The 115,343-nt window shown below is 41.4% G+C and carries 104 protein-coding genes and 1 tRNA gene (1 of these 105 running past the window's edge); 44 read left to right on the top strand and 61 right to left on the bottom strand.

Translation table 11 applies throughout. The annotated features are described in order from the left end of the window. The first annotated feature begins 5 nt into the window (after positions 1 to 5). From trxA to ABZP31_RS02645, 3 genes are all read left to right on the top strand, one after another. Positions 6 to 332 carry a thioredoxin gene (gene trxA, locus ABZP31_RS02655; protein WP_005016162.1) on the top strand — a complete coding sequence of 109 codons (327 nt, stop codon included), beginning with the start codon at positions 6 to 8 and terminating at the stop codon, positions 330 to 332. A 333-nt stretch (positions 333 to 665) separates the two neighbouring features. Continuing rightward, a complete protein-coding gene (rho, locus tag ABZP31_RS02650) occupies positions 666 to 1,928 on the top strand; it encodes a transcription termination factor Rho (RefSeq protein ID WP_005016165.1) in 1,263 nt (420 codons plus the stop codon). A 430-nt stretch (positions 1,929 to 2,358) separates the two neighbouring features. Further along, the gene (locus tag ABZP31_RS02645) at positions 2,359 to 2,718 is read left to right on the top strand and encodes a hypothetical protein (RefSeq protein ID WP_005016168.1); all 360 of its coding nucleotides are present in this window, start codon (positions 2,359 to 2,361) and stop codon (positions 2,716 to 2,718) included. A gap of 201 nt (positions 2,719 to 2,919) precedes the next feature. On the opposite strand, the gene ABZP31_RS02640 is transcribed toward ABZP31_RS02645, so the two are convergent. Genes ABZP31_RS02640 through pheS form a run of 3 tightly spaced genes read right to left on the bottom strand, consistent with a single transcriptional unit; the run spans position 2,920 to position 6,609 of the window. Beyond that, on the bottom strand, positions 2,920 to 3,216 hold the full coding sequence (locus tag ABZP31_RS02640) for an integration host factor subunit alpha (protein WP_005016170.1): 297 nt from the start codon (positions 3,214 to 3,216) through the stop codon (positions 2,920 to 2,922). Further along, the gene (gene pheT, locus ABZP31_RS02635; protein WP_005023530.1) at positions 3,213 to 5,594 is read right to left on the bottom strand and encodes a phenylalanine--tRNA ligase subunit beta; all 2,382 of its coding nucleotides are present in this window, start codon (positions 5,592 to 5,594) and stop codon (positions 3,213 to 3,215) included. The genes ABZP31_RS02640 and pheT overlap by 4 nt, the downstream gene beginning before the upstream one ends. Before the next feature lie 34 nt (positions 5,595 to 5,628). Beyond that, positions 5,629 to 6,609, bottom strand: coding sequence for a phenylalanine--tRNA ligase subunit alpha (pheS, locus tag ABZP31_RS02630; RefSeq protein WP_005016174.1), 981 nt, complete (start codon positions 6,607 to 6,609; stop codon positions 5,629 to 5,631). A gap of 156 nt (positions 6,610 to 6,765) precedes the next feature. Between pheS and ABZP31_RS02625 the strand changes: the two genes are divergently transcribed. Further along, positions 6,766 to 7,803 (top strand): hypothetical protein, encoded by a 1,038-nt coding sequence (locus ABZP31_RS02625; RefSeq protein WP_005016177.1) that lies wholly within the window; start codon positions 6,766 to 6,768, stop codon positions 7,801 to 7,803. Between the two features lie 378 nt (positions 7,804 to 8,181). Here the strand turns inward: ABZP31_RS02625 and rplT are convergent, their stop codons facing one another. Then, the gene (gene rplT, locus ABZP31_RS02620) at positions 8,182 to 8,541 is read right to left on the bottom strand and encodes a 50S ribosomal protein L20 (protein WP_005016178.1); all 360 of its coding nucleotides are present in this window, start codon (positions 8,539 to 8,541) and stop codon (positions 8,182 to 8,184) included. 11 nt (positions 8,542 to 8,552) lie between these two features. Then, the gene (gene rpmI, locus ABZP31_RS02615; RefSeq protein WP_001096359.1) at positions 8,553 to 8,747 is read right to left on the bottom strand and encodes a 50S ribosomal protein L35; all 195 of its coding nucleotides are present in this window, start codon (positions 8,745 to 8,747) and stop codon (positions 8,553 to 8,555) included. A gap of 237 nt (positions 8,748 to 8,984) precedes the next feature. On the opposite strand from rpmI, the gene ABZP31_RS02610 reads away from it, so the two are divergent. Further along, a complete protein-coding gene (locus tag ABZP31_RS02610; protein WP_106438706.1) occupies positions 8,985 to 10,247 on the top strand; it encodes an MFS transporter in 1,263 nt (420 codons plus the stop codon). Positions 10,248 to 10,384: 137 nt separating this feature from the next. After that, entirely contained in the window at positions 10,385 to 11,113 is a 729-nt protein-coding gene (locus ABZP31_RS02605; RefSeq protein WP_367156886.1) for an energy transducer TonB, read from the top strand. Between the two features lie 40 nt (positions 11,114 to 11,153). Here ABZP31_RS02605 and ABZP31_RS02600 read toward each other — a convergent pair whose 3' ends face one another. Continuing rightward, positions 11,154 to 11,576 (bottom strand): YqaA family protein, encoded by a 423-nt coding sequence (locus ABZP31_RS02600; RefSeq protein ID WP_075040872.1) that lies wholly within the window; start codon positions 11,574 to 11,576, stop codon positions 11,154 to 11,156. Positions 11,577 to 11,647: 71 nt separating this feature from the next. Beyond that, positions 11,648 to 12,265 carry a glutathione S-transferase N-terminal domain-containing protein gene (locus ABZP31_RS02595; protein WP_005023517.1) on the bottom strand — a complete coding sequence of 206 codons (618 nt, stop codon included), beginning with the start codon at positions 12,263 to 12,265 and terminating at the stop codon, positions 11,648 to 11,650. Positions 12,266 to 12,592: 327 nt separating this feature from the next. On the opposite strand from ABZP31_RS02595, the gene ABZP31_RS02590 reads away from it, so the two are divergent. After that, the gene (locus ABZP31_RS02590) at positions 12,593 to 13,069 is read left to right on the top strand and encodes an Hsp20 family protein (protein WP_005016188.1); all 477 of its coding nucleotides are present in this window, start codon (positions 12,593 to 12,595) and stop codon (positions 13,067 to 13,069) included. A gap of 66 nt (positions 13,070 to 13,135) precedes the next feature. On the opposite strand, the gene infC is transcribed toward ABZP31_RS02590, so the two are convergent. Both infC and thrS read right to left on the bottom strand, forming a co-directional pair. Then, entirely contained in the window at positions 13,136 to 13,687 is a 552-nt protein-coding gene (gene infC, locus ABZP31_RS02585; protein WP_080548202.1) for a translation initiation factor IF-3, read from the bottom strand. Between the two features lie 5 nt (positions 13,688 to 13,692). Further along, the gene (gene thrS / locus ABZP31_RS02580) at positions 13,693 to 15,615 is read right to left on the bottom strand and encodes a threonine--tRNA ligase (RefSeq protein ID WP_005016194.1); all 1,923 of its coding nucleotides are present in this window, start codon (positions 15,613 to 15,615) and stop codon (positions 13,693 to 13,695) included. Positions 15,616 to 16,006: 391 nt separating this feature from the next. Here thrS and ABZP31_RS02575 point away from each other — a divergent pair, with 391 nt between their 5' ends. The 3 genes from ABZP31_RS02575 (at position 16,007) to ABZP31_RS02565 (ending at position 18,520) form a co-directional block, all read left to right on the top strand. Then, the gene (locus ABZP31_RS02575) at positions 16,007 to 17,650 is read left to right on the top strand and encodes an acyl-CoA synthetase (RefSeq protein ID WP_005023514.1); all 1,644 of its coding nucleotides are present in this window, start codon (positions 16,007 to 16,009) and stop codon (positions 17,648 to 17,650) included. A gap of 77 nt (positions 17,651 to 17,727) precedes the next feature. Next, the gene (locus ABZP31_RS02570; RefSeq protein ID WP_005023512.1) at positions 17,728 to 18,150 is read left to right on the top strand and encodes a DUF1810 domain-containing protein; all 423 of its coding nucleotides are present in this window, start codon (positions 17,728 to 17,730) and stop codon (positions 18,148 to 18,150) included. Between the two features lie 142 nt (positions 18,151 to 18,292). After that, positions 18,293 to 18,520: a DUF2789 family protein gene (locus tag ABZP31_RS02565; RefSeq protein ID WP_016801106.1), complete on the top strand. Its 228-nt coding sequence runs from the start codon at positions 18,293 to 18,295 to the stop codon at positions 18,518 to 18,520. Positions 18,521 to 18,576: 56 nt separating this feature from the next. Here the strand turns inward: ABZP31_RS02565 and yjgA are convergent, their stop codons facing one another. From yjgA to mazG, 9 genes are all read right to left on the bottom strand, one after another. Next, on the bottom strand, positions 18,577 to 19,113 hold the full coding sequence (yjgA, locus tag ABZP31_RS02560; protein ID WP_367156885.1) for a ribosome biogenesis factor YjgA: 537 nt from the start codon (positions 19,111 to 19,113) through the stop codon (positions 18,577 to 18,579). Between the two features lie 2 nt (positions 19,114 to 19,115). Next, a complete protein-coding gene (locus ABZP31_RS02555; RefSeq protein ID WP_005016209.1) occupies positions 19,116 to 19,385 on the bottom strand; it encodes an HPr family phosphocarrier protein in 270 nt (89 codons plus the stop codon). Further along, positions 19,382 to 20,233, bottom strand: a complete 852-nt coding sequence (gene rapZ / locus ABZP31_RS02550) for an RNase adapter RapZ (protein ID WP_005016211.1) — start codon at positions 20,231 to 20,233, stop codon at positions 19,382 to 19,384. Before rapZ ends, ABZP31_RS02555 begins: the two co-directional genes overlap by 4 nt. A 32-nt stretch (positions 20,234 to 20,265) precedes the next feature. Beyond that, positions 20,266 to 21,111 (bottom strand): pantoate--beta-alanine ligase, encoded by an 846-nt coding sequence (panC, locus tag ABZP31_RS02545; RefSeq protein WP_005016212.1) that lies wholly within the window; start codon positions 21,109 to 21,111, stop codon positions 20,266 to 20,268. 3 nt (positions 21,112 to 21,114) lie between these two features. Next, positions 21,115 to 21,924: a 3-methyl-2-oxobutanoate hydroxymethyltransferase gene (panB, locus tag ABZP31_RS02540; protein ID WP_005023504.1), complete on the bottom strand. Its 810-nt coding sequence runs from the start codon at positions 21,922 to 21,924 to the stop codon at positions 21,115 to 21,117. 37 nt (positions 21,925 to 21,961) lie between these two features. Beyond that, a complete protein-coding gene (gene folK, locus ABZP31_RS02535) occupies positions 21,962 to 22,450 on the bottom strand; it encodes a 2-amino-4-hydroxy-6-hydroxymethyldihydropteridine diphosphokinase (protein ID WP_005023499.1) in 489 nt (162 codons plus the stop codon). After that, positions 22,447 to 23,898, bottom strand: a complete 1,452-nt coding sequence (gene pcnB / locus ABZP31_RS02530) for a polynucleotide adenylyltransferase PcnB (protein ID WP_005023496.1) — start codon at positions 23,896 to 23,898, stop codon at positions 22,447 to 22,449. Before pcnB ends, folK begins: the two co-directional genes overlap by 4 nt. Positions 23,899 to 24,033: 135 nt before the next feature. Beyond that, positions 24,034 to 24,450 (bottom strand): ComEA family DNA-binding protein, encoded by a 417-nt coding sequence (locus ABZP31_RS02525; protein WP_367156962.1) that lies wholly within the window; start codon positions 24,448 to 24,450, stop codon positions 24,034 to 24,036. A 16-nt stretch (positions 24,451 to 24,466) separates the two neighbouring features. After that, a complete protein-coding gene (gene mazG, locus ABZP31_RS02520; RefSeq protein ID WP_034679623.1) occupies positions 24,467 to 25,228 on the bottom strand; it encodes a nucleoside triphosphate pyrophosphohydrolase in 762 nt (253 codons plus the stop codon). 136 nt (positions 25,229 to 25,364) lie between these two features. Here mazG and ABZP31_RS02515 point away from each other — a divergent pair, with 136 nt between their 5' ends. Beyond that, entirely contained in the window at positions 25,365 to 26,141 is a 777-nt protein-coding gene (locus tag ABZP31_RS02515; protein WP_017400779.1) for an SDR family oxidoreductase, read from the top strand. 80 nt (positions 26,142 to 26,221) lie between these two features. Here ABZP31_RS02515 and ABZP31_RS02510 read toward each other — a convergent pair whose 3' ends face one another. The 4 genes from ABZP31_RS02510 to cysM are packed head-to-tail and all read right to left on the bottom strand — an operon-like array spanning position 26,222 to position 31,725. Further along, on the bottom strand, positions 26,222 to 28,528 hold the full coding sequence (locus tag ABZP31_RS02510; protein WP_005016224.1) for a bifunctional (p)ppGpp synthetase/guanosine-3',5'-bis(diphosphate) 3'-pyrophosphohydrolase: 2,307 nt from the start codon (positions 28,526 to 28,528) through the stop codon (positions 26,222 to 26,224). A gap of 33 nt (positions 28,529 to 28,561) precedes the next feature. Beyond that, positions 28,562 to 29,953 carry a 23S rRNA (uracil(1939)-C(5))-methyltransferase RlmD gene (gene rlmD, locus ABZP31_RS02505; protein ID WP_005023487.1) on the bottom strand — a complete coding sequence of 464 codons (1,392 nt, stop codon included), beginning with the start codon at positions 29,951 to 29,953 and terminating at the stop codon, positions 28,562 to 28,564. Between the two features lie 9 nt (positions 29,954 to 29,962). Next, positions 29,963 to 30,781, bottom strand: coding sequence for a 3'-5' exonuclease (locus ABZP31_RS02500; RefSeq protein ID WP_005023485.1), 819 nt, complete (start codon positions 30,779 to 30,781; stop codon positions 29,963 to 29,965). Positions 30,782 to 30,798: 17 nt separating this feature from the next. Next, a complete protein-coding gene (gene cysM, locus ABZP31_RS02495) occupies positions 30,799 to 31,725 on the bottom strand; it encodes a cysteine synthase CysM (RefSeq protein ID WP_005023482.1) in 927 nt (308 codons plus the stop codon). 152 nt (positions 31,726 to 31,877) lie between these two features. Here cysM and ABZP31_RS02490 point away from each other — a divergent pair, with 152 nt between their 5' ends. From ABZP31_RS02490 to rsfS, 5 genes are all read left to right on the top strand, one after another. Then, positions 31,878 to 34,682 (top strand): ATP-binding protein, encoded by a 2,805-nt coding sequence (locus ABZP31_RS02490; protein ID WP_005023479.1) that lies wholly within the window; start codon positions 31,878 to 31,880, stop codon positions 34,680 to 34,682. A gap of 116 nt (positions 34,683 to 34,798) precedes the next feature. Beyond that, positions 34,799 to 35,587 (top strand): crotonase/enoyl-CoA hydratase family protein, encoded by a 789-nt coding sequence (locus ABZP31_RS02485; protein WP_005023477.1) that lies wholly within the window; start codon positions 34,799 to 34,801, stop codon positions 35,585 to 35,587. Between the two features lie 15 nt (positions 35,588 to 35,602). Next, a complete protein-coding gene (locus ABZP31_RS02480; protein WP_005023474.1) occupies positions 35,603 to 36,469 on the top strand; it encodes an NAD(P)-dependent oxidoreductase in 867 nt (288 codons plus the stop codon). 19 nt (positions 36,470 to 36,488) lie between these two features. Further along, a complete protein-coding gene (locus tag ABZP31_RS02475; protein ID WP_005023472.1) occupies positions 36,489 to 37,277 on the top strand; it encodes a TIM barrel protein in 789 nt (262 codons plus the stop codon). A gap of 89 nt (positions 37,278 to 37,366) precedes the next feature. Next, positions 37,367 to 37,768 (top strand): ribosome silencing factor, encoded by a 402-nt coding sequence (rsfS, locus tag ABZP31_RS02470; RefSeq protein WP_005016239.1) that lies wholly within the window; start codon positions 37,367 to 37,369, stop codon positions 37,766 to 37,768. A gap of 621 nt (positions 37,769 to 38,389) precedes the next feature. Here the strand turns inward: rsfS and ABZP31_RS02465 are convergent. Genes ABZP31_RS02465 through ABZP31_RS02455 form a run of 3 tightly spaced genes read right to left on the bottom strand, consistent with a single transcriptional unit; the run spans position 38,390 to position 41,313 of the window. Further along, the gene (locus ABZP31_RS02465; RefSeq protein WP_005023470.1) at positions 38,390 to 39,847 is read right to left on the bottom strand and encodes an NAD(P)(+) transhydrogenase (Re/Si-specific) subunit beta; all 1,458 of its coding nucleotides are present in this window, start codon (positions 39,845 to 39,847) and stop codon (positions 38,390 to 38,392) included. Positions 39,848 to 39,850: 3 nt separating this feature from the next. Further along, the gene (locus tag ABZP31_RS02460) at positions 39,851 to 40,174 is read right to left on the bottom strand and encodes a proton-translocating transhydrogenase family protein (protein ID WP_005016254.1); all 324 of its coding nucleotides are present in this window, start codon (positions 40,172 to 40,174) and stop codon (positions 39,851 to 39,853) included. 11 nt (positions 40,175 to 40,185) lie between these two features. Further along, positions 40,186 to 41,313 (bottom strand): Re/Si-specific NAD(P)(+) transhydrogenase subunit alpha, encoded by a 1,128-nt coding sequence (locus ABZP31_RS02455; protein ID WP_005023468.1) that lies wholly within the window; start codon positions 41,311 to 41,313, stop codon positions 40,186 to 40,188. A gap of 918 nt (positions 41,314 to 42,231) precedes the next feature. On the opposite strand from ABZP31_RS02455, the gene ABZP31_RS02450 reads away from it, so the two are divergent. Further along, a complete protein-coding gene (locus tag ABZP31_RS02450; RefSeq protein WP_005023465.1) occupies positions 42,232 to 43,155 on the top strand; it encodes a DMT family transporter in 924 nt (307 codons plus the stop codon). Between the two features lie 215 nt (positions 43,156 to 43,370). Beyond that, positions 43,371 to 44,561: an MFS transporter gene (locus ABZP31_RS02445; protein WP_005023463.1), complete on the top strand. Its 1,191-nt coding sequence runs from the start codon at positions 43,371 to 43,373 to the stop codon at positions 44,559 to 44,561. Positions 44,562 to 44,582: 21 nt separating this feature from the next. Here ABZP31_RS02445 and ABZP31_RS02440 read toward each other — a convergent pair whose 3' ends face one another. Beyond that, positions 44,583 to 45,233: a HEPN domain-containing protein gene (locus tag ABZP31_RS02440; RefSeq protein ID WP_005023461.1), complete on the bottom strand. Its 651-nt coding sequence runs from the start codon at positions 45,231 to 45,233 to the stop codon at positions 44,583 to 44,585. A gap of 430 nt (positions 45,234 to 45,663) precedes the next feature. Between ABZP31_RS02440 and ABZP31_RS02435 the strand changes: the two genes are divergently transcribed. Genes ABZP31_RS02435 through ABZP31_RS02420 form a run of 4 tightly spaced genes read left to right on the top strand, consistent with a single transcriptional unit; the run spans position 45,664 to position 50,696 of the window. Continuing rightward, positions 45,664 to 46,599 carry a hypothetical protein gene (locus tag ABZP31_RS02435; protein WP_017400774.1) on the top strand — a complete coding sequence of 312 codons (936 nt, stop codon included), beginning with the start codon at positions 45,664 to 45,666 and terminating at the stop codon, positions 46,597 to 46,599. Positions 46,600 to 46,602: 3 nt separating this feature from the next. After that, positions 46,603 to 48,588: a hypothetical protein gene (locus ABZP31_RS02430; RefSeq protein WP_017400773.1), complete on the top strand. Its 1,986-nt coding sequence runs from the start codon at positions 46,603 to 46,605 to the stop codon at positions 48,586 to 48,588. After that, positions 48,585 to 49,505, top strand: coding sequence for a hypothetical protein (locus ABZP31_RS02425; protein WP_017400772.1), 921 nt, complete (start codon positions 48,585 to 48,587; stop codon positions 49,503 to 49,505). The genes ABZP31_RS02430 and ABZP31_RS02425 overlap by 4 nt, the downstream gene beginning before the upstream one ends. 3 nt (positions 49,506 to 49,508) lie before the next feature. Then, complete coding sequence (locus ABZP31_RS02420) at positions 49,509 to 50,696, top strand: class I SAM-dependent methyltransferase (protein ID WP_017400771.1); 1,188 nt, start codon at positions 49,509 to 49,511, stop codon at positions 50,694 to 50,696. An 18-nt stretch (positions 50,697 to 50,714) separates the two neighbouring features. On the opposite strand, the gene ABZP31_RS02415 is transcribed toward ABZP31_RS02420, so the two are convergent. The 5 genes from ABZP31_RS02415 to ABZP31_RS02395 all read right to left on the bottom strand — a co-directional run bounded on the left by ABZP31_RS02415 (position 50,715) and on the right by ABZP31_RS02395 (position 54,569). Further along, complete coding sequence (locus tag ABZP31_RS02415; RefSeq protein ID WP_017400770.1) at positions 50,715 to 50,891, bottom strand: hypothetical protein; 177 nt, start codon at positions 50,889 to 50,891, stop codon at positions 50,715 to 50,717. Between the two features lie 9 nt (positions 50,892 to 50,900). Beyond that, positions 50,901 to 52,463 carry a relaxase/mobilization nuclease domain-containing protein gene (locus ABZP31_RS02410; protein ID WP_017400769.1) on the bottom strand — a complete coding sequence of 521 codons (1,563 nt, stop codon included), beginning with the start codon at positions 52,461 to 52,463 and terminating at the stop codon, positions 50,901 to 50,903. Beyond that, positions 52,460 to 52,795: a plasmid mobilization relaxosome protein MobC gene (gene mobC / locus ABZP31_RS02405; protein WP_017400768.1), complete on the bottom strand. Its 336-nt coding sequence runs from the start codon at positions 52,793 to 52,795 to the stop codon at positions 52,460 to 52,462. Before mobC ends, ABZP31_RS02410 begins: the two co-directional genes overlap by 4 nt. Positions 52,796 to 53,055: 260 nt before the next feature. Further along, complete coding sequence (locus tag ABZP31_RS02400) at positions 53,056 to 53,445, bottom strand: hypothetical protein (protein ID WP_026056631.1); 390 nt, start codon at positions 53,443 to 53,445, stop codon at positions 53,056 to 53,058. After that, a complete protein-coding gene (locus ABZP31_RS02395; RefSeq protein ID WP_026056630.1) occupies positions 53,433 to 54,569 on the bottom strand; it encodes a DUF3987 domain-containing protein in 1,137 nt (378 codons plus the stop codon). The genes ABZP31_RS02400 and ABZP31_RS02395 overlap by 13 nt, the downstream gene beginning before the upstream one ends. Positions 54,570 to 54,778: 209 nt before the next feature. Between ABZP31_RS02395 and ABZP31_RS02390 the strand changes: the two genes are divergently transcribed. Continuing rightward, entirely contained in the window at positions 54,779 to 55,063 is a 285-nt protein-coding gene (locus ABZP31_RS02390) for a pyocin activator PrtN family protein (RefSeq protein WP_017400767.1), read from the top strand. Here the strand turns inward: ABZP31_RS02390 and ABZP31_RS02385 are convergent. After that, the gene (locus ABZP31_RS02385) at positions 55,060 to 56,217 is read right to left on the bottom strand and encodes a tyrosine-type recombinase/integrase (protein WP_017400766.1); all 1,158 of its coding nucleotides are present in this window, start codon (positions 56,215 to 56,217) and stop codon (positions 55,060 to 55,062) included. The two genes, ABZP31_RS02390 and ABZP31_RS02385, sit on opposite strands and share 4 nt — an antisense overlap. A 103-nt stretch (positions 56,218 to 56,320) precedes the next feature. Between ABZP31_RS02385 and dusA the strand changes: the two genes are divergently transcribed. Continuing rightward, positions 56,321 to 57,361, top strand: coding sequence for a tRNA dihydrouridine(20/20a) synthase DusA (gene dusA / locus ABZP31_RS02380; protein ID WP_106438699.1), 1,041 nt, complete (start codon positions 56,321 to 56,323; stop codon positions 57,359 to 57,361). A gap of 65 nt (positions 57,362 to 57,426) precedes the next feature. On the opposite strand, the gene ABZP31_RS02375 is transcribed toward dusA, so the two are convergent. The 10 genes from ABZP31_RS02375 to ABZP31_RS02330 form a co-directional block, all read right to left on the bottom strand. Next, the gene (locus ABZP31_RS02375) at positions 57,427 to 58,197 is read right to left on the bottom strand and encodes a ThiF family adenylyltransferase (protein WP_005023457.1); all 771 of its coding nucleotides are present in this window, start codon (positions 58,195 to 58,197) and stop codon (positions 57,427 to 57,429) included. 129 nt (positions 58,198 to 58,326) lie between these two features. After that, positions 58,327 to 61,083: an aconitate hydratase AcnA gene (acnA, locus tag ABZP31_RS02370; protein WP_017400764.1), complete on the bottom strand. Its 2,757-nt coding sequence runs from the start codon at positions 61,081 to 61,083 to the stop codon at positions 58,327 to 58,329. A 109-nt stretch (positions 61,084 to 61,192) separates the two neighbouring features. After that, the gene (locus ABZP31_RS02365; RefSeq protein WP_005023452.1) at positions 61,193 to 62,032 is read right to left on the bottom strand and encodes a TatD family hydrolase; all 840 of its coding nucleotides are present in this window, start codon (positions 62,030 to 62,032) and stop codon (positions 61,193 to 61,195) included. Positions 62,033 to 62,035: 3 nt separating this feature from the next. Then, positions 62,036 to 63,013 (bottom strand): RsiV family protein, encoded by a 978-nt coding sequence (locus tag ABZP31_RS02360; protein WP_005023450.1) that lies wholly within the window; start codon positions 63,011 to 63,013, stop codon positions 62,036 to 62,038. 91 nt (positions 63,014 to 63,104) lie between these two features. Then, positions 63,105 to 63,926, bottom strand: coding sequence for a DUF3298 domain-containing protein (locus tag ABZP31_RS02355; RefSeq protein ID WP_005023448.1), 822 nt, complete (start codon positions 63,924 to 63,926; stop codon positions 63,105 to 63,107). 72 nt (positions 63,927 to 63,998) lie between these two features. After that, positions 63,999 to 65,588 carry a peptide chain release factor 3 gene (locus ABZP31_RS02350; protein WP_034675148.1) on the bottom strand — a complete coding sequence of 530 codons (1,590 nt, stop codon included), beginning with the start codon at positions 65,586 to 65,588 and terminating at the stop codon, positions 63,999 to 64,001. Positions 65,589 to 65,748: 160 nt separating this feature from the next. Further along, positions 65,749 to 67,818 (bottom strand): EAL domain-containing protein, encoded by a 2,070-nt coding sequence (locus ABZP31_RS02345; RefSeq protein ID WP_017400739.1) that lies wholly within the window; start codon positions 67,816 to 67,818, stop codon positions 65,749 to 65,751. A 589-nt stretch (positions 67,819 to 68,407) separates the two neighbouring features. Next, the gene (gene ilvC, locus ABZP31_RS02340) at positions 68,408 to 69,424 is read right to left on the bottom strand and encodes a ketol-acid reductoisomerase (protein WP_005016389.1); all 1,017 of its coding nucleotides are present in this window, start codon (positions 69,422 to 69,424) and stop codon (positions 68,408 to 68,410) included. Between the two features lie 34 nt (positions 69,425 to 69,458). Then, positions 69,459 to 69,950 carry an acetolactate synthase small subunit gene (ilvN, locus tag ABZP31_RS02335; RefSeq protein WP_005016393.1) on the bottom strand — a complete coding sequence of 164 codons (492 nt, stop codon included), beginning with the start codon at positions 69,948 to 69,950 and terminating at the stop codon, positions 69,459 to 69,461. Further along, the gene (locus tag ABZP31_RS02330) at positions 69,947 to 71,674 is read right to left on the bottom strand and encodes an acetolactate synthase 3 large subunit (RefSeq protein ID WP_005016394.1); all 1,728 of its coding nucleotides are present in this window, start codon (positions 71,672 to 71,674) and stop codon (positions 69,947 to 69,949) included. Before ABZP31_RS02330 ends, ilvN begins: the two co-directional genes overlap by 4 nt. 641 nt (positions 71,675 to 72,315) lie before the next feature. Between ABZP31_RS02330 and ABZP31_RS02325 the strand changes: the two genes are divergently transcribed. From ABZP31_RS02325 to ABZP31_RS02295, 7 genes are all read left to right on the top strand, one after another. Further along, the gene (locus ABZP31_RS02325; RefSeq protein WP_005023440.1) at positions 72,316 to 72,720 is read left to right on the top strand and encodes a DUF4124 domain-containing protein; all 405 of its coding nucleotides are present in this window, start codon (positions 72,316 to 72,318) and stop codon (positions 72,718 to 72,720) included. A 116-nt stretch (positions 72,721 to 72,836) separates the two neighbouring features. Further along, positions 72,837 to 75,458, top strand: a complete 2,622-nt coding sequence (gene leuS / locus ABZP31_RS02320) for a leucine--tRNA ligase (RefSeq protein ID WP_005023438.1) — start codon at positions 72,837 to 72,839, stop codon at positions 75,456 to 75,458. 27 nt (positions 75,459 to 75,485) lie between these two features. Then, complete coding sequence (gene lptE, locus ABZP31_RS02315; RefSeq protein WP_034670211.1) at positions 75,486 to 76,001, top strand: LPS assembly lipoprotein LptE; 516 nt, start codon at positions 75,486 to 75,488, stop codon at positions 75,999 to 76,001. Between the two features lie 19 nt (positions 76,002 to 76,020). After that, positions 76,021 to 77,016 carry a DNA polymerase III subunit delta gene (gene holA, locus ABZP31_RS02310; RefSeq protein ID WP_005016405.1) on the top strand — a complete coding sequence of 332 codons (996 nt, stop codon included), beginning with the start codon at positions 76,021 to 76,023 and terminating at the stop codon, positions 77,014 to 77,016. Between the two features lie 111 nt (positions 77,017 to 77,127). Further along, complete coding sequence (locus tag ABZP31_RS02305; RefSeq protein ID WP_248132257.1) at positions 77,128 to 78,468, top strand: MacA family efflux pump subunit; 1,341 nt, start codon at positions 77,128 to 77,130, stop codon at positions 78,466 to 78,468. A gap of 2 nt (positions 78,469 to 78,470) precedes the next feature. Continuing rightward, the gene (locus tag ABZP31_RS02300) at positions 78,471 to 80,459 is read left to right on the top strand and encodes a MacB family efflux pump subunit (protein ID WP_367156883.1); all 1,989 of its coding nucleotides are present in this window, start codon (positions 78,471 to 78,473) and stop codon (positions 80,457 to 80,459) included. A 10-nt stretch (positions 80,460 to 80,469) separates the two neighbouring features. Further along, positions 80,470 to 81,873 carry an efflux transporter outer membrane subunit gene (locus tag ABZP31_RS02295; RefSeq protein WP_005023424.1) on the top strand — a complete coding sequence of 468 codons (1,404 nt, stop codon included), beginning with the start codon at positions 80,470 to 80,472 and terminating at the stop codon, positions 81,871 to 81,873. 284 nt (positions 81,874 to 82,157) lie between these two features. On the opposite strand, the gene ABZP31_RS02290 is transcribed toward ABZP31_RS02295, so the two are convergent. The 3 genes from ABZP31_RS02290 to ABZP31_RS02280 all read right to left on the bottom strand — a co-directional run bounded on the left by ABZP31_RS02290 (position 82,158) and on the right by ABZP31_RS02280 (position 84,483). Then, positions 82,158 to 82,961, bottom strand: coding sequence for an enoyl-ACP reductase (locus tag ABZP31_RS02290; protein ID WP_005023422.1), 804 nt, complete (start codon positions 82,959 to 82,961; stop codon positions 82,158 to 82,160). Between the two features lie 147 nt (positions 82,962 to 83,108). Next, positions 83,109 to 83,840 (bottom strand): Bax inhibitor-1/YccA family protein, encoded by a 732-nt coding sequence (locus ABZP31_RS02285; protein ID WP_005023419.1) that lies wholly within the window; start codon positions 83,838 to 83,840, stop codon positions 83,109 to 83,111. A gap of 211 nt (positions 83,841 to 84,051) precedes the next feature. After that, positions 84,052 to 84,483 (bottom strand): RcnB family protein, encoded by a 432-nt coding sequence (locus tag ABZP31_RS02280; protein ID WP_005023417.1) that lies wholly within the window; start codon positions 84,481 to 84,483, stop codon positions 84,052 to 84,054. Positions 84,484 to 84,647: 164 nt separating this feature from the next. Here ABZP31_RS02280 and ABZP31_RS02275 point away from each other — a divergent pair, with 164 nt between their 5' ends. Next, positions 84,648 to 85,094: a hypothetical protein gene (locus ABZP31_RS02275; RefSeq protein WP_005016416.1), complete on the top strand. Its 447-nt coding sequence runs from the start codon at positions 84,648 to 84,650 to the stop codon at positions 85,092 to 85,094. A gap of 52 nt (positions 85,095 to 85,146) precedes the next feature. Here ABZP31_RS02275 and ABZP31_RS02270 read toward each other — a convergent pair whose 3' ends face one another. Both ABZP31_RS02270 and znuD read right to left on the bottom strand, forming a co-directional pair. Continuing rightward, entirely contained in the window at positions 85,147 to 86,610 is a 1,464-nt protein-coding gene (locus ABZP31_RS02270; RefSeq protein WP_106438695.1) for a phospholipase D family protein, read from the bottom strand. Between the two features lie 102 nt (positions 86,611 to 86,712). Further along, positions 86,713 to 88,812 (bottom strand): zinc piracy TonB-dependent receptor ZnuD, encoded by a 2,100-nt coding sequence (gene znuD / locus ABZP31_RS02265; RefSeq protein ID WP_034670224.1) that lies wholly within the window; start codon positions 88,810 to 88,812, stop codon positions 86,713 to 86,715. A gap of 130 nt (positions 88,813 to 88,942) precedes the next feature. On the opposite strand from znuD, the gene ABZP31_RS02260 reads away from it, so the two are divergent. From ABZP31_RS02260 to ABZP31_RS02240, 5 genes are all read left to right on the top strand, one after another. Next, complete coding sequence (locus tag ABZP31_RS02260; protein WP_138000489.1) at positions 88,943 to 89,707, top strand: DUF4184 family protein; 765 nt, start codon at positions 88,943 to 88,945, stop codon at positions 89,705 to 89,707. Between the two features lie 206 nt (positions 89,708 to 89,913). Further along, entirely contained in the window at positions 89,914 to 91,692 is a 1,779-nt protein-coding gene (aspS, locus tag ABZP31_RS02255; RefSeq protein ID WP_000986451.1) for an aspartate--tRNA ligase, read from the top strand. Between the two features lie 138 nt (positions 91,693 to 91,830). Further along, positions 91,831 to 92,049 carry a hypothetical protein gene (locus tag ABZP31_RS02250; RefSeq protein ID WP_001251491.1) on the top strand — a complete coding sequence of 73 codons (219 nt, stop codon included), beginning with the start codon at positions 91,831 to 91,833 and terminating at the stop codon, positions 92,047 to 92,049. Then, complete coding sequence (locus ABZP31_RS02245; RefSeq protein WP_001170031.1) at positions 92,049 to 92,987, top strand: glycosyltransferase; 939 nt, start codon at positions 92,049 to 92,051, stop codon at positions 92,985 to 92,987. The genes ABZP31_RS02250 and ABZP31_RS02245 overlap by 1 nt, the downstream gene beginning before the upstream one ends. A 37-nt stretch (positions 92,988 to 93,024) precedes the next feature. Beyond that, positions 93,025 to 94,044 (top strand): glycosyltransferase, encoded by a 1,020-nt coding sequence (locus tag ABZP31_RS02240; RefSeq protein WP_000498151.1) that lies wholly within the window; start codon positions 93,025 to 93,027, stop codon positions 94,042 to 94,044. A gap of 27 nt (positions 94,045 to 94,071) precedes the next feature. On the opposite strand, the gene rfbC is transcribed toward ABZP31_RS02240, so the two are convergent. The 12 genes from rfbC to ABZP31_RS02180 form a co-directional block, all read right to left on the bottom strand. Further along, positions 94,072 to 94,623: a dTDP-4-dehydrorhamnose 3,5-epimerase gene (gene rfbC, locus ABZP31_RS02235; protein WP_001195721.1), complete on the bottom strand. Its 552-nt coding sequence runs from the start codon at positions 94,621 to 94,623 to the stop codon at positions 94,072 to 94,074. Further along, positions 94,613 to 95,503, bottom strand: coding sequence for a glucose-1-phosphate thymidylyltransferase RfbA (rfbA, locus tag ABZP31_RS02230; protein WP_000054001.1), 891 nt, complete (start codon positions 95,501 to 95,503; stop codon positions 94,613 to 94,615). The genes rfbC and rfbA overlap by 11 nt, the downstream gene beginning before the upstream one ends. After that, positions 95,500 to 96,393, bottom strand: a complete 894-nt coding sequence (gene rfbD, locus ABZP31_RS02225) for a dTDP-4-dehydrorhamnose reductase (protein ID WP_000698332.1) — start codon at positions 96,391 to 96,393, stop codon at positions 95,500 to 95,502. The genes rfbA and rfbD overlap by 4 nt, the downstream gene beginning before the upstream one ends. A gap of 2 nt (positions 96,394 to 96,395) precedes the next feature. Then, entirely contained in the window at positions 96,396 to 97,463 is a 1,068-nt protein-coding gene (gene rfbB / locus ABZP31_RS02220; RefSeq protein ID WP_000670932.1) for a dTDP-glucose 4,6-dehydratase, read from the bottom strand. A gap of 135 nt (positions 97,464 to 97,598) precedes the next feature. Beyond that, positions 97,599 to 98,642: an ELM1/GtrOC1 family putative glycosyltransferase gene (locus ABZP31_RS02215; protein WP_000193719.1), complete on the bottom strand. Its 1,044-nt coding sequence runs from the start codon at positions 98,640 to 98,642 to the stop codon at positions 97,599 to 97,601. 12 nt (positions 98,643 to 98,654) lie between these two features. Continuing rightward, the gene (locus ABZP31_RS02210; RefSeq protein WP_000705222.1) at positions 98,655 to 99,638 is read right to left on the bottom strand and encodes a glycosyltransferase; all 984 of its coding nucleotides are present in this window, start codon (positions 99,636 to 99,638) and stop codon (positions 98,655 to 98,657) included. Between the two features lie 2 nt (positions 99,639 to 99,640). Further along, a complete protein-coding gene (locus ABZP31_RS02205) occupies positions 99,641 to 100,450 on the bottom strand; it encodes a polysaccharide deacetylase family protein (RefSeq protein WP_000639362.1) in 810 nt (269 codons plus the stop codon). Positions 100,451 to 100,463: 13 nt separating this feature from the next. Next, entirely contained in the window at positions 100,464 to 101,354 is an 891-nt protein-coding gene (locus tag ABZP31_RS02200; RefSeq protein WP_005023403.1) for an ELM1/GtrOC1 family putative glycosyltransferase, read from the bottom strand. 63 nt (positions 101,355 to 101,417) lie between these two features. After that, a complete protein-coding gene (locus tag ABZP31_RS02195) occupies positions 101,418 to 102,344 on the bottom strand; it encodes a branched-chain amino acid transaminase (protein WP_005016466.1) in 927 nt (308 codons plus the stop codon). 26 nt (positions 102,345 to 102,370) lie between these two features. After that, positions 102,371 to 105,121: a bifunctional [glutamate--ammonia ligase]-adenylyl-L-tyrosine phosphorylase/[glutamate--ammonia-ligase] adenylyltransferase gene (glnE, locus tag ABZP31_RS02190; RefSeq protein WP_262446935.1), complete on the bottom strand. Its 2,751-nt coding sequence runs from the start codon at positions 105,119 to 105,121 to the stop codon at positions 102,371 to 102,373. A 63-nt stretch (positions 105,122 to 105,184) separates the two neighbouring features. Further along, positions 105,185 to 106,462, bottom strand: coding sequence for a sensor histidine kinase KdpD (locus tag ABZP31_RS02185; protein ID WP_005016470.1), 1,278 nt, complete (start codon positions 106,460 to 106,462; stop codon positions 105,185 to 105,187). 202 nt (positions 106,463 to 106,664) lie between these two features. Next, positions 106,665 to 106,751, bottom strand: a tRNA-Leu gene (locus ABZP31_RS02180). Between the two features lie 173 nt (positions 106,752 to 106,924). On the opposite strand from ABZP31_RS02180, the gene queA reads away from it, so the two are divergent. From queA to secF, 7 genes are all read left to right on the top strand, one after another. After that, positions 106,925 to 107,965, top strand: coding sequence for a tRNA preQ1(34) S-adenosylmethionine ribosyltransferase-isomerase QueA (gene queA, locus ABZP31_RS02175; RefSeq protein WP_005405416.1), 1,041 nt, complete (start codon positions 106,925 to 106,927; stop codon positions 107,963 to 107,965). Positions 107,966 to 107,971: 6 nt separating this feature from the next. Further along, positions 107,972 to 109,003 (top strand): hypothetical protein, encoded by a 1,032-nt coding sequence (locus ABZP31_RS02170; RefSeq protein ID WP_367156880.1) that lies wholly within the window; start codon positions 107,972 to 107,974, stop codon positions 109,001 to 109,003. A 21-nt stretch (positions 109,004 to 109,024) separates the two neighbouring features. Beyond that, positions 109,025 to 109,591: a LemA family protein gene (locus ABZP31_RS02165; RefSeq protein WP_367156961.1), complete on the top strand. Its 567-nt coding sequence runs from the start codon at positions 109,025 to 109,027 to the stop codon at positions 109,589 to 109,591. Between the two features lie 154 nt (positions 109,592 to 109,745). Beyond that, positions 109,746 to 110,876, top strand: coding sequence for a tRNA guanosine(34) transglycosylase Tgt (gene tgt, locus ABZP31_RS02160; RefSeq protein WP_005405419.1), 1,131 nt, complete (start codon positions 109,746 to 109,748; stop codon positions 110,874 to 110,876). 105 nt (positions 110,877 to 110,981) lie between these two features. Further along, positions 110,982 to 111,311, top strand: coding sequence for a preprotein translocase subunit YajC (gene yajC, locus ABZP31_RS02155; protein WP_005016486.1), 330 nt, complete (start codon positions 110,982 to 110,984; stop codon positions 111,309 to 111,311). A 54-nt stretch (positions 111,312 to 111,365) separates the two neighbouring features. Further along, entirely contained in the window at positions 111,366 to 113,267 is a 1,902-nt protein-coding gene (gene secD, locus ABZP31_RS02150; RefSeq protein ID WP_005016490.1) for a protein translocase subunit SecD, read from the top strand. Positions 113,268 to 113,275: 8 nt separating this feature from the next. Then, positions 113,276 to 114,241, top strand: coding sequence for a protein translocase subunit SecF (gene secF / locus ABZP31_RS02145; RefSeq protein WP_143217754.1), 966 nt, complete (start codon positions 113,276 to 113,278; stop codon positions 114,239 to 114,241). Between the two features lie 49 nt (positions 114,242 to 114,290). On the opposite strand, the gene ABZP31_RS02140 is transcribed toward secF, so the two are convergent. Together ABZP31_RS02140 and der are read right to left on the bottom strand one after the other, a co-directional pair. Then, positions 114,291 to 114,923 carry a 4'-phosphopantetheinyl transferase superfamily protein gene (locus ABZP31_RS02140; protein ID WP_111280386.1) on the bottom strand — a complete coding sequence of 211 codons (633 nt, stop codon included), beginning with the start codon at positions 114,921 to 114,923 and terminating at the stop codon, positions 114,291 to 114,293. A gap of 106 nt (positions 114,924 to 115,029) precedes the next feature. Next, positions 115,030 to 115,343, bottom strand: partial view of a ribosome biogenesis GTPase Der gene (gene der, locus ABZP31_RS02135; protein ID WP_005016493.1) — the final stretch only. Its footprint extends 1,096 nt past the window's final position; only the last 314 of its 1,410 coding nucleotides appear in the window; the start codon falls outside the window, past its right edge; its stop codon occupies positions 115,030 to 115,032.

The following is a 115,343-nucleotide window of genomic DNA, read 5'->3' as shown; positions in this document are numbered from 1 at the left end:
TACCCATGTCTGCTAATATTGTTAATACAACTGATGAAAACTTCCAGGCAGATGTTCTGGACGCTGAAACTCCAGTGCTGGTAGATTTCTGGGCAGGATGGTGTGCCCCATGTAAGGCAATTGCTCCTGTACTTGAAGATTTATCACGTGAATACGAAGGCAAGGTTAAAATCGTTAAAGTTGACGTGACTTCATGCGAAGATACGGCTGTAAAATACAATATCCGTAATATTCCAGCGCTGTTGATGTTTAAAAATGGCGAAGTTGTAGGTCAACAGGTAGGTGCTGCTCCACGCTCGAAACTGGCTGCATTTATTGACGAAAATATCTAATCTGGTTTTAAACATCCGTTATAAAAATACGCTGTTATAAAATAGCGTATTTTTTTCATGCTTAAATTGACAAACTTCCTGTTCTGACTTATATTTCATGCTCAAGAAACGTTGGAGCAATTCTCGCTCTCCACTTTCTTAAAAGATACAAAACATAAGATCGCCGCTCGGCAACAGAAAGTGTTTTATACATTTCTCTTCGATACAACTAATCAGTCATCTGAGTTTGTTATTGTGCAATTACGACGGACTTACTCATATTGCATGCGGCCGACTTTTGCTTCTTCTTAACTTCCACTTCATATGTCCCTTTTTAGACCTATCTGACCATCTATGAACTTAACCGAACTCAAGAAAAAACCGATTGGCGAACTTATTAAAATTGCTGAGTTTATGGGCCTTGAAGGAATGGCTCGTAACCGCAAGCAAGATATTATTTTTGCCATCTTGAAACGTCATGCTATGAATGGCGAAGAAATTTTTGGTGATGGTGTACTTGAAATTCTCTCTGACGGTTTTGGCTTCTTACGTTCAGCTGCGGGTTCTTATCTCGCAGGCCCAGACGATATCTATGTCAGTCCATCCCAAATTCGCCGTTTTAATTTACGTACGGGTGATACCATTACAGGTACTATTCGTCCGCCAAAGGAGGGTGAACGTTATTTTGCCCTGCTTAAAGTTAACCAGATTAACTATGACACACCTGAAAACTCACGTAACAAGATTCTCTTTGAAAACCTGACCCCACTCTTTCCAACCGAACAGCTAGTGATGGAACTTGGTAATGGTACAACGGAAGACTTGACAGCGCGTGTGGTTGACCTGGTTGCACCGATTGGTAAAGGTCAGCGTTCAATTATTGTAGCGCCACCGAAAGCTGGTAAGACCATGTTGCTGCAGAATATTGCTCAGTCAATTGTTCGTAACAACCCGGAAGTTTTTCTGATCGTGCTGCTCATCGATGAGCGTCCAGAAGAAGTAACTGAAATGGAGCGGACGGTTCGTGGTGAGGTGGTCGCATCTACCTTTGATGAATCACCTGCTCGCCATGTTCAGGTAGCTGAAATGGTTATTGAAAAAGCTAAACGTCTGGTTGAACATAAAAAAGATGTGGTAATCCTGCTTGACTCGATTACCCGTCTGGCCCGTGCTTATAACACGGTAATTCCATCATCAGGCAAAGTACTGACTGGTGGTTTAGATGCACATGCTTTAGAACGTCCTAAACGTTTCTTCGGTGCTGCACGTAATATCGAAGAAGGCGGCTCTTTGACGATCATCTCAACTGCCCTGATTGAAACTGGCAGCAAGATGGATGACGTCATCTATGAGGAATTTAAAGGTACAGGTAACCAAGAAATTACCCTAGACCGCCGTATTGCAGAAAAGCGTGTTTTCCCTGCTATGAATATCAAGAAATCAGGAACGCGTCGTGAAGAGCGCCTGATGAGTGAAGAGAATCTGCGTAAAGTCTGGATTCTGCGCAAACTTCTTCATCCTATGGATGAACTGGCAGCTATGGAATTCCTGCTTGACCGTATGAAAGAAACCAAGACCAATGATGATTTCTTTGATCAGATGAAACGCAAGCAATAAGCAAAGAACTGTAAAGTAAGTACTCATAATATAAAGGCCATCTATAACGATGGCCTTTATATTTTAGTTGACAAGTTTTACATATTGATACAAACGACTTAACTTCATGTTTAATTTGATTACAAGCTTTTGATTAATAAAGCCTTCATTTAAAAAAACCTATAACTTTTAAGCATTTATTTAGTACTTGTCCAATGTATTCTCCATTTTCCATTGTTATTTTCTGTTAAAAATCAGACGTTTTTTTGCATTTTTTGACCTTTTTTTAAGGTTAGGCAGTAGTAATTAAAAAATGGCAGTGATAGCATATTTACAGCCCAGTTAGTCTGCTCCATGCGTTGTTACCTATCTAACGTTAGGAATAATAAAAGCACAAAACAGGCTGGCTCAGGTTTTTTTTTAATCTCAACTTTTTTATGAGAGTGATGCCATGTTATTCAAGAAAATCGCTATTGCTGCTGCAGTTGCTACTACCCTAGCTTTCGTTGGTTGTGCTAAAAAAACTGAAGATGCTGCTGCTGATGCAAACGCTGCTGCTACTGAAGCTACTGCTGCTGCAAACGAAGCAGAAACTGCTGCTGACGCTGCTGCTGTAGAAGCTGCTCCTGCTGCTGAACAAGCTGCTACTGATGCTGCTCAAGCTGCTGACCAAGCTGCTGACGCTGCTACTGATGCTGCTGGCGCTGCTACTGATGCTGCTGACGCTGCAACTAAAGCTCCAGCTGCTGATGCTAATGCAACTAATGCTACAGCTACTGACGCTCCAGCTACTGAAAAAGCTGCTCAATAATCTATACGATTATTTGTCAAAAAAGAGAGCCTTTGGCTCTCTTTTTTATTGTCTAAATCTTTAAAAAATTATAAGTTATCATTCTATCTAACATTTTTATTATCTTTCAGGCTTTCCTCTCTTCTTCTATAGTTTTTAAAAATTTCTGCTCCAGTGTCTTACAATCCAGAGCCGACCTAAAAATAATTAAAAAAAAGCAGGTCAATCGACCTGCTCATTCCCCACACGTTGTCTAAATTTCTGTCCTGCTCGGAAAGTCACTACACGACGTGCTGAAATTGGAATTTCTTCACCTGTTTTTGGGTTACGACCTGGGCGCTGGCGCTTATCGCGTAACTCAAAGTTACCAAAACCGGAGAGTTTTACCTGTTCACCGGCAATCAAAGCTTGACTAATCTCATCAAAAAATAACTCAACCATTTGTTTCGCTTCACGGCGGTTCAGGCTCGTAAGCTCACTAAGATGATCGGCCATTTCTGCTTTAGTTAATGCTGTCATGAGGCCCTCAATGTCGCTTGATAAGTGTTTTCCAACACTTCAATAATTTTATCCATACCTGATTTAATTTCAGCATCTTCAAGCGTACGTGTTGGGTGTTGCCACAACAGCGCAAATGCTAGTGAGCGTTTGCCCTCTTCAACACCTTGACCCGTATACACATCAAACAGCCAAGCTGAGTGAAGCAGCTCACTGCCTGTTTGTTCGATTAACTGCTGAATTTCACTAACATTTATCTTATCACTAATTAAAAGTGCAATATCACGTCGAACCGATGGAAAACGTGATAATTCTGTAAAATTAGATACATAAGATTGCAAAACAGCCTTTTGATCCAGTTCGGCAACCCAAGTGATACCTAAATCAAGCTCATCTTCTAGTGAAGGATGCAAACGTCCCAGATAACCCACGGTTTTTCCATCCACCAGAATTTCGGCTGACTGACCAGGATGTAACCATGATCGTTCTGAAGGAACATACTCTACCTTAATCCGGCCTGCTGCCAAAATTGCTTCTACATCACCCTTTAAATCAAAGAAATCCATCACTTGAGTTTTAGCATGCCAAGATTCAGGTACACGGGATCCAACTGCAATAAGGGCCAGAGTTGGAATTTGCTGAAGACCAGAGATATCAGTTGCATTCTGATAGTCAAAGCGCAAACCCAGTTCAAACAGGCGCACACGGTTTTGCTGACGGTTCAGGTTATATTGTACACATGGAATCAGGCTCGATAATAAAGTACTTCGCATGGCAGCGAGATCACTTGAGATCGGATTTGCCAACATTAATGGATGTACCTGTGGATTAAGCTGCTTTTCAAGTTTAGCATCAGCAAAACTGAAGCTGATGGCTTCCTGGTATCCCAAGGTTGCAATAGTCTGACGTAATTGCCCAAGCTCAAGCTGATCCTGATATTTTGCCAGTTTGACATCAATGACCGGTAAACTGATCTGGATGTTGTCATAACCATCTATTCGAGCCACTTCTTCGATCAGGTCTTGATATATTGCCAAGTCATAACGATGTGAAGGTGGCACAACTATCCAGTGTCCTTCAGCTTGTGTTTCAACCCAGCAGCCTAAACGCGTTAAAGCATCTGCAATAAACTCTCCATCAAGCTGATAACCCAGTAATTGGTCAACCTGTGTCTGTTTCAGCTCAATGGCATCACGTGCTGGTAAAAGCTCAGACTGTTCCACCACTGTAATTGGACCGAATTCACCACCCGCCAATTCCTGAATCAATTGAGATGCGCGGTTCATGGCCAGCATTGGCAACTCAAAATCCACGCCACGTTCATAGCGCTGTGAAGCATCCGTATGCAGTCCGAAACGGCGGGCACGTCCAGCAATAGCAAGTGGTGCAAAGAATGCAGACTCAAGGAAGATTTCCGTAGTTTCATCAGAAACTGCAGAAGACAGGCCTCCCATAATTCCGGCAATTGCTAATGCTTTTTCATCATCAGCTATGACCATTATATCCTCAGAAAGTGTAACTTCCTGCTCATTGAGCAAGACCAGTTTTTCTTGCGGGTTTGCCTGACGGACATGTACCGCACCTTGTACATTGCCAGCGTCAAAAGCATGTAATGGTTGGCCTAGCTCCATTAATACATAGTTGGTAATATCGACCAGAATACTATACTGACGAATTCCGGAACGGGCCAGAGCCTGCTCCATCCAGAGTGGAGTAGCTGCTTTGGTATTTACATGTTTAATAACCCGGCCCAGGTAACGTGGACAGCCAGCAGTGTCCACAATCACTTTCTTTTCATCGGCAATAGTGGCTGCAACGTCTGCAACTTCAGGTGCAGTAACTGCCAACTGGTTAATTACTCCAATTTCACGGGCAATACCGCGAATGCTGAAGCAGTCACCACGGTTAGGTGTAATACTGATATCAATGACATGATCGTCAAGATTAAGATATTCACGGACGTTCATACCAATCGGTGCATCATCTGGCAGCTCAAGCAGTCCATCAAGTTTATCTTCAAGATCAATTTCAGAGGCACCACAGAGCATTCCCTGAGATTCAACACCACGAAGTTTGCCTTTTTTAATTTTGAAATCACCAGGCAAAACTGCCCCAATTGTTGCGACTGCTGCTTTCATACCTGCACGCACATTAGGTGCACCGCATACAATCTGTAAAGGTTCATCCGAACCAATATTAACAGTCGTTACACGCAGACGGTCTGCATCAGGATGCTGCTCTACACTTAGAACTTCACCCACGACAACTCCGGTAAAAGGTTTTGCTGCCGGTGACATATCATCGACTTCAAGACCGAGCATTGTCAGTTGATTTGACAGCGTTTCACTATCGATGGCCGGATTTACCCAGCTACGTAACCAATTTTCGCTAATTTTCATATCGATTAAACCTTACAAATTTTCAAATCTTGTCTTAAGCAAATTGGCGCAAGAAACGCACATCATTCTGGTAGAACATCCGCAGGTCATTGATGCCATAACGCAGCATAGCGAAGCGCTCTACTCCCAGACCAAATGCGAAGCCTTTATATTTTTCAGGGTCTATACCAGCAGCTTGCAGTACGTTCGGATGTACCATACCGCAGCCCAGCACTTCCAGCCAGCGGCCACGTTCATCCATAATATCCACTTCCGCACTAGGCTCAGTAAACGGGAAATATGAAGGGCGGAAACGGACCTTCAAGTCCTTTTCAAAGAACTCATTAAGCAGGTTAATCAGCAGGCCTTTAAGTTCTGCAAAGCTGGTATTTTCTGCGACATATAATCCTTCAATCTGGTGAAACATTGGTGAATGGGTCTGGTCCGAATCACAACGGTAAACGCGGCCCGGGCATACAATACGAATAGGCGGCTCAGACGTTTCCATAGTGCGAATTTGTACACCCGAAGTATGCGTACGCAATAAATGCTTGGCATCAAAATAGAAAGTATCATGCATGGCACGTGCCGGATGGTGGCCAGGAATATTCAACGCTTCAAAGTTATGATAGTCATCTTCAACTTCTGGTCCGGTTGCAATAGTAAAACCGGCTTTAGTAAAGAACTGACAGATGCGCTCTTGCACCTGAGTCACCGGATGGATACTGCCCATGCGCTGGCCACGGCCTGGCAAAGTAATATCAATAGTCTCACTGGCAAGTTTTTGTTGTAATGCAGCCTGCTGTAATTCTTTCTGACGTTCTGTTAGCGCAGTATTGATCGCTTCACGTACGGCATGAATGGCAGCGCCCTGAATCTTACGTTCTTCAGGGTCCATTTTGCCCAGTGCCTTGGACTGTTCTGCTAGCTGGCTTTTTTTACCCGTAAATTGAACGCGTACTTGGTCGAGTGTAGCAAGGTCTTGAGCCGCTGCAATTGCAGCCAGCGCTTCAGTGGTCAGGGCTTCCAGTGACATATTAACTCTCAAAGCATCAAAGTTGGAAATATAATAAAACTCTGCATTCTAACAGTTTTTATCCGGATTGATGAAGCCATCAGGCAGGAAAATTAGATTGGCAGGATGATTTATAAAAAGTATAAGATAAGATGAATGACAATGAGATCAACCCTAATGGCACTCGATCAAATCTGGAAACAACAATTAAGTCTCGTTACTTATGGCAATGAATATTTAAGCCATGACCTGCCCTTTAGCCGCTGGCTACATCATTCTATTTTTCAGCAACATATCTTCAGTTTTCGCAACTTGCATACACAGCACTTGCTAGCCCAGCATTTTCAAATCTGGCTGGAGGGTTTAAAGAAACGTGGGGTTTACCGTTTAAGTCTGCATAGTTCAAATTTATTGATTGATGAGAAAAACCCGAATGCAAATGTTGAGCTGTTGCCATTTGCTCATTTTATTGTCAGTCATGAGCATCAAAAAAAGACAGCATGGATTTTCGGAAAGGAACTGGCTGAATGGTATATTGCTGAAAACGATTTTGAAGCACCTGCTGGACAACGTCTGGATAAGCGTCATGAAACATTCTGGAGCTATGAGTTACCAGGGCGTTTATCCAAACTGGTTGATATTGACCTGCAAGATGCCAATTGGGATGAAATACACCAGTTCATTGAACAGGAACTTTTCAGAACCCAATTTGCCCAAGGTTATGTAGAGCCTGCAAACCGCCACCTACCATATTACGGTGTCAGTGAGCCAGCATCCCAAGTAGCGTCTGACAGTATATCATTACAATATTTGGCCTTAATTCCAACTGACTATTCTGCCGATATTGCACATGAACTATTACACCGGGTAACTGCACTGTCAGAATTTGTCGAGTATAAGCGTAAACATCCTTTTGATGAGCAGGGTACGACTTTAACGCCTGAAGAACAGATTAACCTGAGACATTTTTCTCAAAAAATTGATGACCTGCTCAGCAAGCTGATCGTTAAAGTTGCCAATCACTATAAATCTGCACAGTTAACTTATGTAGAACCGGTAGCAACCCCACTAGATAGTCCAGCAGTTACCCTGGCACAACCCGTACGTAAAGAAAAAGTACCAGCAGGTACACATAAAGCCGGCATGGGAAATGTGATTAAATTGCTTCTTTTAACAATCGTAATTTGTGTCGTCGCCTATTATTTTGGATTGTAACTGCTAAATATTTTTCTAACCCAAAGTTGTGTTCATATTGAGTCTATGACCCAGTATGAACGCAATGTCAGAACTCTAATAATCAGCTTAGAGAAACTTGGTACAATTTATGAATTAAATCAGTTTCTATTTTTAGATTTACTCATCATTATTATCAGTCAAAATAAAAATTTAAAGTTTTATACAAGATTTATAAGCGAGTTGCTCCCGCTCATGATAAAAATTAGTGCTGGAAGAATAATTTTGGGCCTTATAGTAATAAATAAAATATTTTAACTATTTTCAACAATTTAAAGGCTTACTTTACTTACGACCAGATGTTTTTAAAGATAATAAAAAAGACTGCAAAAGCAGTCTTTTTTAGATCATCGAAGATGATTAAGCAGCTAACGCACCTTTAGCTTTTTCAGCTAAAGCAGCAAAAGCAACTGCATCATGCATAGCGATGTCAGCAAGTACGCGACGGTCGATGATTACCTGAGCTTTTTTCAGACCAGAAATCATACGGCTGTAAGACAGACCGTTTTGACGCGCACCAGCATTGATACGTGCAATCCATAAAGAACGGAACTGACGTTTCTTCTGACGACGGTCACGGTAAGCGTATTGACCAGCTTTGATTACTGCTTGGAACGCTACGCGGTAAACGCGTGAACGAGCGCCATAGTAACCTTTAGCACGAGCAAGAATTTTTTTGTGACGGCGATGAGCCTGTACACCACGTTTTACACGAGCCATTTATAATCTCCTTAGATGTATGGGCACATACGACGAACTGAAGCAACGTCACTTACGTGAACCATTACACAGCCGCGCAATTGACGGATACGCTTAGCAGATTTTTTGGTCAAAATGTGGCGTTTGAACGCTTGTTTACGCTTGAAACCGTTTGCAGTCGCTTTGAAACGTTTAGCTGCACCACGGCGAGTTTTTAACTTTGCCATAACAACCTCTTTAAGCACCTGTTCGGCTCGTCTGCACCATTGCAATAACGACCTGCAGGTAAGGAAGGCGACATTTTATAGCAACTCTGCCTAAAACAAAAGCAATTAATTGGCTTTTCATAATTTTAATCGGGCTTCAATACAGAAGATATATTTCTTGAATAATTTAGAAATGAGGGAAATTTCAGCTTTTATTCAGGAGTATAATCACTACAAAAATATGTAGAACCCTGTTATATGTCTAACCAGCATGATGCTTTTGCCGCCTTGCAGTATCGAGACTTCTCGATTATTACACTCAACCAGTTTTGTCTCACTCTTGCCATTCTGATTCAAGAAATTATTGTTGCCTATTCTCTTTATCAAATTACCAAAGATCCTCTCACGTTGGGGCTGATTGGACTGGCAGAAGCCATACCATTTATTGCACTTTCCTTATGGGGTGGCTATTTTGCTGACCGCTTTAATAAGCAGACGATTATGAAAGTTTGCCTGTTTTTTGCAGCACCCTTGCCGCTTATCTTATGGTGGCTCTTTCATGCCTATGCAATAGATTCGATCACAATTAACAGTCTTTCTTGGGGAATCTATGCAGTTATTTTTGGACTAGGCACCATTCGCGGTTTTTACAATCCTTCTGCGACCTCCTTAAAACCTTTTCTGATTCCCAAAGCCATCTATGCCAATGGTGCAACATGGACCACCATTGGCTGGCAAAGTGGTGTGATTTTAGGCCCGATGCTAGGTGGTTTTATGTTGGCCTTTCTTGGCCGCGAAACCAGCCTGATTGCTGTTTCAATATTACTTGCCCTATGTTTTATGCTTATTAATCTGCTTCAAAAACGTAATTTTCCTGTGATGGAAGAGCATCGAGTACTGGATTCACTGGGTGAGGGTTTTCGCTTTATCTGGAAAACCAAAATTGTACTGTGGGCCATTTCTCTGGACCTTGTTTCAGTCCTGTTCGGCGGTGTCATCGCACTGCTGCCCATTTTTGCAGAAGATATTTTGAAGGTCGGACCCGAAGGCCTAGGCTACTTGCGTGCTGCTCCTTCAATTGGCGCCTTGGTTACCATGATAGCTTTAACCAAATTCCCTCCCACTCAGCATGCCTGGCGCAACATGTTACTGGCAGTTGCTGGTTTTGGTATATTTACCCTGCTGTTTGCCTTTTCAGATCATGTGTGGCTTTCACTTTTTGCTCTTGCCATGACTGGAGCTTGTGACAGTATTTCTGTAGTTATCCGACAGACTATTTTACAGATTTTTCCTCCCGAAAATATGCGGGGCCGTGTAGCTGCCGTAAATGGAATGTTTGTTTCATCTTCAAATGAACTGGGCGCATTTGAATCGGGCCTGGCGGCCAAATATATGGGTACAGTTATGGCGACAGTATTTGGCGGCTGCATGACCATGGCTGTAGTCGTAGTTAGTTGGGCCAAAACCAAAGATCTATTTGGTATAGATATAACCCAGAGTTCAGATAATCAATTCAAATAGGTATTTGGCTTGGGGCGCCTAGGCCTTTTCAGACTTCTTTTATATTGTCATCTGGATAGAAACAGATAATACTTAGCCGCCAGAGCTGGCCGAACGGGCAATGGCTCACTTTATCTAATAATGAAATGAATAAACTTATGAAATATGCTCTTCCTGTTCTATTTCTAATGGGCCTGCCGCCAAGTATAAGTTATGCTGCAGCACCAGCAACCATGAAGCTTACTCCACAAACCAGTTCTGCATTACCTGCACATTTAACAACACGCATTCAGTGGGTCCGTTTTCCTCAGCCAGTTTATAAAGATGAGGATTTAAAGGGCCAAGATCGCCATGCCATCATTCGTATTTATGCAGATGAAACAGGTAAGGTTAATAAAGCTGCAATTCAGGAAAGTACGGGTATTAAAACTCTTGATGACATCCTGCTGAATGCTGTGCAACAAGCTCAAGTCAAAGCCTATATTGAAAATGACACAGCTTTGCCAGTGATTGGCTATCAGGCTTTTAGCCTGAAATTAGACGATAATGCCGATCAGGACTGTCTTTATAATTTTAATTCAGAAAACTGGCTGGCTCAGCAACAGCATAAAAAAGTTCCTTTCCAGTATCTAAATCAACCTCAACTGGAAATTAATCGCGACCAGTTGAATGGTTATGATCGTAGCATTAAATTTAGTTTTAAAAGCAATAAACACGGTAATATCAAAAAAGTAAAAATACAGCAGGGTTCAGGAACCTACGCACTTGACCAGGCAGTAATACAGGCGGTTTCACAGGTACAAATTTCTACTCCGCGTAAATTCTGGATTTATAAAAAGTCACACTTTAAAGACCAGATTTATTTTAAGCTGGAAGAATGCCAGTAAATTTCCAGAAATACAGGGAGTAGCTATTCTACTTCCTGTATTAAAATAAAATATAAGCTAAATAAATAAAAAGATAACGTCCTGTTTTGGCCACGGTCACCATCAACAGAAATCTTAAAAAATTTTCTTTTAACAGCCCCGCAATTAGGGTAATCGGATCACCAATGACTGGTAACCAGCTAAGTAACAGTGACCAATATCCATATTTATAATAAAAGTTCTGTGCTTTTTGTATCTTGGCTTCAGATACCGGAAACCACTTCTTATGCTTATAGTGTTCAATATGAATTCCCAGCCACCAATTTATGCATGAACCTAAAATGTTTCCGCCACTGGCAACCATTAATAGCAATAGAGCTGAATAATGTTGTTGCGCAAGCAAACCAAGCAATACTGCCTCAGACTGCAAGGGCAATAGAGTCGCTGCACCAAATGCAGATATAAACAGTAGAAGGTATGCCATTGAAGATCAGTCCCAGATAAGGACTGAAGTATAAACTGTCTCTATGGCTGGGTTATCTACTCTACAATAAATTAAAGCTGAATAGATAAAGCCCGCTGTATGGCAGGACGTGCTGTTAGGCGCTCTACATATTCTTTCACATATGGATAGTCTTCTAACTGAATTCCCTGCCATTCATAGCGTAAAATCCAGGGTAAAATTGCCATATCTGCAATAGAGTACTCCCCAGCTACAAATTTTTGGCCGATGAGCTGTTTGTTTAATACGCTATACAAGCGCTTTGTTTCATTTAGATAGCGCTCTATGGCATATGGAATTTTTTCCGGCGCAAAACGGCTAAAATGATGATTTTGCCCAAGCATCGGGCCAAGTCCGCCCATTTGCCACATTAACCATTGTTCAACCTCTACCCGTTCCTGCTCATCCTGTGAATAGAAAAGGCCTGTTTTGCGACCTAAATATTGCAAAATTGCGCCTGATTCAAAAACAGAAATAGGTTCACCACGTGGCCCATCCTGATCAACAATTGCCGGAATTTTATTGTTAGGAGAAATTTTCAAAAAGTCTGGCTGAAACTGGTCATTTTCCATAATATTGATCGGAAAAATCTGATAATCCAGCTCCATTTCTTCAAGGGCAATCGTAATCTTATGGCCATTTGGCGTAGCCCAATAATACAGATCAATCATTTGTTATCCTTTCACTGCTATAGTTATTGTCATGAACAAACGCATTATATCTGTCTTTATAACACAGTTTTATAAATAACTTCTGTGACTGCACCATTAAAACGTTGAAGTTTATGACTAAAACAACCCTATTTAAAGTGCACAAATTCTCATAGCAAGAGATTTGAGAATTTTTTAAAAAAATCTCTCTTGATTTTTTTACTGGCATACCGATATATCTAGTACAGCAATGATCTTCCGGATATTGCTGGTAATTACTGTTGATGCCAAGCGTAACAGTAGTTCTTGTTTATACAACTTTGCTGAACTCATCAGGAGGTTATATCAATGAGTAGCGTAAGCCTTAGTCCACTCTTCCGTCGTAGTATTGGTTTTGACCGTTTAAATGATTTATTCGACTACGCCATGCAAAGTGAGGCACCGAACTATCCACCTTACAATATTGAAAAGCTGGGCGATAATCAGTACCGTATTGTGGTGGCAACTGCCGGTTTTAAACAGCAGGAATTGGCGATTAATCTGGAAAACCGGGTTCTGACTATTACCGGCAAGCCAGACAATGAAACAGGTGATCATAGTGTTGAGTACCTGCATAAAGGGATTGCACGTCGTTCCTTCAAGCTTTCATTACGTCTGGACGAGCATATTGAAGTACAACAAGCTGATTACGAAGATGGCTTATTGATCATCGAATTGCAGCGAATTGTGCCTGAAGAGAAACTGCCACGCCAGATTGCAATTGGCCGTAAAGCTAATGAAAGTGAAGCTGGCAAAGTCTATGAGATTCCTGCTTCTCAAGAATAAAGGGTTAGATTTTTAACTCTTCAATAAAAAAGCACCGCATTCGCGGTGCTTTTTGATATGAGATAATTACTTTTTCTTTTTCGGTCCAAGTAACATACCCATTTGACGGCCTTCCATTTTTGGTGCCTGTTCAACTACACCAATTTCAGCGACATCTGCTTCAATCTTTTGCAATTGAGCCAAACCAAGTTGCTGATGAGCCATTTCACGGCCACGGAAACGTAAAGTAATCTTTACTTTATTTCCTTCTTCCAAGAACTTGATAATTGCACGCAATTTAACTTGGTAATCACCAACATCAGTAGCTGGACGCAACTTGATCTCTTTGACTTGCACCTGATGCTGTTTTTTCTTTGCATCTTTTTGCTTTTGCTTTAGGTCAAACAAGTGCTTGTTGTAATCCATGATTTTACAAACAGGCGGTTCTGCATTAGCAACGATCTCGACCAGGTCAAGATCTGATTCTTCTGCAGCACGCAACGCTTCAGCAAGTGAAACGATTCCTTTTTGTTCACCATCCGCAGCAACGAGGCGTACTTCTTTCGCACGGATCTCGTCATTAATGGCAGGACGGTTACTCTTAGCACCTTGTTGCTGGTTACGGTCAGGCTGTTTAATCTTTATTACTCCACAATATACCGGCCGCGTTCGGCTACGGCTACTTTCACTAAGTCATTGAAGGCATCAATAGACATAGTACCTAAATTTTTTCCTGAGCGGGTACGCACGTTGACCGTACCTTCCTCTACTTCCCGATCACCTAAAACCAGCAAGTAGGGAATGCGCTCAAGTGTACGTTCACGAATCTTAAAGCCGATTTTCTCATTTCTCAAGTCAGAAATTGCACGAATTCCGTTTTCCTTGAGTTTGGCCACTACCTGCTCGCAGGCCTGTGCCTGAGAATCGGTAATGTTCATGACACATGCTTGAACTGGCGCAAGCCAAGGCGGCATAAAGCCCGCATAATGTTCAATAAGTATACCAATAAAACGTTCAAAACTGCCAAGAATTGCACGATGTAACATAACCGGCTGATCACGTTCATTATCTTCAGTCACAAATGAAGCATCTAAACGTTCTGGTAAATTAAAGTCACACTGGATTGTACCACATTGCCAGACACGGCCTAAGCAGTCTTTCAGTGAGAATTCAATCTTCGGACCATAGAATGCACCCTCACCCGGCTGCAGCTCCCATTCTAAACCTGCCGCATCAAGTGCATCTGCCAGAGATTTTTCAGCCATGTCCCAAAGTGCATCATCACCTACACGTTTTTCTGGACGTGTAGACAGCTTCATCTGTACATCTTCAAAACCGAAATCTTTATAGACGTCCAGAGTCAATTTGATGAAGTCTGCAACTTCAGGCCCGATCTGCTCTTTGGTACAGAAGATATGTGCATCATCTTGAGTAAAGCCGCGAACACGCATAATACCATGAAGTGAACCAGACGGCTCGTTACGGTGGCACGAACCAAATTCAGCCAGACGGATCGGCAGGTCACGATAAGATTTCAGGCCCTGATTAAACACCTGAACATGACATGGGCAGTTCATTGGCTTTACGGCATAGTTACGGCTTTCAGAGTGGGTCGTAAACATATTGTCGGCATAGTTAGCCGCATGACCCGATTTTTCCCAGAGTGTAAAGTCTACAATCTGTGGAGTCTTGATTTCTAGATAGCCATTATCCTGCTGTACTTTACGCATGTACTGCTCAAGAACCTGGTAAATAGTCCAGCCATTCGGGTGCCAGAACACCATGCCTGGTGCCTCTTCCTGCATATGGAACAGATCGAGCGCTTTACCGATTTTACGGTGATCACGCTTTTCAGCTTCTTCAATACGCTTGATATAAGCCGCAAGCTGTTTCTTGTCTGCCCATGCAGTACCATAGATACGTTGCAGCTGTTCATTCTTGGCATCTCCACGCCAGTAAGCGCCAGAGATTTTAGTCAGTTTGAATGATTTCAAGAATTTGGTATTAGGTACATGTGGTCCACGGCACATATCCAGATAGTCCTGATGATAATACAGCCCCATCTGGGTTTCTTCTGGCATGTCTGCAATCAGACGTAATTTATACTCTTCTCCGCGTGCAGTAAATTCAGCAATTACTTCATCACGGGGGGTCATTTTCTTGATGACATCATAATCCTGATCGATGAGCTTTTTCATACGCTCTTCAATCGCTGCCATATCATCCAGAGTAAACGGACGTGGCATCCAGATGTCGTAGTAGAAACCTTCTTCAATGACCGGACCAATCACCATTTTTGCTTCTGGAAACAGCTGCTTAACTGCATGACCCACTAAATGTGCGCAAGAATGACGGATAATCTCGACGCCTTCTTCATCTTTCGGAGTAATGATTTGCAAGGTTGCATCTTCTGTAATGAGGTCAGAAGCATCAACCAGTTGACCGTTTACACGACCGGCAACTGTATTTTTTGCAAGCCCGGGTCCAATGCTTTGGGCAACGTCCATAACAGAAACAGCTTGATCAAACTGTTTTTGATCGCCGTTTGGCAACGTGATAATTGGCATAAAATGAATCCTTAAGGAGTGATGCCCCGTACCATAGGGCATTTCACCGCGAGATTATGATCGAGGAAAACCTCAAAAATATAAAAACGGTGGATAGAACAAATTTCGTTAAGAATTTTACACGTCTTGGCTTTATGAAGAAACAGCAAAAACGATAAAATCCTGTGTTGTGAGTGATTTAGTTTATTGTACATAATGAACTGAACCTACAAAACAGCTTTCACCATAATTTGAAAGAATAATATCTTAGTTTTAGAATCAAAATTAAATATTTGATTTATATAGTAATTAAACAGAAACTAAGACTAAAGCATAAATGAAGTCTGGACCTGAAAGACCTATCTTTTCATAAACTGAAAGAATAAAACAATGATGAAAGGGAGTTATAAAAATGGTGAGTGCTTATGATGAATTACCGCGCACCCCTGCAAATTTCGTGGCACTTTCCCCTCTACGTTATCTAGAACGTGCGGCATATATCTACCCTCATCAGGCAGCGATTATTCATGGTTCACGCCAGATTAGCTGGCGGGAAACCTATCAGCGCTGTCGGCAGTTTGCCGATCAGCTGCAAAAGCTGGGTATCCAGAAAAACGATACTGTATCGGCGCTTTTGCCAAATGTGCCTGCGATGATTGAGGCACATTTTGCTGTACCAATGGCAGGGGCAGTTCTGAACACCTTAAATACCCGCCTGGATGCCAAAACCTTAGCGTTTATGCTCGAACATGCAGAGAGTAAAGTTTTACTGGTCGACCCTGAGTTTTCTACTTTAGCAAAAGAAGCGCTGGGACTGGTTTCACAAGATATTTATGTCATTGATGTGGATGATGCCGAATATGAAAACTGCTTTAATGCACCCATTGGTGAAATTGAATATGAAGACTGGCTGACTGAAGGCAATGCTGATTTTGAATGGCATCTACCGCAAGATGAATGGGATGCTATTAGTCTGAACTATACCTCAGGCACTACCGGCAACCCCAAGGGAGTGGTTTATCATCATCGCGGTGCGTATATCAATGCTGCAAGTAATATCATTGCCTGTGGCATGACGCCACGTGCAACGTATTTATGGACCCTGCCCTTATTTCACTGTAATGGCTGGTGTTTTGCCTGGACCATGGCAGCAAATGGTGGGACCAATGTCTGCCTGCGCAAAGTTGACCCAGAACTGATCTTTAAACTGATTGCCGAGCATAAGGTGGATTATTTCTGTGGAGCTCCAATCGTGCTTTCCATGCTGATCAATACACCAGCAGAGAAACGAACTTATTTTGATCATCGCGTTGAAGTCATGGTGGCTGGTGCTGCGCCACCTGCTGCAATTATTGAAGGCATGCGTAATATTGGTATCAATGTTACGCATGTTTACGGATTGACAGAAACTTATGGCCCATCTGCACTTTGTGCATCACAGGCAGGCTGGAGTGACCTGACCATACAGGAGCAGGCACAATTACATTCACGTCAAGGTGTTCCATATCCGCTTCAAGATGGTATGAAGGTACTTGACCCAGAAACCATGCTACCTGTGCCAAATGATGGACAGAGCATGGGGGAAATCATGTTCCGCGGTAATATTGTCATGAAGGGTTATTTAAAAAATCCGGAAGCAACAGCAGAGGCGTTTAAAGGGGGCTGGTTCCATACCGGTGATCTCGCCGTATGTCAGCCTGATGGCTATGCCAAGATTACTGATCGTGCCAAGGATGTAATTATTTCGGGCGGAGAAAATATTTCATCACTTGAGGTTGAAGAGGTGCTTTATCAGCATCCGGCAGTGCTAACTGCTGCAGTAGTTGCCAAACCGGACCCACGCTGGCAGGAAGTACCCTGTGCTTTTGTGGAGTTAAAAGAGGGTATAAGTATTTCTGCGGAAGAACTTACTGAACACTGTAAACAGGGACTAGCCCGCTTCAAGGTGCCTAAAGAGATCATCATCACTGATATTCCGAAGACCTCCACCGGAAAATTGCAAAAATTTATTTTACGTGAATGGGCCAAGGAGCGCTCAGTAGGTGAATTTGGCTAAAATAGCCAATTCTAAATGACGTACTCCATACCAGCCAGCTTAACTGCTGGCTTCCATTAAAAATAGGAGTAAGTAAAATGGCGGATTTAAACCGTTTTATACAAGCTCAGGCACAATATTATAATCAAGCACTGGATGAGCTTAGAACCGGACATAAGCGCAGCCACTGGATGTGGTTTATCTTTCCACAGCTTAAAGGATTAGGGCATAGCCATGCCGCGACCTATTACGGTATCAATAACCTGGAAGAAGCCCAAGCTTTTCTGCGTCATCCAATTTTGGGCCAGCGTTATCTGGAACTCTGCCAAGTTCTAGCTGACTTATCTGAAACAGATATTCATATAATTTTCGGCTCGCCTGATGACATGAAATTAAAATCCTCTTTAACACTGTTCAAGAGAGCCAGTGAGCACAAAAATCCTTTATTTCAAGTTTTGCTAGACAAATATTTTCAGGGAGCTGAAGATCAGCGAACGTTGCAGCTTTTATCTCATTCTTGAAGTAAAGATATAAATCTCTATATAGTTATATACATAGCAAGTTAGATAAATTATTAAACTTTATCTATTTCATTATTTTAAATACTATAAAAATCCTATTTACATAAGGAGAATAGCAGTGAGCAGTAAAACTACTACGCGCATGACCCATTTATTTCAGCAGCTCGGGCTTGATTCTTCTGAAGCAGCTATTGCTCAATTTATTGAACAGCATCAACTGGCTGCTCCTGTCTATATCAGTGAAGCTAATTTCTGGACCACTGCACAAAGCCAGTTTATTCGGGAACACATGAAGTCAGACGATGACTGGGCCATTGTCATTGACCAGCTCAATGAATCACTGCATGAAGATTCAGTTAAAAAATTATAATGCATTCAGTGATTATAATAAAAAAGCGGCATATATACCGCTTTTGCTTAACTGTGTTATCTCTGATCCGAGATTAAAGCAACCTGCTGGATATAGTTGACCAGTTTGTGTTTAGATTCAAGCAATTCTTCTTCACTTACCTGCTTGGCAACATCACGCTGAATTCGCAGCAGATGTTGACGTAAAGTATGGCGTTCAGCAGCATTATAAAGTTTTACAAACTCATTAATAACCGGATTACCCTGGTCAATAATACGGTCTACCCAACGCATGAGCTGTGCCTGTTTTTTTGCACCTTGCTGTGGCGTCAGGTAAGAGAGAATCATGGTTTCATCTTCATTACGCAGCAGCTTACCGATCCGCTGGAATTGACGCCGACGGGCTTCATGTGAAGTTATTGATTCAACTTCCAGTAAAGCGTCTATTAAACGCTCTTCTACCGGCAGCTTCTCAATTTGCTTACGTGGCAGCTCTGCCAGTTGTGCACCTAAAGCAGCCATGCGCTGAACTGCTTTTTTTTGTTCAGTTTTACTTGCACGTCCCTCTAAAACTTCAAAGTCTTCTTCAGTAAAACGTGTTGGACGACGCGCCACAGTTATTCAGCCTCATAAAATTTTGCTGCAAATAATGCCTGAATTTCCGATAAAGCTTTTTCTTCATCCGGACCGTCAATCACAATTCGCAAAGTGGTACCCTTACCTGCACCAAGCATGAGTAAGGACATAATATTTTTTGCATCAATCAGTTTATCATTTTTACCGATCTGAATTGAAGAACGAAACTTGGTCGTAACCTCAATCAACTTACCTGATGCACGCGCATGTAAACCTAGTTTGTTAATTACGTCAACTGTTGTATCAATCATGACCAGTGCTTCATTTCTCTATGTAAGACCTGAATAGACCATTGTGCCTCAAGCGATTTTTTTAGTCTATCCACGATATAAACTGAACGATGTTGCCCACCCGTACATCCGATCGATACTGTCATATAATGACGATGGCCTTTGGCAAAGGCCGGGAGCCACTTGTTGAGAAAGTGGTAAATATCCAAGAACATCTCATTGGGTTGATCACTTGATTCAAGGAATTTTCTTACCGGCTCATCCAGTCCCGAATACTTGCGTAATTCCAGGTCCCAATGCGGGTTGGGCAAATGCCTTACATCAAATACATAATCTGCATCTAATGGAATGCCATGCTTATAACCGAATGACTGTAAAATCAGGATTAAACGGTTAGCTTGGCCCAATTTTGAAAGCAAGGTGTGTTTCAGGTCATGTACACTTTTATCAGTCGTATCAATATGTACAGTGGCACGAAACTGAATAGGCATGAGCAGCTGTTTCTCTTCCTGAATACATTCATTCAGGCTCTTAAACCGGCTCGCCAAAGGATGCGGACGTCGTGAAGCACTAAATCGCGCAATCAGTTCCTGATCCTGTGTAGTCAGATAAATGACATCAACTGACCCATGCTGTTGTAACTGCTCAAAAACCTGATCAAATTCTTGTAAATCGGCCCGGGTACTACGTACATCTACACCAAGTGCCAGCTGCTCAAGATTATTTTCACGATCTAATTTTAAAACAATTTCTGTCAGCAATGCCAATGGCAGGTTGTCGATACAGTAATAACCCAAATCTTCAAGAACCTGCAATGCAGATGATTTTCCTGAACCGGATTGTCCTGTCACGATCAAAATACGCTTCATGGCAATAACTGTCCTTATTATATCTTTATGCTTCAGTGAGAATAATTGACCTGCAAGTTGTCAATCAGACGTGTATTTCCAAGCTTGGCTGCTACAAACAATACAAGACTCTGATTAAACTCATGTACAGCCTGGAGCTCAGGCGTGCGCGCCTCTACATACTCCACAACCAGACCCGCCTGTGTCAATTGGCTTTTCACATGATCTAACACTTGTGATAAAGCTTGGCCCTGCTGTAACTCGAGTTCAGCATTTTTTAAACTTTGATAAATTGACGGAGCAAGCTGACGTTCTTCAGTACTCAGATAACCATTACGTGAACTCAAAGCCAGTCCATCTGCAGCTCGGGTAATTGGCACTCCAATGACCTCGAGAGGCAAATTCAAATCACGTACCAGCTGGCGAATGACTGCCAATTGCTGATAATCTTTCTGGCCAAAAAATGCATAATTCGGCTGTACTATATTAAACAGCTTGGTTACGACTACAGCTACACCATCGAAGTGACCCGGACGTGATTTCCCACACAGATCATCCGTAATTTTACCCACGCTAATATTGGTCAGACGAGGTTGTGAACCATACATTTGCTCTACACTTGGTGCAAAAATTATATCGCAGCCAGCATCTGCCAGCAGGTGACTATCCTGCTCCAGGGTACGCGGATAATTTTCGAAATCTTCATTCGGCCCAAACTGGATTGGATTTACGAAAATACTGACGACAACAACATCACATAATTTACGTGCCTCACGCACTAAATTCAGATGACCTTCGTGTAAATTTCCCATAGTCGGTACAAAACCGATAATTTTACGCGCTGTACGAGCAGGATTTAGAGAGGCACTTAATCCTTGAATGGTCACTTCAGTTTTCATAAATTACAACTCAACCTGGAAAGTATGTTCTCTAGCTGGAAAAGACTGATTCTGTACTGCCTGATGGTAGGCCTTGAACGCATCCAGAATCGCAGTTTCACCACTTTGCTCTTTCATAAAATTACGCACAAAGCGTGCTACACGCCCAAAAGACAGTCCCAACATATCCTGTACGACCAGTACTTGGCCATCCGTCTCTGCACCAGCACCAATACCGATCACTGGAGTATGCGGAAACAGTTCAGTAATTTCTTTACCCAGCTGGGCAGGTACACATTCGAGTAATAATACCGCTGCCCCTGCTTCAACTAATGCTTTACAGTCAGCAATTAGCTGATCAGCGGCTTCACGACTTTTTGCCTGTAGCTTGTAACCACCGAGAACATGAACAGACTGCGGCGTTAGACCAAGATGTACACAAACCGGAATACCATTACGGGTCAGATTCTGTACTGTTTCAGATAACCATGCCCCACCTTCAATCTTGACCATCTGAGCACCGGCCTGCATTACGATGCGAGCATTTTTGAGCGCATCTTCCAGAGTGGCGTAACTCATAAAAGGAAGATCAGTCATAATCATGGCATGCTGATTACCACGACGCACTGCAGCAGTATGATAAGCCATATCTTCAACCAGTACCGGTAATGTTGAGTCATGACCCTGAATTGTCATTCCCAGTGAATCACCAATCAGAATAGAATCAATTTCAGCAAGTTCCATGGCTTTTGCCATACTGGAATCATAGCAAGTCAGGCAAGAAAATTTACGCCCCTGAGCTTTGAACTGTCTTAAATCACTCAGACTAATCATGAAGATATCCTCTTGCACAGTATCTTAAATATATAGATTAAATGCTGGCCCATTGTTCATCGGCCAAAACAGTAAGTTCTGATTGCTGGACCAAATCCAGTTGTTGAAGTAGCTGTCCATTTACGCTGAGACTCACATTCAGATCAAGCAGTGGAATAACAACAAAATCCCGCTCCAGCAGTCCAATATGTGGCACATTCAGCCGTTCATGTTGTATAGACTGCTGACCATAAAGCAAAAGATCCAAATCTAGTGTCCGCTCGCCCCACCTGCGTAGACGCACCCGCCCGGCTTCCTGCTCAAAAGCTTGCAACTGATCTAATAGAGGCAAAGGCTCAAGCACAGTTTCAAGCTGTGCTACGGCATTATAATAATGCGGCTGGTCTTGAGGCCCCATAGGCGGACTCTGATATAACCTGGAAACTTTTACCGGCCCCAACGTACTAAGTCTTGATACAGCTTGAGTTAAAATCTGGCGTGAGTCACCGAGATTGCTGCCTAGGCCAATATAAGCAATGGTACTCATTGTGTTGGTCCAAATACCACTTGACTGAGGTCACGCTTTACCCGTTTGCGCTTCATAATCGGATGATCACTATTGAAGTCTCCCACAGATTCTGCTGCTTTAACCGCTTCATGATCAACCTCCGGCTTACGTGCTTTTCTAGCACGTCGGCTACGCGGTTCGGGGATATCGACTAAGGGTTCAATTTCCAGATGCTTTACTTCATCCAGTACATCTTCGTTCTGTTTACGGCGATTCTTGGCACGCTGCCGGTTATACTGACTAATAGTTTTTTCTTTTTCATCAGCTCCCATATTCTGGTAAGCATCCCACCATTGCCCCATTCCCTGAGTCGTTGGGTCCCCTGCCTTCTCACGCAATAATAAAAAGTCAAAGCCGGCACGGAAACGCGCATGGCTGGCCAAGGCTTCAATTTGCTGAGGTTTCGGATTCAGCAAACGGCTCTGCATTTCCCAGACTTCACGAATAAAGGTTTCTGCAAAACGTGGAATAACAGTACGTGTGGCTTGACGCTTAAGTACATCCAGCCCAGCCTGAGCACGCGCCTCAGCAGCGACAATACCTTTACCGCTATAAAATTCATAGCGCTCCAGGAAGGGCTCCCAAAGTAGTACAGCATAGAAGAATGCTGGATTAATAGTTTTACCGATCTGAATACGATGATCAGTATTTTTCGCAGCCAACTCTATAAAGGCAGTAATATTCGGGCGGATATCTGCAAATAACTGCTTCCAGATATCAAAATCAATAAGCATCGGTAGCACACGTGCCAGGTGCCCCATAGTAAACAGCTTTTGTGATTCGTCATACAAACGGTGCGGAGACACATCACGGAGCAGTTGTGCCAGCTCGGCTGTAAAAATTTTCAGAATAGCTGGATCAATTTTGAAATTCAGTTTAGCTGCAAAACGCAAAGTGCGTAGCATCCGTACTGGATCTTCTTCAAAACGCTGTACCGGATCACCAAGCAAACGCAAGGTTTTATTTTTGATATCCTGAACCGCATCACAAAAATCAAGCACAATACCTTTATGCGGCTGATAATACAGGGCGTTAATAGAAAAATCACGGCGGGAAAAGTCTTGTTCGATACTGCCCCAGTTATTATCACGCAGGATCATGCCTGAGGCACTGGTCACAGCTTTTTTAGGAGGAGCACGAAAAGTTGCCACTTCAATCAGTTCACGGCCAGAATACACATGAGCCAATTCAAAACGGCGGCCAATAATACGGCAGCGACGCCCAAATACATCCTTGATCTGTGAAGGAGTTGCATTGGTTACAGCATCGAAATCTTTAGGGTTTAACCCCAGCATCAGGTCTCTTACACCGCCACCAACGATATAAGCTTCATAACCGGCCTTGGTTAAACTTTCGATAACATCTAAAATAGAAGAAGGTAATTGAGTGGTTGATAAACCACATTTTGACGCGCGCAAAGTTTGCAAAAGACGCTGTCTCCTACGTCAGGACGTAAATTTGCTAAGATGCTGTAATCATAGCTCCAACATGATTAAAGGGCAATTTGAATCTCAATATTGCCCTATTGTTTGTTGAGTTCTTATATCAACTAGCGTAACAACTTACAATGTCAGACGCGATTTATTTTTTTCAAATACCTTGGGCCCAATGCCTTTGACCTTCTGCAAATCTTCGATGCTATTGAATTTTCCATTTTTGTTACGATATTCCACAATTGCCTGAGCTTTCTTTTCGCCCACGCCACTCAGTGCCTGCTGCAACTGATCAGCAGTACCACGGTTCAGACTCACTTTTTCTGTACTGATCTGGGCTGCTTGTCCCGATGATATCGTCATTGAACCAGTTTGCTGCAATAGGCGGCGGTCATGATCCAATTGCTGGTTTTTCCATTTCAAATAAGAATCATCAAACTGTTGTGCCTGTACCTGACCAGCACTTACTAGCCAGAGACACCCCAGCAAACCCAACATTGGAGATAATATTTCTTTTAACCGGAAAAATTTATTGATGTTTTTCATCACGATATAGAGCTCTTCATTTTAATTGTTGTTTAGCTTGCTCCCAGAGTTGATCCATTTCTTCCAGACTCAGCTGTTCTAAAGTTCGCTGTTGCTGTATGGCCTGATCCTCGATAAAAGCAAAACGGGTTCTAAATTTATGGATGGTTGAAAGTAAAGCCATCTCACTGGAAACATGAAGTTTACGGCCTACATTGATCAGTGAAAATAGACAATCGCCAAACTCATCCATAATTTCATCGGAATTTTGATGATATATCGCCTCTTTCAGTTCGAGTAACTCCTCTTCAAGCTTCCTATAAGCACTGTTTACATCCGGAAAATCAAAACCGATTTTTGCCACATTCTTCTGTATTTGTTCGGCCTGAACTAATGCTGGGCCATGCTTGATTTCATTTAGCCGGGCAGCAGGCTTACCTTGTTTTTCCTGCTGCTTAATCTGCTGCCAGAGCTGGCTGACATCTTCTTGAGTTAGACGATCAGATTGTTCAGCCTTAAACACATGGGGATGACGACGCACAAGTTTCTGAGAAATCGCCTGGACCACATCCTGAAAATCAAATGCACCTTGTTCACTGTACATCTGTGCCTGGAATACTACCTGTAGCAGCAGATCTCCCAGTTCATCACGGATTTCGCTTATATCGCCTTCACGTATTGCGGCTTCGACCTCATAGGCTTCTTCAATTGCATAGCGTGTCAGGCTCAAGGGTGTCTGTTCGCGATCCCATGGGCATTTTTGCCGGAGTTCCTGCATAATCGCCAATAGCTCCTTAATTGACTGCTCTGAATTTTTCATCTTTTGTCCTGCTTTACATTCACCTGTGCCAAATCATGTGGCTTTTGTTAAGATAGGCCTGCAATAACAGTCAGGCTGATTGTTAATAATTAAAATATCAATAAAGAGAATAAGTATGACACACAGTATATTGATCAGTGGTGCAGCTCAAGGAATTGGCGCCGCAGTTGCACGGCTCTTCTACCAGAAGGGTTACAAAGTTGGTCTATATGATATTAACTACGCACAAGCACAGCAATTGGCACAAGCTTTAGGATCCAATGCAATGGCGGGGCAACTGGATGTTTCCGACTATCATCAATGGAACATGGCATTAGACGAATTTGTTAGCTGGGCTGGAGAACTCAATATTCTGGTTAATAATGCAGGAGTTTTATACTCTGGTGCTTTTGAAAATACACCAATTTCTGCCCATCACCGTACAGTTGACATTAATATTAAGGGTGTAATAAATGGTTGCCATGCAGCGTTACCTCACTTAAAAACAGCCTCTTTTGCACGCGTGATCAACCTCTCTTCTGCCTCAGCTATTTATGGACAGGCTGACCTGGTTTCCTATTCAGCCAGCAAGTTTGCAGTACGCGGTATTACCGAAGGGCTTGATGTAGAGTGGCAAAAATTTGGAATTCGTGTTTTAGATGTTATGCCATTATTTGTACAGACTGCTATGGTAAAAGATATGGATGCCGGCACCATCCAGAATATGGGTATTTCGTTGACACCAGAAGATGTTGCCCAAAAAATTTATCAGCTTGCCAATATGAAAACTACTTTTTTGACTCCTACACATCAACCAGTTGGCCTAAAAACCAAATTTCTTTTTCAGCTTTCACAGATCAGCCCGCAATTTATAAACCGCCTGACTAATCTGGCTTTAAGCCGAAAAAAATAGATTAAAAAATTTCTACTTCTACCGATTAAAATAAAAATATGCTTCTCACTAGAAGCATATTTTTTTTAGAAATTTTAGATCTAATTACCTTGAACCAGACGGCGTGCGCTGATAATTCCTGGTTGCTGCTCCAAACGGGCAAGCAAACGTGATAATTGTGCTAGCCCTTTAACCTCAATCAACAACTTCATATTGGCAATACCATCAGCTTCAGAGATAGTATTGACCTGCCGGATATTGATCTGGTCTGCAAAGATGACCTGAGTCAGATCTTTAAGCAGACCGCGACGGTCATAGGCTTCTACCACAATCTGCACACTCTGGCCACGAGTAGGCTGCATTTCCCAGTCTGCTTCAACTGCACGCTCAGGCTCTTGACTGATCATACGCATATAATCCGGGCATCCCACCTTATGAATGCTGACTCCTCGGTTTAAGGTAATATAGCCCGCAATACTTTCACCGTGTACTGGCTGACAGCATTGGGCAATATGCAACTCGACATTGTCCAGCCCGTCGATCAGGATACCATGCGCCGATAAAGTATGACTGGCACGTGGATTCAGTGTCGGTTTGAGTACCAGCTCAGGCTCGTCCTGATCCAGATGCATGTGCCGGTTCACCTGATTAATTAGGGCATGCAGGCTCAGGTCTCCATTCACCAGCCCAATCAGAATATCATCACCACTTTTAACGTTAAAATGATTGCAATAATCACTTAAATCAATGCTCTTTGGATGAATTGCCAGACGCGATAACTCTTTATTCAGCAGATCACGCCCCACTTCAAGATTTTTGCTCCGGTCCTGCTGTCTGAACCAGTGACGCAACTTATCGCGTGCTCGCGCGGTGCGAATATAACCTAGAGAATTCACCAGCCAGTCCCGGTTCGGTTCCCGGTCTTTTTTGGTAAGAATTTCTACCTGCTCACCTGTTTTCAGGCTGTAGGTTAAAGGGACGTAACGCTGGTTGACCCGTGCGGCATAGCATTTGTTGCCGACTTCAGTATGTACATGGTAGGCAAAATCAAGTACGGTCGAACCCCGGGGTAATTCTTTAATGTCACCATCACGGCTAAAGACATAAATTTTCTCAAAATCCTCAAATTCTTGAATATGCTCAAAATTCTCGGTTTCATCACTCTGCTGATAGCCACTACTTTCATTACGCTCCTGATAATGCTCAAGAACCGCCCGTAAAGAATGCAAGCGATGATTAAAGGAATGGTCAGTGGTTTTAGAACCTTCCTTATAGTTAAAGTGTGAACATACACCAAGCTCAGCTTCTTCATGCATGTCATAAGTCCGGATTTGAACCTCTAGAGACTTATTTTCTGCAATTACTGCGGTATGCAAGGAGCGGTAACCATTGCCTTTAGGGTTGGTAATATAGTCATCGAACTGATGCGGTATATGTCGCCAGATTTGATGCACGATCCCGAGAGCGTGATAACACTCTGGTACGCTGTGCACGAGTACCCGCAAAGCACGAATATCATAGAGCTGATCAAAACTTAAGCTCTTGCTTTTCATCTTACGGTAAATTGAATAAATATGTTTGGCACGGCCGGTAATCTCTGCCTCGATCCCGTAATCAGCCAGTTCATTTTTCAGTTTATCGATGACAAATTGAATATAATGTTCACGTTCCAGACGTTTTTCATTGAGTAAAGATGCAATTTCTTTATAACGCTCAGGAGCCAAGTAGCGAAATGCCAGATCCTCAAGCTCCCACTTAAGCTGTGCAATGCCCAAACGGTGCGCCAGTGGCGAGTAAATCGTCAGAATTTCCCGTGCTACCCGCTCCTGACGCTCTTTAGAAGACTTAGCCAGTTCACGCAAGGCATACGTACGTTCAGCCAGCTTAATTAAGACCACACGCACATCTTCAGTGACTGAAATCAGCATTTTATAAATGCCGGTCAAATGCTCGCGCTGATTATTATTAAAATGATCTTCGAGACGTTTATTTTTTTCAATCAGTTCAGAGAGTTTACCCATGGCCAAGGTGCCCTTGACCAAGTTATAGACATTCTCACCAAATCGTTCCTGCACCAGTTCAAGACTGGTAATCCCTTCACGTACACTGCGGTACAACATAGCCGCTGAGAGCGTATCTTCATCTACATGCAGATGCGCCAGAATATCTGCCATTTCCACACCCGTATAAAAGGTGTTGGATCGGTGATTGACGTTGGTTTCCAGCTCTTTTTCTAATGTTAGCTGAGCGACTTCTTCTAGCTGCTTCAGCTCTGCCCCACCCAGAATATCACGCACGCGGTCTAGCCATGAGACTAAATCCAGCTGTGCTTCTTCGGCATGCTCGACAGTCGCTTCATCAGACAACTCGGTTAGTCGTCCAGGAAGCTGCTCACGTACTGTGACCATACCCTTCTCCTATACACATGTAACTCATGTTTTTTAATCGGTTATCTTGTTAATTTTTTCAAATAACACAATTGATTCTACGTGCCCGGTATGAGTAAACATATCCATCACACCAGCTTTTTTTAACTGATACCCATGCTCTACCAAAATACCTGCATCTCTTGCCAGAGTTGCTGGATTACATGAAACATAAACGATTCTTTTCGCATTAAAATTAGGAAGATAATGCATTACTTCTTCTGCTCCTGCCCGCGGAGGATCAATTAATAATGCATCAAAACCCTGCTTTGCCCAAGAATGAGAAGAAAAATCTTTTGTTAAATCTTGTGAATAGAAATGCACGTTCAATAATTCATTGCTACGGGCATTTTCAGTACCGCGTTTAACCATATCTTCACTTCCCTCTACAGCAATTACTTGACCGGTCTCACCTACACAGCGAGCCAGAGGTAAAGAAAAGTTTCCTAATCCACAAAACAGGTCAAGTACACGCTCACCTGGCTGTAGATTTAGCAAATTACATGCCAGACTGACCATTTGCGAGTTCACTGTAGAGTTAACCTGAGTAAAATCTAGTGGAGAAAAAGCAAAATCGATATCGAACTCTTCCAGACGATAATGCAAATAATTTGATGCATCCGGCTGATCTAGCCGATACAAACTCTCTGGTCCAGCAGGCTGCAAATATAGTTGCCACTGCCTGCTTAACGCATATTGTGTTAACTGGTTGACATCAACTTGAGGTAATTTCTCTATATTACGAATGACCAAAGCAATATCGTGATCACCCATGGCCAATTCTATATGCCCAATGGCTGCTTTGGCTGTTAGACTTTCGAGTAACAATTGTAGCCCATTTAAGTGGTCAGCCATAGCTCGGTCCAGCACCTTGCAGGTCTGAATAGAGACCAGATGATTAGTTTGACGCTCACGAAAACCAAATTTCAGCTTTTGCTCTTTAGCTAAAAAGCGCACCCCTATACGGGCTTTACGACGGTAGTCTTCTCGGGTCGAACGTAAAGCGGGTAGCCACTCTTCAGGTTCAATGGCAGCAAAATGCTTAAGATGTGAAGCTAGGACATCTTGCTTGAAACGGATCTGTTCATCTGGGTGCATATGTTGAAGACTGCATCCTCCGCATAGACCAAAATGCGGACAGACGGGTTCAATCCGATATGAGGATGGCTCACTCAGTAATTGAACACTGTCTGCTTCTTCCAATCTTTTGGTGTGATGAGTGATTCGGGCCTGAACAGTTTCGCCTGGCAAGGCACCGGTAATAAAAATCTTTTTACCCTGCTTTTCTGCCGGATGTCCCGGCTCATTTCCATAGTGAGCAATACCCCGTCCTTCATGGGAAAGCGCCTCAACCTTAAATACATAGTGCGCAGGTTGAGCCGAACGCGGTTTAGCTTTGTGTCTCAAGGAAATAACCTAATCTCTAACTGTAGGAAAAATATAATGTGAAGTAAATTCGGTATGTTGCGAACTGTCTTGCCACAGGCGAACAAACTCGGCCTGTTGCGGCTGCTGGCTTAAATACGCAATTGTGGATTGAATCCAGAAACGATGATCCTCTGCAAGCAATTGACCTTTCAACAGTAGCCAGCGCAGATAGATCAACCAAGTATTTAGCACATCTCCTTCACAGTGTTGGCTTAGCTCTAGCCATTCACCATGCTGTACCTGCTCAGACACTCGGTAACCTTCTGTACGCTTGCCCGGATAACCCAGCAATTGTGCAGCGTCATCAAGTTTCTGAAAATTGCGACCATTAAACATGGCCATCACGTCCATTAGATCGACATGACGGTGATGATAACGGTTCTGGTAATTATTATAGCGCTTCTGAATATCAATTTCGCCCTGATCAAACAGGCTCGGAGCAGAAAGACCATGATACATGGTGCGAAATAAAATAACGGGTAAGTCAAACTGTGACCCGTTCCAGCTCACCAGAATTGGATGACGCTTTTCAAAAATGGAAAGAAACTTTCTGAGAATCTCTGCCTCAGCATACTGCTCCTGACTAAAAGAAAATAGCCGCATGCCATGTTCATCAACCCAGAGGCCTGAAATACAGACAATCTCGTGTAAAGACAGACGCTGAAAATCGGTCCCTGCTTCTTGGCGACGCAGCTTAATCAAAGCCTGTTCAAGCTCATCATCCGGTAAATCCAGATTGTACAGGTGCGCACCTGCCTTCAAGTCGGTCAGTGTTTCGATATCAAAAATCAGGACAGGTAAGCGCATGTAATTCTCTTGAATAATTATTTATCTTCAGCTGAAAACAAACCGGTAGACAGATAACGGTCACCACGATCACAAATTATACAAACGATGACGGCATCCGGATTTTCTTCTGCAAGCTGTAAAGAAGCCCAGACCGCTCCACCTGATGAAGTTCCGGCACTAATTCCCTCTTCCCGGGCCAATCTGCGCATAGTGCGTTCAGCCTCAATCTGTGGAATGTCGATCGTGCGGTCAATACGGCTACGGTCAAAAATTGTAGGAAGATATTGTTCGGGCCAGCGGCGAATACCTGCAATACTTGAACCCTCAGATGGCTGCAAGCCCACAATCTGGATATCCGGGTTCTGCTCTTTAAGATATTTTGATACCCCCATAATGGTACCGGTCGTACCCATAGAGCTGACAAAATGGGTAATTCTACCCCCCGTCTGTTTCCAGATTTCTGGTCCTGTGGTGAGATAATGGGCCTCTACATTGTCCGGATTTCCAAACTGGTTAAGCACCAGACCTTTACCGTCCTGCTCCATTTGCAGCGCGAGGTCACGGGCACCTTCCATTCCCTGCTGTGGTGTCACCTCAATCAGCTCAGCACCATAAGCCAGCATAGCATCTTTACGTTCCTGACTCATATTGCTCGGCATGATCAGCTTCATTTTATAACCACGCATAGCCGCTACCATTGCTAGCGCTATACCGGTATTTCCACTTGTGGCTTCAATGAGCGTATCACCCGGTTTGATCTGTCCACGCCTTTCAGCCTGCATAATCATATTATAAGCAGGGCGGTCTTTTACCGAGCCAGCTGGATTATTTCCTTCAAGCTTGGCTAGCACAGTCGCTCGAGTGTGGCTAGCCAAGCGCTGTAAACGTACCAGTGGAGTTTTTCCAACATAATAGTCCAGCAGAAATTTATCCGCGGTAAAGTCAGGGGTCATCGTTGTCATTGTATGCACCTATATCGAGGTGATCAGTATTGTATGAAAAAATGCTTGCGCCTGCACTCATTTAACGTGCTTTTCTTAAAACCACTTAATGCACGGCCAGTTTTATATAAAGCATGCTAATATGCCTGCATGGGGAATGAACAGCTCAAGCCATGTCGAATCTGAATAAGAAACTATCCAAGCGCCTACATTTAAATCATGCCTATGGGCAGCTTATTGCCTTGATTTTTGTCCCCATTATGGTTCTTGCATGTGTTGGCGCGGCACTGGTTTTAACTGAAACTTCGAATGCGGCTAAGGCCCAGCAGCGCCATACAGCCACTGCAATTCTGACTCGCTATGAGCATGTAGCCCAGCAGTTGTTTTATTTGCTTAGTCAAAACCCCGACCGTTACACTCAAGCACGTAACATTCTACAGTACATGTTTATTGAGCAGCACCTGCAAGGTGCCATGATTATTGATAAAAATGGTAAAAGCTATTTGGATATAGGCTTCCAAAGCGAGCCATCCCAAATAAAGCCTCCACAAAACTCTATCTTTTTTGGACCTGTTTCCTATCATCACAATCATCTTTATGGCTTGCAGATATCTTCTGATCCAGCCAATAAAGCTTGGCTGGTTATTGAAATGGACAACCAGCCATTGGAAATTGCGCGTTACCGGGTCATGATAGTGTTGATCGCTACCGGGCTTTTAACCTTATTATTGCTGTTACTGTGCCTGAATTTCTATTCACGGCGCTGGATTGCACCGATGTATGAGATCCGCATGCAGCTACAGCGGTTAAATGTCGATACTTTAGACCAGCACATTATTATTAACAGTACTGGCGAGCTGAGACTCTTACAGCGCGATATTGCCAATGTAGTGAAACGCCTACATTTTAGCTTTCTGGAGCTAAAAGAACATACCGAACAGACTGAAGATGACCTGCGCCGGACACTGGACACCCTAGAGGTTCAGAATATTACTTATCGTCAGGCACGCGATCAGGCAATTTCTGCAAATCAGGCCAAGTCAGTATTTCTAGCCAATATCTCGCATGAATTACGTACCCCGCTAAACAGTATTGACGGTTTTATTCACTTGATGCTAAGGCAGGATAATCTTAGCAATGAGCAGAATCTGTATTTGCAGACTATCCGTAAATCTTCTGCTCACCTGCTGGCCCTGATTAACGATGTACTGGATTTTTCTAAAATTGATGCCGGTAAGCTTGAGCTTGAAACTGCACCATTTGACCTTGAGGAAGCTATTTTTGATGTAATGGATATGCTGTCACCCCTTGCCGCACAAAAACAGATCGATATGGCATTTTATTATGGTGATGATGTTCCGCAATATATTGTAGGTGATGTACTGCGCTTCAAGCAGATTCTGACCAATTTGATTTCCAATGCAATCAAATTCACCCCAGATGGCGAGATTATTGTCCGGGCGCGGATGGAACAAGATGGTATGGAACAATGTCTCTTACATTTCAGTGTGCAGGATAGCGGCATTGGTCTGAGCGGTACTGATCGCAAAAAACTGTTTGAGTCTTTCTCACAGGGTGATACTTCGGTAACACGCCAGTTTGGAGGAACAGGTCTAGGGCTTGCAATCTCTAAACAGTTAGTACACCTGATGCAGGGACAAATCGGATTTGAAGATAATCAGGAGCGTGCACCTACAGAAAAGGGCTCAACATTCTGGTTTACCGCCATGTTTGGCGTAGAAGATGAGCATGAACAGCAACATCCGAATTTCGAACATATTCATGTTTTATCCTTCTTGGCCCATCCAGCTACTGCTAACGTATTGCGTCATTATCTGGAAAATTATCAGGTTAAGCATACTGAGACACAGTCAATCCTGGATCTGTTCAGCCGCCTGAACCAGCTAAAAGACCAGAGTGAGAATACTTGGCTCATTGTAGACCATAGTGGTGACAGTGAAGCATTACTAAAAGAAATTCGTAGCCGCTATTCGGGACATCTTGCTGTTTATGGATACCAGATGGTGCTTGAGCCGAATATTCTTACTGAATATCGTGCACGTCCTCTGTATCAGCCTCTTAGCCGTACCGCATTAATTCAGCTACTCAGCAACCAGCCAGTATTTGAACAGGATAGCCTTGAAAGTTTTAATGGCCGTGGCTTGCATATATTGGCTGTCGATGATCACTTACCAAATCTGATTGTACTTGAGGCATTACTAGGCGAGCTTAACGTTACAACCACCAAAGCGCTCAGTGGGCAGGAAGCACTAGATATCCTGCATCATCAGATTGAGCGCAAAGAAAAACTATTTGACCTGATCTTTATGGATATCCAGATGCCGGTAATGTCGGGAATTGACACCACCCGGGCTATCCGCTCACTGGAGTCAACGCTAGAGGGAGAAGTCCATCTACCGATTATCGCCCTGACTGCTCATGCTTTAGCCGATGAAAAAAATAAACTGCTGAAAGTAGGGATGGATGACTATGTCACCAAACCCATTCAAATTGATCAGCTGATTCATATCCTGACGCAGTGGACCAATAATCAGTTTAATCAGCCTCCCGCAATTGAAAGCGGTATTTTACTTGATGCTCTAGACCCTGAAGTTCTGGACTGGCAACAAAGCCTTCAACTGGCAGCGAACAAGGAAGACCTGGCCCATGATCTGCTTAAGATGTTGGTGGACAGTTTTCCGGCTGAACTGGCTGAAATGCAGCAATTGATTGAGCTGGAAGATTTTCCCCAGCTTGAACATGTACTGCACCGTCTATATGGCGCCACCCGTTATGTAGGTACGCCCAAGTTACAGGAGACCAGCGGAAGTTTTGAACAGTTTGTCTCTACCTTGCGCAAAGAACGCCGTAAGGCAGATGAAGCTTTTATTCAGGAAACCTTAAACCGTTTTGATGAACTAACAGCAATCATTCATGAAGTTGAGACTGCTGCCCGGCACATTCTGGATGCTTCTTAAAGCAAATTAATTGACTTAAATGCAAGACACAGCTCATTTACGTGACTCGGCTGTCATGCATCTGAGGTCATGCAATGGTATGCTCAGCCTCAAGAGAGAAAATAAGAGTTAGAAAAATGGCACTACTGCGTATAGAAAAAAATAATGGGATAGCGATAGTCTATCTGAACCGGCCAGAGAAACGTAATGCAATGAGTTTTGCTTTGTTACGTGAACTGGTCAGTACAGCCAAAACTATAGAAAAAGATCGTTCCATCCGCTGTGTTATTCTAACAGGTGAGGCCAATGTATTTAGCGCGGGTATTGATCTGGGTGACCTCAATAATCCTAAAAACCGGGCCTATGCTGTTTGGGAGCTGCTCAAACCCGGTCAAAGCCTTTTCCAGAAAGCCTTTCTGGTCTGGCAAAACCTGCCAGTTCCGGTAATTGCAGCCCTCGAAGGTTTCTGTTTTGGTGCTGGAATGCAGCTTGCACTGGCTGCCGATATTCGCATTGCCCACCCTGAAACAAAGATGTCGATCATGGAAAGTCGCTGGGGCCTAGTTCCTGATATGGGTCTGTCACGTTCTTTAAAAGGTCTGGTGGGTATAGATCTGGCTAAGGAATTAACACTGACCGCACGGATTTTCAAAGCTCAATATGCCAAAGAAATTGGTTTAGTAACTCATTTGGATGAACAGCCTCTAGTACGGGCTCAAGCTTTGGCACAAGAAATGCTGCAACGCTCACCTGATGCTTTACTGGCTGCAAAACGGGTTCTGGAAGCAATGCAACATCAGCCAAAACAGTCATTACGGCTAGAAAAAATCTGGCAATTCAAGTTATTACTAGCAAAAAACACACGTCTTGCCCGTCAAAAAGATAAACGTCCTGAAATTGAATATCTGCCGCGTCAATACAAATAATAGAGAGCGAGACTGATGAGTTTTAACCGTGACACTCCAATAGCATTTTTAGGCATGGGACTGATGGGAAGCCGCATGGCTGCACGCCTGATTCATGCCGGCTTTCAGGTCGCAGTCTGGAACCGGACAGCTTCTGCTTGCGCCCCCCTGCTTGACACAGGTGCAAAAGCATTAGATCTGGAGCAACTGGGACGTTATAAAATTATTCTGACTTGTCTGGCAGATGATCAGGCTGTCCAGCAAGTTTTCAACCAGATCCAGCCCTATTTAAAACCCGGCCAGACCATTGTAGATTTTTCCAGTCTATCAGTAGATAAAACCCTGGAACTGGCACAGGCAGCCCGACGGCAACATGTCAACTGGATTGACTCTCCCGTATCAGGGGGTACAGCAGGAGCCGAACAGGGAACACTAGTGATTTTCGCTGGTGGAAATGCTGAAAAAATTCAGGACCTCACCTTAGTCTACAATGTTTTGTCACAACGTGTGACTCGTATGGGAGAAACAGGCACAGGTCAGGCGACCAAAATCTGCAACCAGCTCATTGTTGCGGCCAACAGTACATTAATTGCCGAAGCAGTTGCACTAGCAGAACAGGCTGGTGTTGATACCCGGCTATTAGCTCCTGCACTTGCAGGTGGTTTTGCCGACTCAAAACCGTTTCAGATTCTTGCTCCGCGTATGGCTACTCATGTATTTGAACCGGTACAATGGAAAGTGCAGACTTTATCAAAAGATCTAGGAAATGCAGTTAAGCTGGCAGAACAGTTCAAACTTGATATACCTGTAGCAAAGCAGGCCTTAACACAGTTAACTTCACACCAGCAAAATGGTTTTGCGAAAAAAGACCTGGCTACCGTGATTCAGCAGGTCAAATCTTAATTGTTCAAGGAATGAAAATATGAGCAAGCTTGCAGTCAATCTGTCTATGATCTTTACTGAAGTGCCACTCATTGAGCGTTTTGCACTTGCTCATGCGCATGGCTTCCAGCATGTCGAAATCCAGTTTCCTTATGAGCTCGAAATAGAACAGATTGCCAGACAGCTGCACAAATACAAATTGGGTCTATGTCTGATCAATGTACCGGCTGGCGACCTGATGCAAGGCGGTAATGGCCTAGCAGGAGTCCCGGGGCAGGAAATTGCCTTTCATCGTGCTCTTGAACAGGCCATTGATTATGCTATAGCACTTAAAGTACCCAGTATAAATATACTGGCCGGCAAACAGCCCGAAGATGCAGATTTACTGCCTTGTCTAAACACCTTGGCACACAACTTGAAACTGGCCTGTCACCTTGCGACAGAGCAGGGAATTCAGCCAGTTTTTGAGATGATCAATGCCACAGACATGCCACGCTTCTTGGTACAAAACATAGCACAGGCTCAGGAAATGCTTGAAGCAGTCAACCATCCAGCCTTAAAAATGCAATATGATTGCTACCATATGGCAATGATGGGTGAAGATGTGTTGGCATCCTTGCAAGAAAATATTGCTTCAATTGGACATATCCAGTTTGCTGACTGCCCGGGACGACATGAGCCTGATACGGCCCAGATTTCTTATTCAGAGATTTTCACTTGGTTAAAGCAAAGTAAATATTCAGGATTTATTGCCGCAGAGTATAAACCAAGAGCTCACTCAAACGCTTCTTTTCACTGGAAAAATAAATATTTTCCTGATCAGATTTAATACATAAAATGTTACGCGCGATAATTTGAAATCTGTTCATAAAAGCGCTATATTAGATACTGAATAATAGTCTGGAAAATATGTTTTTTATGAATTTAGAACCATCGCCCAGCGTGTCTAATTCTTACGATCTCGCCATGAATTCTCAAAGCCAGAGTGTGCAGGAATGCTTAAAAGTTGTGCACAATGCTTTAACCGATGTAAAAGCTAAAGATATTATTGAACTTGATGTCAGTTCAATCAGTAATGTTGCTGATGCAATTGTAATCGCAAGTGGTACATCAACACGTCATGTAAAAGCTTTGGCTGATAATGTTGCTGATGAAGCACGTAAAGCCGGTTTCCGTCCTATAGGTATTGAAGGTGAACGTGATGCAGAATGGATCCTGATTGATTTAGGATATGTAGTGGTACATGTGATGCTACCTACTGCACGTAAGTTCTACGATCTAGAAAGCTTATGGCGTAATGCACCCGAATCTGTAGCGTAAAACTCCCTGAAAAAGCGACCTCTTCGGTCGCTTTTTTATATTTAATACCTTTTTAATAATTCATTATATAAAGCTGTTAAAAAACCGATATGCCACTTATTTTTTGGATATGATCTGTTTTTTTTGACCAGTTTAAGTCGAATAATGCATAAAATTTCAAACCGGTTAAATCCTCCTGAATAGCAATATTTAAAACTCCCTATTCTCCCGCATTCAATATGAAAAGGTGAGGCAGCATATTGCCCACCATTTTAAAAGTATTTATTTCGAGCAAATATACTATGCATTACTACTCCTATTAAGTAAGGTATACGGATTAAAGATAGAAGATATAAGGCGTAAAACAGATCAATTATTTTCTTTAATATATTTTTTATAAAAGAAATAGCAATTTAAATTAAACCTGCAGGCTTAACCCTGCCAGTCTATAAGACAGTAGATTCAATATAAATAATAGAAAGGGTTATAAATGATTTCTTTAATTTTTAATAAATACCATAAAACAGATGAGGAAAGCTAAATTGAATACTATATAGTAGTTTAGAATAAATTTTGTTTGCCTACATTAAATAAGATTATAAAAAAAGCCACCCTAAGATGGCTTTCATTATTTTTTAGAAATTAGTGACCCGTGCCATTAATTGCTTTGGTCATATCCTCGACCACTTTCTTCGCATCACCGAAAATCATCATAGTTTTTTCGTTGTAGAACAGGTCATTATCGAGTCCAGCATAACCAGTTGCCATTGAACGTTTGATTACCATGATAGTACGTGCCTTATGCGCTTCAAGAATTGGCATACCATAGATTGGCGAGTTTGGATCATCTTTAGCAGCCGGATTGACCACATCATTTGCACCAATTACCAGTACCACGTCAGTTGCTGGGAAATCTGAGTTAATCTCATCCATTTCCAGAATATCTTCATAAGGTACATCAGCTTCAGCAAGTAAAACGTTCATATGCCCCGGCATGCGGCCTGCAACCGGATGAATTGCAAACCGTACAGTAACACCCTGCTCTTTTAACAGATTGGCTAATTCCTTGACCGCATTTTGCGCACGGCCTTGCGCCATTCCATAACCTGGCACAATTACTACACTGTCTGCATTTGACATCAGGAAGCCAGCATCATCAGCTGAACCTGAACGGTGGTTACGCTGCACCTGCTCACCTGCGGCTGCACTTCCTGCGACCGCAGTACCGCCCATTGCGCCACCAAACAGTACATTAATGATAGAGCGATTCATGGCTTTACACATGATATAAGATAAAATAGCACCTGATGAACCCACCAGTGAACCTGCCACTATCAGCATATTATTTTCCAGGGTAAAACCAATACCCGCAGCCGCCCAGCCAGAAAAAGAGTTAAGTAACGAAACCACTACCGGCATATCACCACCGCCAACCGGTGCAATCCATACCCAGCCAAAGACCAGTGCCAAGATAGTCATTGCCCAGAATGCCTGCATGTTTCCTGTTGTAAAGAAGTAAAAACCGCATGCTAACATGGCAATAAAGATAATCGCCTGTACTGGTTTTACCCAGCCACCAGAGATCGTTTTAGCCCATTTCTTTGCAGCCAGTTTACCGTAAGCAAATACTGAGGCTGTAAAGGTAATTGCACCTACAAAACAACCCACAAACAGTTCAAACAGGTGAACCTTGTTCATATGGGCATGTTCAACTCCAGCAGCAGTCAGGGCCGCTTCATTTTGTAAAAACAATGCGCTGAGCTGGTTATTATGCAGAATGGCTGCTATCGCAATCAGAACTGCTGCCAGACCCACCAGAGAATGCATTAAAGCTACAGTTTCCGGCATCTGAGTCATCGGTACAGTACGTGCCCGGGCAATACCAATTAACCCGCCCAGTACCATTGCTCCTACAATCATCCAGATGACTGGATGATCTGCAACAAAGAATGTAGTGATTACCGCAATCGCCATAGCAATCATGCCATAACGGTTACCAGCAATCGCTGTTTTAGGGCCTGATAAACCGCGTAAGGTCAGAATAAAAAGAATGGCACCAATCAGGTAGAACCAATCCGCATTTGCTCGAATAAATTCCATTTATTAGCCCTCTTTTTTCTTTTGCTTTGGCTTAAACATTTCAAGCATGCGTGCCGTTACAGCGAAACCGCCAAAAATATTAATACTGGCCAGAAAGACTGCGATTGCACCAAGTACACTCACTACATTGATGCTCTGGAACGCTACATTTGCATCTACACCAAACACAGGCATACCTACTGTCTGAATCATGGCACCCACAATAATAATTGAGGAAAGTGCATTGGTTACTGCCATCAACGGTGTATGTAATGCCGGAGTAACGCCCCATACCACGTAATAACCCACAAAGATGGCTAGGACAAAAATTGTAATAGTTTCAACCATGAGCAGTCTCCTTAACCACGTTTAAGCAGGACTTGGCCATTGTGAGTGACCAGCAGGGCTTTTTGAATTTCGTCTTCCAGGTTAACCGTAAAGTTTTTTTCTTGATCAAACAGGGTTTCGACAAAATTGAATACATTACGGGCATACAATGCTGAAGCTTCTGTCGCCACAGTGGCAGGAATATTCGGCACACCCAGAATTTTTACACCATTACTGGTCGTGACTGTCTCACCACATTTAGAGCCTTCTACATTACCGCCTGACTCAACTGCCATATCCAGAATGACTGAGCCCGGTTTCATCTTGGCCACAGTTTCAGCTTTAATAAGACGCGGCGCATCGCGGCCAGGTAGCAGTGCCGTAGTAATTACAATATCGGCATTGGAAACAGCTTTATCAACAATAGCGGCCTGATCTTTAATATATTGTTCACCAGGCATCCAGCCGTAACCATTTTTTGCAGCTTCCGCAGCACGTTGCTGCTCTTCTGCAGACATGGGTACATCCAGCCATTTGCCACCCAAAGACTCAACCTGATCTTTTGCAGTTGGACGCAGGTCAGTTGCTTCAACTACTGCACCCAGGCGCTTCGCTGTTGCAATTGCCTGCAGGCCTGCAACACCCACTCCCATGACTACTACACGGGCGGGCTTTACAGTACCAGCCGCGGTCATCAGCATTGGGAACATACGTTGATATTCATTGGCCGCCAGCAATACCGATTTGTAACCGGCCAAGTTGGCCTGTGAAGACAGTACATCCATATTTTGTGCACGAGACAAAGTACGGGGCAACAACTCAAGGGCAAATGCAGAAACCTGTTGTGATGCAAACTGATCAAGCTCAGTATTACGATATGGATCAAACATTGCCACAACCGTTGTATGAGGAGAAAGTTTCTGAATCTCCTCCCCTTTAGGTGCCCGAACTTTTAAAATAATCTGGCTATTCTGATAGGCATCATCGGTTATGGTTGCACCAACCTGTTCATAAGCGCTATCTATATAAGCAGCTTTAACCCCTGCTCCACGTTCAATAACGACACTATGACCAGCATTGATCAACTTTTTTACTGTCTCTGGCGTAGCAGCCACACGATTTTCACCGATAACAGTTTCGGTTGGGATTCCGATCTGCATGAGCGTTCCTCAAGCTAATTTTTCTTAAGTAAACATCGCCAAAAACGATGTTTCCCCCAGGATGTATTCTTGTTGAATTTCTGGATTCTAATTGAACCGTTTTAAAATACTACCCAATATTTATTTAATAAATACCTATATTTTGAACTGATGATTCATAAATATAAAAAATCCAACCATAAAATATAATTATTATTTATACATTAAATGAATATTTTTTATTCATTCTGTTTATTTTTTCTCCGTTCTTTCTTTTAATTTCCTTGTTATATATTTTTTATAATTTTCTATAGCAACATTGAATGGCATTTCTGACAATGAATGGAACACTTTTAAACATTCATCACGCCACTTGCCGACTTTATTTTCCGGCAACCTGTACTTAATTTAATTCTATATGAAGGCATATTTTGCTTTTCTGACAGAATAGTGAGTTCATTAAAATAAGAAAATAGCAGTGTTCTTTAAAGTTCTAGGCAAAAAAGTGAATCATGGATAAAGCATATTAAACTGGTTAGCTACACTTAGTAGTGATAGATATTTTGTTAAATCTAGAGCTTTATCATAGTTTGAAAAAAATATAGAAATTTACAGAAAAAGTTTTTTCATCATTTTATCTGATGATGAACAGCTGATCTATTTCTATTTTTTGATTTAAATTGCACTATTTTTGGGCATAAATACAACAAGAGTTAAGACTGTATAAGTTAAATTTCTATATAGTGATTATTCTGCTGTGTTCTGATCAAGCAAAACTTTCTCTAATAAATGATCTTAACAAATTGACTTATTCCCCAAGCTTTAAGGATTAATGACTTTTTTATATTTTCTCTCACCACGGTAAAACTTTATAATTCAAGTATCGATACGTTTGCCGCTCTGGCTGTATCAGGCAACGTGATTAAACAAGACTATAAAATGAAATTCTCCATTACCCGGATACAGCTTGGCTCCCTGTTTGCCATTTGCTCTGCTTTTCTATTTAGTACCAAAGCAATTTTTATCAAGCAGACTTATGCTCTTTCTCCACTGGTTGACGCTACGCTATTGATGGCGCTGAGAATGGCGAGTGCCTTGCCCTTTTTTCTTGTTATTTGCTGGCTGAATCGTCACCGTAATCAGGATATCAGACCGCGAGAATGGTTATTACTGGTGTTGGCGGGCATACTTGGCTATTACCTTGCCAGCTGGCTTGATTTCTTAGGATTAATGTTTATCAGTGCCTCATTGGAAAGGATTATCCTGTTTTTATATCCAACTCTAACGGTACTGGCTTCTAGTCTGATTTACCGGCAAAAGCTCGCTCCAAAAATGCTTTTTGCAATTTTACTCAGCTATAGTGGTACAGTTTTAGTGATGTTACAGGAACATCAGTCTGGTCCTGAAAACTCTTTATGGTTAGGTGCAGGACTGGTTTTTGCCAGTGCTGTGGCCTTTTCAGCTTACCTTTTGCTTACACCGCACCTAATCCATAAATTTGGTTCCTGGAATTTTACAGGCCTAGCCCTGAGTGTGGCTTGTAGTGGTACTTTAATACATTATTTTCTTGCTACCCCCCAACCTTTAGTACTGATTACACAGTTACCTGCCTCTGTGATCTGGTACGGTATTGCACTAGGAATTCTGGTGACAGTATTGCCTACTATTTTACTCATGCAGAGTATAGAGCGATTGGGTGCAGCGCAATCAGCCATGATTGCCTCTATTGGACCAATTTTGACACTGCTTCTGGCCGTAGTATTTTTAGACGAATACCTGAATGGCTGGCAGTGGCTAGGATGTATCTTAAATATTGTTGGTGTAATGATAATTACATTAAGTAAGCGAAAGCTGCAGCATTGAATTTTACTTTTATGGAAGTTAGATATTCTGCTTGTCTATAATAGTTATTTTCATAATGTGCTAAAAGAGTGCATGAAGAATCTTAAATAACTGCGTATCAAAGTAGAATAGCAGCAACTTGATGTAAGCTGGAGCTGCCCTGCATCTCTATAGCAAATACAGTTTCAGAAAAGTAACCGCCAGATTTGGCCATTTTTTAATTCCGGAAAAGTAAAATGGATAACTCTCAGGATATTAGCCAGAACAGACCACTGCTCTGGCTAATGGCAATCGCATGTGGGCTATGTGCAGGAGTAAATTATTATTGTCAGCCACTGGTACATTCTATTCAGCAATATTTTGCCGTAACTGAGGCCCAAGCAGCTTTAACTGTTACTTTTGCTCAGGTCTCTTATGCGCTAGGCTTGCTGTTTATTGTACCTTTAGGGGATATTCTCAATAAAAGCAGATTTATTCCTTTACTCATGTTTTTTGCTGCTATTGGTCTGCTTCTTTGTGGTTTTGCTATCAACCTGCCTATGCTCTGGGTTGGCACTGTTATAGCAGGTCTGTTTTCAGTTGCTGCTCAGGTGCTTATTCCACTGGCTACCATGGCGGTTCAACCGGAAAAGACCGGAGAGGTTGTTGGTTTTTTAATGAGTGGCCTGTTAATTGGGATACTTCTTTCAACCAGTCTGGCAGGCGTATTATCCAATCTATTTGAATGGAACATTATTTATTTGGCTAGCGCGGTCATGATGTTATGCCTGGCTTACCTGCTAAAAAGTCGGCTGCCTTATGTCATGCGTTTCAAGATGGGCTATCTGCAAATCTTTAGTTCAATGGCCAGCCTGATTAAAGAAGAAAAACGTCTGGTCTTACGCTCACTCGTCGGTGGGTGCGCATTCGCTTCGGTCAGTACACTTTTTTCAACAATTGCAGTATTACTTTCAGGGCCTGCATTCCAGCTACCTGACTTTATGATTGGCTTGATACCTCTTATGGGGATATTTGGTGCCTTATCCACCCAGTGGATTGGTAAACAGGCAGATAAAGGTTATACCCGGATTCTTACCTGGATCGGTTGCGGGCTATTAGGTATCAGCTGGATTGCATTTTATTTTACCCAGTATAGCTTAATAAGTTATATCACCGGCTTCGGTATAATCCATCTAGGTTTGGCAATAGTGCATAGCTGCAACCAGAATATTGTCTTCCGGCTACGCCCAGATGCCAAATCCCGTTTAAATGCCATTTACATGACCATGTATTTTATTGGAGCTGCGGGCGGTTCTGCATTAGGGATTTATGCTTGGCATCATGGGGGATGGCTGATGACCTGTCTCGCTGGTTTCTCTTTGGCTCTAGCTGCAACAGTATTTGCCCTGATTGACCAGTTGATCAAGCATGAGCCGCAGCAGGCTTAAAAAATTTTGATCACCTAGAAACTAGCAAACAGCAACTTGAGGATAAAAAGGCTGCTGGCTATGGCTAAAACATTCTCCATGTTCCAGCATGATTAAAATTAACACAGGAAGCAATGTAGTCAGGATACGGGAAGCCAGCTCATTCAGCTCAGCCTGTAACTGGCTTTTGCAGGTGATGCCACCTTGCAGAATTTGAGTATGTAGCGTTATTAATCTTGCAAATACTATTTCTAGTAATGCAGCAGTGTCTTTATGTCTGAATATCTGTTCACAGTTTTGCTGCTCCTGTAAATCTTGCATCTGCCATTCTGGCTGTGTTAGCTGGCCATGACGATATTGCCAGTAGGACTGCCGGCTATATTGACTCATCAGGTAAGTCTGTATAGCTGAATAAAGCCTTCCCCATAAAGTTCGCTCAAGTTTCCCTTCTACATCATATTGCAAGAGTGATTTTAAAAATAGGCAGAGTTCTTCTTGATGTGAAATTTGGTTTATTTTTGAAGTCACATATAGGGCCTGTAAGCTAATCCACAGGCTAAGTATCTTTAGCTCGAGATTTTCATCGAGATCAATCGATTGCTTCAACCAGCTGATGCTACGCTGCATCCGCAAATTAAAATGCTCAGGATATTCGGCTTTTTTTGCTCTGAAAACCTCTTCTAGCACTAACATTGCCTACCCCACTTATGATTATTTTATCTTGTCTATATTTTTAAAATAGCGCTAAAGCTGAGGTTACTTCAAATACTTATTGTGACCAGAGGTTAATTTTATTTTATACCTCGTGATTTGGCCCTACAGTTAAAAGCTTACCCTGTTGTATCAGATCTAAACCCCGTATAATACGCCTCTTCGTTTTTCTGTTAGCTTCAGGTCCGGATATGCAAATTCTTCAGTCACCTCAGCCTCGTATTTCGGTTGCGCCGATGATGGACTAGAAATACATATAGATAATTATAATAAAATACAATAACTTATATTTATTATTTTTTTAATGGTGCAAATTTGGTGCAAAAATTTAATATGCTTTTATCTAGTTAGAGTCTCTTAAAAGAATGAAATTCACTGTAATATATTAAAAAATTGAATCACTTACTAAATTATGTTTTCACATGACACTTTTCATATAAGAACTAAAACAAGGGTAAAAAAGCTTATTCAAGCTGGCTTTTGGCGGGGCATCAGTGTTCAAGATCTAGAAAGATGGTGTGGTGAATTTAGAACTCCACAGGAACTTGAATTACTTTCTTTTCTACTAGACTCTTTAGTGTTTCGCTCACAAAATCAAATTACTGGATTAATTCATCAATTATTTGATACTCAACTTTCTCAGGTAATAAATTGGGAAGAAGATTTAGGCGCAAATTCTGAGTCTAGATCTTTGTTCGATATACTCACTTTAAAATATCCTGATAATAGAATAAATAAAATTAGATTAGTACCTGTCATAAAGACAGAAGATCCTCCTACTAAAAGTGGCCCCCTTATTGCACGCATTTTAAATAAGCACACAATCAATCATAAATACATGTGTTGGCCTTGGGATCAAGAAAAACTCAGAAATGAGGATCTAAGCTATACTATTTTTTTCGATGATTTTATTGGTACTGGCACTCAATTTTTAAATTTCTTCAATAACTTAATTGAAAATGGAACTATAGATAAGACAAAATCTATGTTCTGTTACATAGCTTTTTCTGGCACACAAAGTGGTATAGACCATATTGAAAAAGAAACTCAAGGATTAGTAAAAGTTTTTGTCTCAGAAACAATTAAAGAATCAAATAAATTTTTTACTGGATTTTCAACTCGATATGAAAAACTTGGCACCTACTTAGATATGCCTTTAGATGAATATGTTGAATCCTTAAAACAGACTTATCTAGAGTTCCTTCATAATCATCAAGTAAGAAACAGAGAACCTTTTGGTTATGGAAATTTAGAATTAACCCATGTCTTCTCACATGGTACACCTAATGGGACATTACCAATATTTTGGAGTTCTAATGCCAATTATCATGCCTTATTTCAGAGATAAAATATGAGTATTGAAATAGCAAATCTTTTGTCGAATAACAGGACTGAGCACATTGGATTAGATGTTTGGTCAGACTTCGTAGTTCCCTATAATTTTAATTTAAATGAATTCTACTCACTTCAACCAATAAAATTAGAAGGTGGTCGAGGAAGTGGAAAAACTATGATATTGAGATATCTATCTCACTATTCTCAATTTTCCCCAAATCGAGATTCTGTTCCAAATGATACTTTACAGAATATTGGAATTTATTTAAAAGCAGATACTCAATTTATGAGACTCCTGCAAAAAAGAGGTTTCGATGAAGCTATTTGGTCTGACATTTTTGAACATTACTTAAACTTAATTATTTTAATCGAGGTTCTATCTTCACTTATTAGTATCAAAAACTCTAATATTGACAATCAAATCAAAGAATCTGTTAGTTCTATAAAAATTGAATGTCTAGAAAACTATAATATTCCTCCTGATACTATCGACAATACTCTAAAAGAGCTAAAAAAACTAAAAGGTTTTTGTGAAAAAAATGTTCTAAATCCTAAGAAATTAGATGATATTGAAATATTTTCATATCAGCTTATTAAAGATCTAATTGAAGAAATTAATAGTTATACTCAATACACAACCATATTTCATATCTTTATCGATGAATATGAAAATCTTCTCGAGTATCAACAAAAAATTATCAATGCTCGTATGAAGCATTCAGAACCACCTATTAATTATAACATCGCCATTAAGTGTAATGGTGCACCATTTATTGAGATTATCGGAAGTAATGAAAACTTAAATCTACAACACGATTTTATTGCAATAAATTTAGATAATTTGATGATGCAAAATTTTGAAGTTTTTGCATCAGAAATATTGTTATCAAGGTTATCTAAAAAACATGAAAAGTATAAAAAATTATTTTCAAATATAAAGCTTAATGAGACTGATAACTTAACTCTTAGAAGCAGAGATGAATATCAAAACTCTATCTTGCAAAGTGCAAGAGAAATTCTTCCAAGTAGTTCCCAGGAAGACTTAGCTAATGAAGTTTTTTCTGAATCTCAATTTTACAAAAAACTATTAAATGAAATTGATCAGGCGTTAAAGGGAAAAACAACCAATCTCACTACTAAAGATTTCATTGATACAGGTTTAAGAAAAGAACTGATCGTTTGCTCCTCAATTCTTTATAGGAATCGACTTACACCAGACCAGATATTTGAAGAGCTGATTAGGGTTCAACTACAGCAGGATAATGATTTTGAACAAGGAAAAGAATGGACGGCTAATAATTTCATTGGTAGCTATATCAGGATTACTAAAGTTCAAAAACATAAATCTACTTTTTATGCAGGTTTGACTGCATTTACAAAATTAGCTAACGGAAACATTAGATATTTCTTAGAATTATGTAGATCAACATTCTCAAATACTTTTAGTACGAATGAAAATGATCTAAGTATCCCTAAAAATATTCAACATCAAGCAGCTCTTGAAACGAGTGAATTATTCTTTAAAGAATTAGACAGCATGAAACCTGTTAGAACTCCTTTAAAAAGTCTATGCCTTCGACTAGGAACAATCTTTAGTGTCTATCATGATAGGAACTCTCAAAGTGAGCCAGAAATAAATCACTTTACTATCTCCGATCCAATTAATATTGGATCCGAATTACAAAATAAAATTAATGATGCTGTAAAGTGGGGTATTGTTTACCAAACTAAAGCCACTAAAGAAAAGGATGCAAATAACTTTATTCCTTTCTTTGACTATGTTCTAAATCCCATATTCTCTCCTCATTTCTATATAAGCTATAGAAAAAAAAGAAAGATTAAGCTTTCTTCTTCAAATATCAATATGTTATTTGACAGCAATCAAGATGAGTTCATGAACTTTATCAAAGATTTAGAAACACAATTAAACCCCGTAGAAAAGGTGAAAGTTAAACCTGAACCTGAATCAATTACCATGTATCAAGATGATTTATTCAAATGAACATAACTTGTTATGCTCCTAATCAGATAGAAACAGCTCTTACCAAGAATTGGGATATTTGCCTTTTAGGAAAGACCTTTGATGCTAGAGACGATCTTGCACATCAAATATTAAGTAAATCTTCTACTCTTAAATATGAAGTAGCATATGATTCAACAGAATTTGAATTCATTATCATTAATAAAGATACTACAGAAGAGAAAAAATTCTATACGCATGATTTAGATCAATTTTTTTCAGAATTCTTTTCTAAGAAAGTAATTATTGATGCAACCACGTTTGATGTAGCTGTATTAGCATGCCTATGTAAATACCTTAAAACTTATGTCAGCAATACATTAGATATTTTCTATATTGAACCAGAAGATTACGATGTAATTCGTACATTTTCTGAAGATGATTTTAATCCTAATTTATCAGATAGTACTTTAGGGTTTGAAGAAGCAGCGATACCCGAACTCACAAAACCTATTGAATCAGATGAACATAATTTTTTTGTATTTTTGATGGGGTATGAAGGTCATAGAGTATCTAATGCTTTTGAAAAGTTAGACTATAATTTACAAAAGTATCAATTTATATTTGGTGTACCAAGCTTTGTATATAGTTGGGAACATATACCATTTTCTACTCAAGCACATATTTTGCTAGAAAAAAATGAAAACTCACATGACTATATTAAATATTGCGGAGCTAATAACCTAATTGGTACATATAGGCTCTTACAGGAACTTAAAGACAAAAACAGGGTAGAAAATTTATTCTTAATTCCGTTAGGAACTAAAATTATGGGGCTAGCTGCAATTCAATTTCTTTGCCATAATCCGGACACATATATACTTTATGATTACCCTAATAAAGTCGAGGGAAGATCATCTGGAGCTCAGAAAATCCACCTAATTGAGTCTTTCTTATAGTTCATGCACTTTTTTCACCCTACCCCTTTAGACATTGTTGACCAATTTATATCAGCTAAAACTAAAGGCAAATATTTTGATAGAGTTCTAGATCCATGTGTAGGAGATGGAGCTCTTCTTACGTCTTTAGAAAACAATTTTGATAGCCTTACTATTATTGATATCGACTCAGAAAAATTAAAAAACTTTAGAGATAGTAATTTTATAAAATATGAAGGAGACTTCTTAGATATTGAATTAAGTGAAAAATTTGATCTTATCTTATGTAACCCTCCATTTAATAATAAGTCAGTATCAGGCTTAAGTATTGAAGAAAAATTTCTATCGAAATGTTTAAATCTTATTAATAATAAGGGATATGGTATTTTTATTTTACCAAGCTCAATTATAAATGGAACTAAAACAAAAAAAATAAGAGAATATTTGATCAATAACTTTACTCTCATATCTATTGATATCTTACCAAAAAAAACTTTCACTAAAATTGAAAGCCACTTTTATATTATCACCTTAAAAAATATTAAAACCATTGGAAATTATAATATTGATACAAACATGGGTATTATCAATATTAATCTAATTTTAAAACATAAATATGAAACATTAAATCCAAAATATCTGATTAGTTTTTCTAAATATCAAACACTACTAAATTATTTTCCAAAAGTCTTTATATATAAAGACAATTTATTTAGAGGTAATGTTGAAAAAAATAACTGTCAATTGCATACCACTCATTTTTCCACCTTACTGTGTAATAAGTATGAGAAATTTTTAGAAAATAAAAATGGGAAAAAAATTAAAAAATATGATTTATTATGCAAAAGAGTAGGAAGAAATTGTCATAGTACTTTTTCTATATACTTAGGAAATAATGAACTTGTAGTAAGTGATTGTATAATTGTTCTACCATCGAACTCAAAAAACCTCCAAGACAATTTAATTCACCTATTAAACATTAGATTATCAATATTATTGGGCGCTTCAGATAATTTTATGATTGAAGGATCAGGAGCAAATTATATTTCTTTAAAAAAACTAAAAGAAACAGATTTTATTGATTTTAGAAATCACATTTCAAAAAAAGATATTAGAAAATATGCTCATTTAATTTTAAAAAACAATGTTAAGAAAACAATACTATTTGAAGAAACCTTAAAAAATAAAATTTCAAAAAAAATACATATTTAAAATATGTATTTTTTTATTTTAAAAGTAGTGACTATCTAAATAATCCTCTAATATTTTCATATATTTCTCCTCCTCTTCTTTAGTATCAATCCTCATAGGCAATAAATCTAACATTGGCATATATTCCTCCAAGTTATTAGCCTGAATATCTTTTTCAAACTGCTCAATAAACTTTTTTAATCTTTCTACTTCCATTACAACACCTCAAATTTCAAAACTTAACTTATGGGTAAAATCTTCTTTTCCAAGTGATTGGATCTTATTTACTTTATCACTTAAGACTACTTCCTTTTCATTGAAGGATTGTTTGTTCTGTTTTAAGGTTATATGCGTTCTGATAACTCTTGAAAGTTTGTTAAGATTTCGCTGTAGATTGCTGAAATTTGCTTTTGATTCAGATATAAATCTTTCTGTGTCTGCTTTAAATCTTTCTGATATTGTTGCAAAATATTCACTTGTTTTTCCAAGGCAAGCTGTTGTTTCCACAAAGCTTCTTGCTGATTTTTCATAGTTTCCTGTTGTTCTTCTATAATTATTAATAATTGTTTCTCTAAATCGGTCATCATTTATATCTCCTTGCACATAACCTGATATCGTTTCATAAATTGACTCTTGTTGAGTTCTAAAGCCTTTCTGATCTCGATTAAATTTTTTTCCTCTTGTTGTACTAACTCTTTCATATTCTGTAATTGGGTCACTTCCATTTTTATTGAAAAATAACCAATTATTATTAGTGTAATAATCATAAAGCTGATGAAACTCATAAAAAGGTAAAACTTCAGCTTCTTTTCCCTTATTTTGATACCGCCTAACCTGTGGTTGACCTCTTCTATTTGTATTAAAAATTTGCCAGTTTCCAACATTTGATTTTTCAAAATGTTGTCGTAATTCTTCAGTGTCTTTAAACATTTTTCTTGGCTTCTGTTGATAGCGCTCAAGTAGCCATTTTCCTTTTCTTTCAACCTCTCTTCGAAGGCTTTCCCTATCGTTGATATCGAATCGTTGTATTGACTTTCTATTTTCTTCTGTTCGTTTATTAGGCCCAATTTCAAAGAGTCTAGTAGTTTTAAATTCTGATTCATATATCAAGCCTTCTAACCTTATATTTCTTTTAAATTCAGGATGTTTTATAGATATTGATTTATTTACTTGCCGTACCACATTTAAATTATTTTCAGTAAGATAATTTATTAATGATTTTCGATCATATACATTCCCATTTTTAATCCCCAACTCAACCAAACTACCAATAAGCTCTACAACATCCCTAGTCTTTTTAGGAGTGTTTTCTCTTATTTTCTTTAATAATGGTATTGCTAAATCTGGACCATGCAAATTGTACTTAAAATTTATAAATTTTTTATATAAATCTATTCGCTTTAAATCAGTAGGTGCATAAAAAGGATTAAGTCTTTTCCCTGTAGTAATTTCAATATTGGGTATAACAAAATTTAACTCTAAACGATCTTTATCAGTATGCTCTATCCATAAAATATTGTACTGCTCTCTATTTAAGCCTGGAAATAATATTTTTTCAAAATCATCCATAATCTTAAACTTATCTTTTTTATCAATATTTTTTTCATAGAATGATAAGCAACCACTAGTATACTTTTTTATATAAGGTGAACTATCTATAATAGAACTTGTTAATGCTACACTTCCCCTCATTACTTGTGCTTTTTCCCTTTCCCTATCTTTACCCAATAAATAATTTATACAACCTTCAGACTTTCCTTTACCATGCCTAAAAAACTTAATAATCATAAACTTATACTCCTTATTTGATTATCTATTGAAATTAATAACTGTAATAGCTTCACTTTTTTATAAGTTCCTGTTCCTGCCATTTCTTGATTGACTGCATATGCGATCTGATTAATATTTGTCCCTATTTTTGATAGTTGATATAGTTTTTCTCTTTCTACTTTTAAATAAATTGGATCTTCAATTATTCCAATTTTTTCAAGTGCAGATTCTCTTAAAAACTTTGCTACTGCAATTTTAGATTTTCTTATCTCTGTTAACTCTGATTCAAATAGTCGGACTTTAATTATATGACCACGTTTAGGTCTTCTTGATTTTTGATATTCATTCATAATTATTTATGCCATTTTATTAATTGGTTTTTTAAAGGGGTCTTGGGGAATTCCCCAAGCAAGGTTTCATAAAAGCTTCCGAAGGGGGCTTTTGTGTATCCTTGCTTTTTCTTTTCCATTTAATAAAAATATCAAATATTATTATTTTAAAAATAAAAAAATTCAATTTTACTGTTTTTTCACTTATTTATTATTTTAATCATATAAAAAAACTGACATAACTTAGTTATGTCAGTTATGTCAGTTTTTATTCACCTTGATTACTTATTATATATTTCTGGATTAATATAATACTTAATAGTAGGTCTACCACCTTTATCAGTACTAGGTACATTTTCTTTTACTAACCATCTATGCCTAATTAGATATTCTAAAGATGAGACTATAGTCTGATTTTCTTTGAATCCTTTCCATTCTTTTCTTACGATATCCCTTACAGTAAAACCCGATGTTCTCATAGAATCATTCGGCTCTAATATTTTCAATTTACTACCTAGTTCATAAGCTTGATTTCTTGGATTTGATTCTAGTAGCCCATAAACTTTACGTGCATGAGATTCTAAATATACTAGCCATTTCAGCCCTAAATTCAGCTCATCTGATGTAATTGTTTTTGATTTCTTTTCTTTTGTCTCAATTAACCTAACCAAATGAAAATTAAAACTATCGCTAATAAAAGTTTTTCATACTTACCCAAATGCTCTACTAACAATGAGTTTTGTTCATTAGATTTCTTTTCGCTCATAGCATTAAACCAAGCGATATACTTCTCTTGAGCTTCAATATCAAAACGTAGAATTCCTCTTTTAGTTTCAGGATCTACTTCTGTAGCAATCTCACTTATATCCTCATCTGACAGGAAATAAAGTCTTTCAAATATATTTTTTACCGCATTTCGATTTTCAATATCTGGAGCAATATCCGTAAATTTTCCTATACTAGGTTCTGGATAAACCATCACTTGGAACCTTTGTAAAAATCCATCATTTTTTGATGCTGTAGCTTTCTCTCTCATATACGTATTAAGTTTTTCAGGCTGAATAGCACCTACGACACTGAGACAATGATTTTTAATATAGCCATCCCCTCGTCCAATTCTGCTGAAAGTGTATGAACTGTTCCCATTCCATCCTTCTAAAAAGTACGCTCTTCCTTCCCCATCATTCTTTTCCAAACTCACAAGAAGACCCATCAATTCATCCCTTACAATGGCTAAACCATATGGGTTATTTTTTTGCTTTTCCGCTAAAGCTTCAGGAGTACTATCATTTAAATATAAATACCTTGGTGGCGTTACTTCTTCGTTATCACTATCCTTTAACTCCTTTTTATACCTTTCAAACTCTTGTTCCTGGATTTGCTTTAAAAAATACATACCGGCATTGATTGCAAAAGATTTCTTTTGGGAGGGTTCAGCGATAATTACGCCCCAAATATTTGGAATTACACCAAAAGTTGCATTTTGTTTAGGGCGCATCTCTAGCTTTGCACCAATTACTGTACCTAATGCAACAAGCAAGCTTGTTGCAATAAAGTCAGGAGGCATACAATCTGCACCATATGCAGTATCAAATACATATTTGGATAATGTTGCAGGCATCATCTCTTTTTGTAACACATTAACTTTTACTTCTTTTTCCTCAAAAGGAATCACTGATTCAAATTGAATAAGCTTAGTCTCCTGAGGCTTATTAGCTTTTAACTTTTTTTCAGCGTTAGAATTCAAAGATTTTTTAACGTCGTTAGAAATCTTAGATTTCTTTTTTTTGGGCATTTTTCACTCCAGATTTATATGCAAGACACTAAAAGGTCCCTCCTGATTTGAAGCCTATAATTTTTTAATTTTTGAAGATTGATTTTGTGTTGAAATTGGAAAAAATCGCTAAATTTAATTTTTTTGAACAATTTTTTTTAGATTTCTATCAAATTCATTTTGATTTTTATCTTTTTGGTAATGTGCCATCAAGTTATTGAAATGGTGCTATGTCACGTTTTATGAGAAATACCTCTGATATACAGCTTATGCTTCTTGAAAAGTACAAACATTCGCCAGTAATTTTATTGGAGACAGTATTAAAAGACTTTTTCCCCCATTTAAACTTAAGCTCTGCCAAGAAGAAGGCTGCCTGTCAAATGTTGCCATTTCCTGTTTTTAAAGCAGAAAAGTCTCAAAAATCCCCTTATTTAGTGAATATTTTTGACTTAGCTAAATATCTAGCAAAACAAAGTAATTTAGGTACCAAAGATTGGGAGAATATGAACCGCTAGATAGCGGTTCTTATTTTTTTAGATTTAACTATGTCGATTACTTCATCAAATTCAATTCGATCATGTCTACGACGCTTAATGTTTATATACCGCTCTAGGCTAGAAAGTGATTCATGCAATGAGTAACACTTTATCTCATGGATACTTTTACCATCTTCTGCCAAACGTGTTAATGCTTCATGTCTCAAATCATGAAACCGAAGATCCTTTATGCCACACATTTTCACACCATCTCGCCAATCTTTTGCAAAAGACCTAGCATTGAGAGGTACCAATAAATTTGGTTCACCACCTAACCTTAACATTCTCTGACGTACTTTTTCATCTAATAATTGCTCAATAACACCTTTAGCCAATTGATCAATTCGAAAATACTTATCATTGCCTTCTTTATCCGTAGGATGTTTGACATCTTCCAGTAGCCATTCCTGATGGACCTGATCAAAATTTTCCAATTTTAATCGTGTAATTTCATCCTCTCGTCTACAAGTATAAATAGATAACCACATGATTAAATGTAGTGGCATAGATATATTGCGCGAATGCCAACGATTATAGAAATGCTCAGTTAAATTAATAAGCTCTTCTCTTGTTAACAATCTAGTTCTTTTCTTTGACTTCGTAATAATCTTAGAGCCTCTAAGCCCTATCATTGCTAGCTCTAACTCTCCCAAATCAACTTCTTCATGCCAAACTAAATGGGCATATAAGAGTACTGTTTTCATATATTGCAAATCTTGGAGTGCAGTACTGCTTGCAATAGCTTTGGCTCCTATTTCAGGATAACCTTTACGGCGTAAGAAAGTATGTTCTGTAAAATGCTCCCGTTTAAGATTCTTCAATTTCACCTGACCAATAGGCCAGTTTGCTAGGAAACGTATTCCCATCCTTTTAGAACGACCAAAGCCCTCGACTTCTGCTAAATATTTTTCAAATGCCTGACTCAGAGTCAGATCACTAATTTTTTTAGGATTAAATATCGCATCAGGATTAATCTCAATTTCATCTTCAAGATTTCTGATCCATTGCTTTGCTAAAACCCGTGTACTAAAAGATCTAGACTCGCTAAAATGCGTGCCATCTTTACGCTTGACCCTAACTTGTGCACGAAAACTCGTACCCTTTTTACCTTTACGCTCAGTTATCGTTCCCAATTAAATTGCACCATTTTCTGTATTTAAATTTTTGGTGCAGTTTTTGGTGCACCAATTCACTAAAATCTTCCCAAATATCCCGAAATATGAGAGAAAATGCAACATGCAAATTGTATCTAATGAATTGAAAACAAAAGAAAAAAACGGTGCATCAATAAATCCTCGTATTTCGGTCGCCCCGATGATGGACTGGACGACCCGTGACTACCGTTTCTTTGCTCGCCTGTTTAATCCAAATGTGATCCTTTATACTGAAATGGTCACGACTGGAGCGATCTTATTTGGAGATGCTGGCCGCCATCTAAATTACAATCAAGAAGAACATCCGGTTGTACTCCAACTCGGTGGCTCTAACCCAAAAGATTTGGCCACATGTACAAAGATGGCTGAGGACTGGGGTTATAATGAAGTTAACCTGAATGTCGGCTGTCCAAGTGACCGGGTACAAAATAATAAAATTGGTGCCTGCCTGATGGCAGAGCCTGAGCTGGTGGCAGAATGTATTTCAGCGATGCGCCAGGCAGTTAATATTCCGGTTACGGTTAAACATCGAATCGGAATTGATGACATGCAATCTTATGAAGAGATGCTGCATTTTGTGGACACAGTAGCAAAAACTGGTTGTAATAATTTTATTGTGCATGCCCGTATTGCCCTATTACAAGGATTATCTCCAAAAGAAAACCGTGAAGTTCCACCTTTGCGTTATGAGGATGTCTACCGGTTAAAACAGGAACGTCCTCACCTCACGATTGAAATTAATGGCGGCGTTAAAACTTTAGCTGAGACACAAGAGCACTTGAAACATGTAGATGGTGTCATGATTGGCCGTGAAGCCTACCATAACCCTTATCTGCTGGCCGAATTAGGTGAGCTCTGGAATTTACCCATGCCAGACCGTTTTGAAATTATGGAACAGATGCTTCCTTATATTGCCAAACGGCTAGAAGAGGGTGCACCACTATCTGTGATTACCAGGCATATTTTAGGTTTATTCCAGTATTTACCTGGAGCCCGAAAATGGCGTCAGGCTTTAAGTGGAGGGAATGCCAAAACTTATGCTGATGTCGAAAGTGCGATTCAGAATATTAAGGCTGCCATGCAGCGCACTGAAGATTACCTGAAAGAACAACATATTTTTTAAACTTTAAAGCCCCTGTTTAAGGGGCTTTATTTCTAAAAGCATATTATAAAATACAAGCAGTAGCGTTACTGTTTTGCCTTAATTGCTTCAAGTTTTCTCAAAACCTCTGCGACTGCCACCATGGCAAAACTTGAAGTTACCACCACAGCAGAACCATATCCTCCACAGCGCAGCCCTGCACTAGCACAAACTTCGCTACTGGAAAACGGATTATCAATTGAATAAATACAGGTAATCCCGAATTTCTCTTTTGGCTTTTTGCAAATTCCTTTACTGCGTAACTGGGTACGTAGTTTAGCCAGCATAGGGTCCTGTTCGGTTTTTGACAGATCTGCCACTCTGATTTTAAGCGGATCAAGCTTGCCTCCTGCTCCACCAGAAACAATTAGAGGGATTTTATTAAAGCGGCAATGCAGCATGAGGGCCAGTTTAGCTTTGACATCATCAATACAGTCCAGTACCAGATCAGGCGCCATGGCAAGTATCTCTTTTACATTGTCTGAAGACAGGTAGTCATCAACCAGGTTGACCTTAATTCTGGGATTAATGGAATAGCAACGTTCAGCCATGACAGCAATTTTTTCCTGTCCCAAGGTAGCGGTCATAGCAGGTAACTGTCGATTAATATTAGATGCAGCTACCACATCCATATCGACTAATGTCAATTCACCTATGCCGGAACGGGCCAAAGCTTCTACTGCCCAAGAACCTACACCGCCGATTCCAATCACCATAACATGACTGTGTTCATAGTAATTAAATGCCTCATCTCCATAGATTTTGGCCACACCCGCAAATCGGCGCTCATATTCATCGTTTTGGAGAAGTTCAGTCATTACATTCCATGAAAATATTACAGATCACTCTATTTTAACGGGAATGACCTCAGTGTGACAGCTCATAAGATCCAAAAAAATTCTGCTGTCTGAACCATACAAATGATATGAAGCTCAGGCAACTACTCTTCAGGAAGCAATCAAATGCCGAAGCACATAATGGAGAATGCCACCGGCCTTAAAATACTCGACCTCATTAACAGTATCGATACGGCACAGAACCTTAAAACTTGACTGCGTTCCATTAGGTTGTTTCAGCTCTACCCTTAGTATCTGCTGCGGCGACAAGTCATCAGATAAACCATGAATTGACAGAATTTCATCACCATTAATATTGAGTGAAGTCCTGCTTTCATCTGGTATGAACTGTAAAGGTAACACTCCCATACCCACCAGATTGGAGCGGTGAATTCGCTCAAAACTCTGGGCAATAACAGCTTTCACTCCCAGTAAATTAGTTCCTTTAGCTGCCCAGTCACGTGATGAACCTGTGCCATATTCCTTGCCTGCTATAATAACCAAGGGTGTGTTTTCTGCCTGATATTGCATGGCCGCATCATAAATAGACATTTTCTTATGGGTAGGTATATGGAGTGTATTGCCACCTTCTTCACCACCCAGCATTTCATTTTTAATCCGGATATTGGCAAAAGTTCCGCGCATCATTACTTCATGATTACCACGGCGTGATCCATACGAATTAAAGTCTTTTGGCTCTACACCCAGTTCCTGCAAATAACGGCCTGCCGGGCTGTCTTGCTTGATATTTCCCGCCGGTGAGATATGGTCAGTAGTGACTGAGTCCCCCAGAACAGCCAGTATTCGTGCTTTTTCAATATTTTTAACCGTTTGTGGGAGCTGATCAATTTTTTCAAAAAACGGTGGATGACGGATATAGGTAGAGTGCTCATCCCACTGATAAGTTTTAGTTTCGGGAATTTGCAGAGATTTCCAGTTTTCTTCACCTTCAAAAACAGCCGCATATTCTTTATGAAACATTTGGGTATTTACATAATGCAAAGCCTCTTCAATTTCAGCTTGGGTCGGCCAGATATCCTTCAAATAAATTTTTTCGCCATTTTTTCCTTCACCAATCGGTTCAGAGCTTAAATCAGTGCGAATATTTCCAGCCAGACCGTAGGCGATCACCAAAGGAGGAGATGCCAGCCAGTTTGTTTTTACCAGTGGATGAACACGCCCTTCAAAATTACGGTTCCCAGAGAGTACGGCGGCTACATTTAAGTCAAAGTTCTGGATTGCCTCTTCGATAGGTTCTGGCAAAGGGCCTGAATTTCCGATACAGGTGGTACACCCATACCCTACCAGGTTATAACCTAGCTGATCGAGATAAGGCATCAGTCCAGATGCTTTCAAATAATCAGTCACAACTTTGGAGCCTGGAGCCAGAGAGCTTTTTACCCATGCTTTCCGTTGCAAGCCTTGTTCTACTGCTTTTTTAGCCAGCAAACCTGCTGCCAGCATGACACTCGGATTTGATGTATTGGTGCATGAGGTAATGGCTGAGATCACCACATCACCATGAGAGAGGAAGTAATTTTTCCCCTCTATTACGCAGCAAGGATTAGAGTGGGGTAAATTGGCCTGTTCTGCCTCAACAGCTGTACCACCGCCCCCTTCATTTTCCAGTCGTTCCTTTTCAGCTTTAGCAGGCTTTAAATGCAGATCCATGAGTGCCTGAAAAGTATGAGGCACATCAGAAAGTGCCACTCTGTCTTGTGGACGCTTTGGTCCAGCCAGGCTTGCTTCGACTGTACTTATATCCAGGGTTAACGTATCAGTAAAGACCGGTTCATCTCCTGTCTCGCGCCATAGGCCCTGCTCTTTACAATAGGCTTCAACCAGTTCAATCCGTTCAGCATCTCGGCCGGTCAGGCGTAAATAACCCAAGGTGACCTCATCAACCGGGAAAAAACCACAAGTTGCACCATATTCGGGGGCCATATTGGCAATAGTGGCACGGTCCGCCAATGGCAGTTCCGCCAAACCGTCACCATAAAACTCGACAAATTTTCCAACCACCCCTTTCTGGCGTAGCATCTGGGTAATCGTCAGTACCAGATCTGTAGCTGTAATTCCTTCGCGCAGTTTTCCGGTGAGCTGAAAACCGATCACCTCAGGAATGAGCATGGAAATGGGCTGTCCTAGCATGGCTGCTTCTGCTTCAATTCCACCTACGCCCCAGCCCAGCACTCCCAAACCATTGATCATGGTTGTATGGGAATCTGTTCCTACCAGCGTATCTAGAAAAGCAAATTCTTTTCCATCTGATTCACCAGTCCATACAGTCTGTGCGAGATACTCAAGATTGACCTGATGACAGATTCCTGTGCCTGGAGGAACGACGCTAAAATTATTAAAAGCAGATTGCCCCCAGCGCAAAAACTGATAGCGCTCGCCATTGCGTTGCATCTCTACAGCAACATTGGCTTCAAAAGCATATTCATCTGCAAAATGGTCAACCATAACAGAATGATCAATCACCAGATCAACAGGGCTTAGCGGATTAATCTTTTCTGGATCAGCTCCTGCCTTTTCGACTGCTGCACGCATGGCAGCCAAGTCAACTACAGCTGGTACTCCAGTAAAATCCTGCATTAGAACCCGCGCTGGCCGATACTGAATTTCCTGAACCGAACTGCGATTCTGCTGCCATGCAACTAAAGCCTGTATATGTTCCTGCTTTACTGTAATCTGATCTTCAAAACGTAGCAGGTTCTCGAGTAATATTTTTAAAGATTTAGGTAGCCTGGTAAAATCATCCAGATGCTGCTGGGCCTGTCTTAAACTGAAGATCTGATAATTTTTTTTTGTTGTTTTTAAAGTCGTCAGTGAATTAAAACTATTAATTGTACTGTACTTAGCCATACGGCAATCCTCCGGCTTCAACTTTGTTCTTGTCAATCATGCTCCATTTAATGTATGCCAAGAATAGGAATACAGTGTTATTGATTAGTTAATATCTGATTTTACGTTTCTAGTTCTTCGTCGGTTTCTGGCTTATATGCAAGGCAGTGAATGAGTTATGCCATAAAGTTTTGGCTAATTCCTCATGTGAGATTCCAAATATTACAGACAGTTCATCCAGTACATAAGTTAAATTACCAGGTACATTACGGGTACGCTGTTCGGTTGAAGTCTGGCAACATAGAGGCGTCATATCAGGACAATCTGTTTCAATAACCAGATGTTCAGGTCCTATATCTTGCACCACTTTTCTTAATTTTTTTGCATTGGGATTAGTCACCTGCCCTGTAATACCCAGTTTAAAACCCAAGTTTACAAATGCTTTTGCCTCTTCAATACCGCCACTAAACGCATGGGCAATACCGCCCAGTTTAAATTTGTGTTTCTTGAGTAAGTTCAGTACATCAGCATGTGCTTTACGGATATGTAACAGCACCGGTTTATGATGCTGTGCTGCCAGCTCGAGCTGTGCAGAAAAATAATCCTGCTGCTTTTGAAAAACTTCTGGCTGCTTATGCTGTTTAAGTAAAGTATCCAGACCGATTTCCCCTACAGCGACACTCTCATGAGTTTTTAGTAGATTTTCCAGCCGATTCAGATCTGAAAACTGATGCTGTTCAATATAAAAAGGGTGCAAACCTGGTGCGAGATAACTCTCTGGTGCATCTTTTAAACTATTCATATAATGATGGGTATCAACCAGGTCATTAAAGCGCGACTCCACAAAACCGATTAATACCAGCTTTTCAACTCCGGCTGCTTTAGCCTGATAGGCCAGATGTTCACGGTCTGCGTCAAAATCTGGCACATCAAAATGTGTGTGAGTATCAAATAGCGCCAGCCTGCCCATAAATTATTTGTCCGCTTCGGGCGTAGCCGGAACTGCAGTAGTTTTGATATCTGGTGGCAAGTATTCTGTTTTGATCACATCCTGTAGCTCACTGTAGGGTACTACAAGACGTGGCAGGCCAACCACATAGGGACCAATTTCATATTCTCCATATTGTAAAATCAATCCCTGCTTGGCTAAAAAGAAATTATTAGAGAGCTTGAATTTCCAGACCTGTTCATATTCTTCTACACTACTGGCGAGCTTGTTCTCCATCACCCAGTTCTGGAAGGCACTATAAAATTTCTTTTCCAGTACTGCCTGTTGATTGCCATTTAAAATATCTTTTAGCTGTAGCTGCTGCTTCTTCACAAGATCAAAATTATAATATTGCTGAGATGCTGAGCCATGGGCACCGCCCAGGTAACTGCTAGTATTTAACACAACTGTCACCAAGGGACCTTTACTTTGAAGTACCTTGGGCGCCACGGTCAGACTGATCTGCTGGTTGGCACTTAATGTCTTGATTTCACGGTCTAGATCTAAAAAGACATCGGCATAACGCTGCACCTGAGCGTCAAAGTTTTGCTGATCAATTGGGGTAGTGGTTGAATTTGTCCGACTGATTTTAGGTTGGCTTTCAGCAGTATCTTTTTTTGACTGAACTTCTGAATTTTCAACCGGTTTTTTTACCATTTCACTGACGTCAAGAATCTGCGCCAGACTGCTTAAAACAGCCTGGTCTACTGCATCATCTACAAAGGCGTAATTAGAGCTGAGGCGTTTTACATCAAACTGTGGGCAGGTATTACCTTTACATTCCGGCATAGTGACAATCACATCAACCTGTTTCGCCTCTAGAACCGGTTCTCTCTGTTGAGGCACCGCAGACTTTTGTTCAGTCTGTGGCTTTTGTTCCGGTTTATCCTTCGGCTGGCATGCCGTTAAACCTATAACTCCGACCAATAAACTTAAGCTTAATACCTGTTGAGTTCTTAACATTGCTCCCCACCCATTTTCGTCTTACTTTAGACCGCCTTGTATTAGCCTAATGGCTTCATTCAGTAATTCACAATTTTTTTTGTATCTCAACTTAAAACATTTGTTGATATATTTCAGGTTTAAGTATCTGCTGAGTCTGTTTGCGGTTCAGATAGATATCCAGCTGGCTGGCTTCAGGCGCTATCTCATGTGCACGATAATGTATACCAATCCCTTCTTCATCAAAAAACCAGTCTGACTGAGACCAAGATAATTTTTTAGGAGTATCTTTACGAACCTCGGCTGTCTCTTTTTCTAACCAGTCCTGATAATGCTGCTGAACCAAGGTGTTTAATGTAGTTTTTTGCTCAGGCTTTAAAATATCATTTAAACTCAAAGCTTTCTGGACTTTGCGGTCTGCTACAAAAAAATATTGCCGGTCTTTAATAGTTAGTTCTTCAATTTTACTGTCTATGCCTATTTGCAACAGTACATATTGATTACGCTGTGATGCAATACGAGTCTTCATTTTCAGCTCGTATGCACGGTTTTTAGAATATTTCGCCTGCCACTGATCTGAAGCTTTTATAAAAGCATTGACTGCCTGTTGTAAACTCAAATTCTGATTCAGATCAATCTGCTGCTGAATAATCTGTGCCTGATTTTTAGCGATCCACTGATTTAGCCAGACATCCTGAGTATTGATAGTTTGAATATCGATATCAATACAGTTTTTCTTTTCACAAAATGGCAAAGCATACTCAGCACGTTGCTCTTTAATATTTAAATAAGGAAGCACATCTGCCTGATCTATTACTTTTTCAGCATAATGTTGCTGGCCTTTTGACTCAGGGGCCTTATGTTTTTCTTCACAGCCCATAAGGCTTAGTACCGAGCAGATCAGGATAAGTGTAAAGTAGGGCTTGTTACGCATTTTATATTCCTTCTGCTCAATGAACTTTATAATAAAACAGCCTCCGAAGAAGCTGTTTTATATCATGACTATTTAGTGTTCACGTGTATTGCGGAATTCAATATCTGGCCAGCGTTCCTGCATGAGTTGCAGATTCACCCGGCTCGGCGCCAGGTAAGTCAGATGTCCACCGCCATCTATAGAGAGCTGATCATGAGCTTTTTTCTTGAATTCATTCAAGATTTTTTCATCATCACAGTAAATCCAGCGCACCGTATTAATACTGACCGGCTCATAAATACAGTCCACCTTATATTCTTCCTTGAGGCGATAAGCCACTACATCAAACTGTAGTACCCCGACTGCTCCCACAATCAGATCATTACTGATCTGTGGCATAAATACCTGAGTTGCACCTTCTTCAGAAAGTTCTTTCAGCCCCTTTTGTAGCTGCTTGGATTTTAAAGGGTCTTTAAGACGGACTCGACGGAACATTTCAGGTGCAAAGTGTGGAATACCGGTAAAATGCAGACTTTTGCCCGAGGTAAAAGTATCACCAATCTGAATAGTCCCGTGATTATGAAGCCCAATAATATCACCCGGCCATGCTTCTTCCAGATGCTCACGTTCACCTGCCAGAAAGGTCAGTGCATCACTGATCCGCACTTCTTTTCCAATGCGGACATGATTCATCTTTAGACCTTTTTCATATTTACCCGAACAGATTCGCATAAAGGCAATTCGGTCCCGATGTTTGGGATCCATATTTGCCTGAATCTTGAAAACAAAACCAGAGAATTCTTCTTCAGTCGCTTCAACTACACGCTCCTGTGCCGGATGTGCCTTAGGCTCAGGTCCCCAACCAATAAATGCATCCAGCACGTGATCTACACCGAAGTTGCCCAATGCAGTACCAAACAGCACAGGTGTCTGTTTACCTTGCAGGAACAGGTCACGGTCAAATGGATCGCTCGCCATTTGTACCAGCTCCAGTGACTCTTCAAAAGCAGCAAAGGCCAAATCGCCTACTTTTTCACGAATATCGGGATGATCGTAGCCGTCACGTACTTCAATCTCAGTAATCACTGAGCCGAAGCCATGCTTGTATAGGTACAGCTTATTTTCCGCAATGTGATATACCCCGGCAAAATCACGCCCCATACCCAAGGGCCAGGTAATTGGCACACAACGGATTTTGAGAACATTTTCAATTTCATCAAGCAATTCTAGGGGCTCACGGATTTCACGGTCCATTTTATTGACGAAAGAAATAATCGGCGTATCACGCATCCGACAGACTTCCATTAATTTAATGGTTCGCTCTTCTACACCTTTCGCCCCATCAATCACCATTAATGCAGAGTCAACGGCTGTCAGTGTACGATAAGTATCTTCCGAGAAATCTTCGTGTCCTGGCGTATCAAGCAAGTTAATTACATGATTTTTATAGGGAAACTGCATAACTGATGTAGTAATCGAAATTCCCCGCTCTTTTTCCATTTCCATCCAGTCAGAAGTCGCTGCACGGTCCGACTTACGACTTTTAACCATACCTGCTACCTGAATAGCTTTACCCCATAACAGGAGTTTCTCGGTCATGGTCGTCTTACCGGCATCGGGGTGCGAAATGATGGCAAAAGTCCTGCGCGCCTTTACCTGACTGATTAATTCATCTTTAAACATTGATAAAAATCTGCATTTGTACACATCCTGTCTAAAACATCAACGTGATGTTCTGAAAGCATGTGAGAGAAAAATTTGAAATTGGCGCAATTGTAGCAGATCAAGACTGCTTTTAAATCGGTAGTTGTATGGCAGTTTTATTTTTGAGAGTTTTTATCTTTTAGAGTTGAACGCTTTGTTTATAAACTTTTAAGCGCTCAACCTCAACAGGCGCACCTAATAGATAACCTTGTAATTGCTGACAACCTAAACGTGTCAGAATTTCCGCCTGCAGTGGTGTCTCCACACCTTCGGCAGTGACAATCAAGCCAAGTTTTGTCGCTAACTGAATAATACTTTCTAGAATAATTTCTTCTTTATTCCCCGGCTTTAACCCGACAATAAAACCCCGGTCAATCTTCAATTCATCTACAGGTAAATCTTTTAAATACAGCAGACTTGAATGTCCGGTACCAAAATCATCAATCGCAAGACGAATTCCCATTTTTCTGAGTCGCTCAAAACTACGAATACTCAGTTCAATATGATGCATGGCAGTAGATTCAGTAATTTCAATAATCAGGTTATTTGGCTGGATCCTGTACTTTTCCAAGAGGTTTTCCAAGGTATCAAACAGCTTCTGATGCTCGAACTGGATTGCAGAGAGATTAACAGCAACCGGACAGAGGCTGATTCCATTTTGTTCCCAATACTGGATCTGTTTGCAAGCTTCCTCAAGCGCCCAATATCCCATCGGAATAATCAGACCGGTTTTTTCAGCCCCTTCTATAAACATATTAGGGCTAAGCAGGCCCAAGGTAGGATGCTTCCAACGAATTAAAGCTTCTACCCCACAAACTTCATAGGTTTTAGCTGAAAATTTGGGTTGATAAAACAGGATAAATTGCCGCTCTTCTACAGCTTTATACATATCATTAATCAGTTTAGACTGACTTTGAGCTTCATACTGATGCACAGAATAACTAAAGACAGCATAGGTATTGCGACCCTGTTCTTTCGAAGCCAGCATAGCAGCATCTGCATTGATCAACAGATCCTGCAAATTAGTACCATGCTCTGGATAAATCGCAATACCGATACTGCACGAAATATTGATTTCCTTGCCCGCGATCAGATAGCTTGCCTGAATCAGGCTTAAAACTTTTTCAGCATAATAAATGGCACGTTTACGCCCAGTATTTTCAATGATCAGGAGAAATTCATCTCCCCCTACACGTAACAGTTTAGCTTCAGGGCCAAGATTTTGATGAATACGAGCGGCTACCTGAATCAATAACTGGTCACCTACCTGATGGCCGAAAGCATCATTTACTGCCTTGAAACGGTCCAGATCAATATATAAAAAGGCAAAACTCTTTTTATTTATTTTATGCTCAATAAATAAATATTGGGCATAATCTAGCAGAAAAAGGCGGTTAGGAAGCCGGGTCAAATTGTCCTGAACAGCCAGATTGGCCAGTTCTTTATTAATTTCCATAAGGCGCCGGTTACGCTCTTCCAGACGCTCTTCCAGAATCGCTACCAGAAATGCTGTCATGAGTACCAGACAGGTAATAAAAACAATAGTAAATAATAAGAGTGTACGTCCTGCCTGGTAATGTTCCAGAACTTCAATCTGTCCACCGGTATAGAAAACGACACCAGCCATGGCAATATAATGAACACTGGAAATACTGAGTGCAAATACCAGCGCTACACCCAGTTTAATCCAGAACCGGTATTTAGTAGCATGCTGATATTTAAAAGCCAACCAGAATGACAATCCTGCTCCCAGTATTCCAACTAACACTGAAAGAATTACCAGCAAAAGCTGGTAATAGATCATATAGCCATGCAGGATGAGACCCATCATCCCGGTATAATGCATACCAGAGATTCCAAGCCCCATCACTACTGCAGCAAGTACCAAACGTGGTAGGGACAGAAATTCACGAGAAGTTAACCAGAGTGCAAAGATAGAAGCAGCTGAAGCAACTAAATATGAAACGATGGTTAAGGCAGGGTCAAATACTGACTCTTGGGAAAGATGCACAGCGAGAAGCCCGGCAAAATGCATTGAACAGATCGCCAGACCTAAAAACAAACCACTCCCGGCAAGAACTACATTATGATACTTAGGAAAAGTATTTTGAATTAAAAGCTCACGTAGCGAGATTGCAATATAACAGACGGCTACGGCCACCAAGACCGAGCCTAACACCAGTATGCTGTTATAATGCATATGAACCATAAACAATCCAAAACAAAATGATAATTATTCTTCTTGCAAGTTAAGTACCTTAAAGCATACCTGTTATGAGTAGCGTAAAGAATTGGTAAGATTATTTATTCCTGCATTTAGGTTAATTCTTTTTATTTTCATTATCAATTAAATAATTTCTTAAATAATGCTTTAAAAATTACCTTTTATCTGGAAAATTCTATAGAACGTTAAAATAAAAATAAATGACCAGAAAAACAGCACGAAATAATAGATGATTTATTTTCCAGTCCTTTTTAGCTCATCATTTTAAAACTCATAATAGCCATACATCCAATATGAAATATATATTCTGGAATCCGGTAAATTTTTTCGTTAACTTAGCCTGAAGTTATTTTTAAATTTGGTATTTTATAAATCTTGAGAACAATTAAAACAGATCATTATTTAACAATTTTAAGTCTCAAGATGTTTATCATGAAGTAGAATTTAAGAAAGAGTACTTAATAAAAAATTAAAAACAGAATATTTAATAACCACTAACTAGGTATTCTAATTTTTTCACTTATAAAATAAAAACCCTACATAATGCAGGGTTTTTATAAATAAAGACAGAAACTTAGTTTTTCTCTTTATCAACAATCTTGTTAGCTTGAATCCACGGCATCATTGCACGAAGTTTATTGCCTGTTACTTCAATACCATGAGCAGCATTTTGACGGCGACGCGCAGTCATAGACGGATAATTTAAGGCGCCTTCCTGAATAAACATCTTCGCATATTCACCTGACTGAATACGTTTTAATGCATTACGCATTGCTTCACGAGACTGTTCATTAATAACCTCAGTACCAGTCACATATTCACCATACTCAGCATTATTTGATACTGAATAGTTCATATCTGCAATACCACCCTCAAACATCAAATCTACGATCAGTTTAAGTTCATGCAGACATTCAAAGTAAGCCATTTCTGGTGCATACCCTGCTTCAACCAGTGTTTCGTATCCCATTTTAACCAGTTCAACCGCTCCGCCACAAAGTACAGCTTGCTCACCAAACAGGTCAGTTTCAGTTTCTTCGCGGAAAGAAGTTTCAATGATACCAGTACGGCCACCACCTACACCCGAAGCATAAGACAACGCAACATTACGTGCATTACCTGAAGCATCCTGATGGATCGCAATCAGATCAGGAACGCCTGAACCACGCTGGAATTCTGAACGTACGGTATGGCCTGGTGCTTTCGGTGCAATCATGATGACATCAAGATCTTTACGCGGAACAACCTGGTTATAAAGAACAGAAAACCCGTGGGCAAATGCAAGTGTTGCACCTTCTTTAATATTTGGTTCAATAACATCGCGATAAAGTTGTGACTGGAATTCGTCTGGAGTGAGGATCATAACCAAATCAGCCTGTTTGACTGCTTCAGGAACTTCTGAAACTTTAAGGCCAGCATTTTCTGCTTTTTTCCAAGAGGTAGAACCTGCACGCAGGCCAACCGTAACGTCTACTCCAGAATCTTTCAGGTTCAGTGCATGTGCGTGGCCTTGTGAACCGTAACCAATAATCGCTACTTTTTTGCTCTGGATGATTGATAAATCACAGTCTTTATCATAAAAAATTTGCATTTGTTATCTCCACTATAATGCTTTTTAAATTTAGTTAGATGGTTAAAACTTTTTCGCCACGCGCGATGCCTGATACACCAGAGCGAACCACTTCAAGAATGGTATTCTCTGCAAGTGCATCAATAAAACCATCTATTTTTTCTGTTGTCCCTGCAATCTGGATGGTATAGGTGGTCGGGGTTACATCCACTACCTGGGCCCGGAAGATGTCTGCGGTACGCTTGATCTCGGCTCGCGCTGCACCTAATGCTTTGACTTTAATCAGCATCAGCTCACGTTCAATATGAGCACCTTCAGACAGGTCGACCACTTTTACTACTTCAACCAGCTTATTCAACTGCTTGGTAATCTGTTCGATCTTATGGTCATCACCATAAGTTGTTAAGGTCAAACGTGACAAGGTTGGGTCTTCAGTTGGTGCCACGTTAAGGGTTTCAATATTGTAGCCACGCTGACTGAACAAACCGACCAGACGGGAAAGCGCGCCGGCTTCGTTCTCTACGAGTACAGAGATAATATGTCTCATTTCGTGCGCTCTCCTTTTGTCAACCACATATCTTGCATAGACTGACCTGCAATCAGCATAGGATATACATGCTCAGTACGATCTACCATGACATTGATGAAGACACACTTGTCATTGATCGCCATCGCTTCGGCTAGTTTAGACTCCAGTTCATCTGCATGATCAATTTGGATTCCAACATGACCATACGCTTCCATCAGTTTTGGAAAATCAGGTAAGGACTCGACATAAGAACTAGAATGACGACCTTCATAATTCATATCCTGCCACTGTTTTACCATACCAAGTGCACGGTTATTCAGGCAGAGAATTTTGACATTCAGGCCATACTGTTTACAGGTTGATAATTCCTGAATACACATCTGGATAGAAGCTTCACCAGTAATACAAACCACCTGCTGTTCTGGACAGGCCAGTTTGGCAGCCATGGCATATGGTAAACCTACGCCCATGGTACCCAGACCACCAGAGTTGATCCATTGACGTGGCCGCTTGTACTTATAATAAAGTGCAGCAAACATCTGGTGCTGCCCTACATCAGAAGTAATAATGGCATCTCCATTGGTCAATTTGCACAGGGTTTCTACTACCTGTTGCGGTTTCATTGAACCATCATTAGCCATTTGATATTTCAGGCCGTGTACCTTGCGCCATTCATTGATCTGGCTCCACCAGTCAGCAATTGCTTCAGGATTCGGCTTGGAAACATTCATCTGCTTCAACTGGGCCAGCATTTCCTGTAGTACCGGCTCTACTGCGCCTACAATTGGAATGTGCGCCATAATCGTTTTTGAAATGGTCGCAGGGTCAATATCAATATGAATAACTTTAGAATTTGGGCAGAATTTTGCCGGATTATTGGTAACACGATCATCAAAGCGCGCACCAATCGCCAGAATTACATCAGCATTATGCATCGCCATATTGGCTTCATAAGTTCCGTGCATACCTAGCATACCAATAAACTGAGGGTCATTACCCGGGAATGCTCCCAGTCCCATCAGGGTATTAGTTACCGGATAACCCAGAGTATGTGCCAGTTCAGTCAGCAGATGAGAAGCATTGCCCTGTACTACGCCACCGCCAGTATAAATTACTGGACGTTTAGCCGAGATCAGTTCGTCAATTGCTTTACGGATCTGACCTGCATGACCACGTGAAGGCGGCTGATAAGAACGCATCTTCACTTTTTCCGGATACTCGTAGGCAAATTTTTCAGCCGGATTGGTCGCATCTTTAGGAATATCAACTACAACAGGACCCGGACGTCCAGATGCTGCAATATAGAATGCTTTTTTAATAATTGCCGGAATTTCACTGGCATGACGGACCTGGAAACTGTGTTTTACGATTGGACGGGAAATACCGACCATATCTGTTTCCTGAAATGCGTCTTCACCGATGAGATGGCTTGCAACCTGGCCAGACAGAATGACCATTGGAATTGAATCCATATAAGCAGTTGCAATTGGAGTTACAGTATTGGTTGCGCCTGGACCTGAGGTAACCAGAACTACACCAGTTTTACCGGTAACACGTGAATAAGCATCAGCCATATGACCTGCAGCCTGTTCATGGCGCACGAGGTAATGCTTGACTTTGTCTTGTTGAAATAGCGCATCGTAGATATGTAAAACTGCGCCGCCTGGATATCCAAAAACATGTTCAACGCCTTCATCCGCGAGTGCGCGAACGAGCATTTCACCACCAGATAAAAGTTCCAACGTGATTCACCCTAATCTTATTTGCATTATCATATGGAAGGCATAGATAAGTGCTTAATTCATTAACTGTCTGCACTGTTATAGCACACATATTTCATAGTTTTTGCCGCAATAGGAAAAAATTCTGATCGGGCTGCTGTTTGAGCGGCACAGTGATCTAAAACATGCTGGGATAAACATATTTTACGGTTTTGTACATCTCCTCGGCTAGAGGAAATGCCCATTGCGTATCATGTCATTTATTCGAAGGGTGATCGAACAGATGCATATAAAACCTGAGCAAGCATTTTTCTTGTTTCAGACTGTAAAGTCAAGATGAAAGATTGGCTTTTTTTGCTCAATAAATAGTTCGAACAATTTTTCTACTATTTTCTTAAAAAAATTATAAATATATTTTTTAACAAATAGAATCAGTATTTTAATTATAAAAAAAAGTTTAAGCTCTCTTAAAAAAATTGAATATAAAAAGTTATATGTATAATTCTCTGTATAAAAAATTACCCATATTCTTCTTTCTAAATTAAATATAATGAGGCAGATTAGTCACTGATAATTACTACCTATTTAAACAGGTGTATTTTAATAGTATCTATTGCTTGGAAACGCTAAACCCTTCTCTGATTTTTATAAGGATGAAAGCCATGGTATTGAGTTCATTAAAGCGTAAAAGTTTGATACATCTAATTATTATCAGTATGGGTGCAGGCCTTAGCCAACCGTTATTAGCACAGCAATATTATAAATGGGTAGACCGTAAAGGGACAACTCACTATACGACCACTCCACCGCCCAAAACAGCCAAGAAAAAAGGCAAAGTGGAAACTTATGGCTGGCATAATTCAGCCCCACTCAATACAAACCAGCCTAATACTCAAGATAGCCAAGCTGTCGCATTGCCGCAGAATATGCAGACGCCACAAGTTAATTCTGTACCATCCAGTAATTCTCAGCAAAATGGACAAACGCAGGCTATTCCAGTCCTTCCTGCTGCTGCCCCTCAAACACTGGCAACTCCTTCAGAAAATGTGAATCAGCAGCCTCGTTAAGCCAATCTTTGATTAAAGTACAACTTTTCATAAAGAAAGCATCTGCAAAATTCACATTTAGGTATATTTTGCGCTATGCTTTCCACAAAATTTTTATTGCTGTTCATTAGACGTTTATGACTACTCACATTGACCCTGAATATCAAGCGAGCGCGATTGAACCTCAAGTCCAACAAGACTGGGATAATCGTAAAGTATTTAAAGTTGCCGATACGGTTGAAGGTAAGCACCGTTACATCCTTTCGATGTTCCCTTACCCAAGTGGCAAACTCCATATGGGTCATGTGCGTAATTATACGATTGGCGATGTCATTAGCCGATTTTATCGTCTGAAGGGTGAAACCGTGCTTCAGCCTATGGGTTGGGATGCGTTTGGCCTACCTGCTGAGAACGCGGCAATTGCACATAAAGTTGCTCCAGCAAAATGGACATTTGAAAATATCGCTTATATGCGAGACCAATTAAAAAAACTCGGCCTGTCTGTAGACTGGGATCGTGAATTTGCAACGTGTACACCAGAGTACTATCACTGGGAACAATGGTTGTTCGTTCAGCTTTATAAAAAAGGTTTGATCTACCGTAAGCTTTCAACAGTAAACTGGGATCCGGTTGACCAAACAGTTTTGGCCAATGAACAGGTAGAAAATGGCCGCGGCTGGCGTTCTGGTGCATTGGTTGAAAAACGCGATATTCCAATGTACTACTTCCGAATTACGGATTATGCACAAGAATTACTAGACGATCTGGACACGCTCAAAGACGGCTGGCCTCAACAAGTGTTGACCATGCAACGTAACTGGATCGGTCGTTCTACAGGTATGGAAATTACTTTCCCATCTGCCAATACCGAAATTTATGCTGACGGCCTAACTGTTTATACAACACGTGCTGACACGCTTATGGGCGTGACATACGTGGCGGTTGCAGCAGAACACCCTCTTGCGCTTAAAGCTGCTGAAAATAACCCTGAATTGGCTGCATTTATTGAAGAATGCCGCATGGGTTCAGTTGCAGAAGCTGACTTGGCTACAGCCGAGAAGAAAGGTATGACAACAGGTTTGTTTGCAAAACACCCTGTAACTGGCGAAGAGCTTCCTGTCTGGATTGCGAACTACGTATTAATGTCTTACGGTTCTGGCGCAGTGATGGCTGTACCAGCACATGACGAACGTGACTTTGAATTTGCTAACAAGTTCAACTTGCCAATTAAGCAAGTGATTGATGCCAAGGGCACTGATGATGCAGAGTATTCTGCAACTGAATGGCAAGAATGGTACGGTTCTAAAGAAGGTAAACTTGTTAACTCTGGCGAGTTTGATGGTTTAGAATTCCAGGCTGCATTTGATGCATTCCTTGCGAAATTAGAGCCACAAGGCTTAGCAAATTCTAAAGTTCAATTCCGTTTACGTGACTGGGGTGTTTCTCGTCAACGTTACTGGGGTTGTCCAATTCCAATGATTAACTGTGATACTTGTGGTCAAGTCACAGTTCCAGAAGACCAACTTCCGGTTGTATTACCAACTGATGTTGTTCCAGATGGCTCAGGTAACCCGCTTAATAAAATGCCTGAGTTTTTCGAGACCAAATGTCCTTGCTGTGGTGGCGATGCACGCCGTGAAACAGATACATTGGACACATTCGTAGAATCATCTTGGTACTACGCACGCTATGCATCTCCAGATTTTACTGGCGGTATGGTTAAACCTGAAGCTGCTCAAAACTGGCTTCCAGTCAATCAATACATTGGTGGTGTTGAACACGCGATTCTTCACTTACTTTATGCACGTTTCTTCCACAAGTTAATGCGTGATGAAGGTGTTGTACAAGGTAATGAGCCATTTACCAACTTGTTAACTCAAGGCATGGTACTTGCAGATACTTTCTATCGTGAAGCAGAAAATGGTAAGAAAACTTGGTTTAATCCTGCTGATATCGAACTCGAACGTGATGAGAAAGGCCGTATCATTTCTGCAAAATATACAGGGGATGGTCAAGAAGTGATTATCGGCGGACAAGAAAAAATGTCCAAGTCAAAAAATAACGGTATCGACCCGCAAGCGATTATTGACCAGTACGGCGCAGATACAGCTCGTGTATTCATGATGTTTGCTGCCCCACCAGATCAGTCACTTGAATGGTCGGATGCAGGTGTTGAAGGTGCAAACCGCTTCCTGAAACGGGTATGGCGTTTAGCCACTGGCTTCCTTGAAAAAGGTAACAATGCATCAAACATCGACAAAACTGCATTGTCTGCTGCCGCGCAAGACTTGCGTCGTAAAACACATGAAACCATCCAGAAAGTTAGTGATGATATTGAACGTCGTCATGCATTTAACACAGCCATTGCGGCAATGATGGAACTGTTGAATGCCAATAACAGGTTTGAGGCAAAAGATGATAATGATGTGGCAGTTGCACGTGAATCTATCATGGCACTGCTTACATTGCTTGCTCCTTTCGCGCCACACTTAAGTCAGACATTACTGGCCAAGTTTGGAAGTGATTTAACCGCTGCACTGTTCCCTGTTGTGGATGAGTCTGCATTGGCTCGTAATACGCAGACTATTGTGGTACAAGTAAACGGTAAACTTCGTGGCAAACTTGAAGTTGCTGTCGATATTTCTAAAGAGGAACTGTTGGCTCAGGCCAAAGCCCTGCCAGATATCCAGCAGTTCCTGACAGGACCAACCAAAAAAGAAATTGTTGTGCCAAACAAACTGGTTAACTTGGTCGTTTAATTAAATATATAGCAAAGGGGAAATGGCATGCACCTGGCCCAACGTTTAGCAGCAATTGTTTTAACTTTAGGCTTAAGTGCAGGCCTGGTTGGCTGTGGGTTTCATCTCAAAGGAACAGAACCTACAGCAATGCCTCTGGCCTATCAAAAATTAAGTCTTGTCTTGCCTGCAAATGCTGAAGAGCTACAGAGTCAGTTAAGTATTTATCTGACTGCCGCAGGCATTCAGCTGACCAATTCACCAAATGCTTATGTACTTCGGGTAGTAGAATATACACCAAGACGTCAACTGCTTAATGGTAAGCTCACGGAGGTTTTACTGCGTCTGACTGTCACCATCCAGATTGAAGATCATCAGGGTAATCCGGTCACCGAACCACGTACCCTTACTGCATCACGCAGCTACCAGTATGATGTGGAAACTGTAAATACAGATAACCAGGAAGAAGGCTATTTACAGCGGCTGCTAATTGATGATATTGCCCAGCAAATCAGTCGCCAGATCAGCTCTAACCGCTTGCCGCGTATACAGAATGTATCCTGACAGCCTGTAAATACAGTTTATGAAAATTGATTACCTCCAGGCTTTAAAACGTGTCGCGGATGCTCGCGGTACGTGGATCCTGCACGGGCAGGAACCATTACTGGAACAGAACCTGCTTGATGCATTTCGCCAGTCATGGCAGGTACAGGAAACTGAACGGCAGCGTTATGATATTTCCAGTGTTTCTGACTGGAAGCATGTCTTTAACGCGCTTAATAGCCTGTCATTATTTTCACAGCATCTTGCCGTTGAAGTACACGGCAATATCAAACCAGATGCTGGCGCCCTCAAGCAGCTGAAAAACTATATCCAGCATAATGAGTCTAACCTACTGTTAGTGGTGATGCCAAAGCAGGACAGTAGCAGTCTCAAATCTGCCTTTTTTCAAGTAGTTGAGGCAAATGGTGTAGTGGTGCCGCTAGTGGCGAATTATCCTAAGGAACGCCAGCAGATTTTAAGCATTGAGGCAGAAAAGCTAGGTATCCAGCTGGATCAGGAAGCTTGGCAGTGGCTCATGCAGCACCATGAACATAATCTGCTTGCTGCAAAAAACAGCCTGATGCGTGTTAGTGATACGTTTCCCGAACAGCGGTTAATTCTCACTGAACATTTATATGCCTGTTTACAGGACCAGTCACGTTATAGCACCTATGATCTGAGCGATGCTTTGTTAGCTGGCAATCTGGCACAGTCAATCCGTATTTTCCAATATCTGCTGGCCTCAGGTGAACCCATGAGTCTAATACTCTGGACTATTAGCCGTGAAATGCGGCTATTGATGCAGTTATTTGAGCAACCACAGAATGCACTGCAACTGGGCATTTGGAAGACTAAAATCTCCAGTTACCAGCAGGCTTTGCGCCGTCTTAATCCGAGACAGTTTTTAACCTGGCCGGGTTTGCTGTTGCACATTGATGCTGCAATTAAGGGCATGAGTGAAGAAAATGCCGAGCATCTCTGTCAGCAGGCAATTGCCGAACTATGCGGTGTTAGCCTATTTGAATACTCAGCCTGATTAAAACAGTTGAGTAAATGTAACTCATTATCAGATATTTAAAAAAATTCAATATTTATCCTCATTTTATTCTTATACTTAAACAAATTTTTTCCCTTAACCTGAATCATCATGCGAAAAATAAAGCCAACCAAAGCGATTATCATCGCAGTCAGTATTGCCGTAATTGCAGCCCTTGCCTGGTATTTTCTGAAGCCGGAACCTGAACAGCCGCAATATATTACCGCTGAGGTCACACGCGGCAATATTGAAGATTCGGTACTGGCAACAGGTATCCTGGAAGCGACCCAAATGGTTAATGTCGGGGCCCAGGTTTCTGGTCAGGTCAAAAAAATGAATGTGAAACTGGGAGATCAGGTAAAGCAAGGCCAGCTGATTGCACAGATTGATTCGATTCGTCAAGAAAATGAAGTTAAGACTGCTGAGGCGAATATCAAAAACCAGCAGGCGCAGCTGGCGGTCAGACAGGCCAATCTGGCTAAAGTTGAAGCTGAGTACCAGCGCCAGCGGAACATGTACGCACAGGATGCTACCTCACGTGCTGAATATGAATCTGCTCTCGCCAGTTATCGTACTGCTCAGGCAGAAATTGCAGCAATTAATGCCCAGATTGAACAGTCGCGTTTAACCTTGGCTACCGCGCGTGAAGATTTAGGCTATACCCGTATTGTAGCACCAATGGATGGTACTGTCGTTGCGATCGTGACTGAAGAAGGTCAGACCGTAAACGCAAACCAGAGTGCACCTACCATTGTTAAGCTGGCAAAACTCGACAATATGACTATCAAGGCTGAAATTTCTGAAGCTGATGTAATGAAAGTAGAGCCTGGCCAAAAAGTCTATTTTACGACACTAGGTGATAGTGAAACTAAACACTATGCCAGCCTGCGTCAGGTTGAGCCTGCGCCAACCTCAATCAATTCAGAAACTACCAATAATACTTCAAGCTCATCCAGTACTGCGGTGTACTATAACGCACTATTTGATGTGCCCAATGAAGATGGCAAGCTGCGTATTGATATGACTGCACAGGTCTACATTATTCTGGCAGAAGCCAATAACGTGTTAACTGTACCGGCTTCTGCCCTTACAACTGCCAACCGTCCACAACGTACACGTGGTGAAGGCAGTAGCGCAGCAGGCGGTGATAAACGCCCAGATAGAAATACTGATAGTAAATCTGCAAACCCGAACCGCCCGCAACGTCTTAACCTGACTGCCGAGCAGCGTCAACTGGTGGCACAAGGTAAGGCCAAACTCTCGAGTGTCAGGATATTACAAGCTGATGGTAGTAGCCGTCCACAACAGGTACTGGTGGGTCTGAATAACCGAGTCACTGCAGAAATTATTGCAGGGCTCAAACAGGGTGATCAGGTCATCATTGCAGATGGTTCCGATAACTCGAATGAAAATGCCAAACGCAGTAATCGTGGCGGCCCAATGAGAATGTAAGCATGAGTCAGAATCAGCAGCAACCTTTACTGGAGGTCAGCCAGCTCACTCGTGAATTTCCGGCGGGTGAAGGCACTGTCCAGATTCTTAAAGGCATTGATCTAAAAATTTATCCAGGTGAACTGGTGGCTATTATTGGTCAGTCCGGTTCCGGCAAGTCGACCTTGATGAATATTCTGGGATGTCTGGACAAGCCCACACAGGGTAGTTACAAGGTCAATGGTAAAGAAACCCGTAAACTGGAACCAGATGAGCTGGCTCAGTTGCGCCGTGAGTATTTTGGCTTTATTTTTCAGCGCTACCATCTGCTGGGTGATTTGAGTGCAGCAGGGAATGTAGAAGTTCCAGCAATTTATGCAGGTGCAGACAGCACTGAACGGCATGAACGCGCACAGAAATTACTGACAGATTTAGGCTTAGGAGATAAGACCCAAAACCGTCCAAGCCAGTTATCTGGCGGACAGCAACAGCGTGTTTCAATTGCCCGTGCGCTCATGAATGGCGGTGATGTCATCTTGGCTGACGAACCAACTGGCGCGCTAGATAAGCATAGTGGTGTAGAAGTAATGCGCATTTTGCGTGAACTGAATGCCAAAGGCCATACGATTATTCTGGTAACACACGATATTAATGTTGCCAAAAATGCCACACGAATTATCGAAATCAGTGATGGACAGATTATTGATGACCGGCCAAACATACCGGAATATCAGGAAAATGAAGCAGCGCTAGAGCCAGTACAAACCTTAGTAAAAGAACCACAAGCAAAAATTTCATCTTGGCGCTCGGCCTTGGACCGTTTAGGTGAAGCATTTCGTATGGCCTTACTGGCCATGAATGCGCACCGGATGCGGACCTTTCTGACTATGCTGGGTATTATTATCGGGATTGCTTCGGTAGTTTCAGTGGTAGCACTCGGTAATGGTTCACAAAAACAGATTTTAGAAAATATCAGCAGTCTGGGTACCAATACTATTACCATCTATCAGGGTCGTGGATTTGGCGATAATTCACGCTCTTCTCAGGTAAAAACCCTGATTCCGGCTGATGCCGACGCATTGGCAGATCAGCCTTATATCCAGGGTGTTTCTCCGACAGTCAATAACAGTGTCACCGGCCGTTTTAAGGATACTGAGGCTTCGATTACTGTAAATGGAGTCAGTGATCAGTTCTTTGATGTGCGCGGTTTAAATTTCACTGCAGGGCAGGCATTCGATAAATTTGCTATTAATGAACGCTCGCAGGATGTGGTCATTGATAGTAATACTCAAAAGACCCTGTTTGCAGATGGTTCCGATCCGATTGGACAGGTCATTCTGCTCGGAAGCGTACCCAGTCGAGTGATTGGTGTAGTTGAAGCCAATGCCGGTATGTTTGGTTCCGACAGTTTGAATGTATATCTGCCCTACTCTACTGTAATGAGCCGGATGCTGGGTCAGTCCAATGTGCGCAGTATTATTGTACGGGTAAAAGATCAATATTCCAGTTCGGCCGCTGAAAATGCCATTCTAACTTTACTGGAACAGCGTCATGGTGCTCAGGACGTTTATAGTCAGAACTCGGATAGCATCCGCGAAACTATTGAGAATACAACCAAAACCATGACCCTGCTGGTGTCTGCAATTGCAGTAATCTCTCTGGTAGTGGGCGGTATAGGAGTTATGAATATTATGCTGGTTTCAGTCACCGAACGTACCCAGGAAATCGGGGTACGGATGGCGGTAGGAGCACGCCAGAGTGATATTCTGCAACAGTTCCTGATTGAAGCCATACTGGTCTGTATTTTGGGCGGGATTCTGGGCGTTTTGCTTTCCCTCGGTTTAGGCCAGCTGGTTACCAAGCTTTCTAATGGGTCTTTCCAGATGGCTTACTCCACCACCTCCATGATTGCAGCCTTTGTCTGCTCCAGCATGATTGGTATTGTATTTGGATTTTTACCGGCACGTAATGCTGCACAGCTTGATCCTGTTGCCGCCCTTTCAAGAGAATAAGGAGAATTTCATGTCTTTGCAGTTGACTAAACTTGCTGCCGCACTTTTTCTGACAAGTTCTCTGGTCGGCTGTGCGGCAATGGTAAAAACACCATATGAGCAGCCAAATATACAAATTCCGGGCAGCTTTCAGAACAGCCCGGTAAATGGCAAGCAAATTCATGCCAATGTTTATGCAGATCAATGGTGGACACTGTTTGGAGACCAGCAGTTAAACACTCTGGTAAATCAGGTTTTAGCCAGCAACACAGATTTAGCTGTCGCGGGACTAACTCTACGTCAGGCGCGTTTACGTGCCGAGCTGGCACGTAATGCCGAGTTACCCCGGGTAAATGCGGGTGTCTCGACAGGACATCGGATTGATCTGAATTCAGGCGATGACCAGTCGCAGGGGGTATCACTCAGCAGTGGAGTGAGTTATGAAGTGGATCTGTTTGGTCGCTTAGACCGGCAGACTGAAGCTGCACGCTGGGAAGCCGCAGCAACGGCTGAGGATTTACAGGCTACTGCCCAAAGTCTGATTGGTAACACAGCAAATCTTTACTGGCAGTTAGGCTATCTGAATGAGCGCCTGGTTGTACAGAACCAGAACCTGCAAAGCTCACAAAAGCTTTTAGATCTGGTCCGGGTACAATACCGTGCAGGTGCTGTATCTGGACTGGAAGTAGCCCAGGCAGAACAGGCTGTACAAAGTCAGCGGGCCAGTTTGAGCCAGTTACAACAACAGCTGGTGGAGACACGCACTGCACTCGCTATACTTCTACAGATTCCGGTACAGCAGTTAAATATTCAGGAACCGCAGCGCTTGCCTGTCATCCGCCTGCCTGTTCTTGGCGCGGGTCTACCTGCAGAAATTTTAGCGCGTCGCCCAGATTTACGCGCTGCCGAGTTACGTTTACGTCAGGCATTGGCAACCAAAGATGCAACTCGAGCCAGCTATTATCCTTCAATCAGCCTGACTGGAAATCTGGGTTCAACCAGTACTTCCCTGACCCAGCTTTTACAAAATCCTGCGCTAACGCTGGGAGCGAATTTAAGCCTGCCTTTTTTGCAGTGGAATGATATGAAGCGTGATTTAGCTATCAGTGAACTGGATTATGAAAAAAGTATCTTGAACTATCGACAGACTCTTTATCAAGCTTTCGCTGATGTAGAAAATGCACTCTCAGCCCGGACTGAACTGGATAAACAGGTTCGCTATCAGGAACAGAATCTGGCTTTGGCGGAACGGACTGAACGTTTATATGAGGTACGTTATCGCAATGGTGCTGTGGCTTTAAGCAACTATCTGGATGCTCAAGAAACTACTCGTAATGCTCGTATTGCCTTGGTTCAGGCTAAACAGAACCAATATAATGCTTATGTTACCTTAATGCAGGCTTTAGGCGGCAGTCCCATTCAACAGCTTCCTTAAACAGAGAAAAACTTTAAAAAAGCTCATTGTTGGGCTTTTTTACTGCTTAATACCTGTTGTTTTGAATTTCGTTAATAATCAGTTTTTAATTTCTCAAGTATTTATATATTATTCAGTATTTAAACTTAGCCATAAATTTTTATTTCATCAGCCCGTTCGATTCTAGAAAAACTTACTTTTATAAACGCCCTTAAGAACTTAAGACTAGCCCTTTTTAGATTTAATGAAAATAGGACTATAAAAATAAAAACGGCCTGTAATGGCCGTTTTTAAGTGAATATTTTTTATTCAGTTTCTAGTAAAGCCTGGCTCATGCCAACTGTATTAAAACCAGAATCAACATACAGGATTTCGCCAGTGATACCAGATGCCCATGGAGAACACAGGAATAAAGCCGCATTTCCGACTTCTTCAATAGTGACATTACGGCGTAATGGCGCAACACGTTCATTAGCATCTAGCATTTTACGGAAAGATTTAATTCCGGAAGCTGCCAGTGTACGGATTGGACCGGCAGAAATGGCATTGACACGAATACCTTTAGGACCCATGCTTGATGCCAAGTAACGAATACCAGCCTCTAATGAGGCTTTAGCCATACCCATGACATTATAGTTAGGCATCACGCGCTCTGAACCTTGGTAGGTTAGCGTGAGTACACAGCCCTGACGTGCCTGCAGTAAAGGCTTGGCAGCACGTGCCATGGCAATCAGGCTGTAAGCACTAATGTCATGTGCAATACCGAAACCTTCACGGTCTGTAACCTCGGTAAAATCGCCATCGAGTGTATGTGCCGGAGCAAAGCCAATTGAATGCACTAAACCATCCAGACCATCCCAGTGCTTTGCCAGCTCGGTAAAGGCTGTTTCGATTTCAGCATCATTCGCCACATCACAAGGAAATACCAGTTGAGAACCGAACTGTTCAGCAAAATCATCCACACGTTTTTTTAATTTTTCATTCGGATAGGTAAAAGCCAGCTCAGCCCCTTCACGATGCAGTGCCTGTGCAATACCAAATGCAATCGATAACTTACTCGCAATACCCGCAATTAAAAAGCGTTTACCTGCCAATAATCCTTGTGCCATGGGATTCTCACTTTAAATAATTTGTCTGCATAATGCCAAGTCTTGAATAATTGTGAAATTGCATAAAGCACCTTTTTTTATATTTTTTCTTTTTATAAAAAATTGCCTCAATACATGAGGCAATTTTTGCAAATTTTATAGAGAAGATCAGTCATTCGATAACAGACCGATCAAACGCAGGAATGATATATACATCCAGACTAGAGTAGCCAGCAAGGCAATACCACACAGCCATTCCATGGATTTTGGTGCACCTTGGGCTGCGGCTGTCTCAATCAGGTCAAAATCCAGAATCAGGTTTAATGAAGCAATGACTGCAACAAATACGGCGAAACCAATACCTAGCCAGTTACTCTCAAACAGGTAAGGAATGGCCGAGCCAAAGGCAAACTGCATGATGAGCTGAATGACGAAGACAATACACAGCGCCAAGGTTGCAGACATCACCACTGCTTTAAATTTTTCAGTCGCACGGATAATCTGCATACGGTACAGGGCAAACATGACCAGTGTAGTCACAAAGGTAGCCAGTAAGGCCTGAAGTGGTGCGCCTGGGTATTTCAGTTGAAATACAAAAGAAATACCACCCAAGAAAGCACCTTCAAATAAAGCATAAGGAACGGCCAGTGTGGGAGCAGTATTAGGCTTAAACGTTGTCACCAATGCCAGAATCAGCCCCCCGAACATACCGACCAAGGCTGCTGAATAGGCTAGGTTGGCATTGGCAGTCATAGCGCAGTAAAAGAACAGCGCAATACCGACTACAGCAGATACAACAGTCAGCATCACTGATTTTTGAATTGCGCCACGGATGGTCATAGGCCGGTTGAAATCACTATAGGTTTCAACCCGGGTTAATACAGGGTTATTACTTTGCATAATTGAACTCAACATTTATTGTAATTTAGAGATAATCAAATTTTAAACCGAATTTCTTTTGTGCCGATGAAGAGCTTGCTTCTTTTTGTTAATTTAAGCTATTTCATTATAAATAGATTTATCTTTTATTAAAGTTATCAAAATAAGCACTTGAATTACTTATCTCTATTTAATACTCATAAAAACTACTGGTCTCTGAATTTATACACAGTTATTGAACTGGAACCAGCTGATAGTAACCAGAGGATAGCACCCAGCGGTAACCTCTTGGTGGAGCAGGTAATTTCGGCTCACTTCCCTCATCAATAGTATATTGGCTTCCCTGATACTGAGTTGGAAATTGACTATTCAAGATCACCTGTCGCTGATTACTGTATTCATAGTGTCTCGGTAGCTCATAACGGTACTCAATATAAGGCCCTCTCTGCTGTGGATAAGAATATTGAGGATAAGGCCGATGTGGACCTGTGCCCCATTGTGGAGGTCTTTGATGAGGCGGACGGTACTGTGGCGGAGGCAATGGCTTGACAGGGCGCTCTACACCGCGATAATTTCCCCAGCGGTTGCTGCTGTCAGCAAAAACAGATAATGCCATTCCCAGACACAGGCTGCCAAGGACAGCTAGACGCAATAAGTTATGCATGGCAGTACTCCAGATCCATATATTTCTATCTTAGCCCTAAAACATGAATAAAAAATAAACATTTTTTAAAAATCTTATGCTCCAAACTGAAAGAACTAGCTGAAATCGGGTAAAAGTAAAAATATGCTAAGATGCGTTTTTGTTTTGCTATGGGAAACAGGTCTGTGTCTGACTTAAGCTTTGAACGGCTCTATCAATTTTTCAGTAGGGTTCCATGTGTACAGGAACAGCGAATTGCAGCACATGGAAATGATGGTGAACATGCCTGGTGGTTCAAATTTTACATCGATATTGAACACCCGCTAGCTTGGCAAACCGTACAGGAACTGGGCCATGTTTTGAATTATCTATCGACCAATGAACGCCTGCCCACACAGTTTTTACCCGTTTCACCTCCACCTTACATGAATGGAGCAGCCAAGGACTTTCTCGCTTGGGTAATTCAATGTAATCATGTAGATTTTCCGCCTGATGTGGTTTGTGACTGGCTAGAAGCCCGCTTGCCGAATCCAGTGGATGATGAAAGTCAGTGGCATATTAAAACTGACCTGAGTGAACTGGAGAATTTGACACCTGCCGAACTTGATCAGTTGATCCCCCCCACTCACTGATTATTTTATCGGGCACGAGATTATATAAACCTCCTGCCCTTCTTAGAATATTCTAAAAAGTGGATATACCACTCCACTCCATAAAACGATATGTCCAGTATTTTAATTTTGAGTGATCAGCATATTGAGAATAAGGCACGCTCATAGACCGTCCATTCAGGTTAGACCAAGCTGTATCAAAATAGCGTTGAGCATCAACAAAAACCTGTGCTTGCGGCTGACCAACTACTCTTAAATCTGTTTCCAGATTATAATTTTTCAAATTTCTTGCAGTAAAGTTAGCAGAGCCGGCAATTATTTCACTTTGATTCTCACCACGTTTCAACAGTATTTTGCTATGACATTGCTCGCCTTGGGTATTACACCAGCGTAAAGGAATCCCCACCTGATGCAGCTCCATTGCTACTTGACGGTTAGGTATACCATTTTTCTGGCGGCCAAAAGCATCTTTATTCGGATCAAGTAGTATCCGCAATTTTACCCTCCGCTCATGGGCAGCAATTAATGCCTTAATAATATGCCGTTCCGAAAGGTAGAACATGGCCAGATCAATCTGTTCATTAGCCTTGGCAGAATTGATTAAATCCAGAGCTTTCCGGTAAATTGCTTCTTCTGTAAGAACTTGAACCTGAGGATAATTTGAATCCTCTTCAAACTCACCGACTACTACAACTGGCGCTTCTCCTTGAGACATTCCGGCTACAGCCTGCTCAGTTTTCAGCACATCCATAGCAGTATTGCCTGTTACGACCAGTCCAATGTTGGAGTGACGTGAACTGCCATCATGCGGATTGGCTGAAGTAACCAGTGCTTTCCAGCCAGCTTCAGTGTCAACCACCAGTGTTTTACGATGATTGGCTTTAAAATTAATGAGATGCAAATAGCTGCGTAAAGTTACCTTTTCCTGCCCGAACGGGTTGGGAAGCCAGCCTTTCTCTGGATTATTCCCTAATCCCTGACAACAGATATACCAGAAACCTGACCATAATGGATTAGAAGCCCGCAATGGTGTTAAGTCAGTTTCTATAACCTCAATACCACTTTTACGCAATTGTCGGTAATGTTCAGGCGCAATTCCCCCATAGACTGAATTTATCGGGTCAGTAATCACGGTAATATCAATACCCGGAATTTGTCGGCGCTTACTGATCAGCGCATTGGTGAGTTCTTGGGTGAGAGGACGGTGCGTAGTCTTGGCGGCACCAATTTCGGGATTATATAAAAACATATCCAGCACAATGGTCGTGCGGGCTTCCTGAATCAGTTTCAGCATTTCATTGAATATCTGCTGGTCCGCCTGCTGCCGTCCCTGAATATCAATATAGGTTTCATCGGCAAGAAACTTAATATTGGCATGGCGCAACCGGCCTTCGAAGTCCAGTCCTTCTGGTAAAGGTTTATAAGTATGATAAATGGCTGAAGCAAAGTACCCTATAGCCATCAAGGCTATAATCGTAGCGATATAACGGCGGCCTGACCAGTTCAGTTTATGATGAATTCGATGAAAGATACGCATATGATAAAACCTAACCCAATCGGTTCAGGCTAGGTTTTATCAGCTGATTTTTCAAGAGCTTTTTCGTGAGCCATTTTTATTTAAATAGCTCAAGCTTTTTATCTAAAAGTTAAAATCCAGCCCGACAGTAAAGTTACGGCCAACCTGTGGAATATTTGAAAGGAAAGAAGCATGGTTATAAACCGTTTCATCCAGTAGATTATTGGCTTTCACATAGATGCGGTAATCGGTTTTATCCGTCGCTCGTGCCGAATAGGCCAAGCCCAGATTGACCATGTTATAGCCTTCTGTTTCAATTTCATACGCCGCAATTTTGTCTTGGGTAAAGACATGGTAATACTCAGCCATACCAGAGAAACCATCACCAAAGTCCGCATCAATCTTGCTACCTAGACGTCCGCCCGGAATTCGTGGTGCATTACCTTCTGTTTCAATCTTGCCACGAACATAATCACCAAACAGACTGGCTTTATAGCGTGGCGACAGCTGATAGGACACTTCACCTTCAGCACCATAAAAACGTGCTTTATCTTGTGTATATTCAACCAGGCGGAAGTTTTCGAAGCGGTCCAGTGTCTGAGCATAAATATAGTCATCAAACCAGTTATGGTAAGCATGAATATGATAATTCAGCTTGTCGCCCTCATAATGAAAACCCAGTTCGATGTTATTTGATTTTTCTGTGTCCAGATTTTCATTACCGATTTCATAGGTATTAGTGGCCAAATGCTTGCCTTTGGCATAAAGTTCCTGAGCCAGAGGTAAACGCTCCTGATGCGAGGCAACCAGTGAAAGTTTATAATCAGGCAAGAATTCCCAGTTAGCAGCGCCTGAATAAGAAAAGGCATGATCATCATAATTTTTTTGTGGTGAATAAATCTCAATCTTTTGCTGATCAAAACGCGCTGCCAGCTCAAAATGTACATCATTCCACTGGGTGTGTTCTAAAGCAAACAGGCTCCACTTATCTGTTGTGGTTGGCCCGGCAAATAAAGATTCTTCACCAGTAATATTCAGCTTCTGACGACCAAATTGCGTACCGATGACGCCTTCCCATGCTGCGACCGGCTGATGCACCAGTTCCAGACGCGCATCATAACCCGTACTTTTAAATGTGGTAGCTGCTTCACCCTCTTCAATTTCATCATGTTTATAGTCGGTATAGCTGGCTTGAGCACGTAATTTTTTAAATCCGGCAAAAGGATCATCCAGCTCGGTTCTAAAATCATAGCGTTCAGACTTCAAATCAACCCAAGGACCGGCATGATCATGATCCTTTTCATGACTGTGCTCGTGTTCATGTCCCTCTTCATCATGATGATGTTCATCACCACAATGTAGATGAGGCCTACCGGATAAATAGGCTTCACAGCTTTCATATTCATGACTATGTCCAGGTAAACCATACTGGTCCTGGCGGTTCGTATAGGAAAGGCCGGTAAACCCGCGATCATGAATCCAGGAAAGTCCGACGCTGGCTGTATCGGATTGTGCGAAGGTATTATCAACCCTGCGTTCTTTTACCAGATGGCTGTGGTCGCCGTGGCTATGCTCATGATAATAGTCTGGCGCAATATAATTGTTGGCATCACGTTTTAGCCCTTCAACCCGAAGTGCCACCTGTTCTCCCAAAGCTAATGTCACACCTGCTGTTTCAAGCTTCTCATCATTACCACTGTTGTAACGCAGCCCTGCACGACCTTCATAACCATTATCAGGCATGCGTGTCGGAATTTTACTATCTGTAACATTAACCAGCCCTCCCACTGTACCGGCACCATACAGCAAGGTAGATGGCCCACGCACAATCTCTACCTGCTTGGCAAGCGCAGGGTCAACCATAACAGCATGATCAGGCGACAAGGTGGAAACATCCATGGTTTCTGAGGCATTTTGCAGTACCTTCACTCGTGCCCCCTCCTGCCCGCGAATTACAGGGCGGCTAGCACCGGGTCCGAACTGGTTGGAATATACCCCCACCTGATCACTTAAAGCTTCACCAATTGTTGTACCGCCCTGGATCAGTTGCTCTTTTTCAATAATATTATCTGCCGCCACGTAATCTACAGCGCTTTGTACCAGCGGATGAGCTGTTACCTGTATTGTTTCCAGCTGCTGAACAGAGCTATTTTCTTCAGCAAAAATTACCGGAGAAACCACCGCCATAATCGATAAAGTTAGAAAGTTCTTAGAAAACTGCATCTTGTTGACTCAAGTGTACTTTTAATAAAATGTTATATTATAACATTTCACTATTTTTGCAATAAAAAACATTCTAATAAAAAGTTTTAAGTAAACTGTGGTTCATTATTTTTAGTCTTTATCAGTTTTCATGCCTTTTACGCTCTCTCATGCAGTTTTGGCGCCACCACTAGCAAAACTTAGTGGTAACCGCCTGCCTCTGGCTGCATTAGCCATTGGCTGCATGGTGCCTGACCTGATCCGTTTATTTGTTGCAGATGCTGCAGGTTATACTCACCAGTGGGCCTCAATACTGCATCCTAATTTATGGATTGGCCTAGCTTTCACGCTGGTTTGGTATCTGATTTACCGGCCTGCGTTATACCGTTTTTTAGGTATCCAGAAACCTCTAAATATTCATAGCCCTCTGCAAGCGCTTATTTTTTTAGTAAGCTGTAGTATTGCCATTTTACTGGGCACAGCAACGCATATCCTTTGGGACGGGCTAACTCATGCTGACTACAGAACTTTTGCCTTCTATAATTTTTTAAGCCAAAACATTGTTTTATTAGGCAGTAGTTATCCTCTACATATGGTGCTACAGATTGGTACTTCAATATTGGCATTACCTGTTCTGTTTTGGTTTTCCTGGCGTTATTACCTGCTTTATCGGCAGCACTTGAAAGTGTCTTCTAAAATTAAAACTTATTTTTGGATATTATTTGGTTTGGCATTCCTAGCTGGTGCATGGTCTGTTTATGACTACCTGAGCTATTTCAAGCCAGAGTTAATCTCATCTGAGCTTTATTTTTTTACCGGTAAATCTATTAACGAGTTCAGTCAGGCCTCACTGGCTATTTTCAGCTTAGGATGTATCCTGTTTTTAATTTTAGATCGGAAACATCTTATGGATTAGTCATATTTTTTCTCTTAAATATTACTAATCTGACCAGAACCGATCCAAGATATTTCTCTTGCAAACTATAAGCACAATTTATCAGGGTTTTTTGATCTAGTTCTTGTGACAGAATCTTCTAAGAGGCATAATCTCCCATTACCTTAAGGCGGTACGCTGTTTACGTATACGCTTTCACTAACCCATATAGTTGGATTTTAGACGCTATGATGCGAACTCATTACTGCGGTTCTTTAACCGAAGCTCAAATTGACCAAACCGTAACTCTGTGTGGCTGGGTACACCGTCGCCGTGACCACGGTGGTGTGATCTTCCTTGATATGCGAGACCGCGACGGTCTAGTTCAAGTGGTTATTGACCCAGATACTCCAGAAGCATTTGCAACTGCAGATAAAGCACGTTCTGAATATGTATTAAAAATTACAGGTCGTGTTCGTCGCCGTTATGAAGGTACTGAAAACCCAAATATGGTGAGTGGTCAAATCGAAGTTTTAGGCAAAGAAATCGAAGTTCTTGCTGCATCTGAAACTCCACCATTCCCATTAAATGACGACACAATTAATGTGTCTGAAGAACACCGTTTAAAATATCGTTTCTTGGACATCCGTCGTCCAGAAATGTTAGAGCGTTTACGCTTCCGTTCTAAAGTAACCAACTTGATTCGTAACTATTTAGACGATCATGGTTTCTTAGACGTTGAAACTCCGATTTTAACTCGTGCAACCCCTGAAGGTGCGCGTGACTATTTAGTACCAAGCCGAGTACAAAATGGTAGCTTCTATGCACTTCCACAATCACCACAATTATTCAAACAATTGTTGATGGTTGGTGGTATTGACCGTTACTACCAAATCGCAAAATGTTTCCGTGATGAAGACTTACGTGCTGACCGTCAGCCTGAATTTACTCAAATCGACATTGAAACATCATTCTTAAACGACGATGACATTATGGATTTGATGGAAGGCATGACTGTTAAATTATTTAACGACTTGCTTGGCGTAAAATTTGAAAAATTCCGCCGTATGCCATACAGCGAAGCAATGCGTGATTATGCATCTGACAAACCAGACTTGCGTATTCCGTTAAAACTCGTTGATGTTGCAGACTTAATGCAAGAAGTTGAGTTCAAAGTATTTGCAGGTCCAGCTAAAGACCCTAAAGGCCGTATTGCCGCACTTCGTGTACCAGGCGCAGGTTCATTAACACGTAGTCAGATTGACGAATACACTAAATTTGTCGGTATCTACGGTGCAAAAGGCTTAGCGTACATTAAAGTTAATGAAATCGAAAAAGGAATTGAAGGCCTTCAATCTCCTATCGTTAAATTCATCGAACCAATCGTAATGCAATTGCTTGAACGTGTTGGTGCTGAAAATGGCGATATCGTATTCTTTGGTGCGGACAAAGCTAAAATTGTAAATGATGCAATGGGTGCCCTTCGTGTCAAGATCGGTCATGACTTGAACCTTGCGACTTGTGAGTGGGCTCCACTTTGGGTTGTTGACTTCCCAATGTTTGAAGAAACTGACGATGGCAAATGGACTTCTGTTCACCATCCATTCACATTACCTAAATCTAGCGTAGAAGACGTGAAGAGCAATCCAGGCGAAGCACTTTCTGTTGCTTACGACATGGTATTGAACGGTACTGAAGTTGGTGGTGGTTCACTTCGTATTTACACATTAGAAATGCAAAAAGCGATTTTTGAAGCGCTTGGTATTTCTGATGAAGAAGCAGAAGAAAAATTCAGCTTCTTACTCAATGCACTTCGTTACGGCGCACCTCCTCACGGTGGTTTGGCATTTGGTCTGGATCGTCTGGTCATGCTTATGACTGGCGCGACTTCAATTCGTGATGTTATTGCGTTCCCTAAAACGAAAACTGCTGAATGTCCACTTACTCAAGCACCAGCTCCTGTTGAAGCAAACCAGCTTCGTGACTTGGGCATCCGCTTACGTGAACAACAAAAGAAAGAAGCTTAATTGCTCTTTAATAAAAAACCCTGCAATTGCAGGGTTTTTTATTAGAAATAAGATATATATTCGACTTACCTAAGCTATGCTTTGCGAATAAGCTGGTCAGTGGCATAATAAGGAGCTTTTAATTTAGAGGTCAGCTTTATGGCTATGCGCCCAGATGTACGACGACATGCTTTAGTCGTGATTGTATTCTCCCTCGCACAATGGTTTTTCATGCGCTACATCCTTGCGAATGAATTATTTAACCTCACGACGAACCAACGTATTCTTTATTTCTGTGTAAGCAGTTTAGTCGGTGCATTACTTATCTTTGTTGCACTGATTTATATGGTGCTCAAAGGTAATGCGGATAAAAAGTAATGCAAAAGAAACTGCTCATCATTGGTAAACGCAGCGGTATTTTGCAGTGGTACGAAAATATTCTTGCTGCTGCCCATCAAAGCCCTGATTATGAAATCCAAGGCTTTGCCTTAAATCATAACAATACCACCGATCGGTTTCTGAAAAAGCTATTACCAAACAAAGATATATATACGGCAAATTTACTCAAAAAGAAACTGCAAACGTTTCAGCCAGATTTGATTCTCATTGCCGATCTTTTTTATTTTAATGATCATTTACTGCAAGTTTTGGCAGACTTTCCATGCAAAAAAGCACATTGGATTGGTGACTTTTTTGATGAACGCTTATTAAAATCTAAAGACGTCATTGATTTATATTGCTTTACCGATTCTAGCTTTATCGAAGATGCGAGAGCAATGGGACTAAATCATGCCATTTATCTGCCTCTTGCTTATAATCCAAATGTCTTCTTTTCTAGCAATGAACAAAAAGATGATCGTCTTTTATTTGTAGGCGCATGGTCGCCTGATCGACAAGAGCTCATTGAACAGATTCCCCTTCCCCTCACTGTCTATGGGAAAGGATGGGATAAACTCAGCAAATCAAACAGTATTGTTCACCCTCACAATATTCCTTTGACTGAAGTTGCCGAACTCTACAGAACGCATCGTTACATCTTGAATGTCATTAACAAGAAAAATATTCGTCAAGGTATGAATATGCGTTGTTTCGAAGCTCCGGCTTGTGGTTGTATTTTGGTAAGCGAGTATGTTGAAGATCTAAACTATGCTTTTGATATCAAAAATGAAATTATTTCATTTGAGAATCCGCAAGAATTGCAATTGAAGTTAAAAGATCCAATAATCAGCGCTGAAGCAGCCATGTATAAAGTTCAACAGAGTCATACTTATAAAAATAGGATAGAGACCGTCGTTGACTTATTGCTTCAAGCTTAAGTTTTAGCTTTTTTAATTTTGTATAGGCCACCCTCACGTGTTTGTTAGTGTTATTGTTCCAAGTTATAACCATGACCAATATTTAGAAGACAGAATTGAGAGCATTCTTAACCAAAGCTATTCGCAATTTGAAGTGATTCTTTTAGATGATCTATCACCCGATCATAGTGCCGAAATTTTAGCGAAATACAAAAGCCATCCGAAAGTTTCACATTGCATCATCAATGAACAAAATTCAGGCTCAACATTTTGCCAATGGAACAAAGGCATGCATCTAGCAAAAGGCGATCTGATCTGGATTGCAGAGTCTGATGATGTTGCCGACTTACAATTTTTGGAAAAATTAGTCCCTCATTTTGAAAAAAATCCTAAGCTTGTTCTTGCCTACAGCCAATCTCATCGAATGAATGCACAAGGTGAAGTCACGGGTTCATGGAAAGATTTTACTGATCAAGTTGATTCAAAATTATTTGAAAATGATTTTGAAATGAATGGTCTCGAATATATCGAAAGATTTTTAAATGCTCAAAACACCATTCCAAATGCCAGTGGTGTCATTTTTAAAAAACAGACTTATTTCGATGTAGGTGGAGCTAATCCAAGTCTACGCTTTATTGGTGATTGGGAAATTTGGGCAAAAATCGTATCGCAAGGTGACATCTTCTTTACGCATGAGTGTTTAAATTATTTCCGCTACCATGACACCAGTGTTATTGCCCAAGCCAAAAAGAAAAAAGATCATTTTGAAGTAAGACGGCAAGTGATTTTGCTCCGCCAAAGCATGTCTCAATTCTTAAAAGACTATTCCAAGACACATCCAGAAGCCAAAAAGGCTTACTGTATTAACCAGCAGAGCTTATCTAAAGAATTGAGAAAAAATGCTTCTTTGGCAATTCGTCGTCGCTATTATGATCGAATTATTCCAACGAGTATCACTGCACTACAGACTCTACCTTTTTATGTTGTCCCTTTTTACATACTCAAATTACTTATTCAGTTCATTTTATCAACCTGTTTAGTCGCACCATATAAAATAATATTGAAACAGCCTCGATAAAAAAAGAGGAGATAAACTCCTCTTTTTTTATGCTTTAAATGCATCTGCAATCTGATCTTTATCACTCACCAACACCTCACCAACCTCATCAAGAGGCCAGTTAATCGCTAGTGTTGGATCATTCCAAATAATAGCGCCTTCACTTTCTTTATTGTAGTAATTGGTGGTTTTGTACAAAAACTGGGTATTGTCTTCAAGTGCGATAAAGCCATGAGCAAAACCTTCCGGTATCCAAAACATGGTTTTATTTTCTGCACTCAGTTCAACACCAACCCATTCACCATAAGTTTTTGAGTCAGGTCGAATATCTACCGCAACATCCCAAACACGACCTTGTACAACACGTACCAGTTTTCCTTGCGCATAAGGTGCATTTTGATAATGCAACCCACGTAACACACTCTTTTGAGACAATGAATGGTTATCTTGTACAAAAGTTGGAACAGGCAAGTTTAATTGTTCAAGTGCTTGTGCAAAACGTTGCTGATTAAAGCTTTCCATAAACCAGCCGCGATCATCACCAAATACATTTGGATGTAGAATCAAAAGCCCTTCTATTTTAGTCGTTTCAACCTGCATTTGACTCTTCCCAGATTTTTTTCAAATATTGACCATATTCTGTTTTTTTCAAAGCTTCAGCACTTTCTAAAAGTTTCTCTTTGCTAATCCAACCTTGATTGAAACCAATTTCCTCTAAACATGCGACTTTTAATGACTGACGCTTTTCTACAGTATAGATAAAGTGACCTGCTTCTAAAAGCGATTCATGCGTGCCCGTATCCAACCATGCAAACCCTCGCCCTAAAAGCTCCACATTCAATGAACCATCTTTCAGATATGCATTATTGATGTCAGTAATTTCAAGTTCGCCACGTGCAGATGGCTTCACTTGTTTAGCAAACTCTACAACACGATTGTCATAGAAGTACAAACCCGTCACGGCATAAGGTGATTTTGGCTTTAATGGTTTTTCTTCAATGCTGAGAACTTTTCCAGTTGGGTCAAACTCGACAACACCAAAACGCTCTGGGTCTGTCACATGGTAACCAAATACTGTTGCACCATGCTCTCGATTACTCGCAGCTTCTAATTGTTTGCCAAAACTTTGACCATAGTAAATATTGTCACCCAAGATCAAACAAACATTATCTTGACCAATAAACTCTTCACCAATTAAAAATGCCTGTGCCAAACCATCTGGAGAAGGTTGTACTTTATAAGTAAGTTCAATACCAAATTGAGAACCATCACCGAGCAGTTTTTCATATTGGGGTAAATCTTCTGGTGTCGAAATCAATAAGACTTCACGAATACCGGCAAGCATCAATACAGACAATGGATAGTAAACCATTGGTTTATCGTAAATTGGCAAAAGCTGTTTCGATACACCTTTGGTAATTGGATGTAAGCGTGTACCTGAACCACCCGCTAAAATAATACCTTTACGTTTGAGACTCATTTATTTAATAGCTCCACTATGGTTCGCTTTACACCATCTTGCCAGTTAGGTAGACAGAGTTTAAAAACATGCTGTATTTTTTGGTTGTTCAATCTTGAATTGTGTGGTCTGGTTGCTGGTGTTGGGTAAGCCTTTGTTGGAATTGGATTAACCTTTTGTACAATCAGCGCCTGTCCTAATGACCGTGCTTGCTCAAATACATAACTTGCGTAGCCAAACCATGATGTTTCACCACTCGCCACCAAATGATAGACACCAGCTTTACTCACATCGGCTACGACTTGAGGAATAGCATGTGCGGTAATATCAGCAATTAGCTCAGCAGAAGTTGGAGCACCAATCTGATCATCAATAATCGACAACTCTTCACGTTGCTGAGCCAAGTTCAACATCGTTTTCAAGAAGTTTTTTCCTTTACTTGCATAGACCCATGATGTTCTGAAAATTAGATGCTGACAGCCACTCTCAACAATTGCCTGTTCGCCTAATGCCTTGGTTTTACCATAGACATTTAATGGTGCAATTGCATCTGTTTCAACAAAAGCTGTTTCACCTGCCCCGTCAAAAACATAATCGGTAGAGTAATGCACAAATAAAGCTTTAATTTGCAAACATGCATCGGCTATAGCCTTTACAGTTTGATGATTCACAAGATCAGCCGAATCCTGCTCAGTTTCAGCCAAATCAACAGCTGTATAAGCAGAAGCATTAACGACTACATCGGGTTTTAGCGCCACAATCGTGTCAAAAATTGCCGATGGTTGAGTCATATCGCCAGATAGACCATTTAAACCATGACGGTCTAATGCAACTACCTCGCCCAAAGGAGCAAGCGCTCGCTGTAGCTCCCACCCAACTTGTCCATTTTTTCCAAGCAATAAGATCTTCATAGTTATCCTTGATATTGCTTGTTTAACCAAGACTGATATTCGCCACTTTGAACGTGTGCAACCCATTCAGTATTACTTAAATACCATTCAACGGTTTTACGCAGGCCCGTCTCAAACGATTCTTGCGGAACCCAGCCTAAGTCATTTTTAATTTTTGTCGCATCAATTGCATAGCGCACATCGTGACCTGGGCGATCTTTGACATAGGTAATTAAATCTTTGTACTGTGCTACACCTTCCGGCTTATTCGGTGCCAATTCTTCAAGTAATGTGCAAATCGCATGAACAACTTCGATATTGGCTTTTTCATTGTGACCGCCAATATTATAAGTTTCCCCAACCACACCTTGCGTTGCAACAGTAAAGAGTGCTCGTGCATGGTCTTCTACAAATAACCAGTCACGAATTTGCTGACCATTGCCATATACAGGGAGTGGCTTGGCTTGCAAAGCATTTAAAATCATAAGCGGAATCAATTTTTCCGGGAAATGAAATGGCCCATAGTTATTTGAACAGTTGGTCACCAACACCGGTAAACCATAAGTACGGTTCCATGCACGGACTAAATGGTCTGAGCTGGCTTTGCTTGCAGAATATGGTGAACTTGGTGAATACGATGTTGTTTCGGTAAATAGGTCGGTTGTACCTTCTAAATCACCATAGACTTCATCGGTTGAAATATGATGGAAGCGGAATGTTTCCTTTTTTGAACCATCAAGGGTTAACCAATAAGTACGGCTTGCTTCCAACATTTGGTATGTACCAATAATGTTGGTCTCAATAAAAGCATAAGGTCCTGAAATTGAACGATCTACGTGCGATTCAGCAGCAAGATGCATCACTACATCAGGTTGAAAACTTTTAAATAATTCATCTAAAGCTGTACGGTCACAAATATCGGTCTGAGAAAACTGATAACGTGGGTGATCGGCAACAGAGCTTAAAGACTCTAGATTTCCCGCATAAGTGAGCTTATCGACATTTAATACTTCATGTTCAGTATTTTGAACAATATGACGAACCACCGCCGAACCAATAAAACCTGCACCACCAGTAACCAAGAACTTCATAATAAATCATGTAACTCCATTTTCTTAGTCACGGATTTTATCACCTATTTCCTATTTAATTTAGCGTTAACCTCAGAAAGCCCTACGCAGTTTGACCATTATTACAAAAAATAAAATATAAATACTTAGCTAAACTTATTTGTCCAAAACCCGATTTAACTTCCGAGTTATTTCGCTGGTATGATCTTGCATCTCTAACTCTTGAACAACCTGAGAGATTTGATAAGAATCTGAAACAGTTAATAAATATAGCCAATGTTGCTGTGCTAAAAACTTTAATTGGTGCTTAATCTGTTCATCCTGCATGGACTGCTCATCATAAAGTACCAGCAACTTACTTCCTGACATGACCACTTCTGCCACCATCGAAGTCGAGTCCGGACTCGTTAGAATCCAGTCAGCTGCTTTAATATAATCTTTGATATCACAGCTTTGGCCTTGTGCTACCCATGTTAACTGGTCATGAGGCTGAAAAATGCCGTACTGCTCAGCAAGCTGCTGTAATTCTTTTTCAAAAGTAATCGGTGTTCTTCGTGATGTTGTCAGTAGCAATCTCGCTGTAGGATATTGCTTTCGAACCTGCTGTAAAACAGTTGCCCATTGTGCCGCTTCACCAATTTTTACTGTTTTAGTGTCAGCACCAATCAAAATTGCAATCGTTTGCTCAGCATTTTGAATACCCAAATGTTCCCGCGCCCGCTCACGTGTTAGAGGTAAAGCACTCATTTTATTCGGTGCAATTGGATAATAAAAATAATGAGGCAATACGGCTTGTTGCTCATGAATGGTAAATACCACATCAAACAAGTCAGCACGAATCCCCCGTAATGAACTTGCGACCAGATTTTTTACAGGCTGATCTTTGAGCAAATGTTGTTTGAGCAGTAGATTGGCAAGTAGAGTGTTTCCCCCTGCCGATACAATATAAGCAACCTGTTTCTGCTCTAATGCACTTAGGGTTTGGGAGTCAAGAAAATAACGTAACCACTCTGTATTTATTGAAAACTTGATCAATAACTTGAGAACACGATACAACCATTTTTTAGGTAGATTTAATTGAACCCATTCCACCTGATAATCTTGTTGTTGATTCAGTAGCTGAACTATTCCTTGTGTTTGAGTTTCATGGCCTGCTTTACCATCGGTCAACGCTAGGATGAAAGGTTTTTGTTGTGTCATCAATCCATCATCCTATGCTGAAAGCAATGATTGATAGACTTTGACCGTATTATCGATCATTTTTGTAAAAGTCAATTGTTCTTGTGCCAAGGCATAAGCCTGTTTAAAACTTGCTTCAGGGGCTACCACATCCAAATAGTTTTGAATCACTTGTTGCAATGCTTCAATATTATTTGGTTCACATAGAAACTCAACAGGAATAAACTCAGCCATCATTCCGACATCAGTCCCTAACACAGGACGTTGAAGCAATAAACTTTCAGCAAGTGTATACGGGCCCCCTTCACGCAAGGAAGACACAATCAAAGCCTCATGGTCTATAATCAATGGGTGAATATTGTCGCTATACCCATACAAGTGAACCCGATCAGCTAATTGGTACTCTTGAATCAATTGCTCTAACTTCTTTCGTTCTTCACCATCACCAACAATAGTTAATTGGTGTGAAATGTTCCGCCAAGCAGCCAGTAAAAGATCAAAACCTTTCACTTCATTTAAACGTCCAATGGCAATAAATTTTCTATTTTTTACAAATGATTGAGCAGGCATATTCAAAGAAATACCATTATAGACCACACTGAGTTTTTCCGGCTGCCCCACAATCTGCGCGAGTCGCTTACTCACACAAATGATATGATCAAATGCCAAGTAAGAATCAATCTTTTTCTTTGCACCATGGATAGTCACCACACAAGGGAAATTAAAACCTGCAATCATGCCTTGCAACAGTTTGGCCGTTTTAGAAGCATGAGCATGTAGCACTTGTGGTTCTGTCCCCAATATTGTTTTTTTAAGCAGATATTTCGTCCACGGGTTATAACGACTGCCACTCATATCAAAAGCAACAAAGTTCACCGAACTTTCTACCCGACTTTGATATTTCTGATGTGCAATTAAAGAAACTTCATGTGCTTGTGATAAACCAGCAGCCAGCTCAAGTACATGCTTTTCTAGGCCACCTTCCTCATCACTTGCCATCACAAGCGTAATTTTCATGATTAGCCCTCACGCGTACCAAGTTTTAAACGAAGCTTGACGGCAAATAATGAATCTTTTCCGCTGATCTTAATACGTTGTAGTTGCATAAAGTCCGGCTGTTCATCATCAATGCCTTCGATTGTGGTCACTGCATTGCTATACCCTGACTGTTTTGCCAGTTTAACATCTCGGTCTGAGTAAATACCAAATGGGTAAGCAAAACTGGTTACTGGCTTTTCTATCAGTTGTTCAAGCCACTGCTTTGAATCAGTTAGTTCTTTTAAACAATCCGTATCATCCAGTTTGTTTAAATTAGCATGCGTTAACGTATGTGAACCAATTTCGATCAGTTCGCTATCTGCCAGTTGCTTGACTTGAGCATCATTCAACTTAGCTTCACGCATGAGTTCACCACTATTATGATGTTCTTTTTTATAGGTTGACCAATCACGATCATGACGATCAACCACCACATATATGGTTGCCTTGGCCTGATATTTTTCTAAAATCGGATAAGCATTTTGTAAGTTGTCTAAATAACCATCATCAAAGGTAATGGCAACTGTTTTGGCTGGGTGATTTCCCCAGTTCTCTTGCAATTCGTGCATCGTTACAAAATGGAAGCCTTGCGCTTTCATCCAAGCAACTTGCTTTTCAAACTCAGCGGGCTTGACCCGAAGCTTATTAAATTTGGCACCATTAATATGGTCTCGTACCATGTGATACATCAATACACGTGGTCGATTCCAATCCACTGCTGGCTTCCACCACGCATACTTATAGCTAAATAAAACGGTAAGCAAAACCAGTAAAATCAGGATATAAATCACAATGCCAAACTCATTATTTCGCTAAAAGATATGTTGCCACACGGTCTGCTTCTTTAAAAGCATAAGGTTGTGGTAACTGTACGACACAAGTATTCTGTGAGATTAGTTGTGATTCTATCATTTGATCAATCGAGTGCGTAATTCTATCGTCTTTCAACCGATCGATTGCTATGACCCCTACGCGACAACCCGCAGTAAGTGCTTCAAAAACCATAGAAACGCTATCTTCTGTTACCCATACAGCTTCTGCTTTTTGCATCTCTTCAAAAATCCAGCCTTGAGGTGTTTGCTCAACCGGAAATATTTGTAAATGCTGGGCAAAACTTTGTTGTCTTAAAATATCAATAAACTCTGCTGGTGTTCGACGTGAAGTCGTTAGAATGATTTCAGAGGCCGGATTATACTCTACAATGTCATGAATGGCTGTGAGAACTTTCTGTTCATTCCACTGATGGCGTTTTGATGTGCCTCCCAGCGCAATCAAAATACGATCCGTCTGGTGTCGTTGTTCATTCACAATTGGGTTTAATGCACCTTGAGTGAGAATAATATTGTTCCGTTTAGCTAGCCCATCATGCTGTGGCACCACTACATAATCAAACCATATATATGGATAATTAGGTTTCATTAAAATAACAGTTTTAGCTTTTGGGTAAATTTTTCCTAAAAGCAGCACTCGAAGCTGGGTATGACTTCCCACCCCAACAATATAATTAGGCGTCTGTTTTAAAAAAGGAGATTGTTTTTTGAGAACAGAAAGAAATAAGCTGATTAATGGCAGCTGTTCAATTGAAATTTCCTCAAAACTGACTTTATGCACAGATTGCCTTTCTATAGCGCGGTAAAGTCCCAGCGCCTGTGAACGGTGCCCCGCCTTTCCATCACTAACATAAAGAATATGCATAACCCAATTCCATAATAAAAAAAGGCGAAATAAAATTTCGCCTTTTAATCATATCGGCTTTACTTATTTTACGTAAGTTAACCAGTGTGCATATTTCGGATCTTTACCCTGCACTGCATTAAAGAATGTAGTCTGGATCTGTTCAGTGATTGGCCCACGTGCACCACAACCAATCTCACGGTCATCATATTCACGGATTGGTGTAACTTCAGCTGCAGTACCGGTGAAGAATGCTTCATCAGCAATATAGAATTCATCACGGGTAATACGACGTTCTACCACGTCATAGCCTAAATCCTTAGCAATTGTAATGACGGTCTGACGGGTAATACCATCCAATGCTCCACCCGCAATATCCGGAGTGTGCAGCACACCATCCTTAACTAGGAAAACATTTTCCCCTGAACCCTGACATACATAGCCTTGCGGGTCCATCAGCATAGCTTCATCATAGCCTGAATGTGCTACTTCTTGGTGCGCAAGAATAGACAGCGTATAGTTACCCGAAGCCTTGGCCTTACACATGGTCACATTCGGATGATGGTGAGTAAAGGAAGAAGTTTTTACACGAATACCTTTAGCCATTGCCTCTTCACCCAGGTAAGCACCCCAGCCCCAAGCTGCAACTGCCGCATGAATCGTATTATTGGTTGCAGCAATACCAAGTTTTTCAGAACCAATCCAGATTAATGGACGTAAATAGCAAGATGCCAGCTTATTTTCACGAACCACATCGATTTGCGCCTGCTCTAATGTTGCCTGATCAAATGGAACTTTCATCTGATAAATTTTTGCAGAGTTTAACAAGCGCTTGGTGTGGTCCTGTAGACGAAAAATGGCTGTGCCTTGTGGAGTTTCATATGCCCGGACGCCCTCAAACACGCCCATACTATAGTGTAAAGTATGAGTCAGGACGTGAATTTTTGCATCACGCCAGTCAACCAGTTGTCCATCTTGCCAAATAAAACCATCACGATCAGCCAAATTCATGGCACACACTCCAAATTTTTACACAGTCAGTCACTATCCAAAGCAAGTATTGCTGTGGGATCTATTAATCTTTGCCATAACTTGCAAACGATCTCGCGGGTATCGTGCCAGTCCGCAGCATTGACTTGCATGGATTGATTTGCAAGTGCTAAACGGTGGCTCTCGGCTCGTTCACTGAGATAAGCCTGAATCAGTGCTGTTGCATCGTCACTGGATAAGTAACCGGCTTTCGCAGCATCTTCTAGGATTCTTACATTGTCGGAATAGTGAGCGAGATCCGGTTTCGCCCCACCCCATGCCAACACAATATACTGTGCCATAAATTCGATATCAACGATACCACCCGCATCCTGTTTTAAATGAAAAATTCCACCTTTTTTCTGTTCTTTGGAAGAACCCAGATGGGCTTTCATCTTCTGACGCATTTTTAAAACTTCAGTACGCACAAATTTTTCATCACGCGGCAGAGTTAAAATACGGCAGCGTAACGCCTCAAATTTTTGGCGTAAACTGTCATCCCCAGCAATCGAACGGGCCCGAACCAATGCCTGATGCTCCCAAAGCCAGGCATTTTTTAATTGATATTGTTCAAAGGCTTTTAAACTGGTCACCAGCAGACCAGCTTCTCCAGAAGGGCGTAACCGTGTATCTACTTCATATACTCGTCCATCTAGGGTCTGAGTCGTCATAAGAGATATAAATTTTTGCCCTACTCGCATGGCAAACTCGAAACCGCTGATAGGTCTTAGGCCATCTGTATCCGCCTGTTCGCTCATATAATGAATAAACACCAGATCCAGATCTGAGCCATAACCCAGCTCAATACCACCGACTTTACCATAACCCACCACAGAAAATCCGAGATAGTCCAAGGAGCAGCGTCGTCCGTCAGCGTCTAGTGGATAACCATGTTTTTTTGCCACGATCTGATAGGCCAGATTCAACGCAGCAATAATAGAAACTTCGGCAATGTCTGTCAGGGCATCAGATACTTTCATAAGCGGACTTTCTGCCAGTACATCGCTGGCTGCTACAGCCAAGACATTAGATTTTTTAAACAGGCGCAAGGCCCGCATCTGGTCTTCAACCTGCTCAAGCTCAATGCGTATAAGCTGCTGCCGTAGTGAATCTTCAAGATCACGGCGTTTGGGCAACTCGAAGTCCATTGTGAGAAACTCATCCAGCAATACCGGGTAATGAGTCAGCTCCTCCAGTATCCATGGACTCACTGTGGCCATCTTTACCAAACGCTGTAATGCTCCCTTACTTTCAATCAGCATTACCAGATAAACCGTACGGCGCATTACAGATTCAATTAAGGGCATTAGACGTAGTAATGCAACTTGTGGTTTATCCGACTGTAATACTGCATCGACCAGATAAGGCCAAAAGGTTTTTAAACGTTGAACGGCCTTAGCTGGTAACTTATTCAAGGCGTGGCCATGCCAAAACTCATGAATCAGTTTTTGTGCGTTAGAATCAAGCACACTCTCCAGTTCTTCTTCGAGATGCTGAAAGTTCTCTACTGGTGCTTCCCTGTCACGCTCCTGAATCAGATGTGCAAACTGGTAAGAGACTTTAGACCGTTTCTGGTTAAGGACTTCCAGAAAACTTTCCCAGCTATCAAAGCCCAAGGTATCAATCAGTCGCTGCCGCAGCTCCGGCTCAGTCGGCAGGGACTGGGTCTGCTGATCATTCAGTGCCTGAATGGCGTGTTCCAGACGACGCAGAAACAGATAGGTATCTTCCAAGTCCGCTACAGCTTCTGGCTCAAGCAGACCTGATTCGCTCAGATGCGTCAAATTCGCCAGACACTGGCGTTCCTGTAGTTCAAGTTTGGAACCACCATAAATCAGCTGAAAAACCTGCACAATAAATTCAACTTCACGAATACCACCGGCACCCAGTTTAATATCGTCTTCAATATTGCGACGCATAACTTCACGTTCAATCATGACCTTCATTTCACGCATGGCCTGAAACGCAGTGTAATCAACATAACGCCGAAACACGAAAGGACGGGTCATTTCCAGTAACTCTTCGCCCGCCCTTCCACCGGACACGATACGGGCCTTGATCCAGGCATAGCGTTCCCATTCACGCCCATGCTGGCTTAAATATTTTTCTAATCCTGCATGGCTAATGGCCAGTGCCGAACCATCTCCCCAAGGACGTAAGCGCATATCTACACGAAAGACGAAACCCTCAGCAGTGATATGCTCCAGCAAATAAATAATTTTCTGGCCCCACGCAATACAGAACTGTTGTACATCAATACATTTACGGCCATTGGTCTCGCCTTGCTCATCAAAGGCAAAAATCAGGTCAATATCGCTCGACAGATTAAGTTCCTGTGCTCCCAGTTTTCCCATAGCAATAATAATCAGGTCCTGGACTTGGCCCGAATAACCGATTGGTTCGCCATGCTTTAATACCAGTGGAATACGGGCGAAGGCCTTTGCTGCACAAATACAGGCATCAGCAAAATCTGAGAGTTCTTGTGTAAGTGTAACTACATCAGTCAGGTGGTTAGCATCTTGCCAGATCCAGCGAAACATGAGACGAGCACGAAGTATTCGGATCGCTCGCATCCATGCGTGCTCATCCTGAATTGAGTCAAGTACAGAAGACACCCGATCTTTAATCTGTTCATATGATAGCGGGGTTGCAAACTGATCTACAGTATAATCCTGTTCAAGTTCATTTTGATAAAGACCTAGTATCTGTTCAGCATATTGACTGGCTCTTAAAGTCTTTTGCAACTGCTCCGCGTTCATAAACCATCCTTCACCTGTATTTATATGTAGTTATAACAGGTGAATTTGGCTTTAGGAAAATAATTATACTAAATTTGTAGTGCTGTCTGACTTCGCCACATCAAGTGGCAAAACCGTATGCTGGTCAGTTGCTTCGGGCAAAGTAACTTTGAAAGTAGTACCTTCACCTTCCTTAGACATGACACAAATTTCGCCTTTATTTAGGTCTACAAACCGCTTACAGAGTGTCAATCCCAGACCTGTTCCTTTTTCACCTGCTGTACCTTTAAGGCTGACAGTAATCCGCGGCTGAAAAATATTCGCTATTTGTGCTTCAGACATACCTAGGCCGGTATCCCGGATATAAATTTCCACCCCATCTGGGCCGGGCTGTGCTTGAATGGTCACTTTACCCGTACCGTCCATTGGCGTGAATTTTAATGCATTTGATACCAGGTTCTGGATAATCGAAGTCAGCATATTAATATCTGCATATACCTTGAGATCATCCGGCACTTCATCAATTAACTGAATGTTTTTCTTAATCGCTAGTGTGTTAAGTACATCACGAACAATTTTGGTGACCTGCTTTAAATTGAAGTTGATCGGATGATAGACAAACCGGCCGCCTTCTGCCATTGCCCAGTTGAGCAGGCTTTCTAAAAGGTTATAAGTCGACTGTGCAGTATCATAAAGATAATCTGCAATATTCTGGATACTGGAGTCGTCAAGCGTATTGCGCTCTTGTGACAATACTTCAGAGAAACCGAGCAACCCATGAAAAGGTGCACGCAGGTCATGCGCAATAATCTGGAAAAACTTGGTTTTACTAAAATTTAATGCCGATTGCTGTTCATATAATTCTTTAAGTTCAGCATGCTCGAATTTTAACTCTAAATAGCGAACCAGACGTTCACAGTAATCTTTAACTATCTCAATATCTTCATTTTCAAAAGGCTCAGAGCTGTCATCAAAAAACAGAATCTGTCCAATTGATTCTTTATCAGTCTTGAGCATATCAAAAGCAACCATGCGCTGATGCTCTACACCCAAGTGACGAATATGCTGACAAAAGCCGTGATAATCAGAATGTTGCTGGTCTATATAAGGTTGACTATTGAAATAAGGTCCTAAATCTGCATCAGGATGGCTATGAAAAAGTCTCATACCCTTTGAAGAAAGATACCAGATATAAGGCTCTGCCTTAAAAGTTAAAATAGCGTTTTTACTTCTTAAAATACGTCGAGCAAAACGTAAACAGGATTCCACCTGGTTATGCGGTTCGAAGATACCCAGTAATAACGATAATTTACAAGCACTGAGCTGATCAGCCTGATCTAACTCTAATAATTGTAATGTCATGCTCGCCTCATTAAAAATATTGTAGGTAATAACCGCAACTTCAGTAAAAATCAGTTAAAAATAAATCTTTATTAAACAATTAGCAAACTTTAGACATAGATACAACGGCAATAATAACAATTAAGAAACAAAACATGTTATATACTGGTAAATATTTGAAATAAAGGAAATTATAATAATAGATATTAGGATCTAATTATAGTGGTCCCGAGGGTCGGACTCGAACCGACACGTCATCTCTGACAGCGGATTTTGAGTCCGCCGCGTCTACCAATTTCACCACCTCGGGAAGAAGAGTGGGTGTGTGTATAATAGCGTCTTTCCACATGTTGTCAATGTAAAGTACTGACTGTTTGCCTATTTTTAAATCACAATAAAAGCAATAGCTGAACAAAACCGTATTTTTTCCATCATTAATCAAAAAGCACTATACTAGGTACAATTTTTTAATTGTTTTGTGTCATGCAACTTTCTGACTTTTCTTTTAACCTCCCCGATGAATTAATTGCACGTTACCCTCTAGCACAGCGTAGTGCTTCAAGGCTTTTACACTTAAATAGTGAGGGCCAATATAGCGATCGTCACTTTACCGATATTCTGGAATTGTTTGAACCCGGTGATCTGCTGGTCCTGAATGATACCAAAGTTATGAAGGCTCGACTTAAAGGCAGGCGTGCAACTGGTGGAGCAGTTGAAATACTGGTAGAACGTATTTTTGATCAGACTATTGCCCACTGTCATATTAAAGCCAGTAATTCACCTAAAGCTGGTGCAGAGCTGTTTATTGGTGCAGATGAAGTTAAGGTCACTGTACAAGGCCGCCATGAGAACCTGTTCGTTGTCGAGTTTTCACAACCGATTTTGCAGGTCCTGGATCAGTACGGGCAATTACCTATTCCGCCTTATTTTAACCGTGAAGCAGAGGCGATTGACAGTGAGCGTTATCAGACGGTATTTCACGATCCAGAGAAAATTGCCAGTGTTGCTGCACCTACTGCCAGTCTGCATTTTGATGAAGTCCTTTTAAACAAATTATCAGAAAAAGGTGTACAGCAAGCATTTGTTACCCTGCATGTAGGCGCTGGTACTTTTTTACCTGTTCGTAGTATAGATATTGAAAATCATATTATGCACAGTGAATGGTGTGAAGTGCCCGAGAATACGGTAGAGCTGATTAAGCAGGTACAGGCTCGCGGTAATAAAGTTATTGCAGTAGGTACCACTGCTACACGTGCACTTGAAAGCGCAGCGCAGGCTCATAACGGTAAAATTGAGGCATGGACTGGAGATACCCAGATCTTTATTTATCCGGGTTATCAGTTCTGTGTAGTAGACCGGCTGATTACCAACTTTCATTTACCGGAGTCTACTCTGCTGATGCTGGTTTCAGCACTTTCAACACGTGATTATATTCTGGCAGCATATGAGCATGCCGTAAGAGAACATTACCGTTTCTTCAGTTATGGTGATGCCATGCTGATCGATAAAACAGTGAACAGGTAAATAGTTATGCCGGTTGAAACTGTTAAATATACGCTACGTATTCATCGCAAGATCAACCGGCAGGTTCTGGATAATATTGCCCGGCTGTGGCAAGTGGGCCAACAGGCAAAGACCTATCAGGATATTCTAGATGGACTCCATCCCTGGGGAGATCATCCTGGCCTGAAATTTAATAATGTATTACCTTTCATACTGCTCGTTATAGCAAGTGGCTTTACATTATTTGGAATATTTTTTATACAGCACGGCCTTATTGCCGGATTAAGCTTTTTAACTGTCTTTGCTTTGGGATTATTTGCCTATCTCTGTTATGAGTCGGATCAGCCACTCACTGAAGTGATTCAGTTTCTGGAACAGCAGATACTCGAGAAAAAATATCAGCTCAACTTTCAGGAATTACCCCCTCATTTTCCAGATTCTACGCAGCCTTTTTTCTTTATCGCCCGGCTTAAAAACCTGTTTCCTGTATTTCAGCAGGGTTCTGTATCAAATATGCTACCTGTATATGCCAGCACCACCTGGAAAGATCAACAGGGCCGAGAGCGGCCAATCATGCTTTTTCAGTACGATTTCATCAATGAAATAAAAATCGCCGGGCAAGATACACAGCAAGTAGCGGTACAAAGAACGCAGAAGACTTTATGGGGAATCTTTGTTTTTGAAGCTCCCGCACTTGGGCTGGCAGTAACAACATCCAATAAAGAGTTTGGTCCTCCGTATAGCTCTGCCTGGTATAGCAGTGACCTACAGATTAACCAGAAATTACGTATTTATGGTCTTGAACCGCTTGAGCTCGCTAAAACCATGACTCCAGCTATGACTTTACGTTTAGATCAGTTCTTTACACAACATTCTGGCGAGCTGCTGTTTCAGCATGAACATCATATAATGTGCTTTTTAAACCGGCAGAACCTTTTTAAAATTCATACAAAAGCGCAAAATAGAGAAGATATCTCCAGTTTGCGCGGGCACCTGCGAACCTTGCGTCTAAGCGCCTATGAAAAACTGCTAAATAACTTAGAGCAACTTTTACAATAAATAGACTTGAGGAAAATAATGATGGGGTTAGGGTTCTTTATTTTATTTTTTGTGGTTTTGATCATTGCAGTGATCTATATCCGGAACTCGATTGTCCGGCATTATAATGCTGCGCAGCGCGCCTGGGCAGATGTAGCCACCTATGAACGGCAGAAAGTCAAGGTTCTTGACGGACTGGCCCCATTAGTCGAACAATACGCAGGCTTTGAAAAAAGTACCTTAGAGCGGGTTACCGAACTACGTCAGCAGATTATGCAACTTAATCTTAAAAGTACTGATATCTCTCAGCTACAACGGGTAGAAAGCTTGAGTCATGAACTCATGCGTAATCTAAATGTTGTAGTTGAGAACTATCCTGAGCTTAAAGCTAATGAAATTTATCTGCGCATGATGAATGAAATTGATGAACAAAATGAAAATGTCAGTGCCGCTATCAGTATTTTTAACCGTAATGTGGAACTGTTTAATAACCATATTCAGATATTTCCAAATAATATGATCAATACGCTGACTACAGGTAAAAAGGCTATTCGCCCGTTTCGCGACCAGTCTACCCTGCAAAACTTTGACTATCGTCCAAACTTTTAAATACGCACCGCTTTGCAACATATCGGTCTGTCTAGTTTTTCATATGCTGCGGCTACATTTAACAGTAGAACTCCATGACAGAATCAAGGACAATAGACCTCTTTTTTATTTTGCACATCAGCGAACTGTTTTTTCGCCTTGATTTGGACATGGTATGAAGTTTGAAAAATTGGGTCAGTCGGGTCGTGCCCGCCGTGGCCGTTTAACACTTGAACATGGGGTGGTTGAAACACCGGTATTTATGCCAGTGGGTACTTACGGTACTGTTAAAGGCATGCTTCCACGTGATATTGAAGAAATTCAGGCACAAATCATTTTAGGAAACACCTTCCACTTGTATTTGCGTCCAGGCCTGGATGTTGTAAAAGAACACGGCGGTCTGCACGAATTTATTAAGTGGGATAAGCCTATTTTAACTGACTCTGGTGGCTTTCAGGTATTTAGTCTGGGCGCCATGCGCAAAATCAAAGAAGAAGGTGTGACTTTTCGCTCACCTATTGACGGCTCAAAAGTTTTTCTCTCGCCTGAAGTTTCTATGGAAATTCAGAAAGTTCTGAACTCCGATATTGTCATGATTTTTGATGAATGTACGCCTTATCCAGCGACCCATGAAGAAGCGCAGAAATCATTGCAGCTGTCTTTACGCTGGGCTAAACGTTGCAAGACCCACCATCATGAAGTTCTGGACAATAAAAATGCGTTGTTCGGTATTATTCAGGGTGGCATGTATGAAGATCTTCGGGATGAATCACTAGAAGGCCTGCTTGAAATCGGGTTTGATGGCTATGCAATTGGTGGCTTATCTGTTGGTGAGCCGAAAGAAGAGATGATCAAAGTGCTGGATTATCTTCCTAACAAAATGCCGCATGATAAACCGCGCTACCTCATGGGTGTTGGTAAACCTGAAGATATTGTTGAAGGTATCCGCCGTGGGGTTGATATGTTTGACTGTGTCATGCCTACCCGAAATGCGCGGAACGGTCATTATTTTGTGACAGATGGTCTGGTCCGTATTCGCAACAGCAAATACCGTCATGATCAGAACCCGCTTGACCCGCACTGTGACTGCTATACCTGCAAGAATTTTACCCGGGCTTATCTATTCCACCTCGAGAAATGTGGTGAAATGCTGGGCTCCATGCTAGGAACCATTCATAACCTGCGCTATTACCAGCGCTTCACTCAAGATATCCGTGATGCACTCGACAATGGTACCTTTGAAGCTTTTGTTGAGGACTTCTATACACGTCGTGGAATGGAAGTGCCGCCTTGCCCTGAAGATTGAGAAAGCAGTATTTGCGCTCAACAAAAAGACAAGGTAAATTGCAGGTCAACTCAATTTAAATGTCATGACAATGGCAACAGTTTTAATATTTAATAGGAAATCGACATGAGCTTTTTAATCTCTACTGCTCACGCTGCGCCGGCGGCTCAGCAAGGCCCGAGCATGATGGCTAACTTATTGATGATTGCAGTATTTATTGCAATTTTCTATTTCCTGATCTGGCGTCCACAGGCCAAACGTGCCAAAGAACACCGTACACTCGTTGAAAGTCTGGGTGTAGGCAGTGAAGTGGTTTTTGCTGGTGGCTTGATGGGCCGTATTACCAAGCTTGAAGGCGATTTTGCAGTAGTAGAACTAAGCCGCGGTGTAGATGTAAAAATCCAGCGTGCTAGTGTCATTTCAGTTTTGCCTGAAGGCACCCTGAATAACCTTTAATCATAAAAACAGTCGTGCACCCCGCACGGCTTTTTCATTTTAAGAAGACAGCAAATGCGTTACCCTGCATGGAAATATCTGCTGATCCTGGTGGTTCTGGTGATCAGCACCCTGTACGCACTGCCTAGCTTGTATCCCGATGAACCGGCGGTCCAGATTTCTGGTGCAAAAGCCGGCACTCAAATTGATCAGAGTGTGATACAAAAAGCAGAGCAAATATTGAAAGAGGCAAACATTCCGTCTCATGACAATACCTTTACCAATAACGCTGCCCTATTGCGTGTAGACTCTACTGATGCACAACTCAAAGCAAAAGATGTGCTACGCCGCGCTCTGGGTGAAGAATACGTTGTGGCCCTGAATTTGGCGCCTACTACACCTGAGTGGCTACAGAAAATTGGCGCAAAACCAATGAAACTGGGCTTGGACTTGCGTGGTGGTGTACACTTCCTGTTAGAAGTGGATATGGATAAAGCCCTCTCACAGCGTATGGAAACATCCGCGACCGACTTGCGCCGTCAGCTTCGTGAAAATAATCTCAAGTTTAATAGCCTGACTCTGAATAATAATCAGATCAATCTCCAGTTTGCACAAAATGACGACCGTGAAGCTGTAATGGACTTTTTACGCCGCAATGGCAATGAGTTCACCCAGCAAGCACTGGCTAGCAGTACTGGTCCTATGTTGCGCCTCACGTATACTGATGCACGCAGACAGGAAATCCAGTCATATGCTGTTAACCAGAACTTAACCACACTGCGCAACCGTATTAACGAACTGGGGGTGGCGGAAGCACTGGTTCAGACCCAAGGCAGTAATCGTATCGTAGTCGACCTGCCAGGTGTACAGGACACAGCAGAAGCAAAACGGGTACTTGGCCGCACAGCTAACCTGGAGTTCCGCTTAGTTTCCGACTTAAATGATCAGTATATTGATCCCTATACCGGGAAATCTAATGGCCAGCCGTTACCTCCTGGTACAGAACTGTTTGCTTATGAATCGCTAGACAGCGGTCGCCAATTACTGTTACAGCGTAACCGTATCTTGACAGGTGAACGGGTCCAAAATGCCTCTTCAGGCTTTAGCCAGGATACAGGTGGTGCTGAAGTTAATATTACTTTAGACAGTGCTGGCGGCAAACTGATGGCAGATGCCACCCGTAATGCTGTGGGTAAACGCATGGCTGTACTGTTTATCGAAAACAAACAGCGTATCAGCTATGTCACTGATCCGGTTACCGGCACACAGACCGAAGTACGTACACCTTATGCAGAATCTGTAGTGATTAACGCTGCAACCATTCAGGCCGTACTAGGTTCGCAGTTCCGTATTACCGGGCTCGATTCTCCACAAGAAGCGTCTGAATTGGCACTTATGCTACGTGCAGGTGCACTTGCTGCTCCAATGTACTTTGTTGAAGAGCGTGTAGTTGGCCCGTCATTAGGTCAGGAAAATATCGACAAGGGTGTGCTTTCTACTCAAATCGGTTTCTTGCTGGTCGCTATCTGGATGGTGGTCTTCTTCCGTTTATTTGGTCTGATTGCTAACTTTGCTTTGGTTTTTAACCTGGCAATGACTTTAAGCATCATGTCATGGATTGGTGCCGCACTAACCTTGCCGGGTATTGCAGGTATTGTTATTACAATCGGTATGGCCGTCGATGCGAACGTACTGATCTGTGAACGAATCAGAGAAGAAATGAAATGGGGGGCCTCGCCCAAACAGGCCATTGTGGCAGGTTATGATCGAGCCTATAACACCATTTTTGACTCAAACCTGACCACCTTCCTCGTCGCCTTTATCCTGTTTGCGATCGGTACTGGTCCAATCAAAGGTTTTGCTGTAACACTTATGATTGGTATTGCCTGTTCGATGTTTACTGCAATTACGGTAACGCGTGCGATCGTACAGATCATTTATGGCAAGCGTCGTAACTTGAAGAAGTTGAGCATTTAAGGAGATCGATGATGACTGAGAATACTCAACCAAAGCATAAACAGTACGGCCGTCCTGATAATGAGCGCGTTATCGACTTTATGAAAATTGCCTTACCGGCAGCTATTATCTCGATAATCCTTACTGTTGGTAGCCTGTTTTTTATCGTTACTAAAGGCCTAAATCTCGGGCTGGACTTTACAGGCGGTATCTCTGCCGAGCTGAACTATAAACAGGCAGCCAATCAGGGAGAAGTTATCCGTGCGCTAAATGATGCCGGTTTTAAAGATGCAGTTGTACAAACCTTGGGAAGCAATAGTGATCTCTTGATACGTATGCCCGCACAAGACATAAATGTTGAAGACCTCAACAGTGCCTTGACTAAAGCAGCCCAACTGCCAAATAACCCTGCTGAAGTTAGCAAGATTGATTCGGTAGGGGGACAGGTTGGTAATGAACTGTATGTACGCTCAGCAGGTGCAGTAGCGCTAGCACTTGTCCTGATGCTGATTTATGTCACCATCCGTTTTGAGTTCAAACTGGCAATCGGGGCAGTATTATCCTTGTTTCACGATATCATCGTGACAATCGGTATTTTCGCCATGATGCAGTGGCCATTTGACCTGACCGTACTGGCAGCACTTTTGGCACTTATCGGCTTTTCGCTAAATGACAATATTGTAGTCTCTGACCGTATTCGGGAAAACTTCCGTAAAATTCGTGGTGCCGAGCCACGCGAGATTGTTAATATTGCGCTTACCGAAACCTTGCGCCGTACCGTTCACACCTCGATGACCCTGTTACTCGTGGTTATTGCCATGATGCTCATGGGTGGTGAAGGTCTGCACTGGTTCTCTGTAGCCATGTTTGTAGGTGTATTTGTAGGTACTTATTCTTCTATCTATATTGGTACTTCATTTGCACTATGGCGTGGTCTGAACCGTCAGGACTTTATCGTACAGGTAAAACCAGAGTTCGAGGATGAAATTCCATAATTTCATCCCGGAGCAACATTTCATTAAAGCCTATCTCCGGATAGGCTTTTTAATGCCGATAAATCTGAATACGCGGGAAAATAAATTCACCACAGCCCTGTCCGGTGCGCCAAGCGATAGTAATCAGGCTCTGGGCAACTTCAAAATGCTGGTAAGCAAAATACCCAAGAGATTCATGCTGCATCTGTGAGTTGTCATACATGGGGTGGACTCTGGTATTTATATCTTTCAGACTTAAACGGATGCCTAAACCACTGGCCTTTAAAATTGCTTCTTTCGCTGTCCAGACTTTAAACCAGTACAGCCTGTCTTTATCCATAGACTTCCAGGTTTGATATTCTTCTTCATGAAATGCATGTTGTGCCAAAGCATCCAGCCTTACTTGACGTTCCAGATCTTCAACATCAATTCCTATGTCCTGCTGCTCAGAACTGGTCACTAATGCATAGATTTTTTTACTATGGGTATGATTGATTGCCAGATTATGTTCTTTTAAGTACGGTTTACCGTGGCATGTACAAGCAAAACTTAAGGCAGTGACAGGCTGTCCCAGTATTTCACTAAGCAGACGATTTCGATAAGCGTAAATAGCCTGCTTACGCTGCTGGATTTGCTGGCGCAGTTCCTGTTGTGGATCAACCTGTTCGAAATGCTTCATAGCACAGATATCAACACGCAGCATATTTTATCCGGTTCACTAAATTACAAGCAGTATAACGGTTCATGATTAAACAAAAAAACCCAAATCGAAATTTGGGTTTTTAAATTCTGTTAAAGCACTATTTAGCTTAACGCTTGAATTTTTTCTCAGCTTTTTTAAATTTCTGGATATAACGACGGCGACGTGCAGCAGTACGCTCATCAAGCTGTGATTTACGTCCTTCGAATGGATTTTCTGAAGTTTTAAAATCGATTTTAACCGGTGTACCTTCAAGCTTATAAACTTTACGGAAAACATTTTCCAGATAACGGCGATAATCTGCAGGAGTCTTGTCGACCTTGTTACCGTGAATCACGATCGTTGGCGGATTTTGTCCACCCATATGAGCATAACGCATTTTAATCCGGCGGCCACCAACCATAGGTGGCTGATGTGCTTCGG

This window comes from Acinetobacter sp. FL (genome assembly GCF_040744925.1).
GTDB lineage: Bacteria > Pseudomonadota > Gammaproteobacteria > Pseudomonadales > Moraxellaceae > Acinetobacter > Acinetobacter radioresistens.
The sequence above is the reverse complement of the archived record's forward strand: the minus strand, read 5'-3'. Positions and strand labels throughout refer to the sequence as shown.

Bases quoted from the DNA above. Each gene is read 5' to 3' on its own strand.
- trxA (WP_005016162.1), top strand. From the start codon at position 6: ATGTCTGCTAATATTGTTAATACAACTGATGAAAACTTCCAGGCAGAT.
- rho (WP_005016165.1), top strand. From the start codon at position 666: ATGAACTTAACCGAACTCAAGAAAAAACCGATTGGCGAACTTATTAAA.
- ABZP31_RS02645 (WP_005016168.1), top strand. From the start codon at position 2,359: ATGTTATTCAAGAAAATCGCTATTGCTGCTGCAGTTGCTACTACCCTA.
- ABZP31_RS02640 (WP_005016170.1), bottom strand. From the start codon at position 3,216: ATGACAGCATTAACTAAAGCAGAAATGGCCGATCATCTTAGTGAGCTT.
- pheT (WP_005023530.1), bottom strand. From the start codon at position 5,594: ATGAAAATTAGCGAAAATTGGTTACGTAGCTGGGTAAATCCGGCCATC.
- pheS (WP_005016174.1), bottom strand. From the start codon at position 6,609: ATGTCACTGGAAGCCCTGACCACTGAAGCGCTGGCTGCAATTGCAGCG.
- ABZP31_RS02625 (WP_005016177.1), top strand. From the start codon at position 6,766: ATGGCACTCGATCAAATCTGGAAACAACAATTAAGTCTCGTTACTTAT.
- rplT (WP_005016178.1), bottom strand. From the start codon at position 8,541: ATGGCTCGTGTAAAACGTGGTGTACAGGCTCATCGCCGTCACAAAAAA.
- rpmI (WP_001096359.1), bottom strand. From the start codon at position 8,747: ATGGCAAAGTTAAAAACTCGCCGTGGTGCAGCTAAACGTTTCAAAGCG.
- ABZP31_RS02610 (WP_106438706.1), top strand. From the start codon at position 8,985: ATGTCTAACCAGCATGATGCTTTTGCCGCCTTGCAGTATCGAGACTTC.
- ABZP31_RS02605 (WP_367156886.1), top strand. From the start codon at position 10,385: ATGAAATATGCTCTTCCTGTTCTATTTCTAATGGGCCTGCCGCCAAGT.
- ABZP31_RS02600 (WP_075040872.1), bottom strand. From the start codon at position 11,576: ATGGCATACCTTCTACTGTTTATATCTGCATTTGGTGCAGCGACTCTA.
- ABZP31_RS02595 (WP_005023517.1), bottom strand. From the start codon at position 12,265: ATGATTGATCTGTATTATTGGGCTACGCCAAATGGCCATAAGATTACG.
- ABZP31_RS02590 (WP_005016188.1), top strand. From the start codon at position 12,593: ATGAGTAGCGTAAGCCTTAGTCCACTCTTCCGTCGTAGTATTGGTTTT.
- thrS (WP_005016194.1), bottom strand. From the start codon at position 15,615: ATGCCAATTATCACGTTGCCAAACGGCGATCAAAAACAGTTTGATCAA.
- ABZP31_RS02575 (WP_005023514.1), top strand. From the start codon at position 16,007: ATGGTGAGTGCTTATGATGAATTACCGCGCACCCCTGCAAATTTCGTG.
- ABZP31_RS02570 (WP_005023512.1), top strand. From the start codon at position 17,728: ATGGCGGATTTAAACCGTTTTATACAAGCTCAGGCACAATATTATAAT.
- ABZP31_RS02565 (WP_016801106.1), top strand. From the start codon at position 18,293: ATGACCCATTTATTTCAGCAGCTCGGGCTTGATTCTTCTGAAGCAGCT.
- ABZP31_RS02555 (WP_005016209.1), bottom strand. From the start codon at position 19,385: ATGATTGATACAACAGTTGACGTAATTAACAAACTAGGTTTACATGCG.
- rapZ (WP_005016211.1), bottom strand. From the start codon at position 20,233: ATGAAGCGTATTTTGATCGTGACAGGACAATCCGGTTCAGGAAAATCA.
- panC (WP_005016212.1), bottom strand. From the start codon at position 21,111: ATGAAAACTGAAGTGACCATTCAAGGATTAAGTGCCTCTCTAAATCCT.
- panB (WP_005023504.1), bottom strand. From the start codon at position 21,924: ATGATTAGTCTGAGTGATTTAAGACAGTTCAAAGCTCAGGGGCGTAAA.
- folK (WP_005023499.1), bottom strand. From the start codon at position 22,450: ATGAGTACCATTGCTTATATTGGCCTAGGCAGCAATCTCGGTGACTCA.
- ABZP31_RS02525 (WP_367156962.1), bottom strand. From the start codon at position 24,450: ATGAAAAACATCAATAAATTTTTCCGGTTAAAAGAAATATTATCTCCA.
- ABZP31_RS02515 (WP_017400779.1), top strand. From the start codon at position 25,365: ATGACACACAGTATATTGATCAGTGGTGCAGCTCAAGGAATTGGCGCC.
- ABZP31_RS02510 (WP_005016224.1), bottom strand. From the start codon at position 28,528: ATGGTCACAGTACGTGAGCAGCTTCCTGGACGACTAACCGAGTTGTCT.
- ABZP31_RS02500 (WP_005023485.1), bottom strand. From the start codon at position 30,781: ATGCGCTTACCTGTCCTGATTTTTGATATCGAAACACTGACCGACTTG.
- cysM (WP_005023482.1), bottom strand. From the start codon at position 31,725: ATGACAACGATGACCCCTGACTTTACCGCGGATAAATTTCTGCTGGAC.
- ABZP31_RS02490 (WP_005023479.1), top strand. From the start codon at position 31,878: ATGTCGAATCTGAATAAGAAACTATCCAAGCGCCTACATTTAAATCAT.
- ABZP31_RS02485 (WP_005023477.1), top strand. From the start codon at position 34,799: ATGGCACTACTGCGTATAGAAAAAAATAATGGGATAGCGATAGTCTAT.
- ABZP31_RS02480 (WP_005023474.1), top strand. From the start codon at position 35,603: ATGAGTTTTAACCGTGACACTCCAATAGCATTTTTAGGCATGGGACTG.
- ABZP31_RS02475 (WP_005023472.1), top strand. From the start codon at position 36,489: ATGAGCAAGCTTGCAGTCAATCTGTCTATGATCTTTACTGAAGTGCCA.
- rsfS (WP_005016239.1), top strand. From the start codon at position 37,367: ATGAATTTAGAACCATCGCCCAGCGTGTCTAATTCTTACGATCTCGCC.
- ABZP31_RS02465 (WP_005023470.1), bottom strand. From the start codon at position 39,847: ATGGAATTTATTCGAGCAAATGCGGATTGGTTCTACCTGATTGGTGCC.
- ABZP31_RS02460 (WP_005016254.1), bottom strand. From the start codon at position 40,174: ATGGTTGAAACTATTACAATTTTTGTCCTAGCCATCTTTGTGGGTTAT.
- ABZP31_RS02455 (WP_005023468.1), bottom strand. From the start codon at position 41,313: ATGCAGATCGGAATCCCAACCGAAACTGTTATCGGTGAAAATCGTGTG.
- ABZP31_RS02450 (WP_005023465.1), top strand. From the start codon at position 42,232: ATGAAATTCTCCATTACCCGGATACAGCTTGGCTCCCTGTTTGCCATT.
- ABZP31_RS02445 (WP_005023463.1), top strand. From the start codon at position 43,371: ATGGATAACTCTCAGGATATTAGCCAGAACAGACCACTGCTCTGGCTA.
- ABZP31_RS02440 (WP_005023461.1), bottom strand. From the start codon at position 45,233: ATGTTAGTGCTAGAAGAGGTTTTCAGAGCAAAAAAAGCCGAATATCCT.
- ABZP31_RS02435 (WP_017400774.1), top strand. From the start codon at position 45,664: ATGTTTTCACATGACACTTTTCATATAAGAACTAAAACAAGGGTAAAA.
- ABZP31_RS02430 (WP_017400773.1), top strand. From the start codon at position 46,603: ATGAGTATTGAAATAGCAAATCTTTTGTCGAATAACAGGACTGAGCAC.
- ABZP31_RS02425 (WP_017400772.1), top strand. From the start codon at position 48,585: ATGAACATAACTTGTTATGCTCCTAATCAGATAGAAACAGCTCTTACC.
- ABZP31_RS02420 (WP_017400771.1), top strand. From the start codon at position 49,509: ATGCACTTTTTTCACCCTACCCCTTTAGACATTGTTGACCAATTTATA.
- ABZP31_RS02415 (WP_017400770.1), bottom strand. From the start codon at position 50,891: ATGGAAGTAGAAAGATTAAAAAAGTTTATTGAGCAGTTTGAAAAAGAT.
- ABZP31_RS02410 (WP_017400769.1), bottom strand. From the start codon at position 52,463: ATGATTATTAAGTTTTTTAGGCATGGTAAAGGAAAGTCTGAAGGTTGT.
- mobC (WP_017400768.1), bottom strand. From the start codon at position 52,795: ATGAATGAATATCAAAAATCAAGAAGACCTAAACGTGGTCATATAATT.
- ABZP31_RS02395 (WP_026056630.1), bottom strand. From the start codon at position 54,569: ATGCCCAAAAAAAAGAAATCTAAGATTTCTAACGACGTTAAAAAATCT.
- ABZP31_RS02390 (WP_017400767.1), top strand. From the start codon at position 54,779: ATGTCACGTTTTATGAGAAATACCTCTGATATACAGCTTATGCTTCTT.
- dusA (WP_106438699.1), top strand. From the start codon at position 56,321: ATGCAAATTGTATCTAATGAATTGAAAACAAAAGAAAAAAACGGTGCA.
- ABZP31_RS02375 (WP_005023457.1), bottom strand. From the start codon at position 58,197: ATGACTGAACTTCTCCAAAACGATGAATATGAGCGCCGATTTGCGGGT.
- acnA (WP_017400764.1), bottom strand. From the start codon at position 61,083: ATGGCTAAGTACAGTACAATTAATAGTTTTAATTCACTGACGACTTTA.
- ABZP31_RS02365 (WP_005023452.1), bottom strand. From the start codon at position 62,032: ATGGGCAGGCTGGCGCTATTTGATACTCACACACATTTTGATGTGCCA.
- ABZP31_RS02360 (WP_005023450.1), bottom strand. From the start codon at position 63,013: ATGTTAAGAACTCAACAGGTATTAAGCTTAAGTTTATTGGTCGGAGTT.
- ABZP31_RS02355 (WP_005023448.1), bottom strand. From the start codon at position 63,926: ATGCGTAACAAGCCCTACTTTACACTTATCCTGATCTGCTCGGTACTA.
- ABZP31_RS02350 (WP_034675148.1), bottom strand. From the start codon at position 65,588: ATGTTTAAAGATGAATTAATCAGTCAGGTAAAGGCGCGCAGGACTTTT.
- ABZP31_RS02345 (WP_017400739.1), bottom strand. From the start codon at position 67,818: ATGGTTCATATGCATTATAACAGCATACTGGTGTTAGGCTCGGTCTTG.
- ilvC (WP_005016389.1), bottom strand. From the start codon at position 69,424: ATGCAAATTTTTTATGATAAAGACTGTGATTTATCAATCATCCAGAGC.
- ilvN (WP_005016393.1), bottom strand. From the start codon at position 69,950: ATGAGACATATTATCTCTGTACTCGTAGAGAACGAAGCCGGCGCGCTT.
- ABZP31_RS02325 (WP_005023440.1), top strand. From the start codon at position 72,316: ATGGTATTGAGTTCATTAAAGCGTAAAAGTTTGATACATCTAATTATT.
- leuS (WP_005023438.1), top strand. From the start codon at position 72,837: ATGACTACTCACATTGACCCTGAATATCAAGCGAGCGCGATTGAACCT.
- lptE (WP_034670211.1), top strand. From the start codon at position 75,486: ATGCACCTGGCCCAACGTTTAGCAGCAATTGTTTTAACTTTAGGCTTA.
- holA (WP_005016405.1), top strand. From the start codon at position 76,021: ATGAAAATTGATTACCTCCAGGCTTTAAAACGTGTCGCGGATGCTCGC.
- ABZP31_RS02305 (WP_248132257.1), top strand. From the start codon at position 77,128: ATGCGAAAAATAAAGCCAACCAAAGCGATTATCATCGCAGTCAGTATT.
- ABZP31_RS02300 (WP_367156883.1), top strand. From the start codon at position 78,471: ATGAGTCAGAATCAGCAGCAACCTTTACTGGAGGTCAGCCAGCTCACT.
- ABZP31_RS02295 (WP_005023424.1), top strand. From the start codon at position 80,470: ATGTCTTTGCAGTTGACTAAACTTGCTGCCGCACTTTTTCTGACAAGT.
- ABZP31_RS02290 (WP_005023422.1), bottom strand. From the start codon at position 82,961: ATGGCACAAGGATTATTGGCAGGTAAACGCTTTTTAATTGCGGGTATT.
- ABZP31_RS02285 (WP_005023419.1), bottom strand. From the start codon at position 83,840: ATGCAAAGTAATAACCCTGTATTAACCCGGGTTGAAACCTATAGTGAT.
- ABZP31_RS02280 (WP_005023417.1), bottom strand. From the start codon at position 84,483: ATGCATAACTTATTGCGTCTAGCTGTCCTTGGCAGCCTGTGTCTGGGA.
- ABZP31_RS02270 (WP_106438695.1), bottom strand. From the start codon at position 86,610: ATGCGTATCTTTCATCGAATTCATCATAAACTGAACTGGTCAGGCCGC.
- znuD (WP_034670224.1), bottom strand. From the start codon at position 88,812: ATGCAGTTTTCTAAGAACTTTCTAACTTTATCGATTATGGCGGTGGTT.
- ABZP31_RS02260 (WP_138000489.1), top strand. From the start codon at position 88,943: ATGCCTTTTACGCTCTCTCATGCAGTTTTGGCGCCACCACTAGCAAAA.
- aspS (WP_000986451.1), top strand. From the start codon at position 89,914: ATGATGCGAACTCATTACTGCGGTTCTTTAACCGAAGCTCAAATTGAC.
- ABZP31_RS02250 (WP_001251491.1), top strand. From the start codon at position 91,831: ATGGCTATGCGCCCAGATGTACGACGACATGCTTTAGTCGTGATTGTA.
- ABZP31_RS02245 (WP_001170031.1), top strand. From the start codon at position 92,049: ATGCAAAAGAAACTGCTCATCATTGGTAAACGCAGCGGTATTTTGCAG.
- rfbC (WP_001195721.1), bottom strand. From the start codon at position 94,623: ATGCAGGTTGAAACGACTAAAATAGAAGGGCTTTTGATTCTACATCCA.
- rfbA (WP_000054001.1), bottom strand. From the start codon at position 95,503: ATGAGTCTCAAACGTAAAGGTATTATTTTAGCGGGTGGTTCAGGTACA.
- rfbD (WP_000698332.1), bottom strand. From the start codon at position 96,393: ATGAAGATCTTATTGCTTGGAAAAAATGGACAAGTTGGGTGGGAGCTA.
- rfbB (WP_000670932.1), bottom strand. From the start codon at position 97,463: ATGAAGTTCTTGGTTACTGGTGGTGCAGGTTTTATTGGTTCGGCGGTG.
- ABZP31_RS02215 (WP_000193719.1), bottom strand. From the start codon at position 98,642: ATGACACAACAAAAACCTTTCATCCTAGCGTTGACCGATGGTAAAGCA.
- ABZP31_RS02210 (WP_000705222.1), bottom strand. From the start codon at position 99,638: ATGAAAATTACGCTTGTGATGGCAAGTGATGAGGAAGGTGGCCTAGAA.
- ABZP31_RS02200 (WP_005023403.1), bottom strand. From the start codon at position 101,354: ATGCATATTCTTTATGTTAGTGATGGAAAGGCGGGGCACCGTTCACAG.
- ABZP31_RS02195 (WP_005016466.1), bottom strand. From the start codon at position 102,344: ATGAATTTGGCTGATCGTGATGGTTTTATTTGGCAAGATGGACAACTG.
- glnE (WP_262446935.1), bottom strand. From the start codon at position 105,121: ATGAACGCGGAGCAGTTGCAAAAGACTTTAAGAGCCAGTCAATATGCT.
- ABZP31_RS02185 (WP_005016470.1), bottom strand. From the start codon at position 106,462: ATGACATTACAATTATTAGAGTTAGATCAGGCTGATCAGCTCAGTGCT.
- queA (WP_005405416.1), top strand. From the start codon at position 106,925: ATGCAACTTTCTGACTTTTCTTTTAACCTCCCCGATGAATTAATTGCA.
- ABZP31_RS02170 (WP_367156880.1), top strand. From the start codon at position 107,972: ATGCCGGTTGAAACTGTTAAATATACGCTACGTATTCATCGCAAGATC.
- ABZP31_RS02165 (WP_367156961.1), top strand. From the start codon at position 109,025: ATGGGGTTAGGGTTCTTTATTTTATTTTTTGTGGTTTTGATCATTGCA.
- tgt (WP_005405419.1), top strand. From the start codon at position 109,746: ATGAAGTTTGAAAAATTGGGTCAGTCGGGTCGTGCCCGCCGTGGCCGT.
- yajC (WP_005016486.1), top strand. From the start codon at position 110,982: ATGAGCTTTTTAATCTCTACTGCTCACGCTGCGCCGGCGGCTCAGCAA.
- secD (WP_005016490.1), top strand. From the start codon at position 111,366: ATGCGTTACCCTGCATGGAAATATCTGCTGATCCTGGTGGTTCTGGTG.
- secF (WP_143217754.1), top strand. From the start codon at position 113,276: ATGATGACTGAGAATACTCAACCAAAGCATAAACAGTACGGCCGTCCT.
- ABZP31_RS02140 (WP_111280386.1), bottom strand. From the start codon at position 114,923: ATGCTGCGTGTTGATATCTGTGCTATGAAGCATTTCGAACAGGTTGAT.